Below are 112159 nucleotides of genomic sequence, written 5' to 3' on the forward strand. Positions count from 1 at the left end.
GACCTGGTCGAGCGAGGCCTTCGCCGCGTCGGCCGCCTTGGTCCGGGCGGGACCGAAGTAGCGCCGCTCGACAGGGCTCGCCGGTAGCGCCGCGCCGATCGCCGCGCCGACCGCGAGGCCGATGGCGCCGATCACCAGCGGCTCATGATCCAGCGTGTCGTCGAAGCGCCGCTTCGCCATGCGCCCGTACTCGCCGGCCTTGTCCTGGGCGACGTGAGCGTACTCGGACGCCTTGTGCCGCGCCGCCGACAGGCGGTCGCCGGCTTGGTGCTGCGCGCTCGCCAGCCGCTGCTTGGCCTGCTCGGCGGTTTCGGCCAGCCGCGCCTTGGCCTGCTCGGCCTTGGCCTTCACACGGGCCCGGAGGGACTCGTCCTCATCGTAGCCCTCGTGCACCGGATAGTAGCCGGCGGGATAGCCCGCCGAACCGGTCGCGCGGCGGGTCTGGCCGATGGCCAGCCATGCGACTCCCAGGCCGATCAGCGCGATCGGGATGGGGTTCTCGCGCAGCTGCTCCACCGCTGTCGTCAGCACTTTGTTGCTCGTTCCGCCCATGATCTTCGTCGCCTCATCGAACAGTTCTTTGGGTTGCATCTTGTCTTTCAGCGCCTCGACCGTCCGATCGACGCGGCCGCGCGCGTCCTCGACCTCGAGTTCCAGCTCAGCGGGTGTCTTGGTCATTGGGGGTTCCCCTTCATGAGGTCTGCGTCCTTCTTGAGCTGCCGGGCCGCGCGGTCAGGCGTCAGCCCCTTGAGCGAGATCGCCTTCATGCCCGCGCGAACCAGCACGTAGCCGACGCCCGCCACACCGGCGCCGACGAGCAGCGAGGCCCAGATCGGGTCCATGATCTTGGACAGCGCCAGCACCAGCGCCTGCAGCAGCACCAGCAGCGCCGCCACCAGCAACAGCGCGCCGGCGGCGATATCGCCGACCGCCTTGCCGGCAGCGCTCAGCTTCTCCGAAATTTCGGCCCGGACGAGTTCGACTTCCTTGCGCACCAGGACCGCGATATCGCCGCCAAGCTGGCCCAGGAGGTCGGCCAAGCCGGCCCCTCTCGGCGAGGGTCCGCCGCCGTCCATGGCTTAACGGCCTCCGGTGGGAGGCGTCGTCGTGGGATAGGTTTCACCCAGGCCCGACGTCCCATCGTCACCGGCGAGCGCCGGGTCGGCATCGGCGTCGGAGGCCTTGAACTCACCCGCGTCCTCGACAAGCGGAGCGGCGAGACCGCCGCTGAACGCCGCGGTCGGCGATGCGTCCTGCATGTCGGCGTCGGCCAGGGTCAGGTCCGCGTCGCCGAGGCCGCTTGTCGAGGCCGGCTCGCTGGCCCGCGCAAATCGCCCGATCGCCAGCCCTAGGAGAACCGCGCCGCCAATGAAAGCCGCCGGGTTCTTGCGACCAAAGTCGCGCACGGCGTTCATCAGGTCGCCGGGCTCCTTGTCGGCCAGGTTCCGCGACAGGCTTTCCAGCCCGTCCGCCGCCTGGCGCACCAGCCGCGAGGCCGGAGTCTGGTCATTCTGGTCCAGCTCATCGCCCGCGCGGCGCACGGCGTTCGCGAAGTCGCCCAGGGTCTTGGTCGCCGCCTGGGCTCCGCGCCTGGCCTCGGCCTGGACGCGATCCTGCGCGACGTTAGCGAAGCTCTTCGCCTCGGCCTTCAGGGTCTGGCCGGCCTGGCCGATCAATTCCTTCGCCTGGGCGCTACGGCCAGTAGGCGCTGTGCTGTTCGTCGGGATGTCGCTCATGTTGCTCTCCGCCAGGCAGGGACGCCGCGGCGTCGCAGCGTCGGCCGCGCGCCTGGAGGGCTAAACGCAGCTCTGGCGTTTCGGCGCCTACGGCCAAGCCGCAAGCGTCTCTTTTTTCAGGAGGAACGTCGGCCGCCCGACATAGCGGCCCGAAATTGCGGCGCTAGCGGCGGCTGCGCCGATGCATCAGGGCCGCGCCGATCGCGACGCCGACGGCGAGGCCGATCGCGCCCATCGCCAGGGCTTCGCGGTCCATCGCCGCCTGGAGCCCGCGGCGGGCCGAGCGGCTGAGGCGCCGCATCCGGCTCAGCGGGTTTTCGTCATAGCCTTCGTAGATCTCGAACGGGCCCGCCAACCCTTCGGGCTTCACGTGCCGGCCGAAACCGTCGCCGGTCAGTTTGCGCGTCGCGTCGTCGAAGATTCCCATCGGTCGCACCCTAACTCTCCGGTGCATGTGCCTCGCGGCGACAGCCCCTGCAAGCCTTAGACGTCAGCCACCGCGTCAAACCCGAGGCGGCCAACCTCGATACACACTATACGAGAAATATGACGCGTCCCTTTATCGCTCCAGTCCTCTCCCTGCTGATCTTTGGCGCCGGCGCCGCGCAGGCCCAGACGATCTCCGCGCAGCGGTTGTCCGACATCACCCGCGAGCTCGCATCCGAGCCCTATGCCGGGCGGGGTCCCGGCGGTCCCGGCGAGCCCCGCGCCATCGACTTCATCGTCAGTCAGTTCCAGGCGCTGGGTCTGAAGCCGGCCGGCGACAAGGGCGGCTGGACCCAGGAGGTGCCGCTACGCCGCTACCAGACTGAGCCCGGCGGCGCGTTCACCCTGACCGTCAACGGCAAGGCCACGGCGCTCGCGACCCAGAAGGACCTGCGCATCGAGACCCTGCGGCCGGTCGAGCGCGTCGCGATCCGCGCCGCCCCGATGGTGTTCGTGGGCTATGGCGTCACCGCGCCCGAGCGCGGCTGGGACGATTTCAAGGGCGTGGACCTCAAGGGCAAGATCGCCGTCGTCCTGATCAACGACCCCGACTTCGAGGCGACCTCGCTCGATCCGGTGGCGGGCAAATTTGGGGGCAAGGCCGCCACCTTCTACGCCCGCTGGGTCTACAAGTACGAGGAGGCCGCCCGTCGAGGCGCGCTGGGCATGCTGATCGTCCACGAGACGGCCGGCGCGGCCTACGGCTGGAATACGGTGGTGGCGCCCAACGGCGAGAGCTACGACGTGGTCCGCAAGAATCCCGCCAAGGACAAGCTGCTGCTGCAGGGCTGGATCCAGCGCGACCTCACGGTCCAGCTGTTCAAGGACGCCGGCCTCGACTTCGAAGCCGAGAAGGCCCGCGCCCGGACCGCAGCGTTCACGCCCGTCGCGCTCAAGGGCGCCACGTTCTCGGCCAACTACCGCAACACCGTCACCGAATTGAAGAGCCAGAACGTCCTGGCCGCCCTGCCCGGCGCACGACGCATCCCGACGAGACCATCCTCTACACGGCCCACTGGGATGCCTACGGCGTCGATCCCGCTGATCCGACCGGCAAGACGATCCGCCCGGGCGCCGTCGATGACGCGGTGGGCGTCGCCGGCGTGATCGAGACCGCACGCGCCTTCAAGGCCGGCCCGGCGCCCGACCGCACCATTCTCTTCGCGGCCTGGACCGCGGAGGAGCGCGGCCTTCTGGGCAGCGAGTACTACGCCCAGCAGGCCGAGGCGTCGCTCTCGAAGATGGTCGCCAACTACACCTACGACGTCCTGCAGACCGCGGGTCCGGCGAAGGACGTGGTGCTGGTGGGCTCGGGCCAGAACGAACTGGAGGCCCATCTGGCCGGCGTCGCCGCCCGCCATGGCCGCACGATCACCCCCGACCCGCGGCCCGAACGCGCGCTCTTCTACCGCGCCGACCACTTCTCGGTCGCCAAGCGCGGCGTGCCGACGGTGCTCTTCATGGGCATGAGCGGCGGCGCCGACCTCGTCTCGGGCGGCAGGGCCGCCGGCGACAGGTGGGTCGAGGACTACACCGCGCGCTGCTATCACCAGACCTGCGACGTCTGGGCCGCCGACCAGAACTACCAGGGCGCGGCCGACGACGTGACCTTGGCGTTCGAGGCGGGGCGCGACCTCGCCAACTCCACAGCCTGGCCCGACTGGAACGCCTCGTCCGAGTTCAAGCCTGTCCGCGCCGCGAGCGCGGCACAGCGCCGCTAGGGACGCCAACGTTACAGTTTGTCGCAGGGCGCCCCGTGGCGGGTTGATCCCCGCTCGACAGGCTGATTTGTTCCCCGCCCGGATCCGCCAGGTTGTAGTGGGGTCATGAGCGCCGACCAGATTGTCTCGGTCGCCGATCGACCGGCATCCGGCTCCGTGCGGGCCCGGATCGCCGGCCCGCTCATCGTGGCGGCGGCGGTGCTGGCTGCGGCCCTCCTGGGCATCGCGCTGCGTCCGGTCGGCCTCCTCAGCGCCTTCTGGCCTGCCAACGCCGTGCTGCTGGGGCTCATGGTCCGTTGGCCACGGCTGGCGACGCCCGCCGGTTGGCTCGCCGCGCTGGTCGCCTACGTCGTGGCCGACATCGCGACCGGCACCGCGCTCGTCCGGACCCTGGCCCTGACGGGCATCAACCTTTCCGGCGTGATCGTGGGCTTCCTGCTGCTGTCGCGCCTGCAGCCGGACGACGTGACGCTGAGGCGGCCCACGTCGGTGATCTCGGTCATCGTGATCATGGCGCTGGCGTCGATCGCGGTCGGGATCGCCGGGGCTGCGGCGCACCCCTTCCTGTTCCATGGGAAGGCCTCGCCTGGCGTCTTCTTCTTCTGGGGGGCCACCGAGCTCGCCAACTACATGATCATTCTGCCGCTGATCCTGACCGCGCCCCAGCGGCTGCGGCCGTCAGCCTGGCCCAGGCGCCTCGCGCGCGTGCGCCCCGCCGAGGCGGCGCCCCTGCTGGCCTATCTGCTGAGCCTGACGGTCACCCCCCTGATGGGCGGCCCCGGCGCGCTGGCGTTCGCCGTGCCAACCCTGCTCTGGTGCGCGCTCACCTACGGTCGCGCCGGCGCGGCGATCCTGAACCTCACCTTCGCGGTCTGGACGCTGGTGGTGATCGGGAGCAATCCGCAGGCGTTCGGTCTATCCCTCGATACGCCGATGTCGATGCTGTCTCTGCGCCTGGGCGTGATGCTGGTGGCCCTGGGTCCGATCATGGTGGCCAGCGTCATGGCCGCCCGCGACGCGCTGCTCCAAGACGCCACCCACGCCCGCAAGGCGGCCGAGGATGCGATGGCCGCCCGCTCGCTGCTTCTGGCGACCATGACCCATGAGCTGCGCTCGCCGCTGACCTCGGTCGTGGGGTTCTCCAGCCTGATGTCCAAGCAGGCGCATGGCCCGCTGGGGAACCCGAAGTACGTCGACTATGCTCAGTCCATCGAACTGGCCGGCTCGCACCTCTCCGATCTGGTCACCGACCTTCTCGACACCGCGCGCCTCGAGGCGGGCCGCATGGAGCTGATCCCGGCGCGCATCCCCAGCGGCGAGGTCGTCGAGCAGGCCCTGCGCCTGGTCCGGGGGCTGGCCTTGGAGTCGGGCATCACCGTCGCGTCCACCCCGGGCCCCTGGCCCGAAGTCTGGGCCGACCCCCGCGCGGTCAAGCAGGTGCTGATCAACCTGGTCTCGAACGGCATCAAGTTCTCGGGCCCCGACAGCGCCGTCACCGTGTCGGGCGAGATCGCGGGCGATCGGCTCGTCATCCACGTGGCGGACCAGGGTCGCGGCATCTCGCCGGCCGATCTTCCGATGGTGGGACGCGCCTACGCCCAGGCCGGTGACGCCGAGAGCCGCCGCCGCGGCACGGGCCTCGGCCTGTCGCTCTCCGCCGAGCTGGTCCAGCAGCACGGCGGCGCGCTGCAGCTGGACTCGACGGTCGGCGTCGGCACCCGCGTGACGTTCGACCTCCCCCTCGCGCCGCCGCAGGCTTAGGCCAAGGGCTCCGGCTGACATCCGCGTTCAGGCACGGTTCATGGCGCCCGCGCTTCAACTGGCCTCCGATCAGGAGGCACATATGCGCAAGATCCTCACCTCGAGCATGGCCGGCGTCATCGCGGCGGGCGCAGTCCTGGCGACCGCCGGCCCGGCCTTCGCCGACCGTCGCCACCATCGCCACCACCGCGGTGGCGGGGACGACGAAGTCGCAGCCGCCATCCTGGGCGGCGTGGCGGGCCTCGCCCTGGGCGCGGCGCTGTCCAGCGGCGGCGGGCGGCGCGACCGCGGCGGCTACGACTATGACAACGGCTACCGCTACGATCCGCGATACGACCGGTACTCGGGCGGCTACGGCTATAATGACCGGCCGTACCGCTATCGGGAGCGCACGTGCATCACACGAGAGCGCGTCTACGATCCCTACATCGGCCGTCGCGTGACGATCGAGCGCCGCTACCCCTGCTAGGCCGCTGATCTCGATCCGCGTAGAGCCCACCGCCACGACCTCCGGGCGGCGGGCGCTCCGGCGGCGGCCGGCGGCAAAACACTAGCTTGATCATCGGGCTAGCCTCGCGCTCGCGAATAGGTCGCAGGATCACCGCTCGCTACTCCCCGCGACCCACGCTACGCTGCCGCGCAACTGGGGCATCGCTTTCCGGGGCTTGTGGGCTGTCACCGCCAGAGGATCTGAAGGCTGAGAATGCGCGGCTCGCCGCCCGGGTCGCAGAGCTCGAGGCGCAGATGGGTCGTGCGCCGATTGACCGGGCCAGTCTCTATCGGATGACCGATGCGGCGCCCTGGGGGGCGCTGGTGGTGAATGCGGAGGGCGCTCTCGACTACGCCAATCCCGCTTTCCAGCGCTGGCTGCTGAAGCCCGCGCCCGCCACGGGCGAGACGGCCGAGAGCGTCGTCCACCCCGCGCTGATGGACGTTCTGCGCGAGCCCCTGGCCAAGGCCCTGCAGGGCGAGCAGATCATCTTCGAACTCACACTGGACGACCGGGCCGGAGAGGTTCGCCACGTCCGCATCCAGGTCGCGCCCCGCGCCGCCGGCAACATGGGCGTCACCGGCGCCGTCGTTAGCCTCTATGACCTGACGGACGCCCAGGCGCTGGACCGCGTCGCGCGCGCCAACGAGGAACAGCTGGCGCGGGTCAACTCTGTCACGCCCAGCGCCAACTACCTTTTCGACTTCGAGACCGGATCTTCCATCTGGGTAGGCGGCAACACGGAGGCGGTCTACGGGCACACGGTCCAGGAGCTGATCGCGGGCGGCGGCGATCTCGTTCGCAGCCTGATCCACCCGGACGACTTCCACCATGTGGCCCGCCGTCTCGCCTATCTGGCCAAGCGCCCCGACGGCGACGTGTCGGAGTTCGAACTGCGCGTGCTGCGCCCTGATGGGACCTACCGCTGGATCCTGGACCGCGCCGTCGTCTTCGAGCGCAACGCCGAGGGCCGCATCATCAAGACGTTGTCGGCGGCCATCGACATCGACGAGCGCAAGCGGGCCGAAGAGCGCCGAACCCTGCTGATCAACGAGCTGAACCACCGGGTGAAGAACACCCTGGCCGCCGTGCAGTCCATCGCCCGCCAGACCCTGCGTAGCGAGCGCGATCCCGCCGAGATGAGCGAGGTCTTCACCGCCCGCCTCGTCTCGCTCTCGGCCGCCCACGACATCCTGACCCGCGAGAACTGGGAAGGCGCCGGCGTGCGCGAGATCGTCCAGGTGGGGCTGGCGCCCTTCGACGAGACCCGCATCACCGCCTCAGGTCCCGAGGTGCGCGTGACGGCTCGCGCCGCCATCGCGCTGTCGATGGCGCTGCACGAACTGGCCACCAACGCCACCAAGTACGGCGCGCTGTCGGGCGACGCCGGCAGGGTCGCCTTGACGTGGCGGACGCGCCGCAAGGACGACCGGGTGCTGTTCGAACTGGAATGGCGCGAAACCGGGGGGCCGCCCGTCGTGGCGCCCAAGCGCCGCGGCTTCGGCTCGCGCCTGTTGTCCCAGGGCGTCCGCGTCGACCTCGACGGTGTCGCCGAACTGCTGTTCGAGCCGCAGGGCGTGATCTGCCGGATCACCGCGCCCCTGGAGACGCCGCCCCGGCCCGACCAGGTCTGACCAGGCCACGGCATAGTCCGTTTGGATGACGGCTTAATCCAAATGGATGATGCCGCGCTCGCGGGTGCGGCTAAGCTGGGCGGATCAACCGCGGAAGAGCGGCCGACAGGAGTCCAAAGCGTGGGCGCGAACCTGGAGTCCGAGGAAGACCTGATCCAGCGGATCTACGCGTCCGCCTACGATCCCAACCTCTGGGTTGACGTTATGGAGCGTCTCTCGGAGTCGGTCGGAGGTCTCCGCGGCTGCCTGACGCGCATCGACATGTCCACCGGCGCCGGGGTCGAGGCGATCCTCTACCGCTCCGATCCCGCGTGGGTCGACGCCTACGCCCAGCACTTCGGCGCGCTGAACATCTTCAAGTCCGATGACGCGAATCCGGGCGTGGCCCTGACGTTGAGCCAGCGGATCCAGACCGACGAGGACTGCCTCGACCGCGACGCCTACCACGCGTCCGAATACTACAACGATTTCATGCGCCCCCAGGACGTCGACCGCGCTCTGTTCATCCGGCTGGGCGCCGAAGGATCGGTGGCCAGCACCATCAACATCGGTCGCCGGACCGGTGACGCCTTCGAGTCCGACGATCTGGCTCTGGCTGGACGGCTGCAGCCGCACATGGTGCGGGCCTACGCCATCGGCCGGCGGCTGGCCGGCCCGCTCGGCGTGGTCCGAAGCCTGTCAGACGCGCTCCACAACTCAGCGCATCCGCTGTTTCTCGTGGACGCCGCATGCACGCTGATCTTCGCCAACCGCGCCGCCGAGAATATCCTGCGGGGACGGCTCGGGCTGACCGTCCTGAACGGGCGTCTGACGCCCCATGACGGCGACGCCGCACGACGTTTTGAGCGGCTGGTGGGGCTGGCCGCCCATCGCGACGCCGCGCGCACCGGGGGGTCCATGAGCGTGCCGCGCAGCGACGGCGGAGCGGCGCTGGCGCTGCGGACGGCGCCCCTGCCTCTGGACGAGGGCGCCGTCTTCCGAGCCACGGCGCCCGTCCTGGTGAGCGTGACCGACCTGGAGTCGCCGGTCGATGCGCCCGACAGCGAGCTGCGCGACCTGTTCGGGCTCACCGCCGCCGAGGTTCGCCTGGCCGCCGCCATTTTCGAAGGCCTGACGCTGGCCGAGGCGGCCGAGAAGTTCGGGCTCAGCGTCAACACCGTGCGCTTCCAGCTGGCCAGGATTTTCGACAAGACGGGCGTCTCCCGTCAGGCCGAGCTGGTGAAACTGATGATGCGCCTCGCCAGCGCGCCGGCCCCGCGGTGAGACCGGCGACAGCTCGGGTCGGCAGCGCGAGATGTCAGGCCACGGCGACCCTTGGGCGCGAACGCAGGGCCGCACCCGCGGCGGCGAAATCCCCGACAGGCGAGTGACCGCCGCTTGACAGTCGTGAATCCAGTATTTACTAAACTCCAGACAACTGGATTTACGAGACCTCGTCACCCGGACCGAAGGCCGGCGGCCGCCCCAGCCCCCGACCTTTTCCGCGACCCATCCCTCCCCCCGAGTGCGGTGGTCCGGGTGGCGAGCCCCAGCATCCTGCAGAGGTCCGCATGCGCGTCCGTTACGCCATCCGATGGTCAAGGCTTCCGGAGACAATGGCGCTGTGCGCCTCGGCGGTCGCGATCATCATGGCCGCATCGGGCCTGATCTGAGGCGGGTGCGCACGACGCCGCCGGCCCGGCGGCTAAGGCATTCCCGGCCAATCGCCGTGGTAAACCCGGATTCAGCACATCCGATAGCCTTACCTTAAACTCCGGGGCCCAGTTTCATGGCGTTGTCGGGCGCTTTCCCCCTGAGCGCCGCCCCTCGGAGCCAGCCCGTGTCCCACCCGGGTGACAGCGGCAGGAGCCTCAAGGTCCTGCACGTCGATGACGATCCGATGAACCTGCGCGTCGTGCAGGAGATCCTGGGCGCCTTCGGGCACCAGGCGGTGATGGCGTGCAGCGGCAAGGACGCCCTGGATCGCCTGGCCGTCGAGACGTTCGACCTCATGCTGCTGGACATCCACATGCCGGGCATGACCGGCATCGAGGTCATCGAGCGGCTCCGCGAGTCTCCCGGACCCGAACGCACCACCCCGGTCATCGCGCTGACCGCCGACGTCTATTCCCGTCGGCCGGCCGAGTATGTGGCCCTGGGTTTCAACGACTTCGTCTCCAAGCCCATCCTGGTGTCGGGCCTCATGGCGACCATCAAGCGGTGCGTCGGCCACGCCTCGATCACGCCCCAGGCGCTCAAGACCGCCTGATCAGTCCGCGTCGGCCTCGATCGGTCGCGCCGCCAGCTCGCCGGGCTTGGCGTTCAGCACCGCCGCGAGCTTCTCGCGATCCAGCTGCCCTTCCCAGCGCGCCACCACCAGGCTGGCCACGGCGTTGCCGATGAAGTTGGTCAGCGCCCGGCACTCGCTCATGAAGCGGTCGATCCCCAGGATCAGCGTCATCCCTGCCAGGGGCACCGTCGGCACAACCTGCAGCGTCGCGGCCAGGGTGATGAACCCGGCCCCCGTGACGCCGGCCGCCCCCTTCGAGCTCAGCATCGCCACGCCCAGCAGCAGCAGCTGGTCCTCCAGCGACAGCTCGATCCGCATCGCCTGGGCGATGAAGAGCGCCGCCAGCGTCATGTAGATGTTCGTGCCGTCCAGGTTGAACGAGTAGCCGGTGGGCACCACCATCCCCACGACCGACTTGGACGCGCCCGCCCGCTCCATCTTCTCCAGCAGCGAGGGCAGCGCGGCCTCGGACGACGATGTGCCCAGGACGAGCAGCAGCTCCTCCTTCAGGTAGCGGATCAGCTTCAGGATCGAAAAGCCGTTAAGCGCCGCGATAGCGCCCAGCACCACCAACACGAACAGGATCGAGGTGATGTAGAAGGTCGCCACCAGCCCGGCGAGGCTCACCACCGAGGCGATGCCGTACTTGCCGATGGTGAAGGCGAAGGCCCCGAACGCCCCGATCGGCGCGGCGCGCATGAAGATCGCCACCAGCTTGAAGAAGGCCTGGGCCGTCGCGTCCAGCACGGTCAGCACCGGCTGGCCCTTCTCGCCGATCATCGCCAGGGCGATGCCGAACGGGATCGCGAAGAACAGCACCTGCAGGATGTTGCCGTCGGCGAACGCGCCCACGACCGAGGTCGGGATCACATCCATCAGGAAGCCGACGATAGTCAGGTCGTGGGCCTTGTCCGCGTAGCCGGTGACCTTGGTCACATCCAGCGACGCCGGATCGACCGCCTTCATCGCCCAGCCGGGATGCACCGTGTTGGCCACGATCAGCCCGACGATCAGGGCGAAGCTCGACACCGTGATGAAGTAGGCGAACGCCTTCACGGCCGTCCCGCCGGCCTTCCCCAGGTCGCGCATGCCGGCGATGCCGGTGACGACCGTCAGGAAGATCACCGGGGCGATGATCATCTTCACCAGCTTGATGAAGGCGTCGCCCAGCGGCTTGAGCGCCTCCCCGGTCTGTGGCCAGACGTGGCCGATGAGGGCGCCCAGGGCGATCGCGGCAAGAACCTGCACGTAGAGCTGCGTCCACAGCGGGCGCTTCCCCACCGCCGCTTCGACCGTCCTGACGCCCGCCACGCGATTCCCCCAGCGATTGTTCGAGGCCGACCGTATCAACCGGCTTGAGGTCGCTCCAGCCGCGAAACTTTTTTCGGGCCCACGCTGAACCGTCTTCCGGTGGCGCGGCGCCTAAGCCCTTTGAGCGGCCCGCGATGTGCTGGGGCGCAGGAGGGTGCAGATGTCAAAAATCTTCTGGTCATCGATGGCCGCCGCCCTGGCGATCACCGGGGCCGCCGACGCCGCCGCCGTGCTGGGGGCGAAGACAATCCGCGTGACGAACGCGAACGGGGACTGGTTGCAGGTTGGCGAGGTCCAGGCGTTGCAGGATCTAACGGGCATCAATGTCGCCCTCGCCACCAACGGCGCCACCGCCACTGGCAGCGGCAACTACGACACCCCGGCCAACCCGAGCAACGCCATCGATGGCGTGGCCCCCGTCGGCTATCCGCACATCTATCACGCGGACAGTCCGGGCTTCGGGGAGTTCCTCGAGATCAGCCTGGCGGCCACCTACAATCTCTCCAGCCTGACGATCTTCGGCCGCGCCGACATCTTCGGGGAGCGCGACATCTACAACGTCGAGATCTTCAACGCCTCGGGCGCCTCGATCTTCACCGGAACGCTCGACAACCGAGCGCTGGCCGGTGGCGGCAACACGCTGGCTTTCGGAACGGCCGGTCCCGGCGTTCCTGAGCCCACCACCTGGGCGATGATGATCCTGGGCCTGGGCGGCGTGGGCGCGATACTGCGCCGTCGAAACGCGCACCTGCCAGCCTGACCGCGGGCCACGACGCAGGCCGCCGTGCGCCCGCGCGCGGGCGGCCTGCAACATACCCGCAATACGAAAGAGCCAACGTCCCCCCGACGGGCTAGGGTCCGTTCGTAGAGTCCGCTTCACGGACCGGGTATTGGGGAGAATGCGATGTTGGATCGTCGGGGCCTATTGGCCGGCGTTGCAGGGGCCGCGGGCTTCGCCGCCGCGCCCGCCTGGGCCAAGATCGCCGTGCAACCGCCGGCTTCGGCCGGTTTTTCGGCCGCAGGCGTCGCCGCGCTGAACACCGAGATGCATGCGCTGGTCGATCAGCAGAAGCTGGCCGGCGTGGTTACCCTGCTGGCCCGCAAGGGCAAGGTCGTGAACCTCGACGCCTACGGCAAGCAGGACGCCTCGGGGCCCGCGCCGATGACCACCGACTCGATCTTCCGCATCGCCTCGATGACCAAGCCGATCACCGGCGTGGCGATGATGCAGCTCTACGAGCAGGGCAAGTGGAAGCTGGACGACCCGGTCTCGAAGTTCGTGCCCCAGTTCGCCGGCCTCAAGGTCAAGACCCCGGCGGGCGACGTGGATCAGGCCAGCCCGATGACGATGGCCCAGCTGATGAGCCACACCGCCGGCTTCGGCGTGAGCTCGGTCTACGAGGGCGCCAACCTCTCCGAGACCGACCTGCAGGGCATGATCGACAAGCTGGCCAAGCTGCCGCTGGTCAGCCAGCCGGGCACCGACTGGGCCTATGGCCCCGTCGTGAACATCCAGGGCTATATCGTTGAAAAAATGTCGGGAATGGACCTCGCCGACTACTTCCAGAAGCACATCTTCACGCCGCTGAAGATGCCCGACACCCAGTTCTGGGTCGATCCGGCCAAGGTCGACCGCCTCGTGGCCGTGCACAACTATGTGGACGGCAAGATCGCCCGCATGCCTGGAGAGATGCGCCGCGCCACCGCCAAGCCGCGCTTCCTCGCAGGCTCGGGCGGCCTCTACTCGACCGCCCCCGACTACTTCCGCTTCTGCCAGGCCCTGCTGAACGGCGGCGAGCTGGACGGCGCCCGGGTTCTCAGATCCGAGACCGTCAAGCTGATGCGCAAGTCTGTCCTCCGGCCCGGCGTCGGCATCGACCTCTACGGCCCCGTCCAGAAGGGCCTGGGCTTCGGCATGGACTTCGCTGTCCACGAGCGCCCGGCCGAGAGCGGCCTGCCCCACGGCCAGGACAGCTACTGGTGGGGCGGCGCGTTCGGCACCTGGTTCTGGATCGACCCCACCAACGACATCGTCTTCGTCGGCATGATCCAGAACATCGACGGCTCGATCCCCGGCCGCGGCACGCCGGCCGTCCGCGACATCTCTCCCAAGGCGGTCTACGCCGCCCTCACCGACAAGAAGGCCTGAGTATGCGCACCCTCTTCCTGGCCGGTCTCCTCGCGGCCACCGCGTTCACGGCCACGGCGGCCGACTATAAGGCCCCCCGCAACGCCTTCGGCCAGCCCGATCTCGAGGGCGTCTGGTCCAACGCCTCGCTGACCAGCCTGGAGCGTGGGCCGCAGTTCAAGACGCTGACCATCACCGAGCAGCAGGCCAAGGCGATGGAGAGCGGCCGCGCTCGCATGATGGAGGCCCAGTCCCGCCCCACCGATCCGAATGCGCCGGCGCCCAAGGCGGGCCAGGATCCCGGGGGCTACAACGCCTTCTGGACCGATCCCGGCACCCGCATGGGGCGCATCAAGGGCGAGGTTCGCACGTCGTGGCTGATCGACCCGGCCGACGGCCGGCTCCCGTATAAGCCCGAGGGCTACAAGCTCTACCAGGACACCCTGAACAAGGCCCGCAACACCTTCGACGGCCCCGAGGCCCGCCCCCTGGGCGAGCGCTGCATCCTGGGCTTCGGCTCCACCGCCGGCCCGCCGATGATGAACGTCCTCTACAACAACCACTACCAGCTGCAGCAGGCCAAGGATCACGTCGTGATCGTGGTGGAGATGAACCACGACGCCCGCATCATCCGCCTCGCCGACAAGACCCGGTCGCCCCGCCACATCCGCAACTGGATGGGCGAAAGCATCGGCCGGTGGGAAGGCGACACCCTGGTCGTCGAGACCACCGGCTTCAATCCGGGCGAATCCCTCCGGCCCTACTTCGGCGCCAGCCTGTTCCTGTCGCCCGACGCCAAGGTCACCGAGCGCTTTACTCGCGTGTCCGCCGACCAGATCCTCTACGCCTTCGAAGTGGACGACCCCACGGTCTACAAGCAGGTCTGGAAAGCCGAGATGCCCCTGAACGCCGCCAAGGGCCCGGTCTACGAATACGCCTGCCACGAGGGCAACTACTCCCTCCCCGGCATCCTCGCCGGCGCCCGCAAGGCCGAAGCCGAAGGCCGCAAGCCCGACGCCGTGGACCTGGCGGAGTAGCGCTGGAACCCCAGGCGCGGACCCAGGTCGTTCAGAACCAGCTGAGGTCGACGCGCTTGCGGCCGACGATCACGCCTTTGACCCGGGCGCGGCCGTCGCGCCCGATCGACAGGATCGCGTAGCCCGGCGCGCCGCCCGGCGACACGCGCCTGAGTTCGGCTTCCATCGCCTCGGCGTCCGACTGGTCCAGGTGGATCCGGTCGACCCCGAGATCGAGCTGCACCGATTGGACCATCGGCGTGGTCTCGGCGGGCCGCCCGGGAGTCTCGGTCGTGGTGCTGGTCCCCAGGCAGGTCAGCGTGCCGCGGACGGCGATCGGCGCCAGGCGCAGGGCGCCTGCCCGCGTCTGGGCCGCCCCGGCCGGAACGTGGTGATCCCCTTCCGCCCGCAAGGCCACCCACCCCTTCGGTTGCAGGGTGACGCCGTCCGCGCCTGGCGGGCATTTTGCGCCGTCGGGGAACGTCTGCGCCAGGTTGAAACGGACGAAATGCCCCTGGAGCAGCGAACGCGGATCGTAGCCGGCCAACGCCAGCCGCACCTCCTGGCCCTGCTCGCGCGCCACGTTCTCGCGGACCACCAGGCCGACGAGGCCGCCCGCCAGCAGCAGCACCGCCGCCACGATCCGCACAGGCGGTGACGGCAACCTCACGCCGCCGTCCTCCGGCGCAGCACGAACGCCACGCCCAGGGCGACCAGCGCCGAACCCGCGAACACCGCCGCCGATGTCATCAGCCCGACGCCCAGATTGAACAGCAGGCTCGCGCCCGCCGCAAAGACGGCCACGACGCCCGCCGACGTCACCCCGCCGTGCCTGTCGTGCCGTCCGATCGCGATGGCGGCCGAGGCGACGGCCAGCCAGGCCACCGAGTGCGCGACGCCGCGAAGGCTGTCATCGAAGCCGGCCGCGCCGAACCAAAGCAGCGCCCCCCATGCGAACCAGCCATAGAGCACGCCGGCGACGCCCTCGAACCGCTCGCGAAGCTGGCGCGCGCCCAGCGCCGCAACGGCCAGGATCGCCGCGGCGGCCATGAACAGGATCTCAGATTGGTCGCGCATCAACGGGTCGAAGGTCAGCGGCGCGACCAGGGCGGCCAGCCCCGCGGCGTGCGCCAGGGCCGGGGAGCGCCACGCCAGCGCCGCCGCGGCGCCCACGGGAGCCGCCACCACAAGCCAGCCGCTCCAGGCCGCGTCACGGCCGAAGACCCGGTCGTCGAGGAAGTCGCCGATCGTGAACATCCCCAGCGCCACGACGCCGGCCCAGGGCGATCGGCCCGCCAGAGCCAGGATCACGGCCGCAACGCCTGCGGTTCGCAACGCCGCCTGCGGATCGCCCGCGATGTCGAAGATCTGCCCCGTCAGGCCGATGGCGGCGGCGAAGATCAGGGCTGCGACGCTCAGCAGGGCCTGGGCGGCGATGGGACGCCCCCGCGCGCTGGCCCAGGCCGCCCCGCCACCCGCCGCGCCGAACGCCGCCAGGATCAGCCCGAACCGCGCCAGCCGGGGGATGACGCCCCAGTTGGCGGCGATGAAGGCGATCACCGCCACGCCGGCCATCAGGGCGCCGATGATCGCGAGCGCCGTCGCCGCGTCCAACCGGCGTCCCTCGCCGACGCCCTGCAGGATCGCGGCGCGGTTCTCGGCGGGAACCAGCCCGCGGGCGATCCAGCCGTCCAGGTCCTGTTCCAGCCGCCGCCGATAGCTCGCCATCTGTCCTCCGGCCCCAGACTGCCCCGCCGGCGCGACGGACGCCATACCGCCTCCTGAAGAAGTCGTCCGCCCCTGTACGCCGTAAACCACTTATCCGGCGCATTCGACGGACCGTGGCTTCAATTCCGCGTCGGGCCGAATTCGGTTTCCGAAGGCTCCCCCGCTTATTGACGTGGGGTCCGCCATGCCGGACATTCGAAATCAAGCGCCGTCTATGAGCGCTGTTCAAACGGGCTTGGGGGAATACGTCCAGATGGTATCCAGAAAGAGCATTCTGCTGTCTTGCGTCTTTGCGCTAACAGCGTTCTCCAGCGAGGCCTTGGCTCAGGCCACGGAAATCGAAGAGCTGGTGGTCACCGCCGAAAAGCGCGAGCAGTCCCTCCAGGACGTGCCCGTCGCCATCTCGGCCTTCACCGACGAGCGCCGCGAACTGGTCGGCATCAACTCGGTCCAGGACCTGACGAACTTCACGCCGGGCCTGGCCTACTCCACCAACAACGACCGCGCGTCCCTGCGCGGCATCGGCCGCTTCTCGAACAACCGCTCCACCGAGGGCGGCGTGGCCATGTACAACGACGGCTTCTACACCTCCTCGGTGACGGCCTTCGCCCAGTCGACCCTGTTCCTGGAGCGTACGGAAGTTCTGCGCGGTCCGCAGGGCACGCTCTACGGCAAGAACGCCATCGGCGGCGCGCTCAACATCGTGTCCAAGCGGCCCACCGACGACTTCTACGCCGAGACCCGCGCCAGCTACGGCAACTACGACTCCAAGACGCTGGAAGGCGCCATCTCGGGCCCGCTGTTCGGCGGCGTCCGCGGCCGCCTCGCCGGCTCGTGGGGCCATAACGGCAAGGGGGTCTTCGAGAACCTCAACCCCAACACGCCCGATGAGGGCAACCGCGGCGCCGTCTGGACCGTCGAAGGCCAGCTCGACGGCGACTTCGCCGACGGCAAGGTCGAATGGTGGCTGAAGCACTCCACCACCGAGTGGCACACCCTGGGCCGCGGCCCCGGCGGCCGCACCACCGCCGCCTACGGCAACCGCGTCACCGACGTGGCGCTTCAGGCGCCGCTGACGCCGAACGCGGCCAACTTCGGGATCGGCTCGAACCTGCTGCCCGGCAACACCTGCCAGTTCTGCTACAACACCGACGACGGCAACTTCATCAATCTCGAGAGCACCACCACGACGCTCGAGGTCGTCTTCCACGCCGACAACTTCGACGTGAAGTACATCACCGGCCAGACCTACTACGACTATCGCCTGCAGACCGACCTGGACGGCACGTCGCGCCAGGCGCCGTTCTTCCTGCCGCTGCAGAACCCGCTGGCCCCGACGACGACGGTCAACGCTCTCTACTTCCCGAGGCAACACAACCAGTACCAGGAAGAGGTCTGGTGGTTCTCGAACGAGCTGAACATCTCCTCGACCCACGAGGGGCCGGTCCAGTGGCTGTTCGGCGTCTATCAGTTCCGCGAAGGCTCGAACTATCGCCTGTCTGACGCGCGCTTCCCTGATGACGCGCGGTTCGAGACGCCGGTCCTGTTCAGCGCGACCAACCCGCTGTCCACCGCGGCCGCCGCGCCGAACCCGCTCCGCCGCTACGCGGTGGGCGAATCCGAGAACAAGAACGAGTCCTTCGCCGGCTTCGGCCAGGTCGACTGGCAGGTCAACGACGCGTTCAAGGTCACGGCTGGCCTGCGCTACACCCACGATGAGAAGACGTCGTTCGAAGGCGCACGCCTGTTCTGCCTCTACACCGCGTCGTGCCCGGTCAGCCGAGTCAACGGCCGACCGGTGGACATCACCGCCGCCGCCGCCCCCGGCTTCACCACCGTCAACGGGGTGCAGGTCACCGACGCGGCCGTCGTCGGCGGCGTGGCGGGCATCTACACCGACGCCACGACGGGCCTGCGCCATCGCCTTCTGAACTACGACTGGAGCGCGGTGACCGGCACCTTCGGCGTCGACTGGAAGCCCGATGCCGACACCCTGGTCTACGGCAAGTACTCGCGGGGCTATAAGGCTGGCGGTTTCGACTCGGGAACGACGACGCTCCAGACCTTCGTCACCACCGAGAAGGAAACCATCGACGCCTTCGAAGTCGGCCTGAAGAAGACCTTCGGCGGCCGCTTCCAGCTGAACGCGTCGGCGTTCTACTACGACTACCAGGACATCCAGATCCCGCTGTCGTTCTTCAACGAGGTCGTCGGCGCGAACCAGACCCGGTTCGTGAACGTGCCCAAGGCCGAGAACTTCGGCCTGGAGCTGGAGACCACCTGGCAGCCGATCGACGGCCTGCAGATCCTGGCCAACTACTCCTACCTGAACGCCAAGATCAAAGAGGGCGTGTTCTCGCCGGACCCGGATGATCCGCTGGCCCTCCAGCCCGGCGCCAAGATCGCGCCGGCCTCGGCTCAGGCCGCCAACGCCTGCATCCCCGGCCGCTCGCCGACGGGCACGGGCGCCAACGCCTGTTCGCTGCTGGTGAACGTCAACCAGGACATCTCGGGCTCGCGCCTGCCGTCCTCGACGCCGCATCGGTTCACGATCAACGCGAACTACACCTGGACGTTCGACCCCGGCAGCCTGTCGGTGTCGACCAGCTATGTGTGGCGGGATTCGACCTACTATTCGGTCTTCAACACCTACTACAACCGGGCCAAGTCCTACGGCACGACCGACTTCCGGATGGTGTTCCGCGAAAAGGACGACAAGTTCGCGGTCATCGGCTCGATCAAGAACGTGTTCGACCAGCGCGGTTCGGCCGGGGTCTCGGGCGGCCGGATCAGCAACAACGCAGTGGGCAACAACGTGAACCACCCGCTGTTCAATCGGGTGAACCAGACGGTCTCCTACATCCTGCCCCGGACCTACAACGTGGAGGTCCAGTACCGCTTCTGATCGGCAGCCGAGAGCCTGTCCGGTCCAGATGGGACCATCTGAACCGGAGGAACAGGCTCGATCTTCTTGAGTTCCATCGTGCGAACGGCCCGGGAGCGATCCCGGGCCGCTTTCGTTTCAGCGCCCGGCACGGCGCCGACACCTCGCTGCAATACGCCCGCCTATCCGTGGTCACATAGTGCAGTTCTTACGAAACACTGTGACGGGATCACTGCATGCACGACGACCACGACCGCGGGCTCATCTTCGACCTTCAGATGATGCGACGCCGGCAGCTGCTGGGCCTGATGGCGGCCGGCGGCGGCGCCCTGATGTTGCAGGGCTGCGGCGGGTCAGGCGAAAGCGGCGCGACCACCGCCGCCTCCAGTACGACCACGACGACGACCACCACCACCACAGGCACGGGCACGACCGGCACGGGCACGACCGGGTCGACCGCCTGCGCCAGCACCCCCACCGAGACCAATGGCCCCTATCCGGCCGACGGCTCGAACATGGCCAACGGCGTCCTCTCCAACATCCTGAACACCTCGGGCGTGCTGCGCAGCGACATCCGCACCAGCTTCGCCGGCCTCTCGGGCACGGCCGCCGGCGTGCCTCTGACCCTGACCATCAACCTGGTGAACGTGAACAGCGCATGCGCCGCGCTGGCCGACTACGCCATCTACATCTGGCATGCCGATGCGCTGGGCCAGTACTCGATCTACGACCTGCCCCAGCAGAACTACCTGCGCGGCGTCCAGACGACCAACGCCAACGGCCAGGCCACCTTCACGACCATCTTCCCCGGCTGTTACGCCGGCCGCTACCCGCACATCCACTTCGAGGTGTTCCGCAGCCTCGCCACCGCCACGGCCTATGCGAACCGCAGCCTGGTTTCGCAGTTCGCGATGCCCGTGGCGGCCTGCCAGGCGGTCTATGCGGCCGGGGGCTACGGCCAGAGCGCGCAGCGTTACGCCCAGACCAGCACCGCCAGCGACAATGTCTTCGGCGACAACACCTCCGCCCAGATCGCCGCCATGACCCCGGCCCTCACCGGCGACCCCACGGCCGGCTACACCGGCTCGGTGACGGTGGGACTGGCGGTCTAGTCTCGTCGCCTAGCGACAGTTCTGGACGACGCGCTCCAGATCCTCCAGCCGCTGCTGACGCAGGATCCGGCCGGCCGCCATCAGCTGGTAGCGGTCGGCGGCGCCCGGCGAAGACCGCAGCGCCGCATCCGTGTCAGGGTACCGCGGCGGCGGCGGCAGGTTGCGCGGCACGCAGCTCCTCTGCGGCGGCGGCGGCGCAGGCCTCGACGGCATGACCAGGATCGGCGGCGGAGGCGGCGGCGCGACCTGAGCGGGCGCCGGCGGCGCCGGGGCGGTCTTGGGCTTGGGCGTGGTCTGGCAGGCGGTCAACGCCAGGGCGGCCGCCACGACCAGGAGAGGCGCTCTCGCAGACGCGCTCATGGCTTCAGGTTCGACAGCACCGCCCGGTCGGCGCTCTCCATGCGGGCGCAGGCGTCGATGCCCTCGGGCTGGGAGGCCAGTAGGGCGGCGGCGCGCGCCTTGTCGGGGGTCGCCTCGCGCCTCGCGAACTCGGCCTCCATGGCCTCGCGCTCCTGGTCGGCCCGGTGGCAGGCCGCAAGTTCGGCGCGCAGGCCCGACTGCGCGCGATCGGACGCACGCGACAGTTCCGCGATGCGGTTCTCATAGGCGGCCCGCTCGGCCTGCCAAAGGCTGCCCGACACCGCCAGCGCCACGGCCAGGGCGATCGAGACCGCCATGCCGATGGGCCCCATCCAGGGGTTCATCAGGAAGTGTCGTAGCCCTGCCAGCATGCTCCCTCCGGGCGACTCCGATCGCCCACACGGTTGCAGTAAAAGGCGCCGCTGTGGCCATTTCGCGGCCGCAGCAATCGCCTCGGCGACCATCTTCGCCAGATACGCGTCCGACGCGCACCGTGATACAACTAAAAGGGGAAAAACCTAGGCCGTTCTCATCTGGAGTGGCGCCTGGCCTCGAACCTGCCCGGTTCAGATGCAATCAGCTGAACCGGATGAACAGGCTCGATCTCTTTGATTTCGAGCGCGTTTCGGGGCGAAACCGGCGTCCACTCTCCCCAAAGCGCTCTGGGCCACGCTATCGGCTCGCCATCCGCACGAAGCAGCCCTTGCCCGCCGCCTTCAGGCCCGCGCAGAAGCCGTTGGCGTCGGCCGCGTCGGAGAAGCCGCCCACCACGGCGCGGTACCAGGTGCGACCGCCGACGTCGGCCTTCTCGACCCAGGCCGCTCGGCCGCCCAGCTTGCCGTCGAGCGACTTCAGAAGGCCGCGGGCGTCGGCGTCCGACGGCGTGGCCCCAATCTGAGCCACCAGCCCGCCGGCCTTCCGCGGAGCAGCGGCGATCTTCGGCTCGGGATTGCGGGGGGGCGGCGCTTCGCCCTTCCCAGCCGGCGCGTCGGCCTTGGGGGTCGACGGCGTCGAAGCCGTTTCCGTCGCGACCTTCAGGGTCTTGCCGCCGAACGGGCCCTTGAAGTCGGCATCGCACGCGGCGCGCCAGGCATTGTCCAGCGCCGTGCCCCGCTCGGGCGCCCGCCACTCGGTCTCGGCCGGGCGCAGCTGCCGTCGTTCGCCCAGCAGGTTGCGCTGCGGATAGCCCGTGGTCTCGCCCAGACGCACGCGATGGCCGTCACAGTCGGCGCTCAGGGACACGTGCCATGAGAGCGCGCCGGTCCGCGCATAGGTGTCCGCGCTCAGCGCCTCGGCCCGCACCACCACCCGGGGCCCCTGCGCCGCGGTCGCCGGGAAGGTCGAGACCACCGACGTCAGCGCCTGCGGCGTCACCGCCACCACCCGCTCGGGCGCAATGTCGGTTTCGCGCTGCAGCCACGCCAGCAGAGCCTCGCGGTCCAGCGAAAGGGGGAACGCCGGGGTGTCCTGCGCCATGGCCCCGCCAGCCGCCGCCAGCCACCCGGCCACAGCGGCCACGATGGCTTTCCCCCGCATCTTCATCGTCTCAGAATCCCCTGCACGAAAACTCCGGAACCCTGTTCGGGAAGCTCGTGCAACGCAAGGGCGTGGCGGGTCGAACGCGGTTCCGTCAACTGGCCGACCAGGGCGTGCAAAAGGCCCCAACAGACCCAATTTGAGTAAGCGAACCTGGCCAAATGGCCACCAGAGCGCGCGCAGACCCCGAATCGCGAGCTTTGATTAATGGAGTTTACAGACGCCACAGTTGAGTGTCGTTCGCGTCGCTGGTGATCCCTCCCCGGACCGCCAACGACGCTGGGGATAGGGCCTTGGGCAAGGGAACCGATCGCACATATCGCAGCTTGCGCGGTCTGGAGAAGACCGCGTCGACCAGTCGCGTCCTGAACCTGGCCGCCCTCGCAACGCGCAACGCCGGCAATCCCGAGCACGAAAAGAGCCCGTTCTTCATCGCGCAGAGCCTGAACGGGGCCGTCATCGTGCGCCACCGCCTGCGAGAGTCTGAGCGCGAGGCGTTCGATCGCGTCCGTTACACCGCCACCAAGCTCATCATCCCGTTCGAGCGCTCGGACCTCGGGCTGGGCGGCCGCTCGCTGTTCGTGGCCGAGACGGGCTGGCTCGACATCTTCGAGGAACTGCGCGGCGACTACCCCGACTTCGGCCGCGATGTGGCGGTGCTCGAGGCCATCGACGAACTCCCCTCTCTGGACCCGTTCCTGCTGCGCGAGCACATGAAGCGCAGGGCCTTCGATATCAGCCCGACCCACTTCGAGATCTCGGCCCCCGACCTGGCCAAGATGCAGCGCTTCGTGGGCTCCGAGATCGCCAAGCTGATCGAGCTGGCCTACCGCGACACTGACGGCCAGGAGGCCAACATCGCCCGCTTGGTCGAGGCCCTGCTGTCGGCCCAGACCGACGCGCGCCTCGAACCGCTGCGTCTGACGCTCCGTCTCGAGCGGGAGAACTACAAGGAGGGGATCTTCGCGTGGAAAGGCTTCCTCTACTATAAGTGGGTCCTGAACACGCTCTGGGGCAACCTGCGCGACGTCTTCGCGGAACTGGGCCGCGTGCGGGTGGTCGGCCCGATCGACTCCGAGACCGCCCAGGAGCTGGAGCAGCTCAAGCACCGCCTGCGCCAGAAGATGGAGCGTCAGGTCAAGTCCGTGATGAACCACCTCAATGTCTATGACGAGGTGTTCAACCAGCTGACCATGGAGGGCAACGCGCTGGCCTTCCGCGACTTCCTCCTGAAGTCTCCGGAAATGTTCCTGTCGCTCGGCGACGGCTGCGGCCTCGTCAGCCACATCGCGACCTACTGGCGCTACCAGTTCCCGCGCGGCAAGCCGCTGGCCGCGCACGCGATCCAGCTCATGGACACCCTCCAGGACTTCGAGATGAGCCTGGGCACCGACCTGCACGAGATGGCCTAGCGCCCGTCCCGGTTGGCTTTAATCAAGCCAACCGGGAGAAACGGGCTCGTCGTCTTCCTGCTGGAGCGCATCCTCATCGCCTGCGGCGCCTCATCCTCGGCGGGATGCGCTCTAGCGCCCATCCGGCTCAGCTGGCGCGTTTCGGGGCGAAACGGCGTCCGCGGCTAGGCCAGCGACGCCTCCATTCGGCAGATCAGGCCCTCGGGCCGGAACTCCAGGATGACCGGCCCCTTGAGCTCGGCCGAAAGGCCATGCTCCAGCAGGCGCGCACCGAAGCCACGGCGCACGACCGTTCCGACGGGCGGCCCGCCGTGCTCCTCCCAGGTCAGCCGCAGCTTGGCGTCATCCATCTGCCAGCACACCGCCACCCGTCCCTGCGGCGTCGACAGAGCGCCGTACTTCACCGCGTTGGTGGCCAGCTCGTGCATCGCCAGCGCCAGCGCCACCGCGGTCTTGGGCGGGAGATCGACGTGCGGGCCTTCGATCGTCAGCCGCCCATCGGCCGCATGATGAGGCGCGACGGCTTCGGCGACGATGTGGTGAATCGAGCCGGCTTCCCAGCTCTGGCGGGTCAGCACGTCGTGCGCCGCGGCGAGCGCCGCCAGACGGCCCTCGAAGGCTTCGCGCACCGCCGGCGGCGCGCCGCCCGTGCGGAACGACTGCCAGGCGATCCCCTGCACGATGGCCAGGGTGTTCTTCACCCGGTGGTTCAGCTCATTGATCAACAGCCGCTGGTGCGCCTCGGCCACCTTGCGGTCGGTCACGTCCACGGTGGCGCCCACCATCCGACGCAGCGCGCCGCCCGCGCCGAACAGGAACCGCGCCGCGCCCTCCAGCCACCGCACCGCGCCATCCGGCCGCACGATGCGGAAGTTGTGGGTGATCAGGTCTCGGCCGGCCGCGATCGCCGCGGCGTGCTCGGCTTCCAGCCGGGGCAGGTCTTCAGGGTGGACGCGACGGCGGAAATGGTCGGCGTGGCCCTCGAACGTCCCGCGCGGGATACCGAAAATGTCCTCCATTTCGCCGTTCCACATCGTCCAGCCTGACGGCACGTGCCAGTCGAAGATGCCGATCCGGATGGCCGACACCGCCAGATCCAGCCGCTGCTCGCTGCGCTTTACCGCGCGTTCGGCTTCCGCCCGCTCGGTGATGTCGTCGATCGAGACGCCCAATCCGTCGTCGTCGCTCAGCGGATTGATGCGGATGTCCACGGTGCGCCCCGCCCGGAGCGCCGATGGCGCGGTTATCCGTTGCGGACTACGCTCGCGCATCGCGGTTTCCAGGAGATCGCCGAACGTCGTGCCGCGCCCTTGCGGAAACAGCTCCCAGAACCCCCGCCCCAGCATATCCTCGCGGCTCTGGCCGAAGAACTCCTCGGCCCTGCGGTTGAACAACACCAGCCGCCAGTCCCGATCGACGGCGTAGTAGACATCACTGATGCTATCCAGGACCGCGACCAGCCGTGCGTCGGACAAAGGATTGGGCGTGTTGGTCAAAGTCGTCCCGCGGCTGCCCCGTCAGCCCTCGCGATCAAGGCACAGGCCTGCGCGCACGTCACCACGTATCGCGAACGTCCTTGTCGCAGGCGCGCAGGTGGGCTCAACATAAGCTCCAGACTGCAGCGGGCTGCAGGGGGCGCACCATTTCTGACCCTCGCAATCGTGACGTCGCCGGCGAGAGCCGCCAGATCGCTGAGATTCTTGACCGCTTCGGCGACGGTTTCGTCGTCTTGGATTTCGACCATCGCGTCGTCTACATCAACCCCGCCGCCGAGGCCCACTACGGACTCGACCGCGAGACCGCGATCGGACGCGTGGCCTGGGACAAACTGGCCCTGGGCGAAGACGCCGCGATGCGAGAGTTCGTCGAGCGCGCCATGCTCAGCCGCAACGAGGTCGAGGTCGAAGCGCCGTCCGAGATCCGGGGCGGCCGATGGTTCAGCCTGAAGGCCTTCCCGCTCGAGGTCGGCCTGGGAATCAGCTTCCGCGACATCACCGAGCGCCGCCATCGCATGGCCCGCGAGGCCGAGTACGCCGAACGGCTGGAACTGGCTCTGGCCACCTCGGGCTTCGGCGACTGGCGTTGGGACATGACGACCGACGTCATCGAGCTTTCGCTGCGCGCCGCCGAGATCTCCGGCTTCCCGCCGGACACGGTCACGACCTGGAGCGCCATGCTGGACCACGTCCATCCGGACGACCGGGATCCGGCCATCGCCGCTGTCACCCAGGCCTTGAACACAGGCGAGCCCTACGAAATCGAGTACCGCCTCACCCGCCCCGACACGGGCCAGGAGCGCTGGGTGCGCGTGCGATCGTCGGTGCAGTCCGACGACGACGGCCGACCCAGCGGGCTGCTGGGCGTGGTCACCGACATCACCGAGACCAAGGCCGCCGAGGCCCGCATCCGGGCGGATCGCGCGCGCCTCGCCGAACTGGAGCGCCGCCGCGCCTATCTTCTGGAGATCGCTGACGCCCTGCGGTTGATCGACGACCCGGACGAGATTCTCTCCACAGCCTCGCGGATGATGGGCGAGCGCCTGAACGTGGGCCGAATGGGCTACGCCGAGATCGGCGAGGACGGGCTGGTTCATGTTCGCGGCGACTGGACGGCGCCCGGCGTGCCCAGCCTGGCCGGCTCCAGGTTCGTGCTGGACGACTTCGGCGCGACCTTGATGGGCTACCTGCGTCGCGGCATCGATCTGGCGGTCGATGACGTGAAGCTCGACCCCCGCACGGGCGACAACTACGCGGCGTACAAGGCCATTCAGGTTCGCGGCCTGATCGTGGTCTCGCTGGTCCGCGACGGCCGGCTGGACGCCCTCTTCTACGCCCACGAACCCCGGCCCCGCGTGTGGACCCGCGAGGACGTCGCGCTGATGGAGGACGTGGCCGCCCGCACCTGGTCAGCGCTGGCGCGCGCCCGGGTCGAGCGCCAGGCCGCCGAGCGCCAGCGGCTGCTGATCAACGAGCTGAACCACCGGGTGAAGAACACGCTGGCGACCATCCAGTCGCTGGTCCGCCAGACGCTGCGCGAAGGCCTTGTCACGCGAGAAGCCCGGGATCGCCTGACCGAGCGCCTGATGGCCCTCTCGGCCGCTCACAACGTGCTGACGCGCGAGAACTGGAAGAGCGCCGACCTGGCCGAGATCGCGCTGGAGGCGCTGCGCCCGTACGACGATCCGCCGGGCTCCCGCATCACTGTCAGCGGCCCGCCCGGCCGCCTCGCCCCCAACGTGGCCCTGGCGCTCTCGATGGCGCTGCATGAGCTGGCCACGAATGCGGTCAAGTACGGCGCGCTCTCGTCGTCCGAGGGCCACGTCGAGCTGTCCTGGTCGGCGGCGCCGGGCCGGGCGATGGAGCTGCTGTGGCGCGAGCGGGGCGGACCGACGGTCGCGCCCCCCATCTCATCCGGCTTCGGCGCGCGCCTGCTGGCCGGGCTGGCCGGCGAACTGGGCGCCCCGGCTCAGGTCGACTACGATCCGGCCGGCGTGACGTGCCGGCTGCAGGTTCCTGTCACCTAGGCGCGGCTGCGCGCCAGCAGGCGGCCCACGCGCGCGATCAGCTGCTCGTCCTTGAACGGTTTGGACAGATAGTCCCGCGCGCCCAGCCGGATCGCCCGGGTGACGTCCTCCGGACTGTTGCGCGCCGTCAGCACCAGCGTCGGCGTCTTTTCGGTCAGGCTCTGGGCGCGCATGTATTCCAGCACCCCGAAGCCGTCCAGCATCGGCATGTTGATGTCCAGCACCATGGCCTCGGGCCGGAACTCGTTCAGCCGCTGCAGCGCCACGTTGCCGTCCTTCGCCGGCCGCGGATCGAAGCCGGCGAGCGCCAGGCGCGTCGTGATCAGCTCGAGCAGGAACGGGTCATCCTCGGCCACAAGGACGCGGCGCGGCCGCGTTTCAAGACGCTGCATAGGTCATGTTCTCGTCGTCCGGCAGCCACTGGGTGACCGCCGCGATGGTTCCGTACATCTCGAGGGGCTGCAGCGGCTTGCGCACCAGCCCGTCAAAGCCGTCCAGGTCGTGCTCGCCGGCCAGATCGGCGTCCGCGGTGAAGGCCAGGACGGGCACGCCCTGGTTGGGACCCGGCTCGGCCCTGAGCCGGACCAGGGCGCCGCGTCCATCCAGCCGCGGCATCCGCAGGTCCATCAGCACCACATCCACCGGCAGCATGGCCAGCCGCTCGATCGCCTCGACGCCGTCGCCGGCCTCGTGAACCTCGGCGCCCGCGGCCTCCAGGATCCGCCGGGCCAGTTCGCGGTTCGTGGCGTTGTCGTCGACCAGGAACACCCGCGTGCCGTCGATGCTCAGCGGGGCCGCGTCGCTCTCGCGTTCCTGGGGCGCATCCACTGTCGGGGCGGGCAGCACCATGTGGAACACCGCGCCCTCGCCGGGCGTGCTGGAGACCCCGATCTCGCCGCCCATCGCCTCGGCCACGCCCTTGCAGATCGCCAGGCCCAGCCCAGTGCCGCCGTGCCGTCGCGTCATCGAGCTGTCCACCTGGCTGAAGCGCTGGAACAGCCGCGCCTGCGCCTCGGAGTCCAGGCCGGGGCCCGTATCGCGCACCTCGATGCGGATCGCCTCGCCGGTCGCCGGCGCGATCGCCAGGGTGACGCCGCCCGTCTCGGTGAACTTGATGGCGTTGCCGATCAGGTTGATCAGCGTCTGGCGCAGCCTGTCGCCGTCCAGCATCGCCGCCTTGGGCAGGCCCTCGCCGCGCTCGAACGCCAGGGTGAGGGCCTTGCCCTCGGCCTGGGTGGCGAACATCAGCAGCGTCTCTTCGCTCAGCGCCGCCACGTCGGTGGGCCGCGGCCGGATCTCGAACTTGCCGGCCTCCAGCTTCGAGAAGTCGAGGATGTCGTTGACGATCGCCAGCAGGCCCTTGCCCGCGCCGGCGATGCGATCGACGTAGCCTTCCGCCGTCGGCGGCAACTCCGGCAGCTCGGCCAGCAGGCTGGTGAAGCCCAGGACGGCGGTCAGCGGCGTGCGGATCTCATGGCTCATGTTGGCCAGGAACTGGCTCTTCGCCGCCGCGGCCGCCTCGGCCTCGGCGCGGGCCCGCGCCAGCGCCTCTTCTTGCTCGACCTGGCGGCTGACGTCGCGAACGACGTCCAGGAAGCCGCCCGGTCCGCCGGTCTCCGGGTCCTTCAGCATCGTGGGCTGCGACTCCAGCCACACCCAGGCCTTGGTGATCTTGTGCTGCGCGCGCCAGCGCATCCGGGGCGCCGTCGTTCCCGGCGGCAGGTCCTTCAGCGCCGGCCACACCAGCTCCAGGTCTTCCGGATGCATCTGCTTGACGAACGCCGTCCCGATCAGGTCCTCGGGCTTGTAGCCGATGCTGCTCACCGAAGGGCTGATGTAGTCGATCCGCCCGTTCGCCTGCGCCACGACGATGATGTCCGAGGTGTTCTCGCCGATCAGGCGATAGCGCGCCTCGCTCTGCTGCAGGGCGGTGGCGGCCTTGCTGAGCGCCTCTTCCTGCTCGACCTGCAGCTGGACGTTTCGGATCACGTCCAGGAAGCCGGTCACCTCGCCGCTCAGGGGATCGCGTAACAGGCTGGGATTCGATTCCAGCCAGACCCAGCCGCCTGTGACCAGGTCGCGGCCGCGCCAGCGCACCCGCTCGTGCTTTCCGCCCGCGGCCAGGCTCTGGAACGCCTCCGCCACGCGCGGCAGGTCCTCGGGGTGGACGCTCTCGACGAAGCTGCGGCCCTGGATGTCCTCGGGGCGGCGGCCGGCCTGGCGCACGGCCTGGCTGACATAGGTCGCCTTGCCCGACAGGTCCGACATGATGATCATGTCCGAGGTGTTCTCGGCGATCAGGCGATAGCGCTCCTCGCTGACTTTCAGCGCCGCTTCCGCCTCCTGCTGCCTGGTCAGATCCTCCAGCTCGATCACGAAGTGCTTGGGCGTGCCGTCGGCGGATCGCACCAGCGCCACCGTCATCCGCGCCCAGATGTAGACGCCGTCAGCCCGCTTCAGGCGACGGTCGCTGTAATAGCTCTCGATCTCACCGGCCAGCAGGCGCTCGGCTTCCCGCCCGTTCGCGCCGATGTCATCGGGATGTATCAGGTCCGTCGATTCCAGCGCCCGGAGCTGGTCTTCCGTATAGCCCAGGATGCGACAGGCGGCCCTGTTGGCCCGCAGCGTTCGTCCTCCCGGCGCCACGATGCTCTTGCCCAGGGCAGCGTGCTGGAAGGCGGTCTCGAACAGCGCCTCCTGCTCCCGGCGCTGGGTGACGTCGCGCAGCGTCGTCACAATGCCGATGACGTCGCCGCGGTCGTCGCGGATGCCGCGCGGATTGCCCTCCATCCACACCCATTCGCCGGCGGCTGTCCGGAGGCGGACCAACCGCTGCTCCGGCGTCAGCACAACGCCCGAGATGGCCAGCGCCAGGCTGCCTCGTATCCGCTCCAGGTCGTCGGGGTGAACGAGGTCGGACACCCGACGACCGACGATATCCTGAGGCGTGTAGCCGTACAGCCGCACGGCCGGTGAGACGTAGGTGATCCCCTCCTGCACATCGAGCTGTACGGTGATGTCTTCGCTCGCCTCGGCCAGCAACCGGTAGCGCGCCTCGCTGATCCGCAGCGCCTCCTCGGCGGCCCGCCGGTCGGTCAGATCCTGGACCTGCGAGACGAGATGGCGAGGCTCCCCGTCCGGGCCGCGGACCAGCGACACCGACAGCTGCCCCCAGACCTCCACGCCGTCCTTGCGGATGTAGCGCTTGTCCAGCCGGTAGCTGGCGATCTCGCCGGCGATCAGTTGTTTCAGCTGAACGAGGTCGGCGTTGAGGTCGTCGGCGTGAGTGATGCTCTGGAAGTCGAGCGCCAGCAGCTCGGCCTCGCTGTAGCCGACCATCCGGCAGAAGGCCTCGTTGATCCGCAGGAACGACCCGTCCAGCGCGACCAGCGACATGCCGATCGGCGCGTCGCGAAAGGCGGTTCCAAACTGCTCGGCTTCGGCCTCGGCGGCGGCCTCCAGCTGCTTGCGACGGGTGATGTCGCGGAAGATATTGATGATCTCGACCACGTGGCCCTGGTCATCAAGGACCACATGCGGATTGCCCTCCAACCAGACCCAATCGCCGTCGGCGGTGCGGAAGCGGTGCTCGCGGTTCTGGTTCGGATCGACCTCACCGCTCAGCAGCGCCCGATTGTTGGCATTCAGGCTGGGCGCGTCGTCAGGATGCACCAGACCGTTGATGGACGCGCCGACGAACTGCTCCGGCTGGTAGCCATAGCGACGAATGGTCGGCGAAATGTAGGTGATCACGCCCGCGGCGCTCGCGCGGAGAATGACGTCGCTTGTTTGCGCGGCGACAAAGGCGATCACGCCCTCCATGTCGTCGGCAGAGCGGATAGTCACGCGGTCCCCCTTCGCGCATTCAGCGCAGGCAAACACGGTAAACAGCGCGATCCTTACGAGCGGTGAACGCGGCGCGAGGTCGCCGCGACGCTTCGACGCAGTGTTGTGGGGCTTTCTGACCTCTAGCCGCCGTAAAGGGCCGCCAGCCGCCCGCGCTCGACTCGCGCGTCTTCCGCAAAGGTCTCCGTCGCCCACAGCCTGTGCTCGCCGCGGACATAGGCGGCGGCATTCTCCCGGTACATCCAGGCATTGAAGGCGTTGGCCGCGGCGCTGTTGCGCTCCTTCACGGCCTTGCCGGGCGCGCCCATCACGATCGAGTTGGGCGGGATGACCGTGCCTTCCTTCAGGAACGCCTGCCCCGCGACGATCGAGTTCTCGCCGATCACGCAGCCGTCCATGATTGTGGCCCCGATCCCGACCAGCACCCGGTCGCCGATCCGGCACCCGTGCAGGGTCACATGGTGCGTGATGGAGCAGTCCTCGCCGATGATCGTGCCGGTCCCGTTCCCGACGTGGATCATCACGAAGTCCTGGATGTTGGTCCGGCGGCCGATCGCCACCTCCTGCGACTCCGCGCGCACCACCACGTTGGGCCAGATCGAGGCGCCGGCGGCCACACTCACCTTGCCGTAGATCTGTGCGCTGGGGTGGACGAACGCGCCGGGGTCCACGGCCACGTCGGGTCCGAACGCCCGCGCCGAGCCCATGTCCATCGTCCGCCCTCCGCCGTAAGTCTGTGGACTGTGACGCGGGTGACGCAGCGGCGCCTAGACCGCCCCTGAGGCCGCCTCTTCCACCTGCTCCAGCCGGTCCTTGCCGAAGAACATCTCGCCGTCGACGAAGTAGGTCGGGATGCCGAACACGCCCCGGGCCACGGCGGCCTCGGTGTTGGCGACCAGTTCGGCCTTCACCTCCGGGTCCTGCGTCGCCGCCAGCAGCGCCTGGGCGTCCAGGCCCGCCGCCGTGAGCACCTCGGCGACCACCGCCGGGTCATCCATCTTCTGGCCGTCCTCCCACATCGCCTTCAGGACCGCCTCGAGGTAGGCGTCGCCGACGCCCATCCGCCTGGCGGCCACCAGGCCGCGCATGATGAGCAGCGTGTTGACCGGGAAATGCGGATTCTGGCGATACTTCGAGAGGCCGTGCTTCTGGACGAAGCGCTTCGTCTCCAGCGCCTCGTAAGCCAGCTTGCCCTTCACCTCGCCGAACGCCTCCATGGGCGAGCGATTGTTCGTGGCCTTGAAGATCCCGCCCAATAGGCAGGGGATCAGGTTCAGCTCAGCCCCCGTGCGCTCGGCGATCCCGGGCAGCACTTTCCAGGCCAGATAGCCGTTCGGGCTGCCGAAATCGAAGATGAAGTCGATGGTCTTTCTCATGGTTTCTCCCTCACCACGCTTCTTTCCAGGGCCGCACGTCCAGTTCGTGCGTCCACGCCGAGCGCGGCTGTTTGCTCAACGCCACGTAATTCTGCGCGATGTCTTCGGGGCGCAGGATCGCGTCGTCGGCCAGCAGGTCGTCGACGTTGTCGCGGTTGCTGCGGATGAACACCCCGTCCACCGCGCCGTCGATCACCACATGCGCCACGTGGATGCCCTGCGGCCCCAGTTCGCGCGCCATGCTCTGGGCCACCGCGCGCAGGCCGTGCTTGGCCGAGGCGAAGGCCGCAAACCCGTCGCGCCCGCGCACGCTGGCGGTCGCCCCGGTGAACAGGATCGTGCCCCGCCCGCGCGGGACCATGGCCTTGGCGGCTTCGCGCCCGGCCAGGAAGCCCGCGAAACAGGCCATCTCCCAGACCTTTGTGAACACCCGCGCTGTCGTCTCGCGGATGCCGAAGCGCACGTTCGCGCCGATGTTGAAGACCACCACCTCCAGTGGGCCCACGTCCCGCTCGATGGTCTCGAACAGCGCTGCCATCTCGTCCTCGGAGCGGGCGTCGACCCCATAGGCGTGCGCCGCGCCGCCGGCCTCGCGGATCTGCGCCTCCACCTTCTTCAGGTCATCCAGGTTCCGGGCGCGGCGGGTCATGCACACGATGTGCCCCTCGGCGGCGAACGCCCTGGCCAGCGCCGAACCCAGGCCGTCGCCCACGCCCACGACCAGGCAGACACCCTTCTGTTCGGCCATCTCCACCCACTCCGTTCGAAATTTAAACCCACGTTGGTCTTGAATCCGAACCCAGTCAAGCGCACCCTCGCGCAAACCCCGGAGTGTTCGAATGAAGTGGAGCCAGCTCGCCGACCAACAGTGCTCGGTGGCCCGCTCAGTCTCGGTGATCGGCGACCGTTGGACGCTGATGATCCTGCGCGACTGTTTCCTGGGGATCCGTCGCTTCGACGACTTCGAGCGCCGCCTGCGCATCTCGCGCAGCATCATCGCCGATCGCCTGAAGCATCTGGTCGACGAGGGCGTCCTGCGCCGCGACGAGTACCAGCAGAACCCGGTCCGCCACGAGTACCGCCTGACCGACAAGGGCCTGAGCCTGCACCCGGTGATCATGGCCATCGTCCACTGGGGCGACACCCACTATGCCGGGGAGCAAGGGCCGCCCCTGCTCCACCGCCACCGCGCCTGCGGCTGCGATTTCCACCCGGTGCTCATCTGCTCGGAATGCGGCGACCCGGTCGGCGCCCGCGACGTCGAGGTGCGCACCGGGCCGGGCGGCGTTTAAGCTCGCCGTCGCGCCAACTTCGAGCGCCTTCACGCGGCCATCACAGAACCGTCGCCGCGCTCTCATCGCTCACGCCTAAGCCTCTTCGACCACCCGGAGAGGCCCCCCATGAAACATCTCGCCCTGACCGCCCTGACGCTGGTGCTGGCCGCCGGTCCGGCCCACGCGATCACCGCCCAGAAGGCCGAGCGCGCCGAGGGCCGGGTCGTGGTCACCTGGACCGACTCCGACCCCGTGGATGTCTATGTCGCCCCGACGGCCGACGCGCCGCTCTCCGCGGCGAAGCTCGTCGCCGCCAAGAGCCGCGACGGCCGCGTCGAGTACGCCGCGCCCGTGGACGCGCGCCCCTTTTTCCTCCTGCGCGACGGCGGCGATGGCCGGGTCACGCGCGTGGCCGAGCGCGCGCTGCCGCTGCAGCAGGGCTCCAACTTCCGCGACCTGGGCGGCTATCCCGGCGCGGGCGGCAAGCCTGTGCGCTGGGGGCGCATCTATCGCTCGGGCGCCACCGCCATGCTGACCGACGCCGACCTCATGATGATCAAGGCCCTGGGCCTCGCCGACATGGTCGACCTGCGCTCCAGCGAAGAGCGTGCGCTGGCCCCCAGCCGCATCGCGGGCGTCCGCTACGCCGCCGTCGGCTACAGCATGACCAGCCTGACCCCGCAGGGCGCCGGCGCCCCGTCGGGCGATGAGCGGATGCACGCCGTCTACCGACGAATGCCCGACCTGCTGGCCCCTCAGCTCCGGATACTGTTCGCCGAGCTGCTCGCGGGCGACGGGGCCGTCGCCTACAACTGCTCGGCGGGCCAGGACCGGACCGGCTTCGCCACCGCGATGGTGCTCTCGGCCCTGGGCGTTCCGCGCGAGACGATCATCGCCGACTACCACCTGTCGACGACCTACCGCCGGCCCGAGTTCGAGATGCCCCGTATCGATCCCGCGACCGCCGGCGCCAATCCGGCGGCCGCCATGTTCGCGGGCTACCAGCAGGACCCAAACTACAAGACCCCCCGCCCCCTCTTCGACAGCCAGGACAAGGCCCTCCTCGAGTTTGCCCTGGCCGAAGTGGAGACCCGCTGGGGCTCCGTCGACGCCTACCTCGACAAGGAGCTGGGCGTCAGCCCCGCCGACGTCGCCAGGCTGCGGGCGATGTATCTGGAGTAGAGCGCTTATCCCACCGGAGTGCGCGCCGGTAGGAACCGCGGATTCCGCAGCAGGCCCGCGCTCACGACCGCCACCAGCAGTCCGACCGGGAAGATCTCGACGAACGTCATGGGCACGCGGAACAGCGGGTTCGCGTACTGGACCCGCATCACGTCCATCTCGGCCGCCAGTTTCTGATAGGCCGCCCCCGTGACGCCGTCGGCGCGCTTCTGGGCCAGCGTCTGAGCGATGTACTGCTCCATGAAGGCGTAGTCGGTCGCGGCGAGATAGACTTCCCAGACCACGACGTAGATGGCCGTCGCCACCAGCGCGATCGCCACGCCGACGCCCAGCGCCGGCCAGAACCGGATCACGCCGCCCAGCGCCTGGTCGCGATGCTGCTTCACGCCGACCAGGACGGCCGACAGCGCCACCAGCATGATCAGGTAGCCCAGCCAGACGTTGGAATGCGGCGCGTCGCCGTTCAGGATGAGGGTCGCCAGGACACCGGCGATGATGATGGCCCCCGAGATCAGGCCGTAGGTGAGAACGATGCGCGCCATGTGCGGCTCCTGCGTTGAAGACACGCCAAGCTCAGGCGACGCGGGGCGGAAACGGTATCGCCCAAAAGGGTGAATTGCGACGTCCCGCCCGTTGTTACGGAATCAGTTCCAGGTCGCGCGCCTTGCGGACGGCCTGCAGTCGCCGGCTCACCGACAGCTTGGCGAACAGGTTGCCCACGTGCGTCTTCACGGTGTTGGGCGAGAGTCCCAGCGTGCGTGCGATCTCCTTGTTCGACTGCCCCGCCGCCAGCCGCTCCAGGACGCGAACCTCCTGGCCGGTGAGGCCCAGCGACTTCAGCGCGGCGTCGTTCCGCACGAAGGCCGAGCCGGCCGCCTTCCGCGCGCTGAGCTTCCACCCCGCCCAGACGCCCCCCGCCGCGAACGCCGTCCCGATCAGGCCGATGTAGATGTCCCGCGAGAACGCCCGCGCGACATACTGGTACTCCAGCCACTGCAGGACGAGCGCGCCGGCCGCCAGGACCAGCGCCCAGACCACAACGGTGCGCGCCGTGGGGTTCAGATCAGCCTCCGCTCCGCCGCCGCCAGCACCGCCTCGGCGCGGCTGCTCACGTGGAGCTTCTGGTAGATCACCTTCACATAGCCCGCCACCGTCTGCGGCTTCAGGCCGATGGCGCGCGCGGCCTCCGGCGCCGACATTCCCCGCGCCAGCAGGGTCAGCACCTCGGTCTCGCGCGGCGAGAGCCCCGCGTCGTCCTTGGGCTTGGCCGCCGGCCCCGGCCGCAGCCGCTCCAGCAGCCGCCGCGCGATCGACGGCGACAGCGGCGGCTCGCCCGCCTCGATCCGGCGCAGGCAGGCGGCGACGTCCTCGGGCCGTTCGTGCTTCAGCACATAGCCCTGCGCGCCGGCCGCCAGGCTGTCGAACAGGTGCGCGTCGTCGTCATAGATGGTCGCCACCACCGGCAGTGCATCAGGGAAGTCCCGCGCCACCTGGGCCACGATCTCCACGCCCGAGCCGTCCGGTAGGCCAAGATCGATGATGGCCAGGGCCAGCACGCCGGCGCTCGCATCCTCGGCCAGCCAGCGTCGCGCATCGCGCAACGTGCCCGCGGTGGCGATCCGCAGGTCCGGAAACGTCTCGCCCGCCAGCTCCACGAGCCAGTCGCGCGTGTCCGGCCGATCCTCCAGGATCAGGCACAGACGCGCGGCATCGCCCTCATGAAGGCCGGACTCTTGCATGGGTGGGACGCCACACTCCCGGATTCTGACACTAACGATAATATTTCTACGACAGGCAGACTAATGAATCCCCTAAGGAATGCAGAGGTCTCGCGCGTCGCGTGCAGGGGGAACGCCTGAGATATGGATGAAGCCGCGACCGCGCCGGCCGCTGCACACCTGAGCCGCCCGGCGGCTCCGGCGGCGCCGACGCGCCTCCTGGCCCTGGCGCTCGTCGTCGTGCTCGCGGTCATGGTCGGCGCCACCGTCTATGCGGCGTCCCAGCCCTGGTTGGGCCTGCGCCTCCAGTTCGACGCCCGGGCCGGCGGCGCGGTCGTCCAGTCGGCCGAGGGCCCCTCCGCACAGATCCCCGTCGGAGCCGTGATCACCACCGTCTCCGGCGGCGGCCAGACCCTGCGGCTCGAGCCCAAGGACCTCACCGGCCAGGTGGACGGCAGCTTCGGGCCCTATGCCGAGTACCAGCGCTTCATGGCCCGCCAGGGCGCCTACGCGACGATGATGCGCCTGCCGCAACTCACCTTCACCGACACCAGGGGGCGGGCCTGGACCGTGAGCCCCGAGCCGCACCGGCCGCTGCGCTCGCTGCCCATCGACTTCTGGATCGGCATCGTGGTGGGCGGCGTCTCAGGCCTGATCCCCGCCGCCATCTTCGTGTTCCGCCCCCGCGAAGCCAGCGCCCGCTGGGTGCTGCTCAGCGGCGTGTCCATGATGATCTGCGCCCCGGCCGGGGTGATGTACGCCGAGCGCGAACTGGCGATCCCCGAGCTCGACTTCTACCTCATCAACGGCGCGAACTTCTTCTCCGGCAACATGGCCTCGGCCGCCTTCTTCGCGCTCCTGCTCTACTATCCGAAGCAGATCGCGCCCCGCTGGGCCGGGCTGGCGCTGGTGGCCTTCTTCCTCGCCTGGTGGCTCGCCCAGGCGCTGGGCCTCTTCCCCGATCTCACCTTCGCGCGGCGGTTTCTCACCATGGTGGCGCTGGGCGGATGCTTCGTGCTGGGGGCCATCCACTGGCGGCTCACCCGCCGCGATCCCCTCGCGCGCGCCGCGCTCAGCTGGTTCCTGCTGTCGTGGGTCGTGATGGCCGGCGCGTTCGGCTTCCTGATCCTCGCGCCCCAGATGTTCGGCATCGATACCTCGCCGATCGAGCCCTACGGCTTCCTGCTGTTCCTGCTGATCTACGGCGGCCTCGCCGTCGGCATCATGCGCTACCGCCTGTTCGAACTGGGCGAGTGGTGGGGCCGGATCGTCGCCTGGACCCTGGGCCTGCTGATGCTGGCGGCGCTGGACATGCTGTTCCTGGCGGTCCTGCAGGTCTCGGCCGGGGCCAGCCTGTCGCTGGCGCTGCTGATCTGCGGGCTGGTCTGGCTGCCGTTCCGCGGCTGGCTGGCCGAGAAAGTGCTGCGCCGCCCGCCCCGCGACGACCGGGCCACCTTCGAGGGCGTCGTCCAGATCGGCCTGTCGGCCTCGCCCGAGGACCAGTTCGCCCGCTGGGTCGAGGTGCTGCGCAAGCGTTTCGACCCGCTGAACATCGACGTCGCCGACGCCACCGACCGGCCGCGCCTGGACCAGGACGGGCTGGCCCTCATCACGCCCGCGATGCAGTCGATCCCGGCGCTCCGCCTCCAGTACGCCCGCGGCGGCCGCGCCCTGTTCTCGCCGGCCGACCTCGCCGAGGCGGGCTCGCTCAGCGGCATGCTCCGCTTCGTCTTCGACAGCCGCGATTCCTACGAGCGCGGCGTGGCGGGCGAGCGCAAGCGGATCGCCGGCGACATCCACGACAACCTGGGCGCCACGTTGCTCAGCGCGCTGCACAGCCGCGACGGCGAGCGCAAGGACCGCTACATCCGCGAGACCCTGGCCGACCTGCGCTCGATCGTCACCGAGCCCACCGGCCCCGAGACCGACCTCGCCGACACCCTCGCCCGCAGCCGCAAGGAGATGTCCGAACGCCTCGCAGCCCGCGGCGTCACCCTGGACTGGCCCGTGGATGTGGCCCCGCCCGCAGGCGTCGACTCCAAGACCGGCCAATCGCTCCGCGCCATGCTGCGCGAACTCACCAACAACATCCTGAAGCATGCGGCCGCCACCCAGGTTCGTGTCACACTCTCCGAGGACGGCGGCGACCTCGTGATGACGGTCGAGGACGACGGCAAGGGCTTCGACACCGCCCAGGTCACCCCGGGCGCCGGCCTCGGCGGCCTCGCCGACCGGGCCACGGCCCATGGCGGCAGCCTCACCTGGTCGCCCGGCGCCGGCGGCAAGGGCGCCCGCGCCACCATCCGCCTGCCGCGCACCGCTTGACTGACGCGGCGACGGCCGCCGCAGCCTCAGCGCCTTCCGTCCGTCGTGAGAGGTCGCCGCCATGCAAGACCCCCTCGCCGCCGCCAAGGCGCAGCTGCGCGATGACGGCTGGTGCGTGATCCCCGACGTCCTTGACCCCGCCGCCGCCCGCCAGGCCCTCGACCGCCTCTGGGCCGCCGCCGACGAGAGCCGCCGTCGCGGGGTCGACACCTACATGCCGGTGCTGGATCCCAACGAAAGCAACGTCCGCGTCTTCTTCCTGATGGAGCTGGACGCCACGTTCCGCGAGTTGATCGCTCACCCCACCGCCGTCGAGATGGTCGGGTCGCTGCTCGGCCGCGAGTTCCTGATCTCCAACTTCACCGCCAACATCGCCCGCCCCGGCTCGAAGTCGATGGCGCTGCATTCCGACCAGTCGCTGGTCGTGCCCGAGCCCTGGGTCCAGCCCTGGGCGCTCAATGTCATCTGGTGCCTGACCGACGTCACGTTCGACAACGGCGCCACCCTGTTCATCCCCGGCAGCCACCGCTGGCAGACCCGCGCCGACGTCCCCGCCGACGCCAACCGCCGCCTCCAGCCCTTCGAGGCCAAGGCCGGCTCGATCATCGTGATGGAAGGCCGCATCTGGCACACCTCGGGCGCCAACATCACGGCCGACCAGGATCGCGCCCTGCTGTTCGGCTACTACACGCGCCCGTTCCTGCGCCAGCAGGTCAACTGGAACGCCGCCCTCTCGGCCGAGACCCAGGCCTCGCTGAGCCCCCAGATGCGCCGCTGGCTGGGCCTGGACGCCACCGCCAACACCGGCGACGCCCCCGACCTGCGCTACCTCGACGACCAGTTCGCGACCTGACAGCGCCCGCTTGGCCTACCCGCCCAGCTTCGCCACCAGCTTGCCGACCGTGTTCCAGTTGCGGCCCGTGCCGCGCACCTTGAGCTTCCGCTCGATCACGGCCCCCGACAGCTTCGAGGTCCCCGATCCCTCCGGATAGCAGAGGTACAGACAGCCCGGCCCCATCGCGACCGCCTCGCCGAACACGCAAAACGGCCTCAGGTCCGCGAGGTCGCCGTCCGCCTCCCCGCGCAGGAAATAGACGATGAAGGTCGATGGCCGCTCCCGCGCGAAGTCGGGAAACGGGTTTTGCGCCATCACGGCCTTCAACTGGTCCACGTCGCGCACCAGCACGTCGGTCTTGAAGGCGAAGGTGTTCTCGATCCCCGCCTCGAAGGCCCTCTCGATCTCGGCCGGCGTCAGCGTCGAGCCGACCAGCGCGTTGCCGCTCGCCAGCAGGGTCTGCGGGTCGTCGAAGCCCAGTTCGGCCAGCATCGCGCGCACCTGCGCCATCGGCAGCGCGCCCTGGCCGCCGACGTTCACCGCCCGCATCAGCGCCGCATAGCGCCTCACTTGGCCGCGGCTTCCCACTCCAGGAACTCGGGCTGCTCCAGCAGGCGCGCGCCGTACTCGCCGCAGCGGCCGTCGTCGCCGTAGTCGCTGAGCCTGATTCCATAGGTCCGGAATCGCGACGCCACCGGCGTGTAGAAGGCGTCGGCGATCGACCAGTCGCCGGCCAGGAACGGCCCGCCGAAGCGGTCCAGCATCCCCGTCCAAAGGGTCACGATCCGGCGTACGTTGGCCTGGGTGGCCGGCGAGATGTCGGTGGGCCTGGGCTCGGCGTCCAGCGCCATCGGGCACTCGCCGCGCAGCGAGGCGAATCCCGAATGCATCTCGGCCGCCGCGGACCGCGCCAGCGCCCGCGCGGCGGGATCCTTGGGCCACAGCGACGGCGCCTTCTCGGCCGCGTACTCGCAGATCGCCAGGGAATCGACGACCACGAGGTCGCCATCCTTCAGGCAGGGCACGAGACCCGACGGCGAGTGCTTCCGGATCGCCGCCTCGCTCATGTTGTTCTCCTGACGCAGCTCGACCAGCACCTCCTCGAAGGGCAAGCCGGCCCGCCTCAGCGCCAGCCAGGGTCGCAGCGACCACGTCGACCACTTCTTCGTGCCGATCACCAATTGCATCGCCGACTCCTTACTGCGGACCTGAAACACTTGAACTATTGCGGCGGGGGGCCGGGCGCCATCTAGTCCAACCAACCATAAGAACAACAGACGCTGCCGAGGACCCGCCCAATATGACCGATGCTGTTTCGCCCGACGCGCCGCCGACCGCAAAACCTGCGCTGCCGGAGACCTCAGCGACCCCCTTCTCGCCGGGCTACACGCGCTACGCGATGTTCCTGCTGCTGGGCATCTATATCGTCAATTTCCTGGACCGGCAGGTCATCAACATCCTGGCCGAGCCCATCAAGAACGACCTGGGCCTCGCCGACTGGCAGCTCGGCCTGATGAGCGGCCTGGCGTTCGCGCTCTTCTACACGTTCCTGGGCATCCCCATCGCCCGCATGGCCGAGCGCAAGAACCGCGCCTTCATCATCGGGGGCGCCGTGGCGGTGTGGAGCGGATTCACTGCGCTCTGCGCCACAGCCGGCAACTTCTGGCAGCTCATCGCCTACCGGATCGGCGTGGGCGTGGGCGAAGCCGGTTGCACGCCGCCCGCCCACTCTCTGATCGCGGATTACGCGCCCAAGGAAAAGCGCGCCTCGGCCCTGGCCTTCTACTCCATGGGCACGCCGATCGGCGGCCTCCTCGGCCTCGTGATGGGCGGCATCGTGGCTGACGCCTACGGTTGGCGGGCCGCCTTCCTGGTGGCCGGCGCTCCGGGTCTGATCTTCGCGGTCCTGGCCTTCTTCACGCTGAAGGAGCCGCGCCGACTGCTGTCGGCTCATGCCGAGAAGGTGCGCATGGCGTCGTCCGCCACCTTCGGCCAGACCATGACCTACCTGGCGAAGCGCCCGACCTTCTGGTTCATCGCCTTCGCCGCCGCCATCAAGGCCTTCATCGGCTACGGTCACGCCCCGTTCACGGCCTCGTTCTTCCTGCGCAACCACACCGCCGAGATCAACAAGCTGGCCGATGATTTCGGACTGGGTCCCGTCGGCTTCCTGGGCCTGGCGCTGGGTCTCATCAGCGGCACCGCCGGCGCCATCGGCAGCTATGTCGGCGGCTGGATCGCCGACAAGTTCGGCAAGAACGATCTGCGCGCCTACATGGTCGCTCCGGCCATCGCCAGCTTGATCACCATCCCGGTCTACATCATCGCCGTCACCATCGACTCGGCGGCCATCGCCCTCTTCATCCTGGCGATCAACGGCTTCCTGGGCACCCTCTGGTACGGCCCGGTCTACGGCACCGGCCAGTCCGTCGTGCCGCCGCACATGCGCGCCACGGCCGCGGCGATCCTGCTCTTCATCATCAACCTGATCGGCCTGGGCCTGGGCCCGCTCGCCGTGGGCATCCTGTCCGACTTTCTCAACAAGGGCATGGGCCTGGGCGCCGCCGAGGGCGTCCGATGGGCGCTGATCATCTCCACCTGCTTCGGCATGGTCGCCTTCATCTGCTTCTGGATGGCCCGCAAGACCATCCGCGAAGACACCGTCAGCTAGGACGCTTGTTCCTCTCCTCGCCGGGCGGGGAGAGGAACACCCCCTGACCCGCCGCTTCTGCAACGCCCTAGACGTTGACCCGAACAAATCATGAACACAAATTGCACGCATGGAGGCTCCGGCCAAGACCGTCGCGCGCGCCAGGTCGCTGAGGCGACGAATGAGTCCGCCTGAGGTACGCCTCTGGCAACAGCTGCGCCGGCGGGTACAGGGCCTTCGCTTCCGTCGACAACATCCCATCGGACCCTTCGTACTCGACTTCTACTGCGACGCCGTTCGGCTGGCGGTCGAAGTCGATGGTCAGCAGCACGCGATGGGAAGCGCGCGCCTTCACGATATCGAGCGTGACGAGTGGCTAGCGGGAAGGCGCATTCGCGTCCTTCGTCTCTCCGCGAGCCTGGTCCTCGACGACATGGACACCGCGCTCCGCATGGTCCAGTCCGCCGCGAGGGCTCGCTAGCCCTCCTCACCCGTAGGGGGAGGGGGACCGCCCGAAGGGGGGTGGAAGGGGAACACTCCAAGCTCGGCGCTCCCCGTCGCGCCCCCTCCACCATGCTGCGCATGGTCCCCCTCCCCCTACGGGTGAGGAGGGGTGAACGCGCCGAGCTCGATTGACTCAAGGCGTTCTCGCGCTAGCTCTGCCCACATGTTCGACGGCTACATCCGCGATCATGCCCGTTGGAGTCCACGGGCGCCGGCCGTGATCACGGCGGCGCGGGCGCGCAGCTATGCCGAGTTGGACGCCGACGTCGATCGTTGCGCAGCGGCCCTCGCAGATCTGGGCCTGGCCCCGGACGCCGTCGTGTCGATCGCGGTCGCCGACGCCTACCTCCGCCTCCTGCTGATCGCCGCGCTGGCGCGGCTGGGGATCGCCTCGTCCCCGTCATCCGACCCGGGCTGCGACGTGCGCCTCACCGACCGGGAGCCCGACACCGCCGCAGGCCCGGCGGCCCTGGTCCTCGACCGGGCCTGGACGTCGGCCATGTTCGCCGCCGAACCCAGACCCATCGCGCCGCGACATCTCGACCCTCTCGCCGTAGGACGGGTCATGCTCTCGTCCGGAACGACCGGTCCCCCCAAACGGGTGGGCTACACCTGGCGGCGGATCGAGCACGGCAATCACCTGTCGCTCCGGTCCTACTGCGCCGGCCAGCTCGGCGCCCACATTCCGCTCGTCGGGACCGACGCGATGATGGGTCTGACCATGGCCATGTGCGCTTGGGCGGTCGGCGCATCGGTGACCGAGACCTTCGCCGCGGAAGACCTGCCGCCGTGGCTCGAGGCGCTGCCCCCCGGCCTCGTCGCCATGACGCCCGTCCAGCTCCAGCGCCTGCTCGCCGCGCTGCCGACGGGCTTTCAGCCCAGGCCCGGGTGGCGGCTGGTGGTCGGCGGGTCGGTCCTGCCGCCCGGCGTGGCCCGCGAGGCGCGGCTGCGCATCACGCCGGACGTCCGTACGATCTTCGGCTCCACCGAGGGCGGCAACGGCGGGCTGGGCTTCGCCGCCGGTCTGGACGATGCGCCGGGTCAGGTCGGCATCACGCCGTCGGGCGCCATCGTCGCCATCGTCGACGACGATGGCCGCCCGGTCCCCGAGGGCCAGTCGGGCCAGGTGCTGATCCGCGGGCAGCGGGTCATCCAGGGCTACCTCGGCGATCCCGAGGCCGCCGCCGAACGCTTCACCGACGGCTGGTTCCGCACGCGCGACATCGGCCACCGCCTCCCCGACGGCCGCCTCGTGCTGGAGGGCCGCCTCGACGACCGCATGAACCTGGGCGGGATCAAGTTCATGCCCGGGATCCTGGAGTCGGCGGCGCTGGCCTGTGAGGGCGTCGTCGACTGCGCCGCCTTCGCCGTGCCCGACGACGACGGCCTTGAGAACTGCTGGCTCGCCGTTCACGCCGAGCCGGGCTTCGACCGCGATCTCCTGGCTCAGCATCTGGCCACGTTCAACGGCCTGCCGCCCTCGCGCTTCGCCTGGATCGACGAGATCCCCCGCAACGCCATGGGCAAGGTCGACCGCGGCCTGCTGCGCGACGCCGTCCTCTCGGCCACGAGAGGCGCCTGATGTTCGACGGCTTCATCCGCGACAACGCCCACTGGACGCCGCGCGCGCCTGCCGTGATCACGCCGAACCGCATCATCTCGTATGCCCAGTTCGACGCCGATATCGACCGGCTGGGCGCCGGTCTGGCCGCCCTGGGCGTCACGCCGGCCAGCGGCGTGATCTCGATTTCGCTGGAGTCCCCCTATCTGCAGCTCGCGGCCATGTGTGCCCTGGCGCGGCTGGGCGTGGCCTCCTCGCCGTCCGGCGACCCGGGCGCCGACCTGCGCCTCACCGACCGCGACCGCCCGGGCGGTCCGCCGCCGCTGCGCGTGACCGCCGACTGGCTGTCCGCGACCCTGGCGGCCGAACCGCGCCCGCTGCCGCAGCTCGAACTCGACCCGGAAGGCCTTGGTCGCGTGATGCTGTCGTCAGGCACCACGCGGGTCCCCAAGCGCGTCGCCCTCTCCTGGCGGCGCATCGAGATCGCCAACTTCACGACATTGCGGACCTACGGGGCCGGAAAGACCGGAACCTACGTCTCTCTGACCGGCGTCGAGTCGCTGCTGGGGTTCGGCGCCTTCGTGGCCGCCTGGAGCGCCGGCGGCGCCGCGGCCACCGCGCTTACGCCTGCCGATCTGCCCCGCTGGCTGGAGGCCCTGGCCCCGGGCTTCGTGGGGATGACCCCCGGCCAGCTGCGCACCCTGCTTGACGCCTTGCCGCCCGGCTTCAGGCCGCAGCCGCAGTGGCGCTTCGGCGTCGCCGGCGCCCTGTTGCCCGCGCCGCTGGCCCGTGAGGCGATGGCCCGGATCACCCCCGATATCCGCATCATCTACGGCTCCACCGAATGCAGCCTGCTGGCCTACGGCCATGCCGCCGATCTCGAGGACGAGCCCGGTGTCGTGGGCTCCACGCCGGCCGGCGCCATCCTGGAGGTGGTCGACGACGCCGGCCGCCCCCTTCCGGACGGCCAGTCCGGCGAGTTCCGCATCACCTCCGAGCGCATGACCCAGGGCTACATCGGCGACCCGGAGGCCTCGGCCGCCCGGTTCCGCGACGGCTGGTTCTACACCCGCGACGTCGGCCGCAGGCTGCCCGACGGCCGGCTCGTCCTCGAAGGCCGCGCCGACGATCGCCTGAACCTGGCCGGCGGGCGCAAGTTCATGCCCCAGGTGCTGGAGACCGCCGCCTTCGCCTGTCCGGGCGTGATCGACTGCGCCGCCTTCGCCGCTCCGGAAGCCGGCAGGGCGGACGGTCTCGACCAGTGCTGGCTCGCCGTCACCGCCGCGCACGACTTCGATCGCGAGGCCCTGGCGCGCCACCTCGGCCAGTACGGCAACCTGCCCCCGCCCCGCTTCGCCTGGATCGACGAGATCCCCCGCAACGCCATGGGCAAGGTCGAACGCGGCAAGCTCCGCGACCTGCTGCTGACGGCCCTCGCGCAGGACGTGGGCTAGGTCCACACTCCACATTTTTCCGACCGTCATCCCGCGACTTGTTCGCGGGACCCCATCCCTCGGCGGCGATGCGGTGCAAGCGGGCCGCGGCGCGCGGCCCGCCGCAGAGTCTTGAAGCGGCGGAACCATGGGTCCCGCGAACAAGTCGCGGGATGACGAGTAGAATGGAGATGCCCCTACGCCCCCACGAATGTCCCGTGCAGGCTCACCGGCAGCACCAGCGGCGCGCGCCAGGTGCAGACCGGACCGTCCGCGATCCGGCGCGCATCGAACGCATGCAGCTCGGTCGCGCCCGCCTTGGTGTTCACCGCCGGCGCCAGCAGCCAGCCGTCCAGCTCGCCCGCGCCGCCCGGCCGGGCCACGAACACCGCCTCCTCCATCAGCATGCCCGGGCCGAAGTTGAAGGTGTCGGCCCGGCCGGTCTTCCAGTCGTGGCTGGCCAGCCCGTTGAACATCGGCACATCCGGCGCGACGCCCGCCGCGTGGAGCGTGTAGCGCCTGGGCTCCGCCGTCCGCGCCCCGTTGCGCGGAAACTCGGCCGCCACGCCCACGGCCTCCATGCCGGCCTTGCCGTCCGGGCGCAGGGTCACCAGCCCCAGCATCGGCGGCGCCTGGCGCTTGTAGGTCCCGGTCATCAGCGACTTGCCGTTCTCGCGGGCGAAGGTGGGGTCGGGACTGAAGCAGCCGTCGAAGCGGATCGTGCCGTCCGCATCCTCCCACGCCCCGCCGAAGTGGAACGCGAACGCCGCCGGCAGCTCGTAGACCCGCCGCCTGGAGAAGTCGGCCTTGTCGACCACCAGCACCTGGCTGCCCAGCTCGGGCCGCCACGAGAAGCTGTCGGCGTAGGGCGTCGTGAACCGGTCCTGCACCCACGGCTGCAGGTACAGCACCAGGTGGCGCGGCGTGGTGACGAAGTCGTGGATGTAGCTGGCCCGCGGCATGTCCAGCATCCGCGCGTCCTTCAGCGTGCCGTCGGCGGCCAGCCGCCAGACGATCGCCTTCGCGCCGCTGACGCCCAGGCTCCACACCTCGCCGTCCGGGCCCCGGCTGGGGTGGGCCAGGAACGGCATGTGCTTCAGGTCGTCCCGCAGGGTGCGGACGCCCTTGGTCGACAGGTCGGCCGGGTCCAGCGCGATGGGCGATCCGCCCTCCCACAGCGCCCACAGCTCGCCGCCCACCCGCATCACCGAGATGTTGGCCGCGTTGACGTCGTCGTTGTCGCCCACCTTGGCGCCCGGCCGCGCCGGCGTGCCGAAGCCCGGCGTCACCACCGCGTTCGCCGCGATGTCCGTGCGGCGCTTCGGCGTGTCGATGAAGCGCGCCTCCACCGTGGCCGTGCCGCCGTCGATCCGATAGGCGCGCATCAGCCCGTCGCCGTCGAACCAGTGCTCGACCGACCCGCCCGGCCGCCGGAACTTCCCCGGCCCGTTGCGGTACAGGGAGCCGGCGAGCCCTTCCGGCGCACGCCCGCGCACCAGGGTCATCGGCGTCCTCGGCACGTCGGCGTCCAGGTCGGCGAACGCGGCCGACCAGGTCGGTTGCGCAGCCCGGGCGACCTCGGGGGTGATCAGGCTGGCGGCGGCGGTGGCGCAGAAGGCGCTCAGCAGTTGGCGGCGATCCATGGCGGTCCTCATGTTCCTGTCGCTACTGGGCCATCGAGATGGTCTGGACGCCGCCGCCGGCGCTGACCTCGAAGGCGGCCTCGTCCCATTTCGGCGGGCCCATCGCTCCCTTGGCGTTGTTCGAGAAGCCGTAGGGCTCGGTCGGGATGCCGAAGGGGTTGGTCCCCATCTTCCCGTCGCCGTTCACGTCGTGGAACGCTTTCACGGCATAGCGGCCGGGGGCCAGACCCTCGAACGTTTTGCTGGCCGTGCCCGCGGTCACCGCAATGCGGTCGGCCGCCACCGGGGCGGCCTTGTCGGCATAGGCCTCGGCGCTGTTCACCAGCACGAAGTTGATCGCGCCCTTGGGCTCCAGGCCGGTGAAGGTGACGGTCAGGCTGGCGGTGTCGGCCGCCCTCGCCGCGAACGGCGCGGCGCAGAGGGTGAGGGCGAGAAGCAGGGGAAGTCGCATCGGGAAAGCTCCGGTCGGGGTGTTGACGCCACCCTGGCCGGCCCCCTCGCCGCCCGCATCCGCCGATACGCAAATCGCCGTCCGTCCTACGCGAACGACCCGCCCCGTCGTTCGCGAAGCGTGAGCTACATCAACCCGGCGCGCTGCGCCTGCGCGTAGGGCGAGTCGAAGGCGACAATCTTCAGCGCCGCCCGCGCCTGATCGACCCGAAGGTGGAGCAGCGGCTCCCAGTCCACGCCCAGCAGCAGCGGCGTCTCACGCCCCTGCGCCCAGCCCTTGAACAGGCAGTCCAACACCACCTCGATGTTGTCGGGCCGGCGCGCCGCCGCCGCCGTCAGGGTCACCGCACTGGCCAGCGCCGAATAGTGATGAGCCACCTGGCCCATCAGGAACCCGCCCATCGCCACCCGGTCCAGCGGCCGCTGTGTATATCCGGCGATCAGTCCCCACAGCGGCATCAACTGAATCGCCTGCACGTTGATGTGGTTCAGCGGCGCGGGCATGTGGCGCAGATAGGGAATCACGCTGGTCCAATAGGCGTCGGCCGCCGTGCTCCCCGGCCTCAGGATCTCCTGGCTCAGCGCATAGCCCAGCGAGGCCGGCGGGAACTGCGACAGGCGCTCCACATCCCAGGGCCCGGGGATCCGCCCCGTCGCCGCCTCGGCCACGCCCGGCATCTCGAGCGCCGCGGCCGCCATCCGTGCATTGATCCGCGGATCCAGCTCCCCGGCCATCTCCATCATCTGCTGCGCGTACCCCTGCCGCCCCGCGCCCTTCGCCGGCGTGGCGATGTTCCACAGGTTGCGCCAGAACGCCTCGCTGATGGGCAGCGGGTCGGGCGCGCGGGCCCGCGGCGGAAACACCGCCCCGCCCAGCCAGCCGGCCGCCGCGTTGTCGAAGATGTCGACCATCCGCTCGGGGGCCGCGGCCGCCACGTGCACGGCCTTGGCCGCCAGCGCCCGCAGCCCCACCAGGGTCACGCCGTGACGCAGCCCGACCGCCAGCGCGCCCGCGTCGCCGCGTCCCGTCCTGGCCATCTCTTCAAACGCGTCCCGTGTCGCCGTGTTGGCCAAGCCGCGCGCCCCCGTTCACTGCCTGATTGTCAGGCGCCTACTCTAGCGCCGGTGTTGCGCCCCGTGCGTCATTCGCCTCTCAGGGGAACATTTCAACCATGAGATGGCGCCCCTTGGCCACGCTCACAGCCTCCGGGCAAAAGAACTGGGTCGCCGTGTCGTGACAGATCCACCCTGGCCGTCCTTGGGTTACCAACGAAACCCACGCCAGGGAGATCGCGACGATGCGCCCCACCCTCACCGCCTTCCAGGCCTCCCCCGACCGCGGCCGCGGGCTGGCCCGCGACATGGGCGTCCGCTGGGCCCTGGAGGAGGTGGGCCAGCCCTACGACGTGCGCCTCGTCAGCTTCGCCGAGATGAAGGCGCCGGCCCACCTGGCGCTTCAACCCTTCGGCCAGATCCCCACCTATGAGGCTGGCGGCCTCAGCCTCTTCGAATCGGGCGCGATCGTGCTGCACATCGCCGAGAGCGGTCCGGGCCTCCTGCCTTCCGACCCGCACGCCCGGGCGCGCGCCATAAGCTGGATGTTCGCTGCGCTCAGCACGATCGAGCCGCCGATCGTCGAGCGCTCGATGGCCGGCCTCGTCGAGCGCGACGCGCCCTGGTTCGCCGAGCGCCTGCCGCTGCTGGATGAGCGCATCGACGTCCGCCTCGCCCAACTCTCCCGCCGCCTCGGCGACGCGCCGTGGCTGGATGGCGACTTCAGCGCCGGCGACCTGATGGTGGTCACGGTCCTGCGCCGCGCCGACCCGGCGATGCTGGCCCGCCATCCCGCCCTGGCCGCCTACATCGCCCGCGCCGAGGCCCGCCCCGCCTTCCAGCGCGCCTTCGCCGCCCAGCTCGCGGTCTTCACCGCCTTGCAAGCGGGCGGTTGAGCATCAGGCCGCCTCGGCGGCCTTGAACGCCGGCCGGTCCTGCAGGCGGTCGGCATAGGCCGACAGGTTGGGGCAGTTTGAGAAGTCGCCGCCCATCCGCCGCGCCATCATGATCGCGTGGCCGGTGATCGTGTCGGCCACGGTGAACGCATCGGCCATGTACTCGCGCCCCGCCATATGCGCCTCCGCGGCGTCGAGGGTGCGGTTCAGCAGCTTCAGGGCGCGGGCCGCCATCTCCGGGTTGCGCCGATCGGGCGGCAGCAGGATCGTCTCGACCACATAGTTGTTGATCGGCGGCATGATCATGCCCTCGGCGTAGTGCAGCCACTGCAGGTACATCGCGAAGTTCGGCGAGTCCGGGCCGCGGATCAGGTGGGGCGCGTACTTGGCGCCCAGGTACTGGGCGATGGCCGTGCTCTCCGAGATCGTCGTGTCGCCGTCGATCAGGGTCGGCACCCGACCGTTCGGATTGATCCGGGTGTACTCCGGGCCGCGCATCTCCTTCTGCCCCAGCTGGAAACGCTCCAGCTCGTAGGGCTGGCCGATCTCCTCCAGCAGCCAGACCGTCCGCACGGCGCGCGAGTTCGGGGCGAAGTAGACTTTCATGGCGTGTCCTCTCGTCTGTCTTGGGCGTGGCGGGCCAGCCGCGGCCCGGGCTTGAATTCTGGACCAATCGGTCCACTATGCAAGACATGGCGCGCCCCGCAGAGTTCGACCGGTCCAAGGCCGTGGTCAGGGCCCTGAGGCTCTTCTGGAGCAAGGGCTATCAGGCCAGTTCGCTGGCCGACCTGCTGGACGCCATGGGCATCGGGCGCAGCAGCTTCTACGCCGCGTTCACCGACAAGCGCAGCCTGTTCATCGCCTGCCTCGACCTGTTCGCCGAGCGCACGGTGGCCCTGCTGGAGCGATCCTGCGCCCAGAAGGCGCCGGTCGATGCGCTGCAGGGCTTCTTCGAGGGCGACCTGTTCGGCGGGCGGGGCGAGCAGCGCCACTGGGGCTGCCTGCTGGTCAACACCGTGCTCGAGATGGCCGGCGTCGACGACGCCCTGGCCGCCCACGCCAGCCGCCACCTCGACCGGGTGCAGCGCGTCTTCCAGACCAGCCTGGAGACCGCCGGCGCGCCGCCGGCGTTGGCGGAAGACCTCGCGGCCATGCTGATGCTGGTCAACGAGGGCGTCCGGGTCTCCAGCCGCCGCGAGTCGGCCGAGGCCGGGCCCTCGCCCTCCATCGCCGCCATCTTCCGCCTGGTGCGCAACGCCATCGCCAGCCCGCTCGCCCCGCACGACAGCAGAGAGATCACGCTATGAGACACGAACTCCAGGTCGAGATCCTCAAGGAGCTCATGCAGCAGCTCGACGAGGGCCGGAACGTCGACGCCGGTGTCCAGTACCGCGTGCCCACCGCCGCCTATGTCTGCCCCGACCAGGCGGCCAAGGAGTGGGACGCCTTCTTCCGCAACCACCCCCAGCTGATCGGCCTGTCACAGGACCTGCCCGAGCCCGGCACGTTCTTCACCCTCGACGACTTCGGCACGCCGCTGCTGGCCACGCGCGACAAGAACGGCGTCTTCCGCGCCTTCCTCAACGCCTGCCGTCACCGCGCCGTGAAGGTGGCCGCCGAGCCGCGCGGCAAGCAGTCGATCTTCGTCTGCCCCTTCCACAACTGGAGCTACGCCAACACCGGCGACCTCCTCGCCGTCCCCAACGAGGATCACTTCGGCGCCATCGACAAGTCGTGCCACGGCCTCGTCGCCCTGCCGGCGGTCGAGCGCGACGGCCTGCTCTGGGTGCATCCCCAGGCCGACGGCCATCTGGATGTCGACGAACTGCTGGGCTCCGAACTGGCGGCCGAGATCGCCTCCTTCGGCCTGGCCCGCCACGGCTTCGCCGGCGCCACGCCCATCCCGGGCGACCTCAACTGGAAGTTCGCCAACGACACCTTCGGCGAGACCTACCACTTCGGAAAGCTGCACAAGGACACGCTGGGCCGCGTGTTCTACGGCAACAACCTCCACTTCAAGGAGTTCGGCCGCCACCACCGCTTCGTCACCGCCAGCCGCGGCATCGATCGGCTGCGCCCCCTGCCCGAGTCCGAGTGGAGCGTCGTGGGCGCCACCTTCGTGCTCTACCACCTGTTCCCGAACATCCAGCTGATCTGCAGCACCGAAAGCGCCACCCTGATCCGCATCTACCCCGACCCCGCCCACCCGGGCCGCTCGGTCACCAAGGTCAGCTTCTACTTCTCGCCCGAGACCGCCGCCGAGGCCGCCGCCCGCGATGCGGCCGGGGTCGATCCGCGCGCCGTGTACGATCCCTCCAACGACCGCCGCGGCCCCAGCCTCCAGGCCTCTTTCGAGGTCTTCAAGAGCACCATCGCCCAGGAAGACTACGTGATGGGCGCGCTGCAGCAGCGCACCGCCGAGAGCGGCCAGCTGAAGGAGGTCATCCTCGGCCGCAACGAGCCGGCCCTGCACCACTTCCACCGCAACTACCGAGAGGCCCTCAACCAGCCCCCGCTGGAGCCGGTGGGTTAGCCCCGGGGCGGTCTCACCCCGCTGCGGCGCCTCAACGCACTGCCCACGCGTCTCGCGCGCGACCGCACAGCTTCGACCCACGTCACACGAGCGCCGTCAAACAAGCTTGAGTATGTCGCGACAAGTTCGTGCGGCCGTCCGGGAACCATCTCCAAAGGGTTAAGGCCGAACTCTACGCCTGCCCCTCGAACTGAGGGGGACGACCATGCGACTTTACGGCTACCTGGCCTCTGCCAGCACTCTGGCCCTGATCCTGACGGCCGCAGCGCCCGCGCGCGCCGCCGAGGCCGACGCCGCGGAGGCCGATGCGGGGCCCGCGCTCGAGGAACTGCTGGTCACCGCGCAGAAGCGCAGCGAGAACCTGCAGGATACGCCGATCGCCATCTCGGTGCTCACGTCGCAGGGTTTGGAAGACCGCAACGTCTACTCGCTGGTGGACCTGGGCGACGGCGCGATCCCGTCGCTGAAGGTGGCCCCGTTCTTCTCGCGCCCGGGCGCGCTGATCATGAACATCCGCGGCATCGGCGTCCTGTCGGACTCGAACCAGCCGGCCCGGGACCAGGGCGTCGGCATCTACGTCGACGGCGTCTACCTGGGCCGCCCGCAAGGGCTGGGCACGGCGCTCTATGACGTGGAGAGCATCGAGGTGCTGAAGGGGCCGCAGGGCACCCTGTTCGGGCGCAACACCGAGGGCGGCGCCGTCAGCATCACCACCAAGAAGCCGACCGGCGAATTCGGCCTGATGACCAAGGCCGGGGTCTCGAACTTCGCCGGCTACGTCGGCGAGGTGCATATGGACCTGCCGAAGTTCGCCAACATCTCGGTCAAGCTGGACGGCGTCCTCACCGGCCGTGAGGGCTGGGTCAAGAACCCGCTGGCCACCGCGGATGACTTCGGGGGCTACGACAAGCGGGCCTTGCGCGTCCGCCTCCTGTGGGAGCCGGTGGCGAATTTCACCGCCGACTACGCCTACGACGCCGCCTACGACGCGACGACCACCCTCTATATGCAGTTCCTGGCCGCCAGCACCTTTCCGACCGCCCTGGTTCCCGCCGCGGGCAACACGGCGAGCACCAAGCGGATCCGGAACGCCACGTTCGGGGCCCCGCAACGCGAGAGCATCGGCCGGACCGAGGGCCACCGCCTGACCCTGGACTGGAAGCTCTCGGACCATGCGCTGATCAAGTCGATCGCGTCCTACCGCGACCTGACCCAGTCGCAGTGGGACAACGGCTCGGTCGCCCAGTCGGCCGGCGTGTTCCGCACGGGCGCGACCTTCCTGAACCAGGACTACGGCCGCTACAGCCTCGCCTACTTCAAGCAGCAGCAGTCGAGCGAGGAGGTGCAGCTCATCGGCGACCTGCCCCGCATCCAGTACGTGCTGGGCGCGCTGTACTACCGCGAGCGGGTCTCGGACAACGCGCGCGCCTTCGCCACCAACACCTTCACCGACGCCGTGGGCATCAACGGCGTGCCCCGGGCCATCGACCCGCTGACCCAGCGCATCGACCGAGCCAGCGAGGTCACCACCAAGAGCTACGGCGCGTTCGGCCAGGCGACCTATACCCCGCCGCTTCTGGACGACGCCCTGCACATCACCGCCGGCGGCCGCTTCACGCGCGACGAGAAGAAGGGCCGGATGCGCACCATCAACAACGTGAACTTCCCGCTCGGGTCGGCCGGCCGCATCATCGGCGGCCTCACCTCGCCCAATCCGCTCAACGAGTCCTGGGAGAGGTTCGACCCCATCGTGAACGTCGCCTACGACGTCTCGGAGGACATCCTCGTCTACGGAAAGTACAGCACGGGCTACAAGTCGGGCGGCGCGAACTCCCGCTCGCTGCGCTACGCGCCCTTCGACCCCGAGACGGTGTCAATGTTCGAGGCCGGCGCGAAGGCCGAGTTCATGGACCGGCGTCTGCGCGTCAACGTGTCGGCCTACGACGGTCGCTACAAGGACATCCAGCTCGACTTCAGCGCCCAGTATCTGCAGACCGACCCTGTCACCGGCGCGCTGCTGCAGACGCAGCGCACCACCACCGAGACCACCAACGCGCCGGGCAAGGGCAAGCTGCGCGGGTTCGAGGCCGACGTCGCCTTCGCCGTGACCGACGACCTCACCGTTTCGGGCAGCTATGCGTACAACGAGGTGAAGATCCCCGACACGCTCAACCCGTTCCCGCAGGCGAACGGCCGGATCATCACGGTGCCGATCCCCATCTACCAGGTCTACACGCCAGAGAACTCCGCCAGCTTCGCCATCGACTACAGCCGCCCCGTCTTCGGCGAGGCCCGGTTCGTGGCTCACCTCGATGGCAACTACGGCGACGGCTACTACGCCAACTACACCGACGTCGCGTACGACCCGGTCACCCGGGCCGTCACGATCCGCCAGCCGAAGGGCGACAGCTCGTTCATCGTCAACGCGCGGGTCTCGATCGCCGACCTGCCGACCGGCCCGGGACGCACCACCGTGTCGATCTGGTCGCGCAACCTCCTCAACGACGAGCACGTCTTCGCGAAGTTCCTGAGCGACCGGACCGGCCTCGGCGGCTTCTTCAACGAACCGCGCACCTTCGGCCTGGAAGTCTCGATGAAGATGTGACGCGTCGGGCGCCGGCGGGCCATACCGCCGGCGTCGCCTCGCCGGCAGAGCCGGTCAAGGGGACACGCTCACGTTCTCGATGGGGATCGGTCCCCTATCCCCAAAGCTCCCCCGGTCAGGCCGTAAATCGTGCGGGAATCTCGGGGTCGGCGGTGTCCAGCAGCGGAATCCGCCCTTCGGGGAGTCCCTGATAAGCCTCGAACCAGCGATCGACCCAGTCCGGATCCCTCACCCGGCTCGGGTGATAGCTCGGCGACAGCGAGCGCAGGATGGCCGGCGAGGCGTGGCGCGCGAACCGCCCGACCATGGCCCACAGGGCGCGCCGGCTCTTCCAGACCGTCCAGCGCCCGTCCCGCTTCAGCATCGCGCGATAGCCCTTGCGGCTGGCGCGCGCCACGTGCCAGGCGGCGAAGAGCGTGCCCCAGACCCTTGGCCAATAGCGGCCGAAGAGGTGCTGATAGAGATCGAAGGCCACGGTCTTGTGCTCGGTCTCTTCCACCATGTGCCAGAGCACGAGCGAGGCAACCGAGCGGTCGGCGTCGCCGAACAGCAACGCGCGCTGATGGATCAGCCACTCCGTGATGCCCATGGTCATGGTCTCGAACCCGGCGGTGTAGGCCAGCCGCCAGCGCAGGCTGCGCGTCTGGAAGCGGGCATAGTCCGCCTCCATGTCCGCCTCGACCGCGGCCAGTTCCGGATAGCTGCGCTTCAGGATCTCGTTGTAGCGGCGGTGGTTCTGGAAGTGGACGCCCTCCTGGCCGATGAAGGCGCGCACATCGGCGGCCAGCGCCGGGTCCTTCACCTGGCGCAACGCCTCGGTCACGGTCCGGATCAGGAACGGCTCCAGATAGGGCATGGCCAGCGAGGCGCCGTTGACCATGTGGCTCCACTCGGCTCGCGCCGGATGCCAGACCGGGTCGATCTGTTCGTCGAACGTGAAGGGAATGCGCCGCACGACGATCTTCGAGGCGCTCACGACCCGCGCTTCCCTTGATGCCGGAGATGCCTCCACGCGCCCCATACCAGCAGCGCGGCGGCCAGGTGAACGCCCACCATCGCCGGCCAGCCGAACAGGAAGATGATGTTGTTGATCGTCACGTCGCCCGGAAAGGGGCCGCCGCCGAACTCCAGCCCCCGCGTCCCGAAGATCGCGTTGGCGATGGCCGGCAGCTTGAAGAGCCAGGCGAAGGCCAGCGCCGACCAGAAGAGGACCGCCTGCGCCCGCTCGCCCAAGCGCAGATAGCCCCCGCCGCGCCGATGGCGATCAGCAGGGTGCCGTTCGTGATCGCCTCCAGGTGGGCCATGTTCCACGCCCGGCGATCGCCGCCGATGCTGACCGGCACGTCCCTGACGAACGGCCACAGGTCGATGGCGCCCAACGTGAAGAAGAAATAGGCCCACCCGACCGCCAGCGCGGTGACAAAGAGGCCCACGCCGTTCAGCACAAGCAAGCCGCGACGTCGTTCGCTGAGCACATCCGGTCTCCGCCTGTCCTACGGCAGAGCCTAGCACGCCCCCGCCCCCGCGATAGTCGCCCCCCGACGGCGTCGTCAGGCGTCCGCGCGCACCGCACGAAGCCTCAGCCTGAGAGAGGGTGCGCCTGTCACCGTGTCCCTGTCCGCCGCGTCCCTGGGGCGGGCGGCCGAGGTCTCATCGCCCCCCATCGGGATCGGGCGGCGACCCTGCCGCCTCCCCCTCCGGCGTCCAGCTCGCCGCAGGCCGCTGCCAGGGCCCGGGCGGCTCGTCCACGATCCGGCCCTCGGTGGGCGAGTAGTGACTCCCGCGCACGCGCCGCCACCCATCCGCCCGCGTCTCCAACTTGAAGCTGCGCAGCGTCACCGCCTGCTCCACCTCGGGCTTCGGCGGCGCCTCGGCCCGGTGGCTGCCGTACTTCGTCGCCGCCAGCTTGGCCGCATACCAGCGCAGGTGCCGCAGCCGCACCTCCACCGCCCGCGCATTGGCCGGCGTCGTCGCCATCGCCTCGTCGAACGCCAGCTCGCCCACCCGGTCGGCCTGGAGCTCGCGCGCCAGCTGCACCGCGTCCCTGAGGTCCGACCGCGCCAGCATCCACCGGTACACCGTCCGCACATTGGGCAGCGCCGGGTCCCGGCAGATCGCCACCATCCCCTCGCCCTCGCACAGCCGGTCCACGATCTCGTCGCACGTCGCCGTGCAGAACGGCGTCTTCGGCGCCGACCACCCCCGCCCCGCCGCCCGCCGCGCCGCGTCCAGCCGCTCCGCGAACCCCGCCCGCTTCCCCGACGCCCACGCCAGCACGGTGTTCAGGCTGGGCAGCCCATCCTCCGCCCCGCCGGCGCACACCCCCGCCAGCGTCTCCCCCGCCGCCACGCGCCGCAGGATCTCTTCCTCCGCCTCGGGCCCGTACCACCGCCGCTTCACCGCCGGGTCCCGCCCCCGCCAGCCCGTGATCCCCGGCCCGCCGCCGACCGGTCGCCGCCGCGACGCCGCCCCGGCGTCAGCCGACGCCTCAGACACGCCAAGGCCCTCGCCACCGGCCACGCCGGCGCCGCTCGCATCGTCCATCCAAGTCTCCTGAGTGAGAGAGGAGAGCCAGCGCCCCCGAGGAAAACGCCCCCCAGGCGCGCATAACCAGGCGCCCATACCCAGGCGCGCGCCCGTCAGCCTTCCCAGGCCCCAGGCGCAAATCCGAACTCTGCCCAAACCCTACCAAAAACGCGCGCAAAGTTCAAGAACAAATCACGAACATCATTCCTCCAGCCCCAGAGACCGCGGGGACCGGCGCCCGCAACAAGCGGCTTGGCCGCCTGAAGATTGCCGTGCGGGGCCTGCTGCTGGCGGCCTATTTCGTGCCGGGCGCCCGCTAGAGCGGAGGGCGGGCGGCGCGCGGGATTCCGAACAGGACCCCTCAAACGGCGATATTCGCCGGACCGGCGGCGCTCCACCCTGCGGATCCCACACAACGGAGTCCGCCAATGCCGTCGCGTCGCCATTGTTTTCCGATCTCCGCCGCCACTGCGGCGCTGGCCGTCGCCGCGAGCGCCGAGGCCACGGTCATCGACTTCGACGACCTTGCCTATGCTACGCCCACCTCCGTGGTGGAGCTCAACACCCAGTTTGCGCACCTGGGAATCCTGTTCGAAAACGGCGTCGGCAGCAAAGACACCTTCGGCGGCGTTATCATCCTGCCGACCGATCCGGACGGGACCAACCTCGGTTACATGCGGCTTGGAGCCCCCCAGACGATCCGCTTCGTCGATCCGACGAACTCGGCGGTGAACGCAACGACCGATTTCGTGTCGTTCGACAACCTCGGTCTCATCGCCAGCGGCGGCCTCTACAGCGGCTTCAATGCGCGCGCCTACGATGTGAACGGCAACCCGCTCGGCGAAACCACGGTCGATCCGGTGGGGCCTTGGCAGGCGCGGTCGCCGTTCACGACCAGCTTCAGCTTCGCCGGCATTCATCGGATCACCACGACGCGGATCGTGCGCCGGGACATCGGCATGCAGCCGATCGACAACCTGACCTTCGGCCCCCTGACCATCCTGACGCCCGCCCAGGCGGTGCCCGAGCCATCGACCTGGGCGACGATGATCCTGGGGTTCGGTCTGGCCGGGGCCGCGCTTCGAGCGCGGGACGTCAGGCCCCGGTCAGCGCGTCGACCACGAGCTCGGGCCGGCTGATCGCCAGATAGCGGCCGGCATCCGGCACGAGTCGCAAGGGCGTATCCGGCAGGCGACGTCGCCACCACGCCGCGACGGTCGGCGGATCATGCAGGAAGTCGTGAGCGCCGACGAGGATGCGCCAGTCGGTGAGACCCGAAAGCGGCGGACCCTCGTCAGGCCGCAGGAAGGCGGTGGTCTCGTTGATCCACCCCGCATGGCGTCCGGTAGCGAAGGGACGCAGCGCCCGGAAGTAGTCGCGGACCAGTTCCGGATCGGCCACCGCCGCCTCGTCGGGCGGGCTGCCGCGGGCGCCGCGCGCCAGTTTCGCGGCCACCTGCTCAATGGTGGCGTTGCGGGTGAACAGAGGCGCAATCCGTCTCACGAAGTCGGGGTTCCGATGGAACATGGCCTTCGTGATGCTTGACGACCCCAGGCCCGAGCCGCTCTCGCCGACGGGCGGATCCGGATTCACGAGAACAACCCGACGCAGTCGACCGGGCGCGCGGCGCTCGATGGCCGTGATGTACTGCGCCGCGCCGCGCGCAACCACATCGAGACGGCTGATCCTGAGGGCGTCGAACACGCGGAGCGCGTCGTCGGCCGCCAGGGCGAAGGGATCGTGGTCGCCGGGACGCGCGCCCGCCAGTTCGTCGGTCAGGCCGAACCCCGGACGGTCGATGGCGATGGGGCGATAGCCGGCGGCCTGCAACGCGCGCAGCAGTCGCCGGGCCACGTGGCGGCAGGAGGTGGTCGAATGTGCGACCAGGACCGCTCGTCCCGAGGCCGGCCCGTAGTCGCTCACCGCGATGCGCCGGCCGTCGGCGCCGAGCACGAAGCGCAAAGGCTCCATCACCGGGTCGACGAAGCCCAGGTCGCCGCCGGTCGCCGCGGTGAGCCAGCGTAGAGCGCGGGCCTCGGAAACCTTGCGGCCGAGCACAACGCCGGTGGGCGCATCGAGGATCAGATGGACGCGTTCGAGCTCCTTGCGCGCCACCGCCTCTCCAATCCCCAGCGCTCGGGCGGCGTCGGCGCGCGATGCGCCTTCCGCAACCAGCGCGGCCAAGGCGGCCTGGCGCGGGCTCAGGCCCCACAGGTCCTGCAAGACCTCCGACGGTTCGTCACGGGGCAGCAGGCCGAACGAGGCGGAGACCAGCGTCGAGACCAAGGCAGGAAGCCGGCTCGCATGACAGCGCCGCTCGGCCTCGGCGATCGCCTCGCGCGCCGTGTGATAGGAGACCCCGGCCGCCACGGCCGCGGCGCGCACGCCGCCGCGCAGAATGGTCTCGACGACCACGCGGGTCTGCAGGCCGGTGAGCCCGAACGCGGCGCAGGCGGCGGCAAGGGGGCCGGAGGTTGGGATCGCGCCAACCAGCACGACGACCCCTGTCGGGTGGGATGTCGCAGCCTCGGCGAGGTCCGGGGGCAGGCGCCAGCCGGCCGTGGCGTGGGCCGGCGCATACACGAACAATGCGGTCGACTCTGACCGCCCGTCCGTCGCCACCAGGCCCGGCGCCGTAACCGGAGCCGCGCCGGCCAACACGCGGTCGACACAGTCCTGGTCGGCGCCCGCCGCGCCATCCAGGGCCTTGAACCCCGGTGTCTCGCAGACAAGCGAACCGTCCGCCGCGTAGGCAGCCCCGGCGATGGCGGCCGGGTCGAACAGCGGGATGTCGCCGCCAAGGCCGCGCTCTGGCGTCGCCGCAGCGACGGCGCCGCCTGAGTTCGACTTCAGTCGCCCCGACATCTCGACTCCCGTTCGCCGTTTTCCTCGAGGTCTCGGGGGCACAATACTGGACTGCACCCCTGCGGTGAGACAGCGTAAATCAGGGACAGTTGATCGGCGTTGATGGGGTGAGGAGGTTTCGGGACACAATACCTGTCCCCGCGCCAACGTCTCGGATCGGGAAGGGAGCCAAGGACCGCTGGCCGAGGCCGGAGGCCGGAGAGCCGGTGGTGGAGGGGGCGAGCCGCCTCACCGCGGTAGGCCCCAGCCCACCGCGACCCGTAGCCGGCAAGCGCCGGGCGCTCCGCGCACAAAGCGCCTTAAGTTCATGGGCAGCCAACGGCTCCGGCCAGCGGCCGGGTCAAGGACCGCGCTCCGCGCGGCCGCGCCAGCGGCGGCCCGCCAGGGCCGTCCTTGAAGCGGCCGAGGGGCGGAGCAAGCTCCGCGCCCGGACCCAAGGCCACGACGCTCACGCTCGAGGTCCGCAGGGGAAAGGCATCGCGTCCCCCAAACCTCTCAGCGCCCTTCCTGACAGAGGCTTCAGCTTGTGTTCACGTAGGGTCCTCGACGCTCCAGACACGCCGGAGCTGGCGAGGGGTGCGGGGCGATGAATGACGAGCGGAATGCGGGCTACTGGGGGAATGCGGGCTACTGGGGGAATGCGGCGCCCGGGAGCCCTCACAGCTACGACTACCAGCAGGGCGCTCGGGAACGGGAGCGCGAACGGCGGGAAGCCGCGGAGTACGATCGCCGTCAACTTGAAGAGGATCGCAGGCGCGAAGCCGAGCGCACCGCCCAACACATTGAGTGGCTGAAGCGCCCCCAGACGCAGACAACGGGAGACGGCGGGCGGACAACAGGCGTCCGCCAGCCCCACAGGAGATCCGGCGGCCTCCCGATGATCGTCCTGGCGATCATTGCCGTGGTGTTCGGGGTCTCGCAGGTCGGCCAGATGATCGAAAGCCACAAAGGCCAGGGTCGAGGCGCGCGCCGCGCTCCACGCCAACGTGGCCGCCGCGCGCAACACTCCGGAGGGCCGAGGGATCCTGGGCGCGCCGCGGCCCTGGTACGACCCCTTCAAGCTGATCAAGAAGGGACACACGGCCGACGGAGATTTCTTCGACTCCCTCAACGCCAGACGCATCGATGACAAGGAGGCCCTGCGCCTCTGCGGCATCCACGCCGGCATCCAGGGCGCCAGGGAAACCCGGGCGGGCGCCTGGTCCAAGCTGCCGCCCGGCGACCAGTTCGTGGCCGGCTATCGGTTCATCGTGCTCTCGAAATCCACGTGCCTGGCCCGCGTGGGGGTCAAGGCGACCTAGCGCCGCCGCCCGGTGGCGACCGACCCGCGGGCCGCAGGCCGGAGAGCCGGTGGTTGAGGAGGCAGGCGACCGCACTGCGCCAGCCTCGGCCGAAAGCCCTGGCGGCTCTCATCTAATCCCAAAATCGCTGGTCGCGCTGCCTGACCACACGATAGGTCTGGAAGGCAAGTCGGGCTTTCATCGTGGCGACGCTCGAGGCTAGGTCGCCCAGCACGTCCGCCAGTTGAAGCTTGGTTACGGTTGAGCGATGCCCAACAATGACCTCGCGAAGTTCAAGGCGCGGGGAGAACCCAACGAAATGCAGACCGCTTTCGGCGTCGGCGACATCCACGCTCGTGGGAATGCGGACCTCCTGTTCGTAGCGCCAATGGTCGAACTTCGTGCGCATAATTTTCAGAAGGATCTCTTGGGCTTCATTCATGTGCCCCGCGACCAGGAGCCGATCCAAGAGGGCGCTGTCGTGTGGTCGCCGACGGTAGATGACCTCCATCGTGACGTCGTCTGGAATATCGAAGCCCAGACAGATGCCCTTGTGGCGGTCGGCGTAGTGGCTCCACTGGACGGGGTTGCTCCAATTTCGGCTGAAACAGAGAAGGCCAAACTTGGCGTTCATCTCGTGCAGAGACTCTCGCCATGCTTTGCGACTAGCCGAGTCCGGCAGCGCAATGGCCAAGCCTTCGAAGGGGTCGTTCAGGTCAGCCAGGCGAGCGATCTTGAGCCGGCGCAGCTTGACGTTGCTCAGGCCGTGCTCGGCGCTAACAAAATGATATGCTCGCATTTAGGTTACGACTCAGCATCGTGGCTGTCCCGCCGTTGATAGTCGCCCAGTTATCAGACGGCCATTGTCAGGCTTCGCTGCCTTCGCGACCGCCAGCCCAGCAGCCCGACGCGGCGTCCGCAACGGGTCGAAACGGAAGTCCACCTGAGGCCCGACTGGAGGTCTCCAGTCCGGCCGGACGTCAATGTCTCCTCCTGGCGCATTCCCGACCAGCAGCCCGTGTCTCACGGCACCTCAATAACCCCCACCTTCGGAACACGCTGACAGGAACACTATTCCCTATGCCTCGGCGCGCTTGCCGCCCGCCCCCGCGACCGAGCCAGGCGCCTATTCGACGGCCTCCCCGCCCCTCGCATCGTCCCTCTCCCACCCCTCGTTCTGGAGCGTGAGGCTCTGGATCGCCACCGCGCCGCCGCCCCCCTCCAACTCGGGCAGGGCCACAAACTCCGACGGCCAGCAACGATAGACGTTGTAGGCCATCACCTTCTCGCCGGCCTCGTTGTAGAGCTCCAGCACGACGTCCTTCCGGAAGTCCTTCAGCGACACGTCCGCAGCGCCCGCCGCGCCGCCCGCCTGATCGTCGATCCCGGCGTTGCGATAATCCCAGACCTTGTCCGCCCAGGTCGCGAACGCCGCGTCGTGGGTGACCCCGCGCTCCAGGGTGATCGCCTCGTACTCGCTCTGGCCCGGCGCCCGCCGCAGCGGCGTCGGGTCGCCGCCCGTCCGGAGGGTCACCACCTGACTCCGCCGCGCCAGTCCGCTCACCTGCGACACGCCAGCCACGCACCGCCCGTCCCACATCAGGCGGAACCTGAAGCTGCGATAGGGATCCTGGCCTGGCGTCGTCTGCGGCATCCGCGCCCCCTGCCCGGCCGCCGATCGCGGCCCGGGATCAGCCTAGCGCGGCGCGGCCCCGGCGCCCACGCACGCGGTTCACCCACCGTCCCCCTACCCAAGGCGCCCGGCGCCGCCTAACGTCCGGCGCAACAACAAGGCCGCGCGGCGCGCGCTCCGGGGGGAAACCAGTCTCATGTCGTCAACACCCGCCACCGGGGCGCCCAACTTTTCGCCGGCCTACCGCAACACGGTCCTGTGGCTGCTGGTGCTGGCCTACACCTTCAACTTCATCGACCGCACGATCATCTCGACCATCGGCCAGGCCATCAAGGTCGACCTCGAGCTGACCGACCAGCAGCTGGGCTGGCTGGGCGGGCTGTCGTTCGCGCTGCTCTACACCACCCTGGGCATCCCGATCGCCCGGCTGGCCGAGCGCAAGAGCCGGGTCAACATCATCTCGATCGCCATCGTGGTCTGGTCGGCGTTTACCGTGCTCTGCGGCACGGCCACCTCCTACGTCCAGCTGCTGCTGTTCCGGGTGGGCGTGGGCGTGGGCGAGGCGGGCCTCAGCCCCCCGGCGCACAGCCTGATCAGCGACTACTTCGAGCCCAAGACGCGGGCCTCGGCCCTGTCGATCTACGCCTTCGGCATCCCGCTGGGCACCATGTTCGGGGCCATGGCCGGCGGCTGGATCGCCGAACACTTGAGCTGGCAGGCGGCGTTCATGGTCGTGGGCCTGCCGGGCATCCTGGTGGCGCTGGCGATCAAGCTGGTGATCAAGGAGCCGCCGCGCGGCTGGTCCGACCGCCAGGCGGCGATCGAGGCCGAGCCGCCCGCCGCCCTGGGCCGCGAGGCGTCGGAGGCCGGCGCCCCGGCCGAAGGGCCTGTCGCGGCCAAGACCGCCCAGGCGGCCGACCCGCCGCCCTCGATCCTGGCGGTGGGCAAGCGCCTGTTCGGCTCGTGGGGGATGTTCCACATGGCCGCCGGCATCACCATGGCCAGCTTCGCGGGCTATGGCGTCGGCAACTATGCGCCCGCCTACTTCATCCGCGAGTTCGGCCTGGGCCTGGGCATGGTGGGCCTGGCCATCGGCCTGATCGCCGGCCTGTCGAACGGCGCCGGCACCCTGCTGGGCGGCTTCCTCACCGACTGGGCCTCCAAGCGCAGCGCCCGCTGGTATGCGCTGGTCCCGGCCATCGGCCTGATCCTGGCCACGCCGCTCTACATCTACGCCTACACGCGCGAGAGCTATCAGCTGGCCTGGGCGGTCCTGCTCATCCCGGGCGTGCTGCACTACACCTACCTCGGCCCCACGTTCGGGGTGGTGCAGAACGCCATGGACGTGCGCATGCGCGCCACCGCCGTGGCCCTGCTGTTCTTCGTGCTGAACCTCATCGCCCTGGGCTTCGGCCCGCCCTTCTGCGGCTGGTGCATCGACCAGTTCGCCCGGGCGGCCTTCACGGCCAAGGGCATGGCGGGCGACTTCCTGACCGCCTGCCCCGGCGGCTCGGCGCCCAAGGGTTCGGACCCCGCCCTGGCCGCAGCCTGCAAGGCGGCGATGAACGAGGGCACGCGCTCGGGCATCGTGGCCAACCTTTTGATCTACGCCTGGGCCGGCGTGCACTACCTGCTGGCCGCCATCACCCTGCCCAAGGACATGGCCAAGGCCCGCGCCGCCGCCGAGGCGGGCGACGCCGCCGCGGCCGCCCGCGCCGCCGGCTGAGCCGACCCGTCGACACGTCCGCCCGCTGCAGCGCAGCGGGCGGCGTTTGCACTGCCGAACAAAAAGCCGCCACGCCGGCGGACCCGCCTGCAACCAATCCGCCACGTGGCGGGTTGTTGGCCTGTCGGGGGCCGCATTCTGTTCGTGGGGCTGATTCATCATGTTTCGATCCGGGGCCATTGGGCTTCTCGCCGTTACGGCGCTCGCTGCGGGCGCGCCGGCGGCCGCGAACGCCGCGACCTTCCTGACCGTCGGGGCCTCCAGCCTCTGTGGACCGGGCGGCTGCTTCGCCGGCGACAAGAAGAGCTACACCCAGACCTTCTCGGCCTCGCAGCGCGCGGGGTCGTTCGACGTGTCGCGGATCCAGGTCGACAAGTCGGTGACCGCCGGCGCCATGACCCACAACGCCGTGAAGGTGACCTTCATCCTGGCCGACGGGACCGAGGTCAGCTGGGGCAAGTTCTCGCTGGAAGCGTTGGGCGGCGACGTCGTGACGCTGGGCGGACAGCCGGTGGCCTGGAACGCGGCGGCCGGCGACCTCACGGTGCGCCTCGACCTGGTCGTGCCGGAGAAGCCCGGCGCGGGCGGCGGTGGCGGCTTCGGGTTCGGCGGCGGTTGGGCCGCGGGCGGCGGCGCGGCTGACGTCGATGCGGGCGGCGGCTTCACCGACGTCGTTCAGGGCGGGCCGCTGATCAAACCTTCGATCAACCAGCCCTCCGTCGCGGCCATCCCGGAACCCGGCGCCTGGGCGCTGATGATCGTGGGGTTCGGCGCGGCGGGGGCCATGCTGCGCCGCCGCAAGGTTTACCACCTTAGGTATGGTTAATTTTCCCCCAACACGGGAGAGCTGATCGCGCCCCTGGGGCGAGTGCTTGTGGGCTCTACTTCCTGTTGCGTAGGTTCCCCGACATTCACCACGGATGGGGCCGGGGTATGCGCAAGTTTCTGATCGCCGCGTTCGCGGTCGCGGCCGTATCGCTGGGGGCCTCTCAGGCCCAGGCGGCCACCGTGCTCAACGCCGGCTGGACCACCGACTGCGGGAAATCCACCTGCTTCGACGAGAACGGCCAGTACCGGCAGACCTACTCCCGCGACGCCTTCAGCGGCCCCGTGAGCATCAGCCAGCTCCTGATGGACCGCGGCGTGCTTGGAACCCTGGATGGTAAAACCTTCCGTCTCAGCTTCCAGTTGAACGGCGAAGAGGTCGGAACCTGGGGTCAGTACAACATGGGCGGCATCGGCGGCGACCAGCTCTGGTTCGGCGGCGAGCAGGTCACCTGGAACCCCGAAGACGGCGATCTCGTCCTCGTCCTCCAGATCACGCCCCCGCCCAAGCCGGGCGCCGGCGGCTTCGGCGGCTTCGCTCTGCGCGAGGATGGCGACGGCGAATCAGCGCCCTTCGACATCGGCGAGGAAGGCGATGGCGGCCAGCCCGGCGGCCGCGAACCCGTCGCCGCCGTGCCCGAACCCTCAGCCTGGGCGATGATGATCATCGGCTTCGGCCTCGCCGGCGCCCTCGTCCGACGCCGCGCTGTGGTATTGGCGCAACCCTGACGCTGCAACCGCCCGCTAAACGGGTGTTGCCGGCTTGACATCATCTGTCGCAAATCTGTGATCTCCCCGCACGAGCGGCCGCCTGCACGTCGGCCGCAGGGGAGAACGACACATGAAATCCAAACTTGCGCAGGCCGCCTCGTGGGCGGTCCTGTTTGCGTTGGGCGCTGGCGCCGCGGCGTCGGCCCAGACGGCCAGCGTCGAGGAAGTGGTGGTGACCGGTTCGCGGATCCGCACCAGCCCGCTCGAGCGTGACCAGCCGGTCGTGGCCATCGACGAGGCGCTGGTCGCCAAGCAGGGCCTGACCTCGACGGTCGACGTCCTGCAGCGCATCCCATCCGCGGGCGGCGGCCTCAACGCCAAGTTCAACAACTCGGGCAACTTCGGCAATCCGCCGGACGGCGGCGGCGTCGGCGCGGGCTCTGCCGAAATCGACCTGCGCTACCTGAGCTCGCGACGGGTCCTGGTGCTGGTGGACGGCCTTCGTTGGGTGCCCGGCGCCGCGGCCTCGGGCGTGCCGGGCTCGGTCGACCTGAACACCATCCCGACGGCCATGATCAGCCGCATGGAAGTGCTCCAGGAAGGCGCCTCGCCGATCTACGGCTCGGACGCCATCGCCGGCGTGGTGAACATCATCACCAAGGAGCGCCAGGAAGGCTTCCAGGCCACGGCCCAGATCGGCCAGACCGACCACGACGACGGCTTCACCCAGGACTACAACGTCACCTGGGGCGCGACCGCCGGGAATCTCTCGATCGTCGTCGGCGGCGGCTACTTCAAGCAGGACCCGGTGTTCTCGGGCGACCGCGCGATCAGCCGCTTCCCGCAACCCTTCGCCACCGCCTGCGACTCCAGTTGCTCGTCGGGCACCCCTCTGGGCCGGTTCATCGTCAGCGACCCGAACACCGGCCGCGACCTGAACCTGACCCTCAAGTCGGCGCTGGCCCCGGGCGTCCGCCCCACCTACACGCCCCTCGATCCGACGGGCGCGGGGTCCAGCTTCAAGGGCTTCACGACCGCCGACCGCTTCAACTTCCAGCCGTTCAACTACATCTCGACGCCGCTGGAACGCGTCAGCCTGTTCGGTTCGGTCCGCCAGGACATCACCGAGAACGTCCGATTCCGCGCCCGCGCCAGCTACGTGCAGCGCAAGTCGGCCAACCAGGCCGCCCCGCTCCCGCTGTTCGTGGGGCCCGACGCCGGCAACGGCAATCTGCTGGACACCATTCGGGTCGACGCCACCAACCCCTTCAACCCCTTCGGCTTCACCCTGCAGCCCGGCACTTACGCCTTCATCGGCCGTCGCCTGGTCGAAAACGGCCCGCGCCACTACGAGCAGGAAGTCGACACCTGGAACGTGACCGCCACCCTGTCGGGCGACTTCTCGGTCGGCGACAAGGACTGGGCCTGGGACGTGAACGCGATCTACTCTCGCAACCACGCCGAACAGACCTTCACCGGCAACGTCAACGCTCAGCGCGTGCAGCAGGCCCTGGGCCCGCTGGCCCAGTGCACCGGCCCGTGCGTCCCGCTGAACATCTTCGGCGGCGCGGGCACGATCACGCCGGCGATGCTGCAGTTCATCGGCTTCACCCAGCAGGACACCAGCCAGCAGGAATTGACCGACTTCTCGGCCAACCTGACGGGCGACCTGTTCGACCTGCCGGCCGGCCCCCTCGCCTTCGCCGTCGGCGTCGAGCGGCGGCGGACCGAAGGCTACTTCCAGCCCGACGCCATCGTGGCGGCCGGCCTGTCGTCCGACATCCCGGCCCAACCGGCGAGCGGCAAGATCACGGTCAAGGAGGCCTACGGGGAACTGAAAATCCCGCTGCTGGCCGACATGCCGTTCTTCCACCGCCTGGAAGGCTCGCTGGCGGCGCGCTTCTTCGACTATTCCACCTCGGGCTCGGACGAGACCTTCAAGGCCGGCCTGTCCTGGCGTCCGGTCGAAGAAGTGCTGTTCCGCGCGTCGTGGGGGGAGGGCTTCCGCGCTCCGTCGATCGGCGAGCTGTTCGGAACCGCCTCGCGCTTCGACCAGGAGATCAACGACCCCTGCTCGGGCATCACGGCGGCGACGCCGGCCGCGGTCCGCACCAACTGCATCGCCCGCGGCGTTCCCGCCAACGGCAGCTACGTGCAGCTGAACCAGCAGATCTCGGTGGTCACCAGCGGCAACCGCGCCCTCAAGCCGGAAACCAGCGAAAGCTGGAACTTCAGTGGCGTTTGGGAGCCGTCGGCCCTGCGTGACACCAGCTGGTCGCGCAACGTCTCGCTGGAAGTCGCCTACTCGAACATCGAGCTGGACGACGCGATCCAGGCGCAGAACGGCCAGAGCCTGGTCGATCGCTGCGCCCAATCGAACGACGCCCTGGCCTGCGCCACCATCACGCGGACGGCCTCGGGCCAGATCGCCGGGATCGCCAACCCGCTGATCAACATCGGCGGCATCAAGACCCGCGCCGTCGACGTCAACTTCGTGTGGACCTCGCCCGAGTGGGACGTCGGCCAGTTCGGCTTCCGCTGGTATACGACCCGTCTGCTTGAGTTCAGCGAGTTCGTGCCGGGCGGCGCGGGCCTGGTGAAGATCGAGCGTGAAGGCACCGAGCGTGGCAGCCCCGACCAGGCCTTCCCCAAGTGGAAGTCCACGGGGATGCTGGACTGGGACAAGGACATGTTCGGCGCCACGCTGACGGGCCGCTACATCCACAGCGTCCAGGAAGCGGGTGCGGCCAACAAGCTGGAGTCGCGCCTCTACATCGACGCCCAGCTGCGCTGGCGGCCCAACTTCATGGACCAGGACATCTCGTTCGCGGTCGGTGTGAACAACCTGTTCGACAAGGACCCGCCCGGCTGCATCACCTGCGGCCTGAACAACTACGACCCGAACGCGTATGACGCGCCGGGCCGCTTCATGTACCTGCGCCTGAGCTACAAGCAGTAGCCGCGGCGCCGGTAGCCATTGACTAAGGGATCATGCGGCCGGATATCCCGGCCGCATGATCCCCCGCTACACCCGCAAGGAAGCCGCCGACGTCTGGTCGCCCCAGACCCGATTCAAGATCATGTTCGAGATCGAGGCCCACGCCGCCGACGCGATGGCGGACCTGGGCGTGATCCCGAAGGAGGCCGCCCGGGTCATCTGGGAAAAGGGCCGAGACGCGATCTGGAACGCCGACCGCATCGACGAGATCGAGCGCGAGGTGAAGCACGACGTGATCGCCTTCCTCACCCACGTCACTGAGATCGTGGGCCCCGAAGCCCGCTTCCTGCACCAGGGCATGACGTCGTCGGACGTCAATGACACCACCCTCGCCGTCCAGCTCTGCCGCGCCACCGACCTCCTGATGGAAGACGTCGATATGGTGCTGGCCGCCCTCCGGCGCCGTGCCTACGAGCACCGCCTGACGCCGACCGTAGGCCGCAGCCACGCGATCCACGCCGAACCCACCACCTTCGGGCTCAAGCTGGCGGGCCACTATGCCGAGTTCCAGCGCGCCAAGGAGCGCCTGGCGATGGCCCGCTTCGAGATCGCGACCTGCGCGGTGTCGGGCGCCGTCGGCACGTTCGCCAACGTGGCGCCCGAGGTGGAGGCCTACGTCGCCGACAAGATGGGCCTGGCCGTCGAACCTGTCTCGACCCAGGTGATCCCGCGCGACCGCCACGCGGCCTATTTCGCCGCCCTCGCCGTGGTCGCCAGCTCGATCGAGCGGCTGGCCATCGAGATCCGGCACCTTCAGCGCACCGAGGTGCTGGAGGCGGAAGAGCCGTTCGATCCGGGGCAGAAGGGTTCCTCGGCCATGCCGCACAAGCGCAACCCGATCCTGACCGAGAATCTGACCGGCCTTTCCCGCCTCGTGCGCTCGGCCGTGGTTCCCGCCATGGAGAACGTGGCGCTCTGGCACGAGCGCGATATCAGCCACTCGTCCGTCGAGCGCGGCATCTGCCCCGATGCCTGCGTCCACCTCGACTTCGCGCTGCGCCGCCTGGCGGGCGTGGTGGAACGCCTGGTCGTCTACCCCGAGAACATGGCCAAGAACCTCGACCGCCTGGGCGGCCTGGTGCATTCGCAACGCGTGCTGCTGGGGCTGACGCAGAAGGGCCTTTCGCGTGAAGCCAGCTATGCCGCGGTCCAACGCAACGCCATGAAGGTCTGGCGCGGCGAAGGCGCCTTCCTCGACTTCCTGAAGGCCGATCCCGAGATCACGCTCGCCGACGCCGAACTCGAAGACCTCTTCGACCTGGGCTACCACTTCAAGAACGTCGACGTGATCTTCGCCCGCGTCTTCGGCGAGGACGCCCACGCCAAGGCTCTGGCGGCCGAGTAGCGCACAGGAGGCGGCGTCATCTCCACGATCGATGACCTCCGCCGCCTCGCCCTCGCCCTGCCGGGGGCGCACGAGGTCACCTACAAGGGCAACCCTTGGTTCAACGTGGGCAAGAAAAGCTTCGCGCTGGCCATCGACGGCCGCGTGATCCTGAAGCTCGACAAGGGCCACCAGGAGCTGCTGTTCGAGATCCGGCCCGAGACGTTCAGCAAGTGCCCCGTCGCGACCGTCTACTGGAGCTATGTGGAGATCGCGCACCTCGACAACGCCGAGCTTGCGGACCTTGTTCTGGAGGCGTGGGCGCAGATCGTGCCCAAGAAGGTGAGCCGCCCCGTGCTGTCGGCGTCGGGCCGCCCTTGACGCGCCCCGCGTAAGGCCTCTCACCTCTCCCCAACGACGGGAGATACAGATGGACATGCAGGCGATCCTCGAGGCCCAGAAGGCGGCGCACCTGCGCGACGGGGAGGCCTCGGCCGAGCTGCGGATCGAGCGGATCGACCGCTGCATCCGCCTGCTGCGCGAGAACCGCGCGGCTATCGAGGACGCGGTGAACATCGACTTCGGCTCGCGCTCGCGCGAGGCCACGGCGGTGACCGACATCGCCGGCTCCATCGGCCCGCTGAAGCACGCCCGCGATCACCTGCGCGCCTGGATGAAGCCCGAGAGGCGCAAGACCACACCGGCCATCCTGGGCATGCTGGGCGCCAAGGCCGAGGTGCGCTACCAGCCCAAGGGCGTGGTGGGCGTGATCAGCCCCTGGAACTTCCCGGTGAACCTCACCTTCGCGCCCCTGGCCGGAATCCTGGCGGCGGGCAACCGGGCGATGATCAAGCCGTCGGAGTACACGCCGGCCACCTCCGAGCTGATGAAGACCATGTTCGGCGGCGCCTTTTCAGAGGAGGAGATCGCCGTGATCACCGGCGGCCCGGAGGAGGGCGAGGCCTTTTCGCGGCTGGCCTTCGATCACCTCATCTTCACCGGGGCCACATCGGTGGCGCGCCACGTCATGCGGGCCGCGGCCGAGAACCTGGTTCCGGTCACGCTGGAGCTGGGCGGCAAGAGCCCCGTCATCCTGGGCCGCAGCGCCGACCTGCAGACCGCCGCCGCCCGGGTGATGAACGGCAAGACCCTGAACGCCGGCCAGATCTGCCTTGCGCCCGACTATGTCCTTGCCCCGCATGACCGGATCGACGGCTTCGTGGACGCCGCGCGCGCCTCGGTCGCCCAGATGTTCCCGGCGATCAAGGACAACCCCGACTACACCTCGGTGATCGCCCAGCGCCACTACGAGCGGATCACCGGCTACATCGACGACGCCCGCGCCAAGGGCGCCCGGATCGTCGAGCTGAAGCCCGAAGGCGAGGACCTCTCGCAGCAGGAGCACCGGAAGATCGCCCCCACGCTGATCCTGGAGCCCACCGACGACATGAAGGTGATGCAGGAGGAAATCTTCGGCCCGGTCCTACCGGTGAAGAGCTATCGCACCGTCGAAGAGGCCATCGCCTACGTGAACGGACACGATCGCCCGCTGGGGCTCTACTACTTCGGCGACGACGCGGCCGAGCGCGAGACCGTGCTGGCGTCGACCACCGCCGGCGGCGTCACGGTCAACGACGTGATCATGCATGTGGCCCAGGAGGAGCTGCCATTCGGCGGCGTCGGCCCGTCGGGCATGGGCAGCTACCACGGCGCCGACGGCTTCCGCGAGTTCAGCCACCGCAAGGCCGTGTTCAGCCAGATCAAGAAGGACATCGGGCCGCTGAAGGCGCTGCGCCCGCCCTATGGGCCAGGGATTCGCAAGTTCCTGGCCGCCCAGCTCAAATGAAGCCTTCCCTCCCCTTCCAGGGAGGGAGCGCACCTTAGTTCCCCGCCCGCACGCTTTCGCGCGCCTGGGCCAGGAGCTCGGCCATCTTCATGCGGACTTCGCCTTCAGAGACGGCGACGCCCGAGCCCTTGAGGTCTTCGTAGACTTTGCGGAACACGTCCTCGTCGCCCGGCAGCTCGAAGTCCGACTTCACCACGGCCTTGGCGTATTCCTCGACGTGTGCGCCTTCGAGGCCCATCAGGCCTGCGGCCCACTGTCCCAGGGCGCGGTTCCGGCGCGCATGCGCCTTGAAATCCTGCTCCTGGTCGAGGGCGAACTTCTTCTCGAAGCCTTGTTCGCGTTCGTTGAAGGTCGTCATCGGGTCCTAGGGGTCAACTGCGTAGAGCGGGCGATCCCATATCGTGCGCCGAACGGGCCCGCAATGGAAAGCGGCAACCGCGCCGCTGGTTTGCGCCGCAGCGTCGCACACGCTATTTTTGCCTTGCCTGAATGGGGCGAGAGGCCGAGTCGGACCCGCGCGCGACTGACAACATCGCGCGCGTTTTTCGTTTCCCCGAACCGGACAAGTCCTCGCCCATGGAGAAGGCCCCACAATGACCCGCCGTAAGAAGATCTACGAGGGGAAGGCCAAGATCCTGTACGAGGGCCCCGAGCCCGGCACGCTGATCCAGTACTTCAAGGACGACACCACCGCCTTCGACGCCACCAAAAAGGCCGTCCTCGAGGGCAAGGGCGTCATCAACAACCGGATCTCCGAGTACATCATGACGAAGCTGAACTCGATCGGAGTTCAGAACCACTTCATCAAGCGGCTGAACCTGCGCGAGCAGCTGATCAAGGAGCTCGAGATCATCCCGCTGGAGGTGGTTTGCCGCAACGTGGCCGCCGGCTCGCTCTCGACGCGCTACGGCATTCCCGAGGGCCAGCCGCTGCCGCGCTCGATCATCGAATTCTACCTGAAGGACGACAAGCTCCACGACCCGATGGTCTCGGAGGAGCACATCACGGCCTTCAACTGGGCCTCGACCCAGGAAATCGACGACATGATGGCCCTCACTCTACGGGTGAACGACTTCCTGACCGGACTGTTCGGCGGCGTCGGAATCACGCTGGTGGACTTCAAGATCGAGTTCGGCCGCATCTACGAGAACGATTTCGCCCGGGTGATCCTGGCCGACGAGATCAGCCCCGACAGCTGCCGCTTGTGGGACTCGATCACCAACGAGAAGCTGGACAAAGACCGCTTCCGCCGCGACTTGGGCAACGTCATCGAAAGCTACACCGAGGTTGCGCGGCGGCTCGGGATCATGAAGGAGATGCCCACCGTGATTCAGGGGGGTCTCCACTAGTGCGCGCAAAGGTCCATGTGTTCCTGAAGCCCGGCGTCCTCGACGTGCAGGGCAAGGCGGTCGAGCAGGCGCTGCACGGCCTGGGCTGGGACGGCGTCAGCCAGGTCCGGGTCGGCAAGACCATCGAGTTTGACCTCAAGGCCGGCGACGCCGCCGCCGCCGAGGCCGAGGTGAAGGCCATGTGCGAGAAGCTGCTCGCGAACACGGTCATCGAAAGCTACCGGGTGGAGCTGGCCTAGGTGAGGCTTGCGGCGGCGCTCCTGCCGGTCGCCCTCGCCCTATCCGCCTGCACGCCGCCGGGGGTGGAGGATAAATCCACCTACCTCGGTCTCGACTGCGCCCAGCCTTTCGAGGCGCAGGCCGCCGCGCTGGCGGCCCAGCCTAAGCTCGACCCCGCCCCCGTCGAAACGGCGGAGCCCTACCGCTTCTACTCTAGCGTTGATGGCGGCACGTCCTACCTGATCACTCAGGCTTCGGCGCCGGCGCACCCTGCGATCATGATGCAGAAGGCCGGCGGCGGCACGGTCGTGACCACCGGCTGCCGATACGGAAGCCAGAAGGCCTACGATGAGCTGCTGGCCTATCTCGAAGGCCTGAAGACGTGGACGCGGAAGGGCTCGCAATGACCGGTTTCCACCTGGCCCAGTTCAACCTCGCGCGGCTCAGGGCTCCCATCGACGCGCCGGAGACAGCCGACTTTGTCGCCAACCTCGACCGCATCAACGCCATGGCCGAATCGCACGCCGGATTCGTCTGGCGGCTGAAGGGCGAAGGCTTCGACTCCACAAGCCAGCCGATCAAGTCCGACCCGCTGCTGATCCCCAACCTCTCGGTCTGGGAAACCCCTCAGGCGCTGGGCGCCTTCGTCTATCGATCCGACCACATGGCGGTCCTCAAGCGTCGTCGCGAGTGGTTCGAGCACATGGACGTGTACATGGCCCTCTGGTGGATCCCCGTCGGCCACCGCCCCGCGTTCGACGACGGCTTCGAGCGCCTCGACATCCTGGCGCGCCTCGGTCCGACCATCGACGCCTTCACCTTCCGCGACGCCTTCCCGGCGCCGGTCGTCGAGCGCGCCTGACTCCGCCCCCGAAGCATGCTACCGCGCGCGGCATGAAAGCCGCCGTCATCGTCTTCCCGGGTTCCAACTGCGACCGCGACTGCAAGGTCGCCATCGAACGGTCCACCGGGGCTACGGTCGACATGGTCTGGCACGGCGAAACGCGACTTCCGGACAGCCTGGACCTGATCGTCCTGCCGGGCGGGTTCTCCTACGGCGACTACCTGCGCTGTGGGGCGATGGCCTCGCTCTCGCCGGTAATGTCCGAGGTCAAGGCCGCCGCCGAGCGGGGCGTGGCCACGGTGGGTATCTGCAACGGCTTCCAGGTGCTGTGCGAGATGGGCCTGCTGCCCGGGGCTCTGCTGCGCAACGAAAAGCTGAAGTACGTCTGCAAGGCCGTCGACCTCGAGGTCACCAACAGCCAGACCCGCTTCACCGCCGGCTATCAGGGCCGCCGTCAGGCGACGATGACCGTCGGCAACGGCGAGGGGAACTTCTTCGCCGACGAGGCCACGCTGGACCGGCTTGAGGGCGAAGGTCAGGTGGTGTTCCGCTACCTCAACAATCCGAACGGTTCGGCCCGCGACATCGCCGGCATCATCAATCCGCGGGGCAACGTCCTGGGCCTGATGCCCCACCCCGACCGGGCGTTCGAGGCGGAACTGGGCTCGGCCGACGGCGCGATTCTGTTTCAGAGCGCCCTCGCCAGCGCCTGACACGGGCAGCGCCTGGCCGCCTGCTCACACACGGCCCAACCGCGACAGCGTAATCCTCAACCGGAAGATGAGGGCGCTATCGGCGCCGAATTTTCAGGCATCTGGTCGCGAGGGTCCGCGGCGGGGGAAAACACGACCCCATAATTCAACCCTCAGGGGAAAACGTGCCGTTCGTCGCGCGATTTGCAACAATGTTCGTTGACAGCCCCCCGTCACACAACGGCAATCTTGGTTAAGGGAATGTGGTTAAGGGGCTACTTTATGTTGTGGGGAAATAAGCGGCTGGCTCTTCGGCTGGCCATGGGTGCGACGACGGTCGCGATGTCGGCGGGGGCCGCGTCGGCCGCCGTGATTTCCGGCGAGGCCAACGGCCTGAGCTGGACCGCGCAAAGCACGATCATCGGCATGGGCCCGACGGGTCAGGGGACTGTCGACGTCAACGGCGTCACGCGCCTTGGCCCGGGCGGCAATGCGACCTATCTGCCCGACCCGGCCAAGCACAGCGGCACCGCGGCGCTGATCATGGAATACGCCAACGGCAACCGCTTCATCTGCTCGGGCAGCCTCGTCGGCGGCGGTCAGTCGATTGTGACGGCCGGCCACTGCGTGAGCGGCGGCGGCGGCGTCGAGGACGCCGACCTGGTGAAAACCACCGCCTACTTCTGGGACTACAGCACCCAGCCTGACGAACGCGTGCCGTTCAACGCCAACGCCGTGGCGATCGAGGTCGTCGACTACACGGTGCACCAGGACTACACGGGCGAGGTCATCGACCAGAACGACATCGCCGTTCTTCGCCTGGCCGACTACGCCCCGGCGTTCGCTCAGCGCTATGAACTGTACGACGAAGGCGATCTCACCGGCAAAACCTTCAACGTCAACGGCTACGGCGGCCGGTCTGACGTCGGCGGCGCGGCGGGCGTCTCGGCTCTGCCCAGCACCGGCTTGCTGCGTGAGGGCGACAACAAGTACGACTATGCTTGGGGTAATGCGCTCTTCCAGGGCTTCTTCACGGATCTCGACGGGAACGGTGAGAACTTCTTCGGCACCGCTGAAGTCGAATTCAGCTATATCTCGGATTTCGACAATGGCCTGCAGGCGCAGAACCAGTCGCGGCGTATCGCCAACGCGCTTGGGCTGGGACCACTCGGCAATACCTTCTTCAATGATTTGGGTCTCGGCGATCGCGAGGTCGGCGTCGCCGGTGGCGACTCGGGCGGTGGCGCCTTCATCGACGGCAAGCTCGCCTCGGTGAACTCGTACGGCCTGACCTTCGGTCCGAACTTCGGTGACTTCGGCGGCGGCCTGAACTCGGGCTGGGGCGAGTTCTCCGGCTACGTGCCGATCTTCATCCACACCGACTTCATCAACGACGCGATCGCCGCGGTTCCGGAGCCCACGACCTGGGCTCTTATGATCGGCGGCTTCGGCCTGGCCGGCGCCTCGCTGCGCCGCCGTCGGCTGGCGGTCGCCAAGGCCTGATCCGATACCGGATCTGAACGATTGCAGCGCCGTCGACCGCAAGGTCGACGGCGTTTGCATTTCCGGCCGTTGCCCCGGCCCCGCGAGGCCCTAAGCTCGCGGCATAGATCTCCCGAGGAACTCCATGCGTTTCCAAGTCCTGCTGGCCGGCGCCGCCGCCTGCGTCGCCCTCGCTGTCTCGTCCGCCGTAGCCCAGCCCGCAACGCCGTACATGACCCCCGACATCGCCAAGGACTTCGAGTGGCCCAGGGCGACTTACGACTACGAGAAGCGCGTCGAGATGGTCCCCATGCGCGACGGGGTGAAGCTCTACACGGTGATGATCATCCCGAAGGGGGCCAAGGACGCGCCGATCCTGCTGACGCGCACGCCCTACAACGCCAGGCGCGCCGCCCAGCGGGCGCTGTCGCCGCACGCCGCCGCCACCGGGCAGATGGTGGACGAGCCCTTCCTCGCCGACGGCTACATCCGCATCTACCAGGACGTCCGCGGCAAGTACGGGTCCGAGGGCGACTACGTCCTGAACCGCCCGCTGATCGGGCCGCTGAACAACACCAAGGTCGATCATTCCACCGACGCCTACGACACAATCGACTGGCTGGTGAAGAACGTGAAGGAGAGCAACGGCCGCGTCGGGATCACCGGGTCATCCTATCCCGGCTTTACGGCGGCCATGGCGCTGATCAACCCCCACCCGGCGCTGAAGGCGGCCGTGCCGCAGAGCCCGATGGTGGACGGCTGGATGGGCGACGACTGGTTCCAGAACGGCGCCTTCCGGACCACCAACTTCGACTGGTTCACCAGCCAGATGACCGGCAAGGGCGAAGGCGACGACATCCCGCGCCAGGCTTTCGACGACTACGACAATTTCCAGCGCGCCGGCTCGGCCGGCGACTACGCCAAGGCCGCCGGCCTCGACCAGATCCCCGCCTGGCGCAAGATCGCCGAGCACCCCGCCTACGATCAGTTCTGGCAGGAGCAGGCGGTGGACAAGCTGCTGGCGAAGCAGCCGCTGAAGGTGCCGACGCTGTGGGTGGGCGCCCTTTGGGACCAGGAGGACATCTACGGCGCCATCCACGCCTATGAAGCCACCGAGGCCAAGGACACGAACAACGACATGAACTTCCTGGCGCTGGGGCCTTGGCGGCACTCGGGCGTCAACTACGAACAGCGCCAGCTGGGTCCGAACCTGAAACTGCCCGGCGACACCGCCACCGAGTTCCGGCTGACGGTCATGAAGCCGTTCCTCGACGAACACCTGAAGACGAATGGCGCCAAGGCCAACATCCCGCCGGTGTTCATCTTCGACAGCGGATCGATGCGCTGGGACCGACTGCAGAAGTATCCGCAAACCACCCAGCTCAAGCCGCTGTACCTCAATCCGGGGATGGGGCTGTCCTTCGACAAGGCCATGGCGAAGGGGCAGATGTTCGAAGAGTACGTCTCCGACCCCGCCAAGCCTGTGCCCTATGTGCGCCGCCCGGTGCGGTGGGATGACGCCGACCAATGGCGCTTCTGGCTCACGTCGGACCAGCGCCACGTGGACGGGCGCCCCGACGTGCTGACCTTCGTGACCGAGCCCCTCAAGGCGCCGCTCAAGATCTCGGGCGAGCCGGTGGTGAACCTCTTCGCGTCCACCAGCGGGACCGACAGCGACTGGGTCGTGAAGCTGATCGACGTCTATCCCGACACGGTCCCGTCCGACCCGCAGATGGGCGGCTACGAACTGGGCGTGGCCATGGAGATCTTCCGCGGCCGCTACCGTGAGAGCCTGGAGAAGCCGACGCCCATCCCGGCCGGCAAGGTCCAGACCTACCGCTACGAACTGCCGCCCACGAACCACGTCTTCAAGCCGGGCCACCGGATCATGGTGCAGGTGCAGTCCAGCTGGTTCCCGCTCTACGACCGCAACCCGCAGACGTTCGTGCCGAACATCTTCTTCGCCAAGCCGTCGGACTACCGGAAGGCCACGCAGAGAATCTACGTCAGCGGCGAGACGGCGTCCTCGATCGAGCTTCCGGTGATCCCGGCGAACTGAGGCGCGTTGCACGGGGGTTCCGTGGCGTCCCCGTTGACCCGGGCGGCGGGATTGGGAGCATGGCGGCCATGAGCACCTCCGAAGCCCCCGATCCCCCGGTCCGCGACGTCCTCCCGGCGCATCGGTTCGATGAAGCCCGCCTCGCCGACTGGATGGCGGCGAATGTCGAGGGCTATCGCGGCCCGCTCCGCGTCCAGCAGTTCCAGGGCGGCGCCTCCAACCCGACGTTCCTGGTGACGGGCGGCGATGGCCACCGCTATGTCCTGCGCAAGAAGCCGCCAGGCCAGCTCCTCGCCTCGGCTCACCAGGTCGACCGCGAGTTCCGGGCGATGCGCGCCCTCGAAGGGCAGGTCCCGGTCCCGAAGATGCGCGCGCTGTGCGAGGAGCCCGACGTCATCGGCGCCACGTTCTACGTAATGGATTATCTGGAAGGCCGCATCTTCCGCGACGCCACCCTGCCCGGCCTGACGCCCACGGATCGCGCCGAGATCTACGACGACCTGAACGCCACCCTGGCCAAGCTGCACCAGGTGGACTTCGAGGCGGTGGGCCTGGGCGACTACGGCCGGCCCGGCAACTACTTCGAGCGTCAGATCGCCCGCTGGACCCGCCAGTATGAAGGCGCCAAGACCGACGAGATCCCGGCCATGGACGCGCTGATCGACAAGCTGCCGGCGCGCATTCCCACGGACCAGTCGGTTTCGATTGCGCACGGCGACTACCGGCTCGAGAACGTGATGTTCCACCCGACCGAGAACCGCATCGTGGCCGTGCTGGACTGGGAGCTTTCCACCATCGGCCACCCCCTGGCCGATATCGCCTACAACGGCTTCATCTGGCGCTCGCATTCGCCGGGCTGGGGAAGCCTGGACGGCGTCGACTTCGCCACCTCGGGCATTCCGACCGAGGCCGAGTACGTCGCGCGCTACTGCGAGCGCACCGGCCGCGGCGAGATCGAGGACTGGCCGTTCCTGATGGCGTTCTCGATCTTCCGCCTGGCCTCGATCAGCCAGGGCGTCTACCGCCGCATCCTGGGCGGCAACTCGGCCCGCGAGGGCGAGGCCATCAACGGCTGCCTGCCCCTGGCCGAACAGGCGCTGGCCATCCTCGAAGGGCGGGAATAGGCGCATGCACCTGGGACTCGACGGCAAGGTCATCTTCATCGCCGGCGCCAGCCGGGGCATCGGGCTGGGCATCGTGGAAGCCTGCCTGGCCGAGGGCGCGAAGCTGGCGATCACCGCCCGCGGCGCCGAGGCGCTCGAGGCCGAGCGGGCGCGTCTGGCCGACGCCTATGGGGCCGACCGGCTGCTCGCGATCAGCGGCGACATGCGCGACACACAGGTCATCGAGGACGCGGTCGCCCGCACCGAGGACGAACTGGGCCCGATCTTCGGCGCCGTCGCCAACGTGGGGCTCTACCCCTGCCCGCCCGGCTTCGAGGTGGACGACGAGACCTGGGACGCCGGCTTCACCCAGAACCTGGACTCGGCCTGGCGCCTGTCACGCGCCGCCCTGCGCCGCATGACACCACGAGGCGAGGGCTCAGTCCTGCTGATCAGTTCGATCGCCGGCCTGGGGGCATTGGGCACAGCCATGACCTACGGCACGTCGAAGGCGGCCATGAACCACATGACCAAGGAGCTGGCCCGCATCGCCGGTCCCAAGAACGTGCGGGTCAACGCCATCGCGCCCGGCAACATCATCTTCCCGGGCGGGACCTGGGAAGCGAACTCGACCGGCCCCCGCGCCGAAAACTGGGCCCGCTGGATCAACCGCGAGGTCCCTCTGAAGCGCTACGGCAAGCCCGAAGAAATCGGCGCCGTGGCCGCCTTCCTGCTGAGCCCGCTCGCCAGCTTCGTTACCGGCGCGGTGGTGCCCGTCGATGGCGGCCAGACGCGTTAGGGCTTCGCCGGCGGCGTCAGCTCCGGGAACTTCACGCCCAGCTGATCCAGGTAGGTCGGGTACTTCGCGGCGTCGTAGTACAGCGGCTTCATCAGCGGCCGGTAGGTCGCCATGATGTCGGCGTTGCGCTCGATCACCGGCTTGTCGCTCGCGCCGATGATCGGCTCGTAGCGGCCTTCCTTGACCTGCTCGGTCGTGAAGTAGGTCTTGGCCGCCGGCAACAGCTTGGGATCCAGCAGCAGGTCCAGCACGGTCATCGCCACCACCTTGCCGCCCGAGACCACGCCCTTGTGCGCGATCGGCGTGGCCATAGACATGGCGTTCGCCCAGTTGTGGCCCGGCAGGTTCGGGATGTTCGACGGATAGGTCAGCACCACCGTCGGCACGGTCCACGAGATGTCGCCGATGTCGTCCGAGCCGCCGCTGACCGGCGGATCGGTGGGCGCGCCCAGGGGCTTCAGCTTGAGTGCGAGGCCGTTCTGGTCTCCGCCCACCAGCTTCTGCACCGCCTTCGCGAACGCTTGCTCATCGGGCGTCCAGGTCGGAAGGCCGACCTTGTCGATGTTGGCCTGCATCGCGAGCGCCATGGGCTTGCTGAAGTGCCGCGGGGCGGCCGTCCCCACGATCCGCCGGCTCACCGTAGTGTCGGTCATCGCCGCGGCCGCGTCGGCGATCTTGTTCCCGAGCGCGTAGTTCCTGGAGATATTCTCGAAGTCGATCTCGCGGAAGAAGTACCAGACGCTGGCCTTCGACGGGACGACGTTGGGCTGGTCGCCGCCATCCGAGATCACATAGTGCGAGCGCTGCAGCGGCCGTAGGTGCTCGCGGCGCATGTTCCAGCCCATGTTCATCAGCTCGACCGCGTCCAGCGCGCTCTTGCCCCGCCACGGCGCCATGGCCGAGTGCGCGGACTCGCCGCTGAAGGTGTACTCGACCGACACAAGGCCCGTGCCCAGCGGCCGGCCCCAGCCGGTCTGCAGGTTGTCGCCGACGTGGGTGAAGATGGTAGCGTCGACGTTCTTGAAGACGCCGTCGCGCACGAACCAGGCCTTGGCCCCCACCAACTCCTCGGCCACGCCCGGCCAAAGCATCAGCGTTCCCGGGATCTTCTCCCGGGTCATGATCTCCTTGAGCGCCAGCGCAGCCACGATGTTCACCGCCTGGCCCGAGTTGTGCCCCTCGCCGTGACCAGGAGCGCCCTCGACCATGGGCTTGCGATAGGCCACGCCCGGCATCTGCGAGGCCTTCGGGATGCCGTCGATATCGCTGCCGAGGGCGATCACCGGCCCGCCTGTCCCGGACGTCCAGGTCGCGGTCCAGGCGGTCGGCATGCCCGACACGCCACGCGTGACCGTGAAGCCGTTCTTCTCCAGCAGGTCCGACAGGTAGCGGGAAGTCTCGAACTCCTGGTAGCCCAGCTCGCCGAAGCTGAAGACGGTGTCGACGATCTGCTGGGCCAGCTTGGCCTGGGCCTCGACCTTGGCCGCGGCCTCGGCTTTCAGCTTGGCTGGCGCGGGCGCCGCCATCGCCGGCTGACCCGTCAGCACCGCGGCGGCCGTAACGCCCGCCAGAATCGTCCGAAGCATTCCCAACTCCCCCTCACGCGAGGGCCGCAGCCGGACACGCCGGCGCGGGGAAATCAAGCTGCGGCTGGGCCTAGCCGCGTTCCGCGCGCACGGTGGCGGCCATTTCGGCGAACACAGCGTCCCAGACCCCGCGCTCGGCCTGCCGGAACAGCCGGGTATTGGGATACCAGGGGCTGTCGGCGCGTCCCATCAGCCAGCGCCAGTCGGCCACGTAGGGCAGCGCCACCCAGGTCCGCACGCCCAGCGCGCCAGCGAGATGGGCCGTGGAAGTGTCGGGCGTGATGACCAGGTCGCAGGCCATCATCGCCGCTGCAGTGTCGACGAACATGTCCGGCCCCGGGTCGAAGTCGTCGCCCAGCGTCTCGACCGCCATGCCGGGCGGCAGCGCGTTCAGTTGCTCAAGCCCGTTGACCTTCTGCAGGCTGATCAGGCGTACATCGGGGATCGCCGCGATGCCGGCGAGCATCGCCAGCGGAAACGACCGTGCCAGCGGCAAAGCGTAGGGCTGGGTGCTGCCCTGCCACACGACGCCGATCTTGAGGCCGTGGGCCCCGATCCGCTCGCGCCAGCGCGCCACCCGCGACGGATCGGCCGACAGGTATTGCGCCGCGCCCGGCAGCGTCTCCAGGGTCGTCCCGAAGGCGTGTGGCAGGCTCATCAGCGCGACCTGCAGGTCGAACTCCGGCGTCGCGCTTTCGCCGACCAGCTCGACCCCGCCGGCCAGGCCTTGCAGCAGGCCGTGGAGGGCTGCCGGCGCGCCCAGCGTCACCTTCGCGCCCCGCGCCGCCGCCATCGTGGCGTAGCGGCTGAACTGGATCACGTCGCCAAGGAACAGCTCGGGAAAGATGAAGAGCCGCTTGCCCGCCAGGTCCTGGGCGCCTGTCCAGCGGTTCGGCAGGCCGTACCGGGGGTCCTCGAAGGTGGGGCACTTCGCCCGCCACTCGTACCCCGCGAAGCCCTCGGCCAGCCGCCCGGCCTGGAGCAGGCAGAACGCGCGGTTGTGGTGGCCGATGGCGAAGTCGGGGTTCAGCGCGATGGCCGCGTCGTAGCTGGCGATCGCCTCGTCCACACGGCCCAGCGCGCGCAGGACGTTGCCCCGGTTGAAGTGCGCCGCGAGGCTGCCCGGATTGAGCACGGCCGCGGCCTCGAAAGCCGCTAGCGCCGCATCGAACTGGCCCTCAGCGCTCAGCGCGCCGCCCAGGCCCAGATGCGCCGAGGCGAGGCCGGGCTTGCGCGCCAGGGCCGCCTCGAAGCTGGCGCGCGCGGCAGCGATCTGCCCCAGCGCCAGTTCCGCGTCGCCGCGGCGGCTGTAGGCCTCGGCCAGATCGGGCTGCAGGGCCACCGCGCGGGTGTACTGCTCTATCGCCTCGGACCGCCGCCCCAGCGCCATGAGCGCCTCTCCAAAATTGGCGTACATCGCGGCCGTGGGCGGACCCGCGCCGAGCGCCAGCGCGAACATCTCGGCCGCCTTCTCCGGCTGGCGCACCTGCATCGCGATCAGGCCGAGCTGGTGGTAGGCTTCGGCGTGGTTGGGATCGCGCCGCAGTACCTCGGAATAGAGCCCCGACGCCGGTCCGAACTGTCCTTGCCGGTGCATCGCCGCCGCTGCCTCCATCAGCGAGGCGGTGTCGACCTCGGGCGGGATCGGATCGGCGGGCATCTTGGCGGGCGCTCCTTGGGCAAGGTCGGCGGTAGCAGCTTCCCCCGACGCCAGCAAACCGCGCCCGTAAACCGCGCTGTTCAATGCCTGTGACGCCGGGCCTCTCGCGCCCGCGAGAGAGTCCGTCTAGAAGGCGCGCCATGAGCGCCCAGCCCACAAAGACCCTGGCCGAGAAGGCCGCCGAGTATGGCCTGAAGGCCGACGAGTACGACGTCATCATCAAGCGGCTGAATCGTGAGCCGAACGACGTCGAGCTGGGCGTCTTTTCGGTGATGTGGTCCGAGCACTGCAGCTACAAATCCAGCAAGATCCATCTGGGCAAGTTCCCCACGTCGGGGCCCAAGGTGATCTGCGGTCCAGGCGAGAACGCCGGTGTCATCGATATCGGCGACGGCGAGGCCTGCATCTTCAAGATGGAGAGCCACAACCACCCCTCCTACATCGAGCCGTACCAGGGCGCGGCCACCGGCGTCGGCGGCATCATGCGCGACGTCTTCACGATGGGCGCCCGCCCGATCGCGCTCTTGAACGCGCTGCGCTTCGGCGACCCGAGCCATCCCAAGACCCGCCGCCTCGTCTCGGGCGTCGTCGCCGGCATCGGCGGCTACGGCAATTGCGTGGGCGTGCCCACGGTGGCCGGTGAGACCAACTTCCACCGCGGCTATGACGGCAACATCCTGGTCAACGCCATGTGCGTGGGCCTGGCCGACGCCGACAAGATCTTCTACTCGGCCGCGCCCGCGGCGGGTCTCAGCGTCGTCTACTTCGGCTCGAAGACCGGCCGCGACGGCATCCACGGCGCCACCATGGCCTCGGCCGAGTTCTCGGAAGACGCCGAGGAGAAGCGCCCCACGGTCCAGGTCGGCGACCCCTTCGCCGAGAAGCTGCTGATCGAGGCCACGCTGGAACTGATGGCCTCGGGCGCCGTCGCCGCCATCCAGGACATGGGCGCGGCCGGCCTCACCTCCTCGTCGGTCGAGATGGCCGGTAAGGGCGGCGTTGGCATCGAGCTCGACCTCGATCACGTGCCCCAGCGCGAAGAGGGCATGACCGCCTACGAGATGATGCTGTCCGAGAGCCAGGAGCGCATGCTGGCGATCCTGAAGCCGGGCCGCGAGCGTGACGGCCACGCCATCTTCGAGAAGTGGGGCCTGGACGCCGCCATCATCGGCGTCACCACCGACACCGGCCACTTGGTGCTGAAGCACCACGGCGAGACCGTCGCCGACGTGCCGCTGGCCCCGCTCTTCGACGACGCCCCGCTCTACGACCGCCCCTGGGTCGCCCCGAAGGCGCAGCCCGTGCTGTCGCCGGCGGACGTGCCGGCGCCCGCGGACTGGAACGCCGCGATCCTGAAGCTGATGAGCGCGCCGGACATGGCGTCCAAGCGCTGGCTCTGGGAGCAGTACGACCGCCACGTGATGGCCGACACCCTGGAAGACAGCGCCACGGGCGCCGACGCCGGGATCGTGCGCGTGCACGGCGGCCGCAAGGCGCTGGCGATGACCTCGGACGTCACGCCCCGCTACGTCCAGGCCGATCCCTATGAGGGCGGCAAGCAGGCCGTGGCCGAGGCGTGGCGCAACCTGACGGCCGTGGGCGCCACGCCCATCGCCATCACCGACAACCTGAACTTCGGCAATCCCGAGCGGCCCGAGATCATGGGCCAGATCGTGCGCGCCATCGACGGCATGGCCGAGGCTTGCCGCGAGCTCGACTTCCCGGTCGTGAGCGGTAACGTCAGCCTCTACAACGAGACCAATGGCGCGGCGATCCCGCCGACCCCGGCCGTGGGCGGCGTGGGCCTGATCGCCGACTACGCCCGGCGCGCCGACTTCGCCTCGCTGAAGCCCGGCGACCAGCTGGTGCTGATCGGCGAGACGGCTGGCTGGCTGGGCGCCTCGATGTACCTGCGCGAGGTCCAGGGCCGCGAAGAGGGCGCCCCACCGCCGGTCGACCTGGCGACCGAGAAGCGCAACGGCGACCTCGTGCGCGACCTCATCCAGTCCGGCGATGTGACTGTGGTCCATGACCTCTCGGACGGCGGCCTCGTCGCTGCGGCGGTCGAGATGGCGCTGGCGTCGGGCGTCGGCGTCGCCCTGAACATCCAGGGGGATGTGGCGGATCACGCTGTCTTTTTCGGCGAGGACCAGGCCCGATACCTCGTTGCAGTGCGCCGGGATCAACTGGACGAGCTGGACGCCAAGGCCGAAGCGGCCGGGGTCGCCTACGACGTGGTGGGCCAAGCTGGCGGCGACGAGGTCTCGTTCACCGGCCAGGGCGGCCTGCTGGCCGCCATCCAGTTGGACGCGCTCAAGACCGCCCACGAAGGCTGGATGCCGGCCTTCATGGGCGAGCCCGCCTAGCGCGCTCTAGCCGCCCAGGAACGCCTGTCGGATTCCGGCGCGGAACGCCTCCACGCCCACGGCCAGCCGCTGGGCGTAGGTGGCCTTGGCGTCGTCGCCGGCCACGTAGCTGACCCGGTCGCCGTCATCGTTCACGGCGTCCCAGACGGCGTCGGCGATCTTCTCGGCGCTGGAGCCGCTCGATCGCCGCTCCGGATTTGAGAACGCCGCGAACGTCTTGGCCATCGCCTCACCGTAGGCGGCGTGCTGGGTCATCACCAGCGAGCGGCTGGCGAAGTCGGTGGCGATGCCGCCGGGGGCCACGGTCTTCACCTTGATGCCGAAGGGCGAAAGCTCGTAGGCGAGGCTCTCGCTCCAGCCTTCCAGGCCCCACTTGGTGGCGTGATAGACCGAGTTGAACGGGAAGGTGACCAGCCCGCCGATCGAGGTGGTGGTGAGGATCGTCCCCTGCCCCCGCTCGCGCATGGCCGGCAGGAACGCTTGGGTCACCCGCATGACGCCCAGCAGATTGGTGTCGAGTTCAGCGCGGAGCTGGGCGTCCGTCGCACCCTCGAAGGGCCCGGCCAGGCCGTAGCCGGCGTTGTTGAAGAGGACGTCCACCGGACCCAGCGCCAAGGCCGCCTTCGCCGCCTCCGCGATCTGCGCCGGGTTGGTGACGTCCAGCGCCATCACGGTGACGCCTTGCGCCGCCAGATCGGCGCCCGCCGCCGCGTTGCGCATCGTGGCGATCACCTTCCAGCCCTTGCCTGCAAACAGCAGCGCCGTGGCGCGGCCCAGGCCGGTGGACGCGCCGGTGATGAAGATCGTCTTGGTCATGTGTGGTCTCCCTGAGCCCTGATTGAAACCTGCCGCCGTACGAGGCGGCCATGCACGATCCGCTCAATTTCATCGCTCATCCCCGCGCATGCGGGGACGCAGTGACTTCCAGGCGCGTCCGGAACGCCCTAGCTAGCAAGCCGGGGCCCCTGAACGCGTGGGGACGAGCGGGAGTGGGTTAATGGACCGGGCCATCGTTCGCGCGCACCTGGGGCCGCTCGCCGACAAGCCGCACATGGCGCTGGCGATCGCGCAGCTGGGCGAGCCCGGGTCGGCCGACACGATCCCCACCCCGGCGGCGGTGATCGACCTCGACGCCTTCGACCGCAACGTCGCCAGAATGGCCGCGCGCGCGAAGGCCGCCGGGCTGGCCCTTCGCCCGCATGCCAAGTCGCACAAGTGCGCCGCCCTGATCCGCCGTCAGTTGGCGGCCGGCGCGGTGGGTGTGTGCTGCGCCAAGCTGGCTGAGGCCGAGGCGCTGGCGGCGGCGGGGATCGGCCAGATCCTGGTCACCTCGCCCATCGCGGGCGCCTCCAGCGCGTCGCGGGCGGCGCGGCTGGCCGCGTCCCTCCCCGACTTCCGTATCGTGGTCGACCATCCCGACGCCGCCGCCGAGCTGGGCGCGGCGGCCACGTCGCCGATCCAGGTGGTCATCGACATCGACGTGGGCATGGGCCGCACCGGCTGCCACGACGCCGAACAGGCCGCCGCGGTGGCCCGAGCCGTGTTGTCTCAGCCCAACCTGCGCCTGCTGGGGGTCCAGGGCTACGGCGGCGCCTGGCAGCACATGGAGGGCGCCAACGCCCGAGCCTCAGCGGTCGCCGAAGGCATGCAGAAGCTGACGGCCGCCATCGCTGCGGTCCGCGGCGTGCGCGGGACGGTCAACGTCGTCACCGGCGGCGGCACCGGCACCTTCGCCGCCGACACGGCGCAGGGGGTGCTGAATGAGGTCCAACCGGGCTCGTTCGCGTTCATGGACACCGAGTACCGCGACGCGTTGAAGGCCGACCCCGACGGCGAGTTCGAGCAGGCGGCGACCATCGTCAGCACCGTGATCACGGCCAACCATCCGAAGTGGGTGACCCTGGACGCCGGCCTCAAGGCCTTCTCCACCGACGGGCCGATGCCCCGGCCCCTGACGCCGAGGTTCGCGGCCTGTCGCTACCGCTTCTTCGGCGACGAGCACGGCATGCTCTCCCGGCCTGAGGGCGCCCCGGTCGCCCGCGGCGAACGCATCGCCCTGGCCCCCGGACACATCGACCCGACCCTGGACCGGTACGATGTCTTCCATCTGGTGCAGGATGGCGTGCTGGTCGACATCGTCCGCGTCGATGCGCGGGGCGCCTCGCAATAGGGGCGGTCGAGCTACCGTCGAGGCAAGAGCTTGGAAGGGGTGAGACGATGCGGATTGGAGTCCTGATCCTGGCGGCCGTGATGGCCGGCGCATCGCCTGCCTGGTCGCAGTCCGAGACCGAGCTCTACGAGAGCGGGGCCAACGCCATGGCCGGCGCCCAGCGCGAGGTCACCCAGCGCAACATCGACGTGGCTGCCAAGGCCCTGCGCGACAAGGACTACAAGACCGCGCGGAAGTACGCCCAGTCGGTCACCCGCGCCGATCCCAAGCGCGTCGAGGCCTGGCTGCTGCTGGGCTCGGCCCAGCAGGGTCTGCAGGACTGGAAGGGCGCGCGGACCACCTACACCACCGCCGTGCGGCTCTATCCCACCCACCCCGAAGCGCGCGCCGGCCTGGGCGTCGCCTACGCCCGGACGGGCGATCCCAAGGCCACCGTCCAGCTGGCCTGGCTCGACGCCAAACTCCGGGAGTGCGGCGGCTGCTACCAGTCGGGCCAGTTGGCCAAGTTCAAGGCCGACATCGAAGCCGCCATACGGGAAACCCCCGCCAAAGGGCCCTAGGTCCTGTGGACACTTATCGTAGCCACAAGACGATGGCGGCGAGGGTGACGATGGCGAGGTAGTTGCGGGCGGTCTTCTCGAAGCGGGTGGCGACGCGGCGGAACTGCTTGAGCCTTGAGAAGCAGCACTCGACCAGGTGGCGCTGAGCATAGAGCTGGGCGTCGAGGGGGTGCTTGATCGCGCGGGATGGGTTGTTCGGTATGACGGCGATCGCGCCCTTCTCAGCGATCTTCTGGCGCAGGCGATCTGAGTCGTAGGCGGTATCGGCCATCACTACGTCGGCGGCCAAGCCTTCGATCAAGGGTTCGGCCTGGGGTGCGTCGCCACGATGGCCGGCGGTGAGGCTGAACCGGACAGGACAGCCCAGGCCTCTGACCGCCATGTGGATCTTGGTGCTCAGGCCGCCGCGGGAGCGGCCAAGGGCCTGATCTTCAGACCCCCCTTTTTCGCGCCCGCCGCATGCTGGTGGGCGCGCACGATGGTCGAGTCGACGATCAGGTACTCGAAGTCCGGATCGTCCGAGAGCGCCTCGAAGATGCGCCACCAGACCCCTTTGGCGCTCCAGCGGCTGAAGCGCCGAAAGACCGTGTTCCAGTCCCCGAACACCTCGTGCAGGTCACGCCAGGGCGAACCCGTCCTGACGATCCAGAGCACGCCCTCGACGAACATCCGGTTGTCCCGACCCGTCGAGCCCTTCTGATCCGGCCGCCCGATGATCAGCGGCGCGATCCGCTCCCACTGCTCATCGCTCAGCACCAGTCGATCCATCACACCCAAGACCGCCTCCAAAAAGCAGTCTTGAATCACGCTTCGGACCCAGCGTGAATCCTAAGAGTCCACAGCTCCTAGAGCGTGACCGCGCTTAGCTGAATCGGGATTCCGGGTTTGGGCGGATCATGATTCAAGATGTGGGCTGGATGGGAGGCCAGCTCGCATGGGTCGACCCTACTCGCTTGATCTGCGGGATCGAGTGGCGCGCTTCGTGGTGGCGGGCGGGACGTGCCGTGAGGCGGCGGAGCGGTTCGGGGTCGGGGTGGCGACGGCGGTGCGCTGGTCGCAGCGTCTGCGGAGCGAAGGCAGCGCCGCAGCGCGGCGGATGGGCGGTCATCGGCCGCTGGTGCTGGCGGGCGAGCGGGACTGGCTGCTGGCGCGGATCGCGGAGCAGCCGGACCTGACGCTCCGGGCGATCCAGGCCGAGCTCGCCGACCGCGGCGTGGTTGTGAGCTACGACGCGGTGTGGCGTTTCTACCTGCGCCAGGGCGTGACCTTCAAAAAAAAGCCTGCACGCCATCGAGCAGGACCGACCGGACGTGGCCAGGAAGCGGGACCGCTGGCGACGCCATCAGGGCCGGCTTGATCCGCGCCGCCTGGTCTTCATCGACGAGACTTGGGCGAAGACCAACATGACCCGCACCCACGGCCGCTGCGCGCGTGGCCAGCGGCTGGTCGGCAAGGTTCCTCACGGCCACTGGAAGACCCTGACCTTCCTGGCCGCACTGCGATGCGATCGGATCGACGCGCCCTTCGTCCTGGATGGGCCGATCAACGGCGAGTGGTTCCGGGCCTACGTCGAACAGGTCCTCGTCCCGACGCTCGCCCCCGGCGATGTGGTGATCATGGACAACCTCGGCAGCCACAAGGGCAAGGCCGTCCGCCAGGCCATCCGGCGCGCCGGCGCGCACCTGATTTTCCTGCCGCCCTACAGCCCCGACCTGAACCCCATCGAACAGGTCTTCGCCAAGCTGAAGACCCTCCTGCGCAAAGCCGCCGAGCGCACCGTCGAAGCCACCTGGCGACGCATCGGCCTCCTCCTCGACCACTTCTCAGCCGCCGAGTGCGCCAACTACCTCGTCAACTCCGGATACGCTCCATGCTGAAGCGGTCACGCTCTAGGCGGCATCAGCGCAGCGACAGCCCCTTCAGGTCACCCGCCGCGCGCCAGGCCTTCAGCACCTCGAAGAACACCAGCGGGCCGGCGCCGTACATGTCGGAGAAGAAGCCCTGGCGGTTACCCGCCTGTCCCTCGGAGTTGTAGTAGCCTGGGGTGCACTCTGAGTAGTAGCGCTGGCCCATTCGCGCCAGGCTGCGCACCTCCTGCACATAGGCCTCTTCGGCCTCGGGCGTCGGCTCCAGCACCTGGGCGCCGCGCGCCTTGGCCTCGGTCACCAGATGCGTCACGTGCCGCGCCTGCTCGTTCAGGGCCTGGGGCACGCTGATGGTGATGGCCGTCTGGGTGAAGCCCAGGAAGAAGCAGTTCGGGAAACCGCTCGTGGTCAGTCCGTGCAGGGTGCGCAGGCCATCGGCCCAGTGTTCCGACAGCGTCGTCCCGCCCCGCCCCACAATGTCGTATCCCGCGCGACGGGTGTACGACGTGCCCACCTCGAACCCTGTCGCGAAGATCAGGCAATCCAGAGGGTACTCTCGGCCGTTCGCTACGGCCCCCGTCTTCGTAAGCGCCTCGACGCCCTTCCCTTGGGTGTCCACCAGGATCACGTTCGGCCGGTTGAAGGTCTGCAGGTACTCGTCGTGGAAGCACGGCCGCTTGCAGAATTGTCGGTACCAGGGCTTGAGCGCCGCTGCGGTGACGGGGTCCTGGACGATCGAGTCCACCCGGGCGCGCACCTGGTTCATCTTGCGATAGTCGGCCAACTCCAGCAGCTGTGCGCGCTCCTCGCTGGTCAGGCGGCGGCCGAGCTTCTTGCCCGCTTCCTTCACTGCGCTGTTCTGCAGATTGCGGAAGATGTCGGTCCAGCCGTCGCTCACCAGGTCCACCTCGGCGCTGCCGCCTGAGACCACGGTGTTGAAGTTGTCCATCCGGTGCTGCTGCCAGCCCGGCTGCAGGCTGGCGGCCCATGCGGGATCGGTGGGCCCGTTGTTGCGCACGTCCACCGACGAGGGGGTGCGCTGGAAGACGTAGAGCTCCTTGGCCCACTCGCCCAGGTGCGGGATGCACTGCACCCCTGTCGCCCCGGTGCCGATGATCCCGACCCGTTTGTCCCTGAGGCCCGTCAGGCCGCCGGTCGAGTCGCCGCCGGTGTAGCGATAGTCCCACCGGCTGGTGTGGAAGGTGTGGCCCTCGAAGTCGTTGATCCCCGGGATGCCGGGCAGCTTGGGCCGGCTGAGCGGGCCGTTGGCCATGGCCACGTAGCGGGCCTTGAAGCGGTCGCCGCGGTTGGTCTCGACGACCCACTTCCCGTCGGCCTCGTCCCAGGTCATCCCGGTGATCGACGTCTGCATCAGCGCGTCGTCGTACAGCCGGAAATGTCGCGCGATCGCCTTGGAATGCTCCAGGATCTCGGGCGCGAACGAATACTTGTGCTTGGGGATGTAGCCCAGCTCTTCCAGCAGCGGCAGGTAGACGTAGCTCTCCACGTCACACATCGCCCCAGGATAGCGGTTCCAGTACCACGTGCCGCCGAAGTCGCCCGCCGCCTCGACCACCCGGATGCTCTCGACCCCCGCCTCGCGCAGGCGCGCACCCATCAACAGGCCGCCGAACCCGCCGCCGATGATCGCGAACTCGACCTCGTCGGTGACCGGCGCCCGTGTGAAGCCCGGGTCCACATAGGGATCGTCGACATAGTGCGAGAACTCGGCCGTCACCTCGACGTACTGGCCGATGCCGTCGGTTCGCAGCCGCTTGTCCCGCTCGGCCAGGTATTTGGCATGGAGGGCGTCGGGATCGAAATCGAGTTCGCCGACGATGGCTGTCAGTTCGGGTCGGATCGTCATGGGAGGAGAGTGCGCCGCTTACGCGCGCGTCCGTCAATGACGTTGAACCGGACCGCAGCACGCTTCCCGCGCCCGACTCGCGTCTTGCGGACTTTGCCCGCGGTCCCCACGATGATGGCATGAACCGATACTGGACCCTCGCCCAGCGCCCGCCGCCGCGGTGGCCCGGCCCCGACACGTTCGCATTGCGCGAGGCGCCGATTCCGACGCCCGGTCCCGGCCAGGCGCTGACGCGGACCATCTACGTGTCGCTCGATCCCTACCAGTGGGGCTACAAGCGCCGCGGCGTGGAGCCTGAGGGCGCGCCCTGCCACGCGCGGACGGTGGCCCAGGTGGTGGAGTCGAACATCGAGGGCCTGAGCCCCGGCGACTTCGTCTTCTGCACCAACGGCTGGGCCGAGTACGGCCTGATGGGCGAAGGCGTGCCGCGGCCCGGCTACATGGTCCCGCGCAAGCTGGACCCCGCGATGGGCCGCATCTCACAGGCCGTGGGCGTGTTGGGCATGCTGGGCCTGACCGCCTACGCCGGGATGATCCTGCAGGGCCAGCCTAAGGCCGGTGAGACCGTCGTGGTCTCGGCCGCGTCGGGCGGCGTTGGCCAGATCGCGGGCCAGCTGGCCAAGCAGCGCGGCCCGCGCGTGGTCGGCATCGCCGGCAAGCCCGAGAAGTGCGACTTCGTCACCGGCGAGTTGGGCTATGACGCTTGTGTCAGCCACCTCTCGCCCACCTTCGCCGAAGACCTGAAGGCCGCCTGCCCCGACGGGATCGACGTCTACTTCGAGAACGTGGGCGGCGCGGTTTTCGAGACCGTCCTGCCGCTGTTCAACCCGGGCTCACGGATGACGATCTGCGGCCTGATCGCCCACTACGGCGACGAGGGCGGCGATGCGGGCGCGGCGGAACGCGCCGCCGCCGAGGCCCGCGGCATGACTGTCAGCAACCTTTTCGTCGGCGACTACGTCGAGAGCCATCACGACGCCTTCCTGGCTGAGGTCGGGCCGTGGGTCGCCGAGGGCAAGGTCCGCTACCTGGAAGACATTCGCGAAGGCCTGGAGACCCTGCCATCGGCCTTCGCCGAGATGCTGAAGGGCGGCAACTTCGGGAAGATGCTGGTCAGGGTCAGCGACGACCCGACGCTCTAGGCGTCGCCTTCGGTCTTCATGCCCCTGAGCAGGGCGACGATCGCCATGCCGTGGCCGCGGCCCAGGCCGAAGTCCTGCTCGAGCCAGGCCAACACCTCGCCGGCCTTCACGCCTTTCCTCAGCACGCCGGCTTCGGTGAAGCCCTTGTCGGCCGCGAGCGCGCGCAACTGATCCGGCGTCTTGCCGGTCTTGGACTGGATGTTGTCGAGGTAGGCCTGGAAAGACATGCAGAGGGTTCCTGAGGGGGCGAACAGCTATCCGCCCAAGGACGCCCGAGCTTGCGCGATCCCGACATGCGCCCCGTCAGGCCTCCATGGCGTCCAGGGCCTTGTTGAGCAGCGACAGCGAGGCCATGGCGAAGGCCAGCATGTTGGCCTGGCGGTCGCTCTCGGCCGTCTCGATGGTCAGCACCGCCTCCACTGGCCCCGCCACCGCGACGCAGGTGTGGCCGGCCGCGTCGCCGTACGGGTTGCCGGTCGGGCCCGCCGCACCGGTCTCGGAGATGCCCCAGGTCGCGCCGTAGCGTTCGCGGGCGTTGCGGGCCAGGAGCTGGGCGTAGGGCTCGCTGGACGAACGCATGCCCTCCAGCGCCTCGCGCGGGATATCGGTCAGCAGCACGCGGGCCTTGGGCGTATAGACCACTGCGCCGCCCAGATAGTAGGCGCTGGCGCCCGGCACGCTCAGCAGCGCCGCCGAAATCAGCCCGCCGGACGAGCTCTCGTTCACCGCGATCTTCTCGCCGCGGGCCTTCAGTTTCTCGCCGATTTCCGCAGCGAGCGCATACAGCGCCTCCATACCCATCCTTCTCTTGGCTAAACGCTTGTTCGTCGCCCATGATGGCGCATTGCATGCAGAACGATAATCGTCGGGAGGAATTTTGATGGACGCCCAGTCGCAGTGGACCGGCCTGGACGCGGGCCGCCTGGAACGCATCGGCGAACACCTGGAGCGCAACTACATCGGTCCCGGCAAGATCGCGGGCTGCCAGGTCAGCGTCGCCCGGCATGGGCACCTCGCCTACTTCAAGTCGTTCGGGTCGATGGATCTGGAGCGCAGCAAGCCCACCCGCGACGACACGATCTATCGCATCTATTCGATGACCAAGCCGATCACCTCGGTCGCGCTGATGACCCTGTACGAGCAGGGCTATTTCCAGCTCAACGATCCGGTCAGCCGCGTGGTCCCGTCCTGGAAGAACCACCGCGTGTGGGTCTCGGGCGAGGGCGACAATATGGTCACCGAGGCGCCGCACCGGCCCATCACCTTCCGCGACGTGCTCTGCCACACGGCAGGCCTGACGTACGGCGGCGGCCTGCCGGGCGTGGGCATTCAGCACCCGATCGACAAGATCTACCGCGAGCTCAAGATCCGTTCGTTCGACGCCCCCGACAGCATGGCGGGCTTCATGGACAAGCTCTCGAAGGTGCCGCTGCGCTATCAGCCCGGCCAGGCCTGGATGTACTCGCTGGCGACCGACGTCTGCGGCGCCCTGGTCGAGCTGATCTCGGGCAAGCCGTTCGACCAGTACCTCGACGAGGTGATCTTCCAGCCGCTGGGCATGAAGGACACGTCGTTCCAGGTGGCCCCGGAAAAGGTGGATCGGTTCGCCGCAAACTATCAGCGCGGGCCCGACAAGAAGCTGCAGCTGATCGACGATCCGGCCACATCCAACTTCACGAAGCCAGCCGGCTTCCGGTCGGGCGGCGGCGGGCTCACCGGCACCAGCGCTGATTACCTGCGGTTCTGCGAGATGCTGCGCCGCGGCGGTGAGCTGGACGGGCACCGCGTGCTGGGCCCCCGCACCATCGCCATGATGCACATGAACCACCTGCCCGGCGGCCGGAACCTGACCGACGTGGCCCTGGGCGGCTTCTCCGAGACGGCCTACGACGGCGTGGGCTTCGGCCTGGGCTTCGCCTCCTCGCTCAGCGAGGTGGACGCGGGCGGCCTGGGCGCGGGCGACTACTACTGGGGCGGCGCAGCCTCGACGATCTTCTGGGTCGACCCCAAGGAGGACCTTAGCGTGGTCTTCATGACCCAGCTGATGCCTTCGGGCACCTTCAACTTCCGCGGCCAGCTGAAGAGCATCGTCTACTCGTCGATCATCGATTGATGCGGGCGGTGTCACCCTGCTGACAGACGGCTGTCAGCAGGACCTGCCTAGGTTGCCCTCCGACACGAGGGACGAGCCATGGCCTATGACGCCCACGACGATGGACGCCGCGACTTCCACTTCCTGTATGGCCGCTGGGCCGTGCAGCACCGGCGCCTGACCGCGCGCGGGGTCGGCAGCGACGACTGGGACACCTTCGACGGCTCAAGCTTCACGCAAGGGCTGATGGATGGCCTTTGCAATGTCGAGGAGAACGACTTCCCGGACCGCGGCTTCCAGGGCGTCGCCTTCCGCAGCTTCGACGTCGCCCGCCAGGTCTGGTCGATCCACTGGGTGTCAAGCACCGACGGTCTGGTGCAGCCGCCGGTCCATGGCCGTTTCGAGCGTGGGGTCGGCCTGTTCTATGGCGAGGATCTGGACGGCGCTCGCCCTGTCCAGGTGCGTTATCGCTGGGACGTCATCGACGCCGGCCGCGCGCGCTGGACGCAATCGTTCTCGTATGACGACGGCCAGACCTGGGAAGACAACTGGATCATGAGTTTCACGCGCACCGCATGAGTTCAGCGTGTTCGGCTTCTCGCGCCTCTGGACGCCGAACGGACGGCACCTTAAGTCCGCCTCATGCCGATGTCCCAACCCGACCTCGAAGCCGCGCTGCGCGAAGGCTTCCCCGACGCGACCATCGAGGTGCACGACCTCGCCGGCGACGGCGACCACTACAAAGCCCGCATTGTGTCAGCCGCGTTTGCGGGGCTGAACCGCGTGCGCCAGCACCAGCTGGTCTATGCCGCGCTGAAGGGCAGAATGGGCGGCGAACTGCACGCGCTGGCCCTGGAGACCAGTGCGCCCGCGTGACCCGCTTGACCCAGGCAACCTGCGTCCCTAGCTCTTTGACGACGATATCCGCGCCGAAAGGGCGAACCTATGTCTGACGCCGCCACCGCCAATCCCGTGCATGAATGGATCGCCAAGTCGGTGGCCGAGCACGACGTGATCCTGTTCATGAAGGGCGTGCCGGAACAGCCCCAGTGCGGCTTCTCAGCCGTGACGGTCCAGATCCTCGACCACCTGGGCGTCGACTTCGTCGGCGTGAACGTGCTGCAGAACGACCAGCTGCGCGACGGCATCAAGACCTTCTCCGACTGGCCGACGATCCCCCAGCTCTACGTGAAGGGCGAGTTCGTCGGCGGCTGCGACATCGTCCGCGAGATGTTCCAGTCGGGCGAGTTGAAGACCATGCTGTCCGAGCAGGGCCTTCTCCCGGACGCGTAGACAGAAGTGGAAGCCGGTTCCGCCGTTCGACGCGTCCGACTTCTGACGAGTCCCGCCTCGCTGTCGGAGGCTGAGGCGTGACGAAACTGCTTGAGCCTCCGGAGGGCCGGCAGGTCTTCCGTCTCGAGTTCACGCCCACGCCCGCCGACATCGACGAGAACGGCCACGTCAACAACGTGGTCTATCTGCGCTGGTCGCAGGACATGGCCACCGCACACTGGCGCTCGCTGGCCCCGCCCGACGCTCAGGCGACCTGGGCCTGGATCGCGCTGCGCCATGAGGTCGATTACCGCCGCGCCCTGATGCCCGGTGAAACCGCCCAGGCCCGCACCTGGGTCGCCGAGACGGCCCAGGGCCCCCGCTACGACCGCTTCATCCGCATCGACGGCCCAGACGGCCAGATGTGCGCCCAGATCCATACCACCTGGGTGCTGATCGAACAGGCCACCGGCCGCCCCAGGCGGGTGCCCGAGTGGATCATCGAGATGTTCACGTAGCCGATTTGGCGGGCGGCTGACCCGACGGCGGCGCGGGTTCCTCCTCGTCCTCCGGCTCATCAAGGTCGAGGACGCCGATCCGACCGCTGTTCAGCATCTCCCGCGCCCGCGCCGCCGCGCGGCCGCCGTGCGGATTGTTGATGACCGGCGCCAGCATCAGGGCCGCTTCGTCGCGACGCCCCTTCCGGAGCAGCGCCATACCCGCCCGCCAGGAGAGCTCTTGCACCGCGGGCGCGAGGTAGCGCGCCTCCAGCAGCGCTTTCATGTCATTGCCGGTCGGGAAGGTCGGCTCGATCGAACGGGACAGGGCGTAGGCGTACAGCGGGCGGAAATCGGCATTGTTCACCCCGTACGCCTTGGCGAGGGGCGTGCGCGCCGCCTTGTAGCGCGCGTCGCGCTGTTTCGGATCACGCATGCCGGCCACCAGTTGGCCCGTGCCCGCGAGCAGCAGGTCCTCGAAATCGTTGGGATTTGCGTCAAGCCGCCGCTTCGTGATCGCCTCGCCCGCGGACACGTCGCCCATGACGAACTCGGCGCGCGCCAGAACCTGCTCGGCGAAGGCGTCGCCCGGGTGCCGCGCGGCCTTGCGGCGCACACCCGCCAGGAAGTCCGCGTCGAGATCACCGGTCGAGGTCAGGATGAGCCGCAGGTTGTCCAGAAGCAGGTCGTCAGCGCTCTTCGACAGTGTTGTGATCTTCATGGGCACGGGAGCGCCCGGGTTCTTGATCCCCAGGATCTGCAGTCGCTGATATTTTTTGAGCGCCTGGGTGAGCTCTTCCATGCTCTTGCCCGTCGCCGTCTCGAACGATTTCACCGGATCCTTGCCGGCGGCGATGGCCCGGATCGCCATATCGAGCTGCACCGCACGCGTCGGGTCGCTTCGCATGTAGTGCGTGAACAGCCACGCGAGCGAATAGTAGACATCCCGCTTCTGCTCGCGCGTCTCGAAGCTGGTCTTTGAGAGGAGGTCTTCCAGCGGAATCCATGTCTCGCCGAAGATTCCGTGGGCGCGTCCGACATTGTATCCGCCGATCTTGATCTCGTCCGGCTTGATCTCCGTCGTCATGAAGTACTCAGCCCAGCCCTCTACGAACCAGGCGGGATAAGCGGCGGGGAAGTTCTCCCACATGAAGTGGTGGGCGTACTCGTGGAACATGACGTCGTCCTCGCCCAGGCCGCCGTCCTTGAGCGCCATGGCGAAGACGCCTTCGCTCATGGCCGAATAGAAGCCAGCGACGCTCCTCGGCAGTCGCGGCCGCACCCGGCGCAGATCGTCTCGGGACGATACCATGAACACCTGCACCTTGGTGTCCGGCTTGCGCTCCAGGGTCGATGGATGGAACCGTCGTAGCACCGCGTCGTAGGTATTGAGCTTGGTGGCGTAGGCCGCCACCGCGCGCTCGCCACCTTGGCCATAGACGACGAACTTGTCGGTCTCGACCCGCACCCACGCGGCCTGCGCAGGCCAGGCCATCGCAATAAGGATCGCGCCGCCGATCAGCGCACGCGTCATCCAGGCCCCGATCGTCAACCCGCGCCCCCTTACCAAGACGACACAAGTCTAGATTCTACGCCCCATGGTTGTCGAGCGCGTCGCCCGGCCTCGGAGCAAGTACATCCGCGTGAAGGCCGTATCGCCGGGGCTCAGGTCCCCGGCCCCGTCCAGGCCGTCAATGGGTTAAGCAGGAAAACCTTCGCGCGCGGCTCCACGCCCAACTCGGCCCAGGTGAAGGTCAGGTCGGTCTTGCCCATGGCGAACGACTTGCACGGGTCGATCCGCTTGCGGCCAAACGCCAGGTTCACCGCCCCGCCCTTGCGCTCGACGTAGAAGGCGAAGTCGGCCTTGGCGGTGCAGCCGTTGGACGCGACGCTGATGATGATCGCGTCGCGGCCGGGGTGGGCGCGGTAAAGCGGCTCAAGCTCTGAGAGGCCAGAGTCCGGCGGGGCGACTACGCGCACACCGCCTGTGGCGCAGCCGGAAAGCGCCAGGGCCGCCAGCACGAAGATCCGTCGGTTCATCCCGCGACTTCGCCACATACGGCCCAAATGCAAAAGGCCCCGGAGTGATCCGGGGCCTTCGCAGTATCTGTTCGGTGTCGGCGCCGATTAGGACGCGTAGAACTCGACCACGAGGTTCGGTTCCATCTTCACCGGGTACGGAACTTCCGAGAGTTCCGGGGCGCGCACGAACGTGGCGGCCATGCCCTTGGCGTCGACGGTGATGTAGTCGGGCGTATCACGCTCCGACGAACCCAGCGCTTCCAGCACCAGGGCCATATTGCGCGAACGCTCGCGAACCGAAACCACGTCGCCCGGCTTCACGCGGTACGACGCGATGTTCACGCGCTTGCCGTTCACCAGCACGTGGCCGTGGTTGACGAACTGGCGGGCGGCGAACGGGGTCGGGACGAACTTGGAGCGGTAGACGACGGCGTCCAGACGCGACTCGAGCAGCGCGATCAGGTTTTCCGAGGTGTTGCCCTTGCGGCGCGCCGCTTCCGTGTAGATGCGGACGAACTGCTTCTCGGTGATGTTGCCGTAGTAGCCCTTCAGCTTTTGCTTGGCGCGCAGCTGCAGGCCGAAGTCCGAGACCTTGGACTTGCGGCGCTGGCCGTGCTGGCCGGGGCCGTAGGCGCGGGTGTTGATGGGAGACTTCGGGCGACCCCAGACGTTTTCGCCCATCCGGCGGTCGAGTTTGTACTTGGCGCTATGGCGCTTGGACATATTCCACTCTCTTGTCGACGCGGGCCGGCATCCCCTTGCTGGGAATGCGATTTCAACGGCGGCCTTGCATCAATCCGTCATAGATTTCCGACCACGCAGGCGAGCCCGGCGGTTGGAAGGCGCGGTGTATGACGGCCGGGCGGCCCGGAGTCAAGTTCAGGCGGCCGTGATCGGCGGCAGGCGGTAGCGGCCGTCCATGAGTTCCGGCCGCGGCAGGTAGGCGCGGAAGCTGACCGTGAACGGGCCCTGGGCTGGCGCAGGCAGCCAGTTGCCGGTGCGGTCGCCCCCCGGGTCGGTCCGGGCGATCCAGAGGTCGAGCGAGCCGTCGGCGTTCTTCTTCAGCGTGGGCGTGCGGTCGCCGATGGCGTAGCGGCGAATGGGGTTCTCGGTGAGGAAGAACTGCCCCTCAGGGGTGGCCTCGTACATGGTCAGCGACCAGAAGGCGTCGACCGGCGGCATCCGGTCGGCGGCGAAACGCATCACATAGGGCCCCGCGCCGGTGAACATGCGGCCCTGGTCGCCGACGGGATTCATGTACATGGCCTCCGCGCCCGGCAGCGCGGCCAGCCCGCCCAGGGCGACGGCGGCCCGCAGCGCGTAGTCCTGTCCATAGAAGCCCAGGTTCGAACGCGGGTAGTTCCAGCCCTGAACGGCGCCGCCGACGCGGATCGTGCGAAGCGACTGGCGGGCCTCTGCCACGCCGGCCTCGATCTCGGCGACCTGTGCGGCGCTGAACCGCTTGGGATCGAAGCCGCCGGCCCCGGTCAGGCCAAGCGCCGCCACACGCGCGAAGAAGGCCGCGTCCGTCCCCGGCGGCGGGTTTTCGCGCAGCAGGGCGGCGACCGAGGCGAAGTACTCCAGCGCGGGGGCGCCCCGACCGGCGTAGACCGCCGTTCCCGGCGTCACGGTCGGCCCCGTGATCGCCAGCTGGGCCTGCAGCGCGTGCACCGCCGGCAGGTCGGACTCGCCGTCCACCAGAATGCGCGACAGCAGCCAGCCGTGCGGGGTCGCCAGCCGCACCACATTAGGGCCCGAACCCGGCTGCCCCGGCCCCACGATCATGAACTTGCCGCCCGCCCCGCCGGTCGTCCGCGTGCCCAGGACGAAGTCGTTGTCCGTGAACATGTTCATGCCCGCCACCGAGATGTAGCGGTCGCCGGTGCGCGGCAGCGTGAGCGTGACTGGCCCCTTGGTCAGGTCGATCCAGGCGCTGGAATAGAGCGTATCGTTGTTGGGCGTCGTCACGCCCCGCGCGGTCGGATCCGCAAGGACCCGCGCGTGCCCGAAGCGGTTGACGCCCGCGGGAATGCCGACGGCGCGCCCGGCGACGGCGCGGGCCCGCGTGGACGCCATCTCGATCAGCGGCAGGCCGTAGAGCCAGGCGTCCCGCGCCGCCGACTTGAGGTCGCCGCCTTGCGCAAACGCCTTCGTGGGGACCGCCCCCACTACCGCCAGCGCCGCCAGCACGTCACGCCTGTTCAATGGAACGTCTCCCCTGGAAGTGGGCGGACCCTAGGGCCCCGCCCGCGTCAGACAACCTCCAGCGCAGGCATACGGTAATAGCCGTGGAGCAACTCGGGCTTGGGCAGGTAGGCGCGCATGAAGAGCGCGAACGGCGCTGCGGGCGCCGGCAGCCAGTTGCCCTCGCGCCCGGCGCCTGGGCTTTCATGGCCGATCCAGATGTCGAGCGAGCCGTCGGGGTTCGTCGTCAGACCCGGCGTCCGGTCGCCGATGGCGTAGCGGTTCAGCGGGTTGTCCCAGAAGAAGAACTGCCCGTCGTCGGTGGCCTCGTAGAGGCTGAGCGACCAGAATGAGTTCACCGGCAGGTGGCCGTCGGCCGGAAAGTGCAGCCGCCAGATCGTGGTCCCGTCGAACAGCTTGCCGGGCAGCGGCCCCTCGCCCTGCAGATACATCGCCTCGGCCGGCGGGAGGGCCGCGAGACCGCCCAGGGCGACCGTGCCGCGCAGCTCGTAGTCCTGGTCGAAGTCGCCCAGGCGCACGCTGGGATAGGACCAACCGCCGACGAAGTTGCCCGCCAGGCCGCCGCCGCCCCGGACAGCCCGGCGGCCTTCCGCAAAGCCCGCTTCGATCTCGGCCACCTCGGCCTTCGAGAATCGCCCCGCGTCAAAGCCCTCGGTCAGGCCCAGCGGCGCCATGCGGCGCAGTGCGGCGAGATCGGTCACCGGCGGCGGATTGAGGGCCATGAGCGCGGCGGCGCTCGCGAAGTACGCCGCCCAGCCCGCCGCGCGGTCGGCATAGGGCCCCGGCGGGTCGCCGCCCGGACCCTGCATCGAGATCCCGGCCTGGACCTCACGAGCGGCCTCCAGGTCATGCGGCCCCTCCACCAGGATCCGCGCCAGCGCCCAGACGTGGTCGGTGGGCGAACGCACGATGTTCCAGCCCTCCATGGCGTCGCGCGGGCCCACCAGCCGGAAGGTCCCGCCCGCCGGCCCCGTGGTTCGCGTACCCAGGACGGCGAAGTTGTTGGTGTAGGCGTCCATGAGCGCCAGCGAGAGATAGCGCTCGCCCGCCGCCGGCAATGTGATCGTGACCGGCCCGGCCGACAGGTCGATGTGCGCCGTCGAATACAGCGTGTCGGTGTTGGGCGTCGTGACCGCCCGATGCTTGGGCGTGGCCAGATTGCGCACATGGGTGAAGACGCCCATCCGCTGGCCCAGCCCCATGCCGCGCTGGCGCGTCGTCGCCACCTCGATCAGCGGCAGCGTGTAGATGTAGGCGTCCCGCGCCGCCGTCCTCAGATCGCTCACCTGGGCTCCTGTCCTCGCCGCGTCCGTGCGGCGACCGCCTCGGCGGCGTCTCCCGCTTCAGCCCACCACCGCCGGATCATGTCGGCCGCCCGGCCCGGCTGCACGAGAGCTGCTGCCTGGCCGGCCCAGAGCGAGAGCAGCTCGGGATCGTCGGCCTTGGCGGCGGCGGCGCGCAGCGGCTGGGTCAACCTGTTCTGGACAGGATAGGCGGGGACGTCGCCCTGCGCCCCATGCATCAGACGCATGAACCTGTTCTCCAGACCACGCGCATAGCGGCCCGAGAAGGCCCGTGTGAGGCGGGTGGGATCGTCAGGCGCCTGGGTCAGCGCGCGCCGCCATGGCGCGGGCGTCGTGGCCTCGTCCGCCAGCAGGAAGGCCGTGCCCATCTGGACGGCCGAAGCGCCCAGGGCGAGAGCGGCGGCGACGCCGCGCCCGTCCATGATCCCGCCCGCCGCGATCACCGGCAGCGGGACGGCCGCCCGGATCGTCGACACCAGCGCCAGCGTGCCGACCAGGCTGGCGTCCAGGTCGCCCAGGAAGTGGCCGCGGTGGCCGCCCGCCTCAAAGCCCTGGGCGCAGATCCCATCGGCCCCGGCCTGGGCCCAGGCGCGGGCCTCGGCGACGTTGGTGGCCGTGCCGATCACGAAGGTTCCAGCCGCTTGCAGCCGCGCGATCCGCTCGGGCGACACCAGCCCGAACGTGAACGAGGCGGCCGGAGGCGCAGCGGCGACCAGCGCTTCGAACTGGGCGTCGAAGTCGGGGGCGAACGCTTTCGGCGGCTCGGGCGGCGGCAGGCCCAGCTCGGCGTACCAGGGCGCGAGACGGGCGATGGCGGCGTCCACCTCGCCGGGCTGCGGGTCGGCCTTGGGGCCGGAAAACAGGTTCACGACGAACGGCCGATCCGTGCGCTCCCGGACAGCGGCGATCATCGGGACGATGTCGGCAGGCGGCAGCGCGGCGGCGGCCAGGGCGCCCAGCGCGCCGGCTTCGCTCACCGCCACGGCCAGGTCATCCAGCGATGCGCCCACCATCGGCGCTTGGACGATGGGAATCGCCAGGTCGTCCAGGAGGTCGGCGAGGCTCACCCCTCGCTCGCCTTCTTCTGGGCGATCTTCTCCAGCACCTTGCCGCGGCCGCGGGAGAGCGCCGTGATCACACCACGAAACGTGCGGACCTCCTGGTCGGTGAAGCGGGCCTTGGCCAGCGCCGAGCGCAGGTTCTGGATCATGTTCGGCGTCTTCTCGGGCGGGTGGAAGAAGCCGGCCGTGTCCAGTTCGCGCTCCAGATGCTCGTAGAGCCCCAGCATGGCCTCGCCCGTCGCAGGTCCCGGACCCTGCCGGAAGGCGGCCGGCGCCGCCGCCTCGACAGTGGTGCGCCACTCGTAGGCGTTGATCGCCACCGCCTGCCCCAGGTTCAGCGAGCGGAACTTGGGGTCGATCGGGATCGTCACCACGGCCTGGCACAGCGCGATATCGGACGTCTCCAGCCCCGCCCGCTCGCCACCGAACAGCAGGCCAACCCGCTCGCCGCGTCCGACGGCCTCGGACAGCTCGGCGGCCGCCGAGCGCGGCGTGAGGACCGGCAGGCTCAGCTCACGCGGTCGGGCCGTTGTCGCGAACACCGTCTGCAGGTCGGCGATGGCGGCGGCGACGCTGTCGTAGACGCGGGCGTCGTTGAGTGGCCATTCGGCCCCCGAGGCCAGCGCCCAGGCGCGTTCCTGAGGCCAGCCGTCCCGCGGATTGACCAGCCGAAGGTCGGCCAGCCCGAAGTTCGCCATCACGCGCGCCACCGCGCCGATGTTCTCGGCGAGCTGTGGCGCGTTGAGGATAATCACAGGCGCCCCGCCTGAAGTCGTAGATGGTGAGGACGGTTCGGACATGTCGCGCTTAAAGGAGCCTCGCTCGCCATTGGCAACCCTCAGTCGCCGTTCTCTGCTGGCCGTGGCGCCGGCGGGCCTCCTCGCAGCCTGCGAACCCCGCATGCCGCTCACCGCCTCCACCACGCCCAAACTGGACATCGAAGGCCTGCAGAAGGCCGTGGACGCGATCGCCGCGACGGCGCTGCCCGGCGTACTCGGCGTCGGGCTGATGAACCTGGAGAGCGGCCAGAGCTTTCTCACCAACCCTGACCGCCCCTTCCCGATGCAGAGCGTCTTCAAGCTGCCCCTGGCCGTGGCGGTGCTGGGCGAAGTCGATGCAGGCCACCTCGGCCTAACGACGCGCCTGACGATCCTGGAGGATCAGCTGTCGCCCCAGCATTCGCCGATCGCCACGGCCTGGCCCGGCCGGCGCGACTACACGGTCGAAGAGCTGCTCGAGGCCATCCTCATCGAGAGCGACAACACCGCCGCCGACGTTCTGATGAGCCACATCGGCGGACCCGGCGTGGTGACCGCCTGGCTGATCGGCAAGCGGGTCCCGGAAATCCGCGTGGATCGCTATGAGCGCGAGCTGCCCGCCGACATCTACGGCATGCCGTCTTTCCGCCCCGCCTGGCGCGACCCCGCGGCGTTCGCGGCCGCGCGCGACGCCGTGCCGCCGCAGGTCAGGATGACCGCCATGCGCCGCTACATGGCCGACCCGCGCGACACGTCCACCCCGCGCGGCATGCTGGAGTTCCTGCAGCGCCTCGACCGCGGCGAACTGCTGGGCGCCGACTCGACGCGCCGGCTGACCGCCCTCATGTCGCGCTGCACGCGTGGCGAAGGCCGCATCCGCGCCGGCCTCGGCCCTGGCGCTTTCCTCGCGCACCGGCCGGGGACATCTGGCGTCGACCAGGGCCTGTCCACCGCGCACAACGACGTGGGCGTCTTCACAATGGCCGACAAGCGCGCGTACGCCCTGGCGGTCTTCCTGTCCGGAGCCACCCTGGATGACACCGGTCGCGACCGCGTCATCGCCCAGGTGGCGAGCGCGGCGCTGCGCGCGGTGGGATAGTTCCCCAACTTCCCCTGGGGAGCCTTTGCGTCGGCCTTTCCGACGGCTATACGGCCTGAAACGCATTACGCCCGGAGCGCCTGCCCCTCATGGCCAAGATCAAAGTCGCCAACCCCGTCGTCGACCTCGACGGGGACGAGATGACCCGCATCATCTGGAAGTGGATCAAGGATAAGCTCATCCATCCCTTCCTCGATCTGGAGATCGAGTACTACGACCTTGGCATGGAAAACCGCGACGCCACCGACGATCAGGTGACGATCGACGCGGCCAACGCGATCAAGAAGCACGGCGTCGGCATCAAGTGCGCCACCATCACGCCGGACGAGGCCCGCGTGAAGGAATTCGGCCTCAAGAAGATGTGGAAGTCGCCGAACGGCACCATCCGCAACATCCTGGACGGCGTCGTCTTCCGCGAGCCGATCATCTGCAAGAACGTGCCGCGGCTGATCCCCGGCTGGACCAAGCCGATCATCATCGGCCGCCACGCCTTCGGCGACCAGTACCGCGCCACCGACTTCGTCGTGCCGGGCCCCGGCAAGCTGACGATCAAGTTCGAGGGCGAGGACGGCAAGGTCATCGAGCACGACGTCTACGACTTCAAGGGCGCTGGCGTCGCCATGGCGATGTACAACGTCGAGGCGTCGATCCGCGACTTCGCCAAGGCCTGCTTCAACTACGCCCTGGCGCGGAAGTACCCCCTGTACCTCTCGACCAAGAACACGATCCTCAAGGCCTACGACGGGCGCTTCAAGGACATCTTCGAAGAGATCTACCAGGCGGAATACATCGAGAAGTTCAAGGCCGCCGGTCTGGTCTACGAACACCGCCTGATCGACGACATGGTCGCCTCCTCGCTGAAGTGGAACGGCGATTTCATCTGGGCCTGCAAGAACTACGACGGCGACGTCCAGTCCGACCAGGTCGCCCAGGGCTTCGGCTCGCTGGGGCTGATGACGTCGGTGCTGATCACGCCGGACGGCAAGATCATGGAGGCCGAGGCCGCCCACGGCACCGTGACGCGCCACTATCGCCAGCACCAGAAGGGCGAAAGCACCTCGACCAACTCGATCGCCTCGATCTTCGCCTGGACGCAGGGCCTCAAGCACCGCGCCAAGCTGGACGGCAACGCCGAGCTCGAGCACTTCGCCAACACGCTGGAGAAGGTCTGCGTCTCGACCGTCGAGAGCGGCTCGATGACCAAGGACCTGGCGCTGCTGGTCGGCGACACCCAGGGCTGGCTCACCACCGAGGGCTTCCTCGACAAGGTGGCGTCCAACCTCGAGAAGGCGCTGGCGGCCTAGCGACAGCCGATCTGCCGCAAGACAACGGCGCCGCCCGCGGACATCGCGGGCGGCGCTTTTGATTCATCCCCGACCGTCGGTGGCGGCTGCCCTTTAGGCCGCGTACACGCAGTACTTGTTGCCCACAGCGTCGCGGAAGTAGGCGCCATAGAACGATGTGCCCTCGGGCGGACGGAATCCCGGTGCGCCCTCGTCTGTCCCGCCGGCGGCCAACGCCGCAGTGTGGGCCGCGCGGACCTGGTCCTGGGTGTCGGCCTTGAAGGCGATCATGATGCCGTTGCCGGCGCGCGCCGGCTGTCCGTCGTGCGGCTTGCAGACGCCGACACAGGGCGCGCCGCCCTTGGGGCCGTAGAATACCCAGCCGCTGTCGGGATCGCCCCGCTCGTAGCCGAATGCACCGAACACCTGATCGAAGAACGGCAGCGCCGCGTCCACGTCGTGGGCGCCGATGGTCACATATCCGATGGTCATGAAGCTCTCCCTGTTGAGCTCCGGAACCTAGATGTCGAGGTCGAACAAATCAAGAACATCACGAAGCAGCGCCGCCACCTCATCGGGGTGGGTCGCCATGGCCAAGTGGTGCAGGTCGGCGGCGCGCACGGGCCAGCCGCGCGACCGGGCCCAATCGGCCTGGACGGCATAGCGGCGGCTGAGCTGGAGGTAGGCGCTGGGCAAACGCTCCCACGCGTCCGACGTCGGAGCCGGGGCGTCCAGGAAGGCCACCGGCGGGCGCGGCAGGTCCGCGACAAAGGCAGCTCGGGGCGCCGGATCCGGCAGGAAGCGCGGCAGGGGATCCTGGTCGAACCAGAGATTCCACGGCGCCAGTCGGCCGTCCGTCGCGCGGGCTTCCAGGTGGTTCACGATGCCGGGATCCACGTCGCGCAGGCTGCGGCCGGGATGAGGGCGGACCGCGTCGACAAAGATCAGGCCCGCAGCCCCCGCGTCGGCCAGCGACGGAGCAAACGCCCCGGCGCCGCTATGGAGTACGGCGACCCAAGCGCCGTCGCCCATGGCCTCGGCCGTCCGGCGGGTGACGCCGTCGTACCAATCCGGACCCCGCACGCCGCCGTAGTCGACCGCTACAGCCCCGGGCAGTCGCTGGGCTGTCGGCCGCCACGCCGCAGCCCCGGTGAAGGGGCTGGGCACGAGGGCCAGCCAGGGCACTAGCCGCCCAGCGCCGCCTTCACGGCCGCGAGGCCCTCCTCGGCCTTGGAAGCGTCGGGCGCGCCGCCCTGGGCGAAGTCGGGGCGGCCACCGGCTCCCTGCCCGCCCATCGCGAGCACCGCCGCCTTCGCAAGGTCGGCGGCGTTGAACTTGCCCTGGGCCGAGCCGGTTACGGCCACCGTCGCCGCCGCCTTGCCGTCGGCGGTGCCGATCAGCGCGATGACGCCATCCGGAAGCTGCTTCTTGAACTCCTCGGCGATGGGCCGCAGGTCCTTGCCGCCGACGCCGTCCATGATGCGCGCCAGCACCTTGACGCCGCCGATCTCCTCCGGACCGGCCGCAGCCGCGCCGCCGCCGCCGCCGCCCCCCATGGCGAGCTGTCGCTTGGCGTCGGCCAGTTCCTTCTCGAGCTTGCGGGCCTGGAGCTGCAGGCCTTCGACCCGCGCCAGCACCTCGGACACAGGCGTCTTGAACTGCTCGGCCAGCGACTTCGATACCGCCGCCTGCTCCAGCAGGTATCGGCGCGCGCTTTCCCCGGTCAGCGCCTCGATCCGGCGCACGCCGGCGGCGACGCCCTGTTCTGAGACGATCTTGAAGAGCGCGATATCACCCGTGCGCGCCACGTGCGTGCCGCCGCAGAGTTCGACCGAGTAGGCCGCGTCGCCGGTCAGCGCCTTGCCCAGCGTGAGCACGCGGACGCTGTCACCGTACTTCTCGCCGAACAGGGCCATGGCCCCGGCCTCGATCGCCTCAGCCGCCCCCATCACCTTCGTCTCGGCGGAAAGGTTCTGGCGGACCACCGCATTCACTTCCGCTTCGATGCGGTCGATCTCGTCGGGCGACAGCGGCGCCCCGTGGCTGAAGTCGAAGCGGATGCGCTCGCCATCGACCATCTGGCCCTTCTGGGTCACGTGGCGGCCCAACACGTTGCGCAGCGCCGCATGCAGCAGGTGGGTGGCCGAGTGGTTCGACCGCGTGGTGGCGCGGTTCAGGGCGTCAACCGAAAGCTCGACCCGGGCGCCGGGGCTCAGCGCGCCCTCCAGGATCTCCAGGTCGTGGACATGCAGGTCGCCAGCCAGCTTCTGGACGTCGGTCACGCGCGCGCGACCGCCGTCCCAGGAGATCTCGCCCTTGTCGCCCGCCTGGCCGCCGCTTTCGGCGTAGAACGGTGTGCGGTCGAACAACGCCTGGACCTTGGCGCCAGTCGTGGCCCCGTCGACCTCGCGGCCGTCCTCGACCAGGGTCAGCAACTCGCCCGTGCCCTCGGTCTCGTCATAGCCGGTGAACACCGTCGGACCCAGCCGCTCGCGGATCGAGAACCACTCGGCGGCGGCGGCTACCTGGCCCGAGCCCTTCCACGCGCCCCGCGCCATCTCGCGCTGGCGGGCCATGGCCGCATCATACTCGTCGAGGTTCACCGTCAGGCCCTTGGCCCGGACCGCGTCCTGGGTGAGGTCGAGCGGGAAGCCGTAGGTGTCATAGAGCTTGAACGCGGTTTCGCCCGACAGCACGTCGCCGTCGTTCAGGCCCGTCGTCGCCTCGTCCAGCAGCGCCAGGCCACGGCCCAGCGTCACGCGGAAGCGTTCCTCTTCCTGGCGCAGGGTGTCGACGATGGCGTCCTGGGCGCGCTTCAGCTCGGGATAGGCGTCGCCCATCTCGGTCACCAGCGTGGGCGCCAGGCGGTGCATCAGCGGCTCTTCCGCGCCCAGCAGGTGGGCGTGGCGCATGGCGCGGCGCATGATCCGGCGCAGTACGTAACCGCGGCCCTCATTGGTGGGCATCACGCCATCGGCGATCAGGAAGCTGGACGAACGCAGATGGTCGGCGATCACCCGATGCGAGGGGCCGTTCGAGGCGCCGCCCGCGCCGCCCACCAGCTCGCGGCTGGCCTGGATGATCGTGCGGAACAGGTCGACGTCGTAGTTGTCGTGCACGCCCTGAAGGACGGCCGCGATACGCTCCAGGCCCATGCCGGTGTCGATCGACGGCTTCGGCAGGCTCTCGCGACGACCGTCGGCGAACTGCTCGAACTGCATGAAGACGAGGTTCCAGATCTCGACGAACCGGTCGCCGTCCTCATCAGGGCTGCCGGGAGGGCCGCCAGGGATGTGGTCGCCGTGATCGTAGAAGATCTCGGAGCACGGGCCGCAGGGGCCGGTGTCGCCCATCGACCAGAAATTGTCGCTGGTCGGAATGCGGATGATCTTGTGGTCGGGCAGGCCCGCGATCTTCTTCCAGAGATCGAAGGCCTCGTCATCGGTGTGGTAGACCGTGACCGTCAGCTTCTCGGCCGGGAGCTTGAACTCCTTCGTCAGCAGGTCCCACGCGTGGACGATCGCGCGCTCTTTGAAGTAATCGCCAAACGAGAAATTGCCCAGCATCTCGAAGAAGGTGTGGTGGCGCGCGGTGTAGCCGACGTTGTCCAGGTCGTTGTGCTTGCCGCCGGCGCGGACCGACTTCTGCGAGGACGCGGCGCGCGGCCACGGCGGGGTCTCGGCGCCCGTGAAGTAGTTCTTGAACGGCACCATCCCGGCGTTGACGAACAGCAGCGTCGGATCGTTCTGCGGGACCAGCGGGGCCGAAGCGACCACGGCGTGATCGTTCCTCTGGAAGAAGTCCAGGAAGTGGGTCCGGATCTCGTTCAGGCTCGCCATCGGTCGCTACGTTTCATCAAGGTCGTGGAAAGGGTTCCCACGTGGGGACCCGCGACCCTTTACGAAACCTCTGGCGCAACCGCCAAGGAGAAAGGCTGAGGTCGCCGTTTGGGTCGCAGGCCGCGGCGAGGTTCAGGGCGCCGTGGCGGGACGGCGTGCGGACCACAGCATGCTGAACGCCGCGTAGGTCACAACGACCACCACGAGGACCCGCAGCGAGTCCAGCGGCAGCGACTTGA

General features: G+C 69.0%; 106 protein-coding genes and 2 pseudogenes (2 of these 108 running past the window's edge). 58 read left to right on the forward strand and 50 right to left on the reverse strand.

From position 1 onward, the window contains the following. From ACQ66R_RS04885 to ACQ66R_RS04900, 4 genes are all read right to left on the reverse strand, one after another. On the reverse strand, positions 1-678 hold the 5' portion of the coding sequence (locus ACQ66R_RS04885) for a DUF3618 domain-containing protein (RefSeq protein WP_430419745.1). It extends 159 nt beyond the left edge of the window; the window shows 678 of its 837 coding nt (coding positions 1-678); it begins with the start codon at positions 676-678; its stop codon lies beyond the left edge, outside the window. Then, positions 675-1040 carry a phage holin family protein gene (locus ACQ66R_RS04890; protein WP_430419747.1) on the reverse strand — a complete coding sequence of 122 codons (366 nt, stop codon included), beginning with the start codon at positions 1038-1040 and terminating at the stop codon, positions 675-677. Before ACQ66R_RS04890 ends, ACQ66R_RS04885 begins: the two co-directional genes overlap by 4 nt. A gap of 39 nt (positions 1041-1079) precedes the next feature. After that, positions 1080-1736 carry a hypothetical protein gene (locus tag ACQ66R_RS04895; RefSeq protein ID WP_430419749.1) on the reverse strand — a complete coding sequence of 219 codons (657 nt, stop codon included), beginning with the start codon at positions 1734-1736 and terminating at the stop codon, positions 1080-1082. 163 nt (positions 1737-1899) lie between these two features. Continuing rightward, a complete protein-coding gene (locus ACQ66R_RS04900) occupies positions 1900-2163 on the reverse strand; it encodes a hypothetical protein (protein ID WP_430419751.1) in 264 nt (87 codons plus the stop codon). A 119-nt stretch (positions 2164-2282) separates the two neighbouring features. Between ACQ66R_RS04900 and ACQ66R_RS04905 the strand changes: the two genes are divergently transcribed. The 7 genes from ACQ66R_RS04905 (at position 2283) to ACQ66R_RS04935 (ending at position 10076) form a co-directional block, all read left to right on the forward strand. Then, positions 2283-3329 carry a hypothetical protein gene (locus tag ACQ66R_RS04905; RefSeq protein WP_430419753.1) on the forward strand — a complete coding sequence of 349 codons (1047 nt, stop codon included), beginning with the start codon at positions 2283-2285 and terminating at the stop codon, positions 3327-3329. Beyond that, positions 3221-3943, forward strand: coding sequence for a M20/M25/M40 family metallo-hydrolase (locus ACQ66R_RS04910; protein ID WP_430426208.1), 723 nt, complete (start codon positions 3221-3223; stop codon positions 3941-3943). The genes ACQ66R_RS04905 and ACQ66R_RS04910 overlap by 109 nt, the downstream gene beginning before the upstream one ends. Positions 3944-4048: 105 nt before the next feature. Beyond that, positions 4049-5704 (forward strand): ATP-binding protein, encoded by a 1656-nt coding sequence (locus tag ACQ66R_RS04915; RefSeq protein ID WP_430419755.1) that lies wholly within the window; start codon positions 4049-4051, stop codon positions 5702-5704. Positions 5705-5786: 82 nt separating this feature from the next. Further along, positions 5787-6173 (forward strand): hypothetical protein, encoded by a 387-nt coding sequence (locus ACQ66R_RS04920; protein ID WP_430419757.1) that lies wholly within the window; start codon positions 5787-5789, stop codon positions 6171-6173. A gap of 275 nt (positions 6174-6448) precedes the next feature. Then, positions 6449-7828, forward strand: coding sequence for a sensor histidine kinase (locus ACQ66R_RS04925; protein ID WP_430419759.1), 1380 nt, complete (start codon positions 6449-6451; stop codon positions 7826-7828). 120 nt (positions 7829-7948) lie between these two features. Beyond that, on the forward strand, positions 7949-9091 hold the full coding sequence (locus ACQ66R_RS04930) for a helix-turn-helix transcriptional regulator (protein WP_430419760.1): 1143 nt from the start codon (positions 7949-7951) through the stop codon (positions 9089-9091). Between the two features lie 556 nt (positions 9092-9647). Further along, positions 9648-10076 carry a response regulator gene (locus ACQ66R_RS04935; RefSeq protein ID WP_430419762.1) on the forward strand — a complete coding sequence of 143 codons (429 nt, stop codon included), beginning with the start codon at positions 9648-9650 and terminating at the stop codon, positions 10074-10076. Here ACQ66R_RS04935 and ACQ66R_RS04940 read toward each other — a convergent pair whose 3' ends face one another. Next, complete coding sequence (locus ACQ66R_RS04940; protein WP_430419764.1) at positions 10077-11408, reverse strand: dicarboxylate/amino acid:cation symporter; 1332 nt, start codon at positions 11406-11408, stop codon at positions 10077-10079. 160 nt (positions 11409-11568) lie between these two features. Between ACQ66R_RS04940 and ACQ66R_RS04945 the strand changes: the two genes are divergently transcribed. From ACQ66R_RS04945 to ACQ66R_RS04955, 3 genes are all read left to right on the forward strand, one after another. After that, the gene (locus ACQ66R_RS04945) at positions 11569-12168 is read left to right on the forward strand and encodes a PEPxxWA-CTERM sorting domain-containing protein (protein ID WP_430419765.1); all 600 of its coding nucleotides are present in this window, start codon (positions 11569-11571) and stop codon (positions 12166-12168) included. A gap of 144 nt (positions 12169-12312) precedes the next feature. Next, on the forward strand, positions 12313-13557 hold the full coding sequence (locus ACQ66R_RS04950) for a serine hydrolase domain-containing protein (RefSeq protein WP_430419767.1): 1245 nt from the start codon (positions 12313-12315) through the stop codon (positions 13555-13557). 2 nt (positions 13558-13559) lie between these two features. Continuing rightward, on the forward strand, positions 13560-14573 hold the full coding sequence (locus ACQ66R_RS04955; RefSeq protein ID WP_430419768.1) for a hypothetical protein: 1014 nt from the start codon (positions 13560-13562) through the stop codon (positions 14571-14573). A 31-nt stretch (positions 14574-14604) separates the two neighbouring features. Here the strand turns inward: ACQ66R_RS04955 and ACQ66R_RS04960 are convergent, their stop codons facing one another. Both ACQ66R_RS04960 and ACQ66R_RS04965 read right to left on the reverse strand, forming a co-directional pair. Then, positions 14605-15222, reverse strand: a complete 618-nt coding sequence (locus ACQ66R_RS04960) for a GDYXXLXY domain-containing protein (protein ID WP_430419770.1) — start codon at positions 15220-15222, stop codon at positions 14605-14607. Then, positions 15219-16280 carry a DUF2157 domain-containing protein gene (locus ACQ66R_RS04965; RefSeq protein ID WP_430419771.1) on the reverse strand — a complete coding sequence of 354 codons (1062 nt, stop codon included), beginning with the start codon at positions 16278-16280 and terminating at the stop codon, positions 15219-15221. Before ACQ66R_RS04965 ends, ACQ66R_RS04960 begins: the two co-directional genes overlap by 4 nt. A 319-nt stretch (positions 16281-16599) precedes the next feature. On the opposite strand from ACQ66R_RS04965, the gene ACQ66R_RS04970 reads away from it, so the two are divergent. Both ACQ66R_RS04970 and ACQ66R_RS04975 read left to right on the forward strand, forming a co-directional pair. Then, the gene (locus ACQ66R_RS04970) at positions 16600-19185 is read left to right on the forward strand and encodes a TonB-dependent receptor (RefSeq protein ID WP_430419773.1); all 2586 of its coding nucleotides are present in this window, start codon (positions 16600-16602) and stop codon (positions 19183-19185) included. Positions 19186-19400: 215 nt separating this feature from the next. Next, positions 19401-20276 (forward strand): intradiol ring-cleavage dioxygenase, encoded by an 876-nt coding sequence (locus ACQ66R_RS04975; RefSeq protein WP_430419775.1) that lies wholly within the window; start codon positions 19401-19403, stop codon positions 20274-20276. A 9-nt stretch (positions 20277-20285) separates the two neighbouring features. Here ACQ66R_RS04975 and ACQ66R_RS04980 read toward each other — a convergent pair whose 3' ends face one another. From ACQ66R_RS04980 to ACQ66R_RS04990, 3 genes are all read right to left on the reverse strand, one after another. Next, the gene (locus ACQ66R_RS04980; RefSeq protein ID WP_430419777.1) at positions 20286-20636 is read right to left on the reverse strand and encodes a hypothetical protein; all 351 of its coding nucleotides are present in this window, start codon (positions 20634-20636) and stop codon (positions 20286-20288) included. Continuing rightward, complete coding sequence (locus ACQ66R_RS04985) at positions 20633-21007, reverse strand: hypothetical protein (protein ID WP_430419779.1); 375 nt, start codon at positions 21005-21007, stop codon at positions 20633-20635. Before ACQ66R_RS04985 ends, ACQ66R_RS04980 begins: the two co-directional genes overlap by 4 nt. A 301-nt stretch (positions 21008-21308) precedes the next feature. After that, complete coding sequence (locus tag ACQ66R_RS04990; RefSeq protein ID WP_430419780.1) at positions 21309-22172, reverse strand: SPOR domain-containing protein; 864 nt, start codon at positions 22170-22172, stop codon at positions 21309-21311. A 293-nt stretch (positions 22173-22465) separates the two neighbouring features. On the opposite strand from ACQ66R_RS04990, the gene ACQ66R_RS04995 reads away from it, so the two are divergent. Continuing rightward, entirely contained in the window at positions 22466-23584 is a 1119-nt protein-coding gene (locus tag ACQ66R_RS04995; protein WP_430419782.1) for a hypothetical protein, read from the forward strand. Between the two features lie 164 nt (positions 23585-23748). On the opposite strand, the gene ACQ66R_RS05000 is transcribed toward ACQ66R_RS04995, so the two are convergent. After that, entirely contained in the window at positions 23749-25080 is a 1332-nt protein-coding gene (locus ACQ66R_RS05000; protein WP_430419783.1) for a sensor histidine kinase, read from the reverse strand. On the opposite strand from ACQ66R_RS05000, the gene ACQ66R_RS05005 reads away from it, so the two are divergent. Further along, positions 25047-27107 (forward strand): PAS domain-containing sensor histidine kinase, encoded by a 2061-nt coding sequence (locus ACQ66R_RS05005; RefSeq protein WP_430419785.1) that lies wholly within the window; start codon positions 25047-25049, stop codon positions 27105-27107. The two genes, ACQ66R_RS05000 and ACQ66R_RS05005, sit on opposite strands and share 34 nt — an antisense overlap. Here the strand turns inward: ACQ66R_RS05005 and ACQ66R_RS05010 are convergent. From ACQ66R_RS05010 to ACQ66R_RS05030, 5 genes are all read right to left on the reverse strand, one after another. Further along, the gene (locus tag ACQ66R_RS05010; RefSeq protein WP_430419787.1) at positions 27104-27499 is read right to left on the reverse strand and encodes a response regulator; all 396 of its coding nucleotides are present in this window, start codon (positions 27497-27499) and stop codon (positions 27104-27106) included. The genes ACQ66R_RS05005 and ACQ66R_RS05010 overlap by 4 nt on opposite strands. Beyond that, positions 27486-30953, reverse strand: coding sequence for a PAS domain S-box protein (locus ACQ66R_RS05015; RefSeq protein WP_430419789.1), 3468 nt, complete (start codon positions 30951-30953; stop codon positions 27486-27488). The genes ACQ66R_RS05010 and ACQ66R_RS05015 overlap by 14 nt, the downstream gene beginning before the upstream one ends. Positions 30954-31075: 122 nt before the next feature. Continuing rightward, on the reverse strand, positions 31076-31666 hold the full coding sequence (locus tag ACQ66R_RS05020) for a gamma carbonic anhydrase family protein (protein WP_430419790.1): 591 nt from the start codon (positions 31664-31666) through the stop codon (positions 31076-31078). 54 nt (positions 31667-31720) lie between these two features. After that, the gene (locus ACQ66R_RS05025) at positions 31721-32329 is read right to left on the reverse strand and encodes a 2-hydroxychromene-2-carboxylate isomerase (protein ID WP_430419792.1); all 609 of its coding nucleotides are present in this window, start codon (positions 32327-32329) and stop codon (positions 31721-31723) included. A 10-nt stretch (positions 32330-32339) separates the two neighbouring features. Further along, positions 32340-33077 (reverse strand): SDR family oxidoreductase, encoded by a 738-nt coding sequence (locus tag ACQ66R_RS05030; protein ID WP_430419794.1) that lies wholly within the window; start codon positions 33075-33077, stop codon positions 32340-32342. 91 nt (positions 33078-33168) lie between these two features. On the opposite strand from ACQ66R_RS05030, the gene ACQ66R_RS05035 reads away from it, so the two are divergent. Together ACQ66R_RS05035 and ACQ66R_RS05040 are read left to right on the forward strand one after the other, a co-directional pair. Continuing rightward, on the forward strand, positions 33169-33621 hold the full coding sequence (locus ACQ66R_RS05035) for a winged helix-turn-helix transcriptional regulator (protein ID WP_430419796.1): 453 nt from the start codon (positions 33169-33171) through the stop codon (positions 33619-33621). A gap of 108 nt (positions 33622-33729) precedes the next feature. Further along, entirely contained in the window at positions 33730-34785 is a 1056-nt protein-coding gene (locus ACQ66R_RS05040) for a tyrosine-protein phosphatase (protein WP_430419797.1), read from the forward strand. A gap of 5 nt (positions 34786-34790) precedes the next feature. Here the strand turns inward: ACQ66R_RS05040 and ACQ66R_RS05045 are convergent, their stop codons facing one another. The 3 genes from ACQ66R_RS05045 to ACQ66R_RS05055 all read right to left on the reverse strand — a co-directional run bounded on the left by ACQ66R_RS05045 (position 34791) and on the right by ACQ66R_RS05055 (position 36524). Next, positions 34791-35327 (reverse strand): DUF4199 domain-containing protein, encoded by a 537-nt coding sequence (locus ACQ66R_RS05045; RefSeq protein WP_430419799.1) that lies wholly within the window; start codon positions 35325-35327, stop codon positions 34791-34793. 94 nt (positions 35328-35421) lie between these two features. Continuing rightward, positions 35422-35847, reverse strand: a complete 426-nt coding sequence (locus tag ACQ66R_RS05050) for a response regulator transcription factor (RefSeq protein WP_430426210.1) — start codon at positions 35845-35847, stop codon at positions 35422-35424. Next, a complete protein-coding gene (locus ACQ66R_RS05055; protein ID WP_430419801.1) occupies positions 35844-36524 on the reverse strand; it encodes a LuxR C-terminal-related transcriptional regulator in 681 nt (226 codons plus the stop codon). The genes ACQ66R_RS05050 and ACQ66R_RS05055 overlap by 4 nt, the downstream gene beginning before the upstream one ends. Positions 36525-36647: 123 nt before the next feature. Here ACQ66R_RS05055 and ACQ66R_RS05060 point away from each other — a divergent pair, with 123 nt between their 5' ends. Together ACQ66R_RS05060 and ACQ66R_RS05065 are read left to right on the forward strand one after the other, a co-directional pair. Then, positions 36648-38828 (forward strand): ATP-binding protein, encoded by a 2181-nt coding sequence (locus ACQ66R_RS05060; RefSeq protein WP_430419803.1) that lies wholly within the window; start codon positions 36648-36650, stop codon positions 38826-38828. A 61-nt stretch (positions 38829-38889) separates the two neighbouring features. Beyond that, positions 38890-39681 (forward strand): phytanoyl-CoA dioxygenase family protein, encoded by a 792-nt coding sequence (locus ACQ66R_RS05065; RefSeq protein WP_430419804.1) that lies wholly within the window; start codon positions 38890-38892, stop codon positions 39679-39681. A gap of 15 nt (positions 39682-39696) precedes the next feature. Here ACQ66R_RS05065 and ACQ66R_RS05070 read toward each other — a convergent pair whose 3' ends face one another. Both ACQ66R_RS05070 and ACQ66R_RS05075 read right to left on the reverse strand, forming a co-directional pair. Beyond that, entirely contained in the window at positions 39697-40233 is a 537-nt protein-coding gene (locus ACQ66R_RS05070; RefSeq protein WP_430419806.1) for a DUF1697 domain-containing protein, read from the reverse strand. Next, entirely contained in the window at positions 40230-40850 is a 621-nt protein-coding gene (locus tag ACQ66R_RS05075; protein WP_430419808.1) for a glutathione S-transferase family protein, read from the reverse strand. The genes ACQ66R_RS05070 and ACQ66R_RS05075 overlap by 4 nt, the downstream gene beginning before the upstream one ends. Positions 40851-40963: 113 nt before the next feature. On the opposite strand from ACQ66R_RS05075, the gene ACQ66R_RS05080 reads away from it, so the two are divergent. The 4 genes from ACQ66R_RS05080 to ACQ66R_RS05095 all read left to right on the forward strand — a co-directional run bounded on the left by ACQ66R_RS05080 (position 40964) and on the right by ACQ66R_RS05095 (position 45832). After that, a complete protein-coding gene (locus ACQ66R_RS05080) occupies positions 40964-42334 on the forward strand; it encodes a spinster family MFS transporter (protein ID WP_430419809.1) in 1371 nt (456 codons plus the stop codon). 109 nt (positions 42335-42443) lie between these two features. Continuing rightward, positions 42444-42794: an endonuclease domain-containing protein gene (locus ACQ66R_RS05085; RefSeq protein WP_430419810.1), complete on the forward strand. Its 351-nt coding sequence runs from the start codon at positions 42444-42446 to the stop codon at positions 42792-42794. Positions 42795-42980: 186 nt separating this feature from the next. Continuing rightward, positions 42981-44399 (forward strand): class I adenylate-forming enzyme family protein, encoded by a 1419-nt coding sequence (locus ACQ66R_RS05090; RefSeq protein ID WP_430419812.1) that lies wholly within the window; start codon positions 42981-42983, stop codon positions 44397-44399. After that, positions 44399-45832, forward strand: a complete 1434-nt coding sequence (locus tag ACQ66R_RS05095) for a class I adenylate-forming enzyme family protein (protein WP_430419814.1) — start codon at positions 44399-44401, stop codon at positions 45830-45832. Before ACQ66R_RS05090 ends, ACQ66R_RS05095 begins: the two co-directional genes overlap by 1 nt. Positions 45833-46008: 176 nt before the next feature. Here the strand turns inward: ACQ66R_RS05095 and ACQ66R_RS05100 are convergent, their stop codons facing one another. The 3 genes from ACQ66R_RS05100 to ACQ66R_RS05110 all read right to left on the reverse strand — a co-directional run bounded on the left by ACQ66R_RS05100 (position 46009) and on the right by ACQ66R_RS05110 (position 48942). After that, on the reverse strand, positions 46009-47454 hold the full coding sequence (locus ACQ66R_RS05100; RefSeq protein WP_430419816.1) for a carotenoid oxygenase family protein: 1446 nt from the start codon (positions 47452-47454) through the stop codon (positions 46009-46011). A 22-nt stretch (positions 47455-47476) separates the two neighbouring features. Further along, positions 47477-47905, reverse strand: coding sequence for a DUF2141 domain-containing protein (locus ACQ66R_RS05105; protein ID WP_430419818.1), 429 nt, complete (start codon positions 47903-47905; stop codon positions 47477-47479). 125 nt (positions 47906-48030) lie between these two features. Then, on the reverse strand, positions 48031-48942 hold the full coding sequence (locus tag ACQ66R_RS05110; protein WP_430419819.1) for a hypothetical protein: 912 nt from the start codon (positions 48940-48942) through the stop codon (positions 48031-48033). 260 nt (positions 48943-49202) lie between these two features. Between ACQ66R_RS05110 and ACQ66R_RS05115 the strand changes: the two genes are divergently transcribed. Continuing rightward, entirely contained in the window at positions 49203-49853 is a 651-nt protein-coding gene (locus tag ACQ66R_RS05115) for a glutathione S-transferase family protein (RefSeq protein ID WP_430419821.1), read from the forward strand. Between the two features lie 3 nt (positions 49854-49856). Here the strand turns inward: ACQ66R_RS05115 and ACQ66R_RS05120 are convergent, their stop codons facing one another. Next, positions 49857-50459 (reverse strand): glutathione S-transferase family protein, encoded by a 603-nt coding sequence (locus ACQ66R_RS05120; protein WP_430419823.1) that lies wholly within the window; start codon positions 50457-50459, stop codon positions 49857-49859. Positions 50460-50545: 86 nt separating this feature from the next. On the opposite strand from ACQ66R_RS05120, the gene ACQ66R_RS05125 reads away from it, so the two are divergent. The 3 genes from ACQ66R_RS05125 (at position 50546) to ACQ66R_RS05135 (ending at position 54991) form a co-directional block, all read left to right on the forward strand. Continuing rightward, a complete protein-coding gene (locus ACQ66R_RS05125; RefSeq protein ID WP_430419825.1) occupies positions 50546-51160 on the forward strand; it encodes a TetR/AcrR family transcriptional regulator in 615 nt (204 codons plus the stop codon). Beyond that, positions 51157-52386: an aromatic ring-hydroxylating oxygenase subunit alpha gene (locus tag ACQ66R_RS05130; RefSeq protein WP_430419827.1), complete on the forward strand. Its 1230-nt coding sequence runs from the start codon at positions 51157-51159 to the stop codon at positions 52384-52386. The genes ACQ66R_RS05125 and ACQ66R_RS05130 overlap by 4 nt, the downstream gene beginning before the upstream one ends. Positions 52387-52591: 205 nt before the next feature. Then, positions 52592-54991, forward strand: a complete 2400-nt coding sequence (locus ACQ66R_RS05135; protein WP_430419828.1) for a TonB-dependent receptor — start codon at positions 52592-52594, stop codon at positions 54989-54991. A 115-nt stretch (positions 54992-55106) separates the two neighbouring features. Here ACQ66R_RS05135 and ACQ66R_RS05140 read toward each other — a convergent pair whose 3' ends face one another. Both ACQ66R_RS05140 and ACQ66R_RS05145 read right to left on the reverse strand, forming a co-directional pair. Next, complete coding sequence (locus ACQ66R_RS05140; RefSeq protein ID WP_430419830.1) at positions 55107-55967, reverse strand: metal-dependent hydrolase; 861 nt, start codon at positions 55965-55967, stop codon at positions 55107-55109. Next, a complete protein-coding gene (locus ACQ66R_RS05145) occupies positions 55964-56224 on the reverse strand; it encodes a hypothetical protein (RefSeq protein WP_430419832.1) in 261 nt (86 codons plus the stop codon). The genes ACQ66R_RS05140 and ACQ66R_RS05145 overlap by 4 nt, the downstream gene beginning before the upstream one ends. A gap of 24 nt (positions 56225-56248) precedes the next feature. Between ACQ66R_RS05145 and ACQ66R_RS05150 the strand changes: the two genes are divergently transcribed. Further along, positions 56249-56386, forward strand: coding sequence for a hypothetical protein (locus tag ACQ66R_RS05150; RefSeq protein ID WP_430419834.1), 138 nt, complete (start codon positions 56249-56251; stop codon positions 56384-56386). Between the two features lie 255 nt (positions 56387-56641). On the opposite strand, the gene ACQ66R_RS05155 is transcribed toward ACQ66R_RS05150, so the two are convergent. Beyond that, positions 56642-57535, reverse strand: coding sequence for a hypothetical protein (locus ACQ66R_RS05155; protein ID WP_430419836.1), 894 nt, complete (start codon positions 57533-57535; stop codon positions 56642-56644). Between the two features lie 410 nt (positions 57536-57945). Here ACQ66R_RS05155 and ACQ66R_RS05160 point away from each other — a divergent pair, with 410 nt between their 5' ends. Beyond that, positions 57946-58656, forward strand: coding sequence for a PEPxxWA-CTERM sorting domain-containing protein (locus ACQ66R_RS05160; protein ID WP_430419838.1), 711 nt, complete (start codon positions 57946-57948; stop codon positions 58654-58656). Here ACQ66R_RS05160 and ACQ66R_RS05165 read toward each other — a convergent pair. Continuing rightward, a complete protein-coding gene (locus ACQ66R_RS05165) occupies positions 58613-60382 on the reverse strand; it encodes an alpha/beta fold hydrolase (protein ID WP_430419839.1) in 1770 nt (589 codons plus the stop codon). The genes ACQ66R_RS05160 and ACQ66R_RS05165 overlap by 44 nt on opposite strands. A gap of 986 nt (positions 60383-61368) precedes the next feature. Between ACQ66R_RS05165 and ACQ66R_RS05170 the strand changes: the two genes are divergently transcribed. Further along, on the forward strand, positions 61369-61683 hold the full coding sequence (locus ACQ66R_RS05170; RefSeq protein WP_430419841.1) for a hypothetical protein: 315 nt from the start codon (positions 61369-61371) through the stop codon (positions 61681-61683). Between the two features lie 112 nt (positions 61684-61795). On the opposite strand, the gene ACQ66R_RS05175 is transcribed toward ACQ66R_RS05170, so the two are convergent. Continuing rightward, positions 61796-62461, reverse strand: coding sequence for a DUF2971 domain-containing protein (locus tag ACQ66R_RS05175; RefSeq protein WP_430419843.1), 666 nt, complete (start codon positions 62459-62461; stop codon positions 61796-61798). 327 nt (positions 62462-62788) lie between these two features. Then, positions 62789-63316 (reverse strand): phage tail protein, encoded by a 528-nt coding sequence (locus ACQ66R_RS05180; protein ID WP_430419845.1) that lies wholly within the window; start codon positions 63314-63316, stop codon positions 62789-62791. A 175-nt stretch (positions 63317-63491) separates the two neighbouring features. Here ACQ66R_RS05180 and ACQ66R_RS05185 point away from each other — a divergent pair, with 175 nt between their 5' ends. The 7 genes from ACQ66R_RS05185 to ACQ66R_RS05215 all read left to right on the forward strand — a co-directional run bounded on the left by ACQ66R_RS05185 (position 63492) and on the right by ACQ66R_RS05215 (position 72725). Then, positions 63492-65021, forward strand: a complete 1530-nt coding sequence (locus tag ACQ66R_RS05185) for a spinster family MFS transporter (RefSeq protein WP_430419847.1) — start codon at positions 63492-63494, stop codon at positions 65019-65021. 160 nt (positions 65022-65181) lie between these two features. Continuing rightward, positions 65182-65847, forward strand: a complete 666-nt coding sequence (locus ACQ66R_RS05190; protein WP_430419849.1) for a PEPxxWA-CTERM sorting domain-containing protein — start codon at positions 65182-65184, stop codon at positions 65845-65847. 107 nt (positions 65848-65954) lie between these two features. Next, positions 65955-66575, forward strand: a complete 621-nt coding sequence (locus ACQ66R_RS05195; RefSeq protein ID WP_430419851.1) for a PEPxxWA-CTERM sorting domain-containing protein — start codon at positions 65955-65957, stop codon at positions 66573-66575. Between the two features lie 112 nt (positions 66576-66687). Next, positions 66688-69516 (forward strand): TonB-dependent receptor domain-containing protein, encoded by a 2829-nt coding sequence (locus tag ACQ66R_RS05200; protein ID WP_430419853.1) that lies wholly within the window; start codon positions 66688-66690, stop codon positions 69514-69516. Positions 69517-69571: 55 nt separating this feature from the next. Beyond that, complete coding sequence (gene purB / locus ACQ66R_RS05205) at positions 69572-70900, forward strand: adenylosuccinate lyase (protein ID WP_430419855.1); 1329 nt, start codon at positions 69572-69574, stop codon at positions 70898-70900. A gap of 57 nt (positions 70901-70957) precedes the next feature. Beyond that, positions 70958-71260, forward strand: a complete 303-nt coding sequence (locus ACQ66R_RS05210) for an MmcQ/YjbR family DNA-binding protein (protein ID WP_430426212.1) — start codon at positions 70958-70960, stop codon at positions 71258-71260. Between the two features lie 49 nt (positions 71261-71309). Continuing rightward, entirely contained in the window at positions 71310-72725 is a 1416-nt protein-coding gene (locus ACQ66R_RS05215; protein ID WP_430419857.1) for a coniferyl aldehyde dehydrogenase, read from the forward strand. Between the two features lie 34 nt (positions 72726-72759). Here ACQ66R_RS05215 and ACQ66R_RS05220 read toward each other — a convergent pair whose 3' ends face one another. Then, the gene (locus ACQ66R_RS05220; protein WP_430419859.1) at positions 72760-73083 is read right to left on the reverse strand and encodes a DUF1476 domain-containing protein; all 324 of its coding nucleotides are present in this window, start codon (positions 73081-73083) and stop codon (positions 72760-72762) included. Between the two features lie 235 nt (positions 73084-73318). On the opposite strand from ACQ66R_RS05220, the gene purC reads away from it, so the two are divergent. The 10 genes and pseudogenes from purC to ACQ66R_RS05270 all read left to right on the forward strand — a co-directional run bounded on the left by purC (position 73319) and on the right by ACQ66R_RS05270 (position 81272). Further along, positions 73319-74074, forward strand: coding sequence for a phosphoribosylaminoimidazolesuccinocarboxamide synthase (gene purC / locus ACQ66R_RS05225; protein WP_430419861.1), 756 nt, complete (start codon positions 73319-73321; stop codon positions 74072-74074). Next, a complete protein-coding gene (gene purS / locus ACQ66R_RS05230) occupies positions 74074-74313 on the forward strand; it encodes a phosphoribosylformylglycinamidine synthase subunit PurS (RefSeq protein ID WP_293365296.1) in 240 nt (79 codons plus the stop codon). Before purC ends, purS begins: the two co-directional genes overlap by 1 nt. Next, positions 74314-74700 carry a hypothetical protein gene (locus ACQ66R_RS05235; protein WP_430419863.1) on the forward strand — a complete coding sequence of 129 codons (387 nt, stop codon included), beginning with the start codon at positions 74314-74316 and terminating at the stop codon, positions 74698-74700. Next, positions 74697-75155 (forward strand): DUF3291 domain-containing protein, encoded by a 459-nt coding sequence (locus tag ACQ66R_RS05240; protein WP_430419865.1) that lies wholly within the window; start codon positions 74697-74699, stop codon positions 75153-75155. The genes ACQ66R_RS05235 and ACQ66R_RS05240 overlap by 4 nt, the downstream gene beginning before the upstream one ends. Positions 75156-75187: 32 nt before the next feature. Further along, positions 75188-75850 carry a phosphoribosylformylglycinamidine synthase subunit PurQ gene (purQ, locus tag ACQ66R_RS05245; RefSeq protein ID WP_430419867.1) on the forward strand — a complete coding sequence of 221 codons (663 nt, stop codon included), beginning with the start codon at positions 75188-75190 and terminating at the stop codon, positions 75848-75850. 522 nt (positions 75851-76372) lie between these two features. Next, positions 76373-76741 (forward strand): annotated as a pseudogene (locus ACQ66R_RS05250) (trypsin-like serine protease); the annotation flags it as partial. Between the two features lie 477 nt (positions 76742-77218). Then, positions 77219-77332, forward strand: a pseudogene (locus ACQ66R_RS05255) (PEPxxWA-CTERM sorting domain-containing protein); the annotation flags it as partial. Between the two features lie 124 nt (positions 77333-77456). Further along, positions 77457-79370, forward strand: a complete 1914-nt coding sequence (locus tag ACQ66R_RS05260) for a CocE/NonD family hydrolase (RefSeq protein WP_430419869.1) — start codon at positions 77457-77459, stop codon at positions 79368-79370. Between the two features lie 68 nt (positions 79371-79438). Further along, complete coding sequence (locus ACQ66R_RS05265) at positions 79439-80494, forward strand: phosphotransferase (RefSeq protein ID WP_430419871.1); 1056 nt, start codon at positions 79439-79441, stop codon at positions 80492-80494. A 4-nt stretch (positions 80495-80498) separates the two neighbouring features. Beyond that, positions 80499-81272, forward strand: a complete 774-nt coding sequence (locus ACQ66R_RS05270; RefSeq protein ID WP_430419873.1) for an SDR family NAD(P)-dependent oxidoreductase — start codon at positions 80499-80501, stop codon at positions 81270-81272. Here the strand turns inward: ACQ66R_RS05270 and ACQ66R_RS05275 are convergent. After that, positions 81269-82858, reverse strand: coding sequence for an amidohydrolase (locus tag ACQ66R_RS05275; RefSeq protein WP_430419875.1), 1590 nt, complete (start codon positions 82856-82858; stop codon positions 81269-81271). The genes ACQ66R_RS05270 and ACQ66R_RS05275 overlap by 4 nt on opposite strands. Positions 82859-82928: 70 nt before the next feature. After that, positions 82929-84518 carry a tetratricopeptide repeat protein gene (locus tag ACQ66R_RS05280; protein ID WP_430419877.1) on the reverse strand — a complete coding sequence of 530 codons (1590 nt, stop codon included), beginning with the start codon at positions 84516-84518 and terminating at the stop codon, positions 82929-82931. 140 nt (positions 84519-84658) lie between these two features. On the opposite strand from ACQ66R_RS05280, the gene purL reads away from it, so the two are divergent. Continuing rightward, positions 84659-86884, forward strand: coding sequence for a phosphoribosylformylglycinamidine synthase subunit PurL (gene purL, locus ACQ66R_RS05285; protein ID WP_430419879.1), 2226 nt, complete (start codon positions 84659-84661; stop codon positions 86882-86884). A gap of 6 nt (positions 86885-86890) precedes the next feature. On the opposite strand, the gene ACQ66R_RS05290 is transcribed toward purL, so the two are convergent. Further along, positions 86891-87700: an SDR family oxidoreductase gene (locus tag ACQ66R_RS05290; RefSeq protein WP_430419881.1), complete on the reverse strand. Its 810-nt coding sequence runs from the start codon at positions 87698-87700 to the stop codon at positions 86891-86893. Positions 87701-87881: 181 nt separating this feature from the next. On the opposite strand from ACQ66R_RS05290, the gene ACQ66R_RS05295 reads away from it, so the two are divergent. Then, complete coding sequence (locus ACQ66R_RS05295) at positions 87882-89054, forward strand: alanine racemase (protein WP_430419882.1); 1173 nt, start codon at positions 87882-87884, stop codon at positions 89052-89054. A gap of 47 nt (positions 89055-89101) precedes the next feature. Next, positions 89102-89614 carry a tetratricopeptide repeat protein gene (locus ACQ66R_RS05300; RefSeq protein WP_430419884.1) on the forward strand — a complete coding sequence of 171 codons (513 nt, stop codon included), beginning with the start codon at positions 89102-89104 and terminating at the stop codon, positions 89612-89614. A gap of 13 nt (positions 89615-89627) precedes the next feature. Here ACQ66R_RS05300 and ACQ66R_RS05305 read toward each other — a convergent pair. Further along, positions 89628-90382, reverse strand: a protein-coding gene (locus ACQ66R_RS05305) for an IS5 family transposase (RefSeq protein WP_430419018.1) whose coding sequence is annotated in 2 segments (ribosomal slippage) — positions 89628-90049 and positions 90049-90382 — 756 coding nt in all. Because the reading frame shifts where the segments join, the coding sequence is not laid out codon by codon here. A gap of 166 nt (positions 90383-90548) precedes the next feature. On the opposite strand from ACQ66R_RS05305, the gene ACQ66R_RS05310 reads away from it, so the two are divergent. Further along, positions 90549-91491 (forward strand): IS630 family transposase gene (locus ACQ66R_RS05310; protein ID WP_430419033.1). Its coding sequence is split into 2 segments (ribosomal slippage): positions 90549-90884 and positions 90886-91491, totalling 942 coding nucleotides; the frame shifts between segments, so codons are not numbered across the junction. Between the two features lie 22 nt (positions 91492-91513). Here ACQ66R_RS05310 and ACQ66R_RS05315 read toward each other — a convergent pair. Further along, the gene (locus ACQ66R_RS05315) at positions 91514-93346 is read right to left on the reverse strand and encodes a flavin-containing monooxygenase (protein ID WP_430419885.1); all 1833 of its coding nucleotides are present in this window, start codon (positions 93344-93346) and stop codon (positions 91514-91516) included. 119 nt (positions 93347-93465) lie between these two features. On the opposite strand from ACQ66R_RS05315, the gene ACQ66R_RS05320 reads away from it, so the two are divergent. Further along, positions 93466-94488, forward strand: a complete 1023-nt coding sequence (locus tag ACQ66R_RS05320; RefSeq protein ID WP_430419886.1) for an NADP-dependent oxidoreductase — start codon at positions 93466-93468, stop codon at positions 94486-94488. Here the strand turns inward: ACQ66R_RS05320 and ACQ66R_RS05325 are convergent. Together ACQ66R_RS05325 and ACQ66R_RS05330 are read right to left on the reverse strand one after the other, a co-directional pair. Beyond that, complete coding sequence (locus ACQ66R_RS05325) at positions 94485-94715, reverse strand: DUF4287 domain-containing protein (RefSeq protein ID WP_430419888.1); 231 nt, start codon at positions 94713-94715, stop codon at positions 94485-94487. The genes ACQ66R_RS05320 and ACQ66R_RS05325 overlap by 4 nt on opposite strands. 76 nt (positions 94716-94791) lie before the next feature. Next, the gene (locus ACQ66R_RS05330; RefSeq protein ID WP_430419890.1) at positions 94792-95283 is read right to left on the reverse strand and encodes a CinA family protein; all 492 of its coding nucleotides are present in this window, start codon (positions 95281-95283) and stop codon (positions 94792-94794) included. An 85-nt stretch (positions 95284-95368) separates the two neighbouring features. Between ACQ66R_RS05330 and ACQ66R_RS05335 the strand changes: the two genes are divergently transcribed. The 5 genes from ACQ66R_RS05335 to ACQ66R_RS05355 all read left to right on the forward strand — a co-directional run bounded on the left by ACQ66R_RS05335 (position 95369) and on the right by ACQ66R_RS05355 (position 98370). Next, positions 95369-96601, forward strand: coding sequence for a serine hydrolase domain-containing protein (locus ACQ66R_RS05335; protein WP_430419892.1), 1233 nt, complete (start codon positions 95369-95371; stop codon positions 96599-96601). Positions 96602-96679: 78 nt separating this feature from the next. Continuing rightward, the gene (locus tag ACQ66R_RS05340; RefSeq protein WP_430419893.1) at positions 96680-97159 is read left to right on the forward strand and encodes a DUF1579 domain-containing protein; all 480 of its coding nucleotides are present in this window, start codon (positions 96680-96682) and stop codon (positions 97157-97159) included. A gap of 63 nt (positions 97160-97222) precedes the next feature. Next, the gene (locus ACQ66R_RS05345) at positions 97223-97456 is read left to right on the forward strand and encodes a BolA family protein (protein WP_293363873.1); all 234 of its coding nucleotides are present in this window, start codon (positions 97223-97225) and stop codon (positions 97454-97456) included. A gap of 69 nt (positions 97457-97525) precedes the next feature. Continuing rightward, positions 97526-97873, forward strand: coding sequence for a Grx4 family monothiol glutaredoxin (grxD, locus tag ACQ66R_RS05350; RefSeq protein WP_430419895.1), 348 nt, complete (start codon positions 97526-97528; stop codon positions 97871-97873). 77 nt (positions 97874-97950) lie between these two features. After that, positions 97951-98370, forward strand: coding sequence for an acyl-CoA thioesterase (locus ACQ66R_RS05355; RefSeq protein ID WP_430419897.1), 420 nt, complete (start codon positions 97951-97953; stop codon positions 98368-98370). Here the strand turns inward: ACQ66R_RS05355 and ACQ66R_RS05360 are convergent. The 7 genes from ACQ66R_RS05360 to ACQ66R_RS05390 form a co-directional block, all read right to left on the reverse strand. Continuing rightward, complete coding sequence (locus ACQ66R_RS05360; protein ID WP_430419899.1) at positions 98363-99883, reverse strand: tetratricopeptide repeat protein; 1521 nt, start codon at positions 99881-99883, stop codon at positions 98363-98365. The genes ACQ66R_RS05355 and ACQ66R_RS05360 overlap by 8 nt on opposite strands. 131 nt (positions 99884-100014) lie before the next feature. Continuing rightward, a complete protein-coding gene (locus tag ACQ66R_RS05365) occupies positions 100015-100389 on the reverse strand; it encodes a hypothetical protein (protein WP_430419901.1) in 375 nt (124 codons plus the stop codon). Between the two features lie 87 nt (positions 100390-100476). Continuing rightward, positions 100477-101094, reverse strand: coding sequence for a 30S ribosomal protein S4 (gene rpsD, locus ACQ66R_RS05370; RefSeq protein ID WP_293363877.1), 618 nt, complete (start codon positions 101092-101094; stop codon positions 100477-100479). 156 nt (positions 101095-101250) lie between these two features. Beyond that, entirely contained in the window at positions 101251-102576 is a 1326-nt protein-coding gene (locus ACQ66R_RS05375) for a DUF1254 domain-containing protein (protein ID WP_430419903.1), read from the reverse strand. Between the two features lie 47 nt (positions 102577-102623). Then, the gene (locus tag ACQ66R_RS05380) at positions 102624-103862 is read right to left on the reverse strand and encodes a DUF1254 domain-containing protein (protein WP_430419905.1); all 1239 of its coding nucleotides are present in this window, start codon (positions 103860-103862) and stop codon (positions 102624-102626) included. Continuing rightward, the gene (locus ACQ66R_RS05385; RefSeq protein ID WP_430419907.1) at positions 103859-104947 is read right to left on the reverse strand and encodes an NAD(P)H-dependent flavin oxidoreductase; all 1089 of its coding nucleotides are present in this window, start codon (positions 104945-104947) and stop codon (positions 103859-103861) included. The genes ACQ66R_RS05380 and ACQ66R_RS05385 overlap by 4 nt, the downstream gene beginning before the upstream one ends. Continuing rightward, the gene (locus ACQ66R_RS05390) at positions 104944-105741 is read right to left on the reverse strand and encodes an RNA methyltransferase (protein WP_430419908.1); all 798 of its coding nucleotides are present in this window, start codon (positions 105739-105741) and stop codon (positions 104944-104946) included. Before ACQ66R_RS05390 ends, ACQ66R_RS05385 begins: the two co-directional genes overlap by 4 nt. 100 nt (positions 105742-105841) lie before the next feature. On the opposite strand from ACQ66R_RS05390, the gene bla reads away from it, so the two are divergent. Both bla and ACQ66R_RS05400 read left to right on the forward strand, forming a co-directional pair. Then, positions 105842-106798 (forward strand): class A beta-lactamase, encoded by a 957-nt coding sequence (gene bla, locus ACQ66R_RS05395; RefSeq protein ID WP_430419910.1) that lies wholly within the window; start codon positions 105842-105844, stop codon positions 106796-106798. 89 nt (positions 106799-106887) lie between these two features. Continuing rightward, positions 106888-108102, forward strand: a complete 1215-nt coding sequence (locus tag ACQ66R_RS05400) for an NADP-dependent isocitrate dehydrogenase (RefSeq protein WP_293363883.1) — start codon at positions 106888-106890, stop codon at positions 108100-108102. Positions 108103-108195: 93 nt separating this feature from the next. Here the strand turns inward: ACQ66R_RS05400 and ACQ66R_RS05405 are convergent, their stop codons facing one another. The 4 genes from ACQ66R_RS05405 to ACQ66R_RS05420 all read right to left on the reverse strand — a co-directional run. After that, complete coding sequence (locus tag ACQ66R_RS05405) at positions 108196-108573, reverse strand: VOC family protein (protein WP_430419912.1); 378 nt, start codon at positions 108571-108573, stop codon at positions 108196-108198. Between the two features lie 27 nt (positions 108574-108600). Further along, a complete protein-coding gene (locus tag ACQ66R_RS05410; protein ID WP_430419914.1) occupies positions 108601-109266 on the reverse strand; it encodes a hypothetical protein in 666 nt (221 codons plus the stop codon). Then, positions 109266-111920, reverse strand: a complete 2655-nt coding sequence (gene alaS, locus ACQ66R_RS05415; protein ID WP_430419916.1) for an alanine--tRNA ligase — start codon at positions 111918-111920, stop codon at positions 109266-109268. Before alaS ends, ACQ66R_RS05410 begins: the two co-directional genes overlap by 1 nt. A gap of 132 nt (positions 111921-112052) precedes the next feature. After that, positions 112053-112159 carry the 3' portion of a TSUP family transporter gene (locus ACQ66R_RS05420; protein WP_430419918.1) on the reverse strand. 805 nt of this gene lie beyond the right edge of the window, so 107 of the gene's 912 nt are visible here — the last part of the coding sequence; the start codon falls outside the window, past its right edge — the gene reads right to left on this strand; its stop codon occupies positions 112053-112055.

It is taken from the genome of Phenylobacterium sp., from assembly GCF_965284355.1.
Classification (GTDB): Bacteria; Pseudomonadota; Alphaproteobacteria; order Caulobacterales; family Caulobacteraceae; genus Phenylobacterium.

Bases quoted from the DNA above. Each gene is read 5' to 3' on its own strand.
- ACQ66R_RS05325 (WP_430419888.1), bottom strand. From the start codon at position 94,715: ATGTCTTTCCAGGCCTACCTCGACAACATCCAGTCCAAGACCGGCAAG.
- ACQ66R_RS05105 (WP_430419818.1), bottom strand. From the start codon at position 47,905: ATGCGACTTCCCCTGCTTCTCGCCCTCACCCTCTGCGCCGCGCCGTTC.
- ACQ66R_RS05110 (WP_430419819.1), bottom strand. From the start codon at position 48,942: ATGGCCAGGACGGGACGCGGCGACGCGGGCGCGCTGGCGGTCGGGCTG.
- ACQ66R_RS05165 (WP_430419839.1), bottom strand. From the start codon at position 60,382: ATGTCGGGGCGACTGAAGTCGAACTCAGGCGGCGCCGTCGCTGCGGCG.
- ACQ66R_RS05175 (WP_430419843.1), bottom strand. From the start codon at position 62,461: ATGCGAGCATATCATTTTGTTAGCGCCGAGCACGGCCTGAGCAACGTC.
- ACQ66R_RS05010 (WP_430419787.1), bottom strand. From the start codon at position 27,499: ATGCAGCGTCTTGAAACGCGGCCGCGCCGCGTCCTTGTGGCCGAGGAT.
- ACQ66R_RS05185 (WP_430419847.1), top strand. From the start codon at position 63,492: ATGTCGTCAACACCCGCCACCGGGGCGCCCAACTTTTCGCCGGCCTAC.
- ACQ66R_RS05120 (WP_430419823.1), bottom strand. From the start codon at position 50,459: ATGAAAGTCTACTTCGCCCCGAACTCGCGCGCCGTGCGGACGGTCTGG.
- ACQ66R_RS04980 (WP_430419777.1), bottom strand. From the start codon at position 20,636: ATGAGCGCGTCTGCGAGAGCGCCTCTCCTGGTCGTGGCGGCCGCCCTG.
- purB (WP_430419855.1), top strand. From the start codon at position 69,572: ATGATCCCCCGCTACACCCGCAAGGAAGCCGCCGACGTCTGGTCGCCC.
- ACQ66R_RS05265 (WP_430419871.1), top strand. From the start codon at position 79,439: ATGAGCACCTCCGAAGCCCCCGATCCCCCGGTCCGCGACGTCCTCCCG.
- ACQ66R_RS05240 (WP_430419865.1), top strand. From the start codon at position 74,697: ATGACCGGTTTCCACCTGGCCCAGTTCAACCTCGCGCGGCTCAGGGCT.
- ACQ66R_RS04990 (WP_430419780.1), bottom strand. From the start codon at position 22,172: ATGCGGGGGAAAGCCATCGTGGCCGCTGTGGCCGGGTGGCTGGCGGCG.
- ACQ66R_RS05180 (WP_430419845.1), bottom strand. From the start codon at position 63,316: ATGCCGCAGACGACGCCAGGCCAGGATCCCTATCGCAGCTTCAGGTTC.
- ACQ66R_RS05315 (WP_430419885.1), bottom strand. From the start codon at position 93,346: ATGACGATCCGACCCGAACTGACAGCCATCGTCGGCGAACTCGATTTC.
- ACQ66R_RS05360 (WP_430419899.1), bottom strand. From the start codon at position 99,883: ATGACGCGTGCGCTGATCGGCGGCGCGATCCTTATTGCGATGGCCTGG.
- ACQ66R_RS05065 (WP_430419804.1), top strand. From the start codon at position 38,890: ATGCAAGACCCCCTCGCCGCCGCCAAGGCGCAGCTGCGCGATGACGGC.
- ACQ66R_RS04925 (WP_430419759.1), top strand. From the start codon at position 6,449: ATGGGTCGTGCGCCGATTGACCGGGCCAGTCTCTATCGGATGACCGAT.
- purC (WP_430419861.1), top strand. From the start codon at position 73,319: ATGACCCGCCGTAAGAAGATCTACGAGGGGAAGGCCAAGATCCTGTAC.
- ACQ66R_RS05365 (WP_430419901.1), bottom strand. From the start codon at position 100,389: ATGAACCGACGGATCTTCGTGCTGGCGGCCCTGGCGCTTTCCGGCTGC.
- ACQ66R_RS05100 (WP_430419816.1), bottom strand. From the start codon at position 47,454: ATGGATCGCCGCCAACTGCTGAGCGCCTTCTGCGCCACCGCCGCCGCC.
- ACQ66R_RS04895 (WP_430419749.1), bottom strand. From the start codon at position 1,736: ATGAGCGACATCCCGACGAACAGCACAGCGCCTACTGGCCGTAGCGCC.
- ACQ66R_RS05280 (WP_430419877.1), bottom strand. From the start codon at position 84,518: ATGCCCGCCGATCCGATCCCGCCCGAGGTCGACACCGCCTCGCTGATG.
- ACQ66R_RS04965 (WP_430419771.1), bottom strand. From the start codon at position 16,280: ATGGCGAGCTATCGGCGGCGGCTGGAACAGGACCTGGACGGCTGGATC.
- ACQ66R_RS04900 (WP_430419751.1), bottom strand. From the start codon at position 2,163: ATGGGAATCTTCGACGACGCGACGCGCAAACTGACCGGCGACGGTTTC.
- bla (WP_430419910.1), top strand. From the start codon at position 105,842: ATGCCGCTCACCGCCTCCACCACGCCCAAACTGGACATCGAAGGCCTG.
- ACQ66R_RS05130 (WP_430419827.1), top strand. From the start codon at position 51,157: ATGAGACACGAACTCCAGGTCGAGATCCTCAAGGAGCTCATGCAGCAG.
- ACQ66R_RS05030 (WP_430419794.1), bottom strand. From the start codon at position 33,077: ATGGCCGAACAGAAGGGTGTCTGCCTGGTCGTGGGCGTGGGCGACGGC.
- ACQ66R_RS05195 (WP_430419851.1), top strand. From the start codon at position 65,955: ATGCGCAAGTTTCTGATCGCCGCGTTCGCGGTCGCGGCCGTATCGCTG.
- ACQ66R_RS05095 (WP_430419814.1), top strand. From the start codon at position 44,399: ATGTTCGACGGCTTCATCCGCGACAACGCCCACTGGACGCCGCGCGCG.
- ACQ66R_RS05060 (WP_430419803.1), top strand. From the start codon at position 36,648: ATGGATGAAGCCGCGACCGCGCCGGCCGCTGCACACCTGAGCCGCCCG.
- ACQ66R_RS05125 (WP_430419825.1), top strand. From the start codon at position 50,546: ATGGCGCGCCCCGCAGAGTTCGACCGGTCCAAGGCCGTGGTCAGGGCC.
- ACQ66R_RS05220 (WP_430419859.1), bottom strand. From the start codon at position 73,083: ATGACGACCTTCAACGAACGCGAACAAGGCTTCGAGAAGAAGTTCGCC.
- purQ (WP_430419867.1), top strand. From the start codon at position 75,188: ATGAAAGCCGCCGTCATCGTCTTCCCGGGTTCCAACTGCGACCGCGAC.
- ACQ66R_RS05040 (WP_430419797.1), top strand. From the start codon at position 33,730: ATGAAACATCTCGCCCTGACCGCCCTGACGCTGGTGCTGGCCGCCGGT.
- ACQ66R_RS05075 (WP_430419808.1), bottom strand. From the start codon at position 40,850: ATGCAATTGGTGATCGGCACGAAGAAGTGGTCGACGTGGTCGCTGCGA.
- ACQ66R_RS05020 (WP_430419790.1), bottom strand. From the start codon at position 31,666: ATGGACATGGGCTCGGCGCGGGCGTTCGGACCCGACGTGGCCGTGGAC.
- ACQ66R_RS05080 (WP_430419809.1), top strand. From the start codon at position 40,964: ATGACCGATGCTGTTTCGCCCGACGCGCCGCCGACCGCAAAACCTGCG.
- ACQ66R_RS04985 (WP_430419779.1), bottom strand. From the start codon at position 21,007: ATGCTGGCAGGGCTACGACACTTCCTGATGAACCCCTGGATGGGGCCC.
- ACQ66R_RS05275 (WP_430419875.1), bottom strand. From the start codon at position 82,858: ATGCTTCGGACGATTCTGGCGGGCGTTACGGCCGCCGCGGTGCTGACG.
- ACQ66R_RS04920 (WP_430419757.1), top strand. From the start codon at position 5,787: ATGCGCAAGATCCTCACCTCGAGCATGGCCGGCGTCATCGCGGCGGGC.
- ACQ66R_RS05400 (WP_293363883.1), top strand. From the start codon at position 106,888: ATGGCCAAGATCAAAGTCGCCAACCCCGTCGTCGACCTCGACGGGGAC.
- ACQ66R_RS04915 (WP_430419755.1), top strand. From the start codon at position 4,049: ATGAGCGCCGACCAGATTGTCTCGGTCGCCGATCGACCGGCATCCGGC.
- ACQ66R_RS05300 (WP_430419884.1), top strand. From the start codon at position 89,102: ATGCGGATTGGAGTCCTGATCCTGGCGGCCGTGATGGCCGGCGCATCG.
- ACQ66R_RS05035 (WP_430419796.1), top strand. From the start codon at position 33,169: ATGAAGTGGAGCCAGCTCGCCGACCAACAGTGCTCGGTGGCCCGCTCA.
- ACQ66R_RS04945 (WP_430419765.1), top strand. From the start codon at position 11,569: ATGTCAAAAATCTTCTGGTCATCGATGGCCGCCGCCCTGGCGATCACC.
- ACQ66R_RS05405 (WP_430419912.1), bottom strand. From the start codon at position 108,573: ATGACCATCGGATATGTGACCATCGGCGCCCACGACGTGGACGCGGCG.
- ACQ66R_RS05320 (WP_430419886.1), top strand. From the start codon at position 93,466: ATGAACCGATACTGGACCCTCGCCCAGCGCCCGCCGCCGCGGTGGCCC.
- ACQ66R_RS05045 (WP_430419799.1), bottom strand. From the start codon at position 35,327: ATGGCGCGCATCGTTCTCACCTACGGCCTGATCTCGGGGGCCATCATC.
- ACQ66R_RS05135 (WP_430419828.1), top strand. From the start codon at position 52,592: ATGCGACTTTACGGCTACCTGGCCTCTGCCAGCACTCTGGCCCTGATC.
- ACQ66R_RS05055 (WP_430419801.1), bottom strand. From the start codon at position 36,524: ATGCAAGAGTCCGGCCTTCATGAGGGCGATGCCGCGCGTCTGTGCCTG.
- ACQ66R_RS05390 (WP_430419908.1), bottom strand. From the start codon at position 105,741: ATGTCCGAACCGTCCTCACCATCTACGACTTCAGGCGGGGCGCCTGTG.
- ACQ66R_RS04955 (WP_430419768.1), top strand. From the start codon at position 13,560: ATGCGCACCCTCTTCCTGGCCGGTCTCCTCGCGGCCACCGCGTTCACG.
- rpsD (WP_293363877.1), bottom strand. From the start codon at position 101,094: ATGTCCAAGCGCCATAGCGCCAAGTACAAACTCGACCGCCGGATGGGC.
- ACQ66R_RS04975 (WP_430419775.1), top strand. From the start codon at position 19,401: ATGCACGACGACCACGACCGCGGGCTCATCTTCGACCTTCAGATGATG.
- ACQ66R_RS05270 (WP_430419873.1), top strand. From the start codon at position 80,499: ATGCACCTGGGACTCGACGGCAAGGTCATCTTCATCGCCGGCGCCAGC.
- ACQ66R_RS05345 (WP_293363873.1), top strand. From the start codon at position 97,223: ATGCCGATGTCCCAACCCGACCTCGAAGCCGCGCTGCGCGAAGGCTTC.
- ACQ66R_RS05340 (WP_430419893.1), top strand. From the start codon at position 96,680: ATGGCCTATGACGCCCACGACGATGGACGCCGCGACTTCCACTTCCTG.
- ACQ66R_RS05025 (WP_430419792.1), bottom strand. From the start codon at position 32,329: ATGAGAAAGACCATCGACTTCATCTTCGATTTCGGCAGCCCGAACGGC.
- ACQ66R_RS04950 (WP_430419767.1), top strand. From the start codon at position 12,313: ATGTTGGATCGTCGGGGCCTATTGGCCGGCGTTGCAGGGGCCGCGGGC.
- alaS (WP_430419916.1), bottom strand. From the start codon at position 111,920: ATGGCGAGCCTGAACGAGATCCGGACCCACTTCCTGGACTTCTTCCAG.
- purL (WP_430419879.1), top strand. From the start codon at position 84,659: ATGAGCGCCCAGCCCACAAAGACCCTGGCCGAGAAGGCCGCCGAGTAT.
- ACQ66R_RS05330 (WP_430419890.1), bottom strand. From the start codon at position 95,283: ATGGAGGCGCTGTATGCGCTCGCTGCGGAAATCGGCGAGAAACTGAAG.
- ACQ66R_RS05115 (WP_430419821.1), top strand. From the start codon at position 49,203: ATGCGCCCCACCCTCACCGCCTTCCAGGCCTCCCCCGACCGCGGCCGC.
- ACQ66R_RS05295 (WP_430419882.1), top strand. From the start codon at position 87,882: ATGGACCGGGCCATCGTTCGCGCGCACCTGGGGCCGCTCGCCGACAAG.
- ACQ66R_RS05215 (WP_430419857.1), top strand. From the start codon at position 71,310: ATGGACATGCAGGCGATCCTCGAGGCCCAGAAGGCGGCGCACCTGCGC.
- ACQ66R_RS05155 (WP_430419836.1), bottom strand. From the start codon at position 57,535: ATGGACGATGCGAGCGGCGCCGGCGTGGCCGGTGGCGAGGGCCTTGGC.
- ACQ66R_RS05260 (WP_430419869.1), top strand. From the start codon at position 77,457: ATGCGTTTCCAAGTCCTGCTGGCCGGCGCCGCCGCCTGCGTCGCCCTC.
- ACQ66R_RS05160 (WP_430419838.1), top strand. From the start codon at position 57,946: ATGCCGTCGCGTCGCCATTGTTTTCCGATCTCCGCCGCCACTGCGGCG.
- ACQ66R_RS05085 (WP_430419810.1), top strand. From the start codon at position 42,444: ATGGAGGCTCCGGCCAAGACCGTCGCGCGCGCCAGGTCGCTGAGGCGA.
- ACQ66R_RS05200 (WP_430419853.1), top strand. From the start codon at position 66,688: ATGAAATCCAAACTTGCGCAGGCCGCCTCGTGGGCGGTCCTGTTTGCG.
- ACQ66R_RS04905 (WP_430419753.1), top strand. From the start codon at position 2,283: ATGACGCGTCCCTTTATCGCTCCAGTCCTCTCCCTGCTGATCTTTGGC.
- ACQ66R_RS05150 (WP_430419834.1), top strand. From the start codon at position 56,249: ATGGCGATCAGCAGGGTGCCGTTCGTGATCGCCTCCAGGTGGGCCATG.
- ACQ66R_RS05190 (WP_430419849.1), top strand. From the start codon at position 65,182: ATGTTTCGATCCGGGGCCATTGGGCTTCTCGCCGTTACGGCGCTCGCT.
- ACQ66R_RS05090 (WP_430419812.1), top strand. From the start codon at position 42,981: ATGTTCGACGGCTACATCCGCGATCATGCCCGTTGGAGTCCACGGGCG.
- ACQ66R_RS05335 (WP_430419892.1), top strand. From the start codon at position 95,369: ATGGACGCCCAGTCGCAGTGGACCGGCCTGGACGCGGGCCGCCTGGAA.
- grxD (WP_430419895.1), top strand. From the start codon at position 97,526: ATGTCTGACGCCGCCACCGCCAATCCCGTGCATGAATGGATCGCCAAG.
- ACQ66R_RS05290 (WP_430419881.1), bottom strand. From the start codon at position 87,700: ATGACCAAGACGATCTTCATCACCGGCGCGTCCACCGGCCTGGGCCGC.